Annotated in this window: 106 protein-coding genes, 2 tRNA genes and 3 rRNA genes (1 of these 111 running past the window's edge); 62 read left to right on the top strand and 49 right to left on the bottom strand. The window is 56.9% G+C overall.

Features of this window, described 5'->3' with window-relative positions; genetic code table 11:
* Both QP904_RS00555 and QP904_RS00550 read left to right on the top strand, forming a co-directional pair.
* Positions 1 to 1616, top strand: the 3' portion of a protein-coding gene (locus QP904_RS00555) for an ABC-F family ATP-binding cassette domain-containing protein (protein WP_023021517.1). Its footprint begins 16 nt before the window's first position; only the last 1616 of its 1632 coding nucleotides appear in the window; its start codon lies off the left edge, out of view; the stop codon is at positions 1614 to 1616.
* A gap of 6 nt (positions 1617 to 1622) precedes the next feature.
* Complete coding sequence (locus QP904_RS00550) at positions 1623 to 2945, top strand: DUF2254 domain-containing protein (protein WP_284835352.1); 1323 nt, start codon at positions 1623 to 1625, stop codon at positions 2943 to 2945.
* A 24-nt stretch (positions 2946 to 2969) separates the two neighbouring features.
* Here the strand turns inward: QP904_RS00550 and QP904_RS00545 are convergent, their stop codons facing one another.
* Positions 2970 to 4334, bottom strand: coding sequence for a PFL family protein (locus QP904_RS00545; protein WP_284835351.1), 1365 nt, complete (start codon positions 4332 to 4334; stop codon positions 2970 to 2972).
* Positions 4335 to 4604, bottom strand: a complete 270-nt coding sequence (locus QP904_RS00540; RefSeq protein WP_023021520.1) for an ACT domain-containing protein — start codon at positions 4602 to 4604, stop codon at positions 4335 to 4337. It lies immediately after the preceding gene.
* Between the two features lie 103 nt (positions 4605 to 4707).
* Between QP904_RS00540 and QP904_RS00535 the strand changes: the two genes are divergently transcribed.
* The 5 genes from QP904_RS00535 (at position 4708) to QP904_RS00515 (ending at position 9080) form a co-directional block, all read left to right on the top strand.
* Positions 4708 to 5382 (top strand): NAD(P)H-binding protein, encoded by a 675-nt coding sequence (locus QP904_RS00535; protein ID WP_049378166.1) that lies wholly within the window; start codon positions 4708 to 4710, stop codon positions 5380 to 5382.
* 21 nt (positions 5383 to 5403) lie between these two features.
* Positions 5404 to 6369 carry a nucleoside hydrolase gene (locus QP904_RS00530; protein WP_049378164.1) on the top strand — a complete coding sequence of 322 codons (966 nt, stop codon included), beginning with the start codon at positions 5404 to 5406 and terminating at the stop codon, positions 6367 to 6369.
* Between the two features lie 145 nt (positions 6370 to 6514).
* Positions 6515 to 7261 carry an ECF transporter S component gene (locus QP904_RS00525; RefSeq protein WP_396130023.1) on the top strand — a complete coding sequence of 249 codons (747 nt, stop codon included), beginning with the start codon at positions 6515 to 6517 and terminating at the stop codon, positions 7259 to 7261.
* Positions 7261 to 7953, top strand: coding sequence for an energy-coupling factor transporter transmembrane component T family protein (locus QP904_RS00520; protein ID WP_284798523.1), 693 nt, complete (start codon positions 7261 to 7263; stop codon positions 7951 to 7953). Before QP904_RS00525 ends, QP904_RS00520 begins: the two co-directional genes overlap by 1 nt.
* Positions 7944 to 9080 (top strand): hypothetical protein, encoded by a 1137-nt coding sequence (locus tag QP904_RS00515; protein ID WP_023021525.1) that lies wholly within the window; start codon positions 7944 to 7946, stop codon positions 9078 to 9080. The genes QP904_RS00520 and QP904_RS00515 overlap by 10 nt, the downstream gene beginning before the upstream one ends.
* Positions 9081 to 9154: 74 nt before the next feature.
* Here QP904_RS00515 and QP904_RS00510 read toward each other — a convergent pair whose 3' ends face one another.
* Together QP904_RS00510 and can are read right to left on the bottom strand one after the other, a co-directional pair.
* A complete protein-coding gene (locus tag QP904_RS00510) occupies positions 9155 to 9730 on the bottom strand; it encodes a TetR/AcrR family transcriptional regulator (protein WP_023021526.1) in 576 nt (191 codons plus the stop codon).
* Positions 9731 to 9920: 190 nt separating this feature from the next.
* A complete protein-coding gene (can, locus tag QP904_RS00505) occupies positions 9921 to 12734 on the bottom strand; it encodes an aconitate hydratase (RefSeq protein ID WP_284835350.1) in 2814 nt (937 codons plus the stop codon).
* A gap of 327 nt (positions 12735 to 13061) precedes the next feature.
* Here can and QP904_RS00500 point away from each other — a divergent pair, with 327 nt between their 5' ends.
* The 3 genes from QP904_RS00500 (at position 13062) to QP904_RS00490 (ending at position 17813) form a co-directional block, all read left to right on the top strand.
* Positions 13062 to 13535: an Rv1476 family membrane protein gene (locus QP904_RS00500; RefSeq protein WP_023021529.1), complete on the top strand. Its 474-nt coding sequence runs from the start codon at positions 13062 to 13064 to the stop codon at positions 13533 to 13535.
* A gap of 1718 nt (positions 13536 to 15253) precedes the next feature.
* Complete coding sequence (locus QP904_RS00495; protein WP_239208367.1) at positions 15254 to 16708, top strand: NlpC/P60 family protein; 1455 nt, start codon at positions 15254 to 15256, stop codon at positions 16706 to 16708.
* Between the two features lie 31 nt (positions 16709 to 16739).
* Positions 16740 to 17813, top strand: a complete 1074-nt coding sequence (locus QP904_RS00490) for a ferrochelatase (protein WP_023021531.1) — start codon at positions 16740 to 16742, stop codon at positions 17811 to 17813.
* On the opposite strand, the gene QP904_RS00485 is transcribed toward QP904_RS00490, so the two are convergent.
* Entirely contained in the window at positions 17810 to 18583 is a 774-nt protein-coding gene (locus QP904_RS00485; RefSeq protein ID WP_284835349.1) for an Rv1486c family protein, read from the bottom strand. The genes QP904_RS00490 and QP904_RS00485 overlap by 4 nt on opposite strands.
* 33 nt (positions 18584 to 18616) lie before the next feature.
* Between QP904_RS00485 and QP904_RS00480 the strand changes: the two genes are divergently transcribed.
* Entirely contained in the window at positions 18617 to 19456 is an 840-nt protein-coding gene (locus QP904_RS00480) for a DUF3097 domain-containing protein (protein ID WP_239208364.1), read from the top strand.
* On the opposite strand, the gene QP904_RS00475 is transcribed toward QP904_RS00480, so the two are convergent.
* The 3 genes from QP904_RS00475 to QP904_RS00465 all read right to left on the bottom strand — a co-directional run bounded on the left by QP904_RS00475 (position 19453) and on the right by QP904_RS00465 (position 20964).
* Positions 19453 to 20031 carry a hypothetical protein gene (locus QP904_RS00475; RefSeq protein ID WP_023021534.1) on the bottom strand — a complete coding sequence of 193 codons (579 nt, stop codon included), beginning with the start codon at positions 20029 to 20031 and terminating at the stop codon, positions 19453 to 19455. The two genes, QP904_RS00480 and QP904_RS00475, sit on opposite strands and share 4 nt — an antisense overlap.
* Before the next feature lie 54 nt (positions 20032 to 20085).
* Entirely contained in the window at positions 20086 to 20802 is a 717-nt protein-coding gene (locus tag QP904_RS00470) for a TVP38/TMEM64 family protein (protein ID WP_259824548.1), read from the bottom strand.
* A gap of 76 nt (positions 20803 to 20878) precedes the next feature.
* Positions 20879 to 20964 (bottom strand) — tRNA-Leu (locus QP904_RS00465).
* Positions 20965 to 21191: 227 nt separating this feature from the next.
* Between QP904_RS00465 and QP904_RS00460 the strand changes: the two genes are divergently transcribed.
* Both QP904_RS00460 and QP904_RS00455 read left to right on the top strand, forming a co-directional pair.
* Positions 21192 to 21731 carry a YbhB/YbcL family Raf kinase inhibitor-like protein gene (locus QP904_RS00460; protein WP_049378151.1) on the top strand — a complete coding sequence of 180 codons (540 nt, stop codon included), beginning with the start codon at positions 21192 to 21194 and terminating at the stop codon, positions 21729 to 21731.
* Positions 21732 to 21796: 65 nt separating this feature from the next.
* Positions 21797 to 22123 carry a hypothetical protein gene (locus tag QP904_RS00455; RefSeq protein ID WP_023021537.1) on the top strand — a complete coding sequence of 109 codons (327 nt, stop codon included), beginning with the start codon at positions 21797 to 21799 and terminating at the stop codon, positions 22121 to 22123.
* A gap of 98 nt (positions 22124 to 22221) precedes the next feature.
* Here the strand turns inward: QP904_RS00455 and QP904_RS00450 are convergent, their stop codons facing one another.
* Positions 22222 to 23337, bottom strand: coding sequence for a quinone-dependent dihydroorotate dehydrogenase (locus QP904_RS00450; RefSeq protein ID WP_049378150.1), 1116 nt, complete (start codon positions 23335 to 23337; stop codon positions 22222 to 22224).
* A 4-nt stretch (positions 23338 to 23341) separates the two neighbouring features.
* Complete coding sequence (locus QP904_RS00445; RefSeq protein WP_259824546.1) at positions 23342 to 24388, bottom strand: YncE family protein; 1047 nt, start codon at positions 24386 to 24388, stop codon at positions 23342 to 23344.
* A gap of 66 nt (positions 24389 to 24454) precedes the next feature.
* On the opposite strand from QP904_RS00445, the gene QP904_RS00440 reads away from it, so the two are divergent.
* The 9 genes from QP904_RS00440 (at position 24455) to QP904_RS00400 (ending at position 34158) form a co-directional block, all read left to right on the top strand.
* A complete protein-coding gene (locus tag QP904_RS00440; RefSeq protein WP_284835348.1) occupies positions 24455 to 25309 on the top strand; it encodes an undecaprenyl-diphosphate phosphatase in 855 nt (284 codons plus the stop codon).
* Positions 25310 to 25334: 25 nt separating this feature from the next.
* Positions 25335 to 26573, top strand: a complete 1239-nt coding sequence (mshC, locus tag QP904_RS00435) for a cysteine--1-D-myo-inosityl 2-amino-2-deoxy-alpha-D-glucopyranoside ligase (RefSeq protein ID WP_284835347.1) — start codon at positions 25335 to 25337, stop codon at positions 26571 to 26573.
* A 24-nt stretch (positions 26574 to 26597) separates the two neighbouring features.
* A complete protein-coding gene (locus QP904_RS00430; RefSeq protein ID WP_284835346.1) occupies positions 26598 to 26981 on the top strand; it encodes a hypothetical protein in 384 nt (127 codons plus the stop codon).
* 128 nt (positions 26982 to 27109) lie between these two features.
* Positions 27110 to 27826: an HAD family hydrolase gene (locus QP904_RS00425; protein ID WP_284835345.1), complete on the top strand. Its 717-nt coding sequence runs from the start codon at positions 27110 to 27112 to the stop codon at positions 27824 to 27826.
* A gap of 58 nt (positions 27827 to 27884) precedes the next feature.
* Positions 27885 to 28148, top strand: a complete 264-nt coding sequence (locus tag QP904_RS00420) for a phosphoribosyl-ATP diphosphatase (RefSeq protein WP_284835344.1) — start codon at positions 27885 to 27887, stop codon at positions 28146 to 28148.
* Between the two features lie 29 nt (positions 28149 to 28177).
* A complete protein-coding gene (gene hisG / locus QP904_RS00415) occupies positions 28178 to 29023 on the top strand; it encodes an ATP phosphoribosyltransferase (protein WP_284798515.1) in 846 nt (281 codons plus the stop codon).
* Positions 29024 to 29133: 110 nt separating this feature from the next.
* Positions 29134 to 30693 (top strand): aspartate ammonia-lyase, encoded by a 1560-nt coding sequence (aspA, locus tag QP904_RS00410; RefSeq protein ID WP_023027852.1) that lies wholly within the window; start codon positions 29134 to 29136, stop codon positions 30691 to 30693.
* A gap of 352 nt (positions 30694 to 31045) precedes the next feature.
* The gene (locus QP904_RS00405) at positions 31046 to 32353 is read left to right on the top strand and encodes an anaerobic C4-dicarboxylate transporter (RefSeq protein ID WP_023021547.1); all 1308 of its coding nucleotides are present in this window, start codon (positions 31046 to 31048) and stop codon (positions 32351 to 32353) included.
* 137 nt (positions 32354 to 32490) lie between these two features.
* Complete coding sequence (locus QP904_RS00400; RefSeq protein ID WP_023021548.1) at positions 32491 to 34158, top strand: formate--tetrahydrofolate ligase; 1668 nt, start codon at positions 32491 to 32493, stop codon at positions 34156 to 34158.
* 12 nt (positions 34159 to 34170) lie between these two features.
* Here QP904_RS00400 and QP904_RS00395 read toward each other — a convergent pair whose 3' ends face one another.
* Positions 34171 to 35001 carry a RecB family exonuclease gene (locus QP904_RS00395; protein ID WP_023021549.1) on the bottom strand — a complete coding sequence of 277 codons (831 nt, stop codon included), beginning with the start codon at positions 34999 to 35001 and terminating at the stop codon, positions 34171 to 34173.
* A 46-nt stretch (positions 35002 to 35047) separates the two neighbouring features.
* On the opposite strand from QP904_RS00395, the gene QP904_RS00390 reads away from it, so the two are divergent.
* The 13 genes from QP904_RS00390 to QP904_RS00330 all read left to right on the top strand — a co-directional run bounded on the left by QP904_RS00390 (position 35048) and on the right by QP904_RS00330 (position 50281).
* Positions 35048 to 36301: a M18 family aminopeptidase gene (locus tag QP904_RS00390; protein ID WP_023021550.1), complete on the top strand. Its 1254-nt coding sequence runs from the start codon at positions 35048 to 35050 to the stop codon at positions 36299 to 36301.
* 28 nt (positions 36302 to 36329) lie between these two features.
* A complete protein-coding gene (locus QP904_RS00385) occupies positions 36330 to 37166 on the top strand; it encodes a tRNA (adenine-N1)-methyltransferase (protein ID WP_023021551.1) in 837 nt (278 codons plus the stop codon).
* Positions 37167 to 37239: 73 nt separating this feature from the next.
* On the top strand, positions 37240 to 38805 hold the full coding sequence (gene arc, locus QP904_RS00380) for a proteasome ATPase (protein WP_248098288.1): 1566 nt from the start codon (positions 37240 to 37242) through the stop codon (positions 38803 to 38805).
* A complete protein-coding gene (gene dop, locus QP904_RS00375) occupies positions 38802 to 40334 on the top strand; it encodes a depupylase/deamidase Dop (RefSeq protein ID WP_049378141.1) in 1533 nt (510 codons plus the stop codon). Before arc ends, dop begins: the two co-directional genes overlap by 4 nt.
* 44 nt (positions 40335 to 40378) lie before the next feature.
* Entirely contained in the window at positions 40379 to 40570 is a 192-nt protein-coding gene (locus QP904_RS00370) for a ubiquitin-like protein Pup (RefSeq protein WP_023021554.1), read from the top strand.
* Positions 40571 to 40608: 38 nt separating this feature from the next.
* Positions 40609 to 41988, top strand: a complete 1380-nt coding sequence (gene pafA / locus QP904_RS00365) for a Pup--protein ligase (protein WP_193393080.1) — start codon at positions 40609 to 40611, stop codon at positions 41986 to 41988.
* A 38-nt stretch (positions 41989 to 42026) separates the two neighbouring features.
* Positions 42027 to 43013 (top strand): helix-turn-helix transcriptional regulator, encoded by a 987-nt coding sequence (locus QP904_RS00360; protein ID WP_023021556.1) that lies wholly within the window; start codon positions 42027 to 42029, stop codon positions 43011 to 43013.
* Positions 43014 to 43015: 2 nt separating this feature from the next.
* Positions 43016 to 43972, top strand: a complete 957-nt coding sequence (locus tag QP904_RS00355) for a helix-turn-helix transcriptional regulator (RefSeq protein ID WP_049378140.1) — start codon at positions 43016 to 43018, stop codon at positions 43970 to 43972.
* A gap of 97 nt (positions 43973 to 44069) precedes the next feature.
* Positions 44070 to 44333: a Sec-independent protein translocase subunit TatA gene (tatA, locus tag QP904_RS00350; RefSeq protein ID WP_023021558.1), complete on the top strand. Its 264-nt coding sequence runs from the start codon at positions 44070 to 44072 to the stop codon at positions 44331 to 44333.
* 108 nt (positions 44334 to 44441) lie between these two features.
* The gene (tatC, locus tag QP904_RS00345; RefSeq protein ID WP_023021559.1) at positions 44442 to 45536 is read left to right on the top strand and encodes a twin-arginine translocase subunit TatC; all 1095 of its coding nucleotides are present in this window, start codon (positions 44442 to 44444) and stop codon (positions 45534 to 45536) included.
* Between the two features lie 21 nt (positions 45537 to 45557).
* Positions 45558 to 48374 (top strand): DEAD/DEAH box helicase, encoded by a 2817-nt coding sequence (locus QP904_RS00340; protein ID WP_248098264.1) that lies wholly within the window; start codon positions 45558 to 45560, stop codon positions 48372 to 48374.
* 32 nt (positions 48375 to 48406) lie between these two features.
* On the top strand, positions 48407 to 49534 hold the full coding sequence (locus QP904_RS00335) for a M24 family metallopeptidase (protein WP_284835343.1): 1128 nt from the start codon (positions 48407 to 48409) through the stop codon (positions 49532 to 49534).
* Positions 49535 to 50281: an SDR family oxidoreductase gene (locus tag QP904_RS00330; RefSeq protein ID WP_284835342.1), complete on the top strand. Its 747-nt coding sequence runs from the start codon at positions 49535 to 49537 to the stop codon at positions 50279 to 50281. It begins immediately after the preceding gene.
* A gap of 14 nt (positions 50282 to 50295) precedes the next feature.
* Here the strand turns inward: QP904_RS00330 and QP904_RS00325 are convergent, their stop codons facing one another.
* On the bottom strand, positions 50296 to 51084 hold the full coding sequence (locus QP904_RS00325; RefSeq protein WP_259824516.1) for a precorrin-3B synthase: 789 nt from the start codon (positions 51082 to 51084) through the stop codon (positions 50296 to 50298).
* Positions 51085 to 51169: 85 nt separating this feature from the next.
* Here QP904_RS00325 and QP904_RS00320 point away from each other — a divergent pair, with 85 nt between their 5' ends.
* The 3 genes from QP904_RS00320 to QP904_RS00310 are packed head-to-tail and all read left to right on the top strand — an operon-like array spanning position 51170 to position 54200.
* Positions 51170 to 51772 carry an FxsA family protein gene (locus QP904_RS00320; RefSeq protein ID WP_023021564.1) on the top strand — a complete coding sequence of 201 codons (603 nt, stop codon included), beginning with the start codon at positions 51170 to 51172 and terminating at the stop codon, positions 51770 to 51772.
* Positions 51772 to 53301, top strand: a complete 1530-nt coding sequence (gene lnt / locus QP904_RS00315; protein WP_200287499.1) for an apolipoprotein N-acyltransferase — start codon at positions 51772 to 51774, stop codon at positions 53299 to 53301. Before QP904_RS00320 ends, lnt begins: the two co-directional genes overlap by 1 nt.
* Positions 53302 to 53306: 5 nt before the next feature.
* Positions 53307 to 54200: a polyprenol monophosphomannose synthase gene (locus QP904_RS00310; protein ID WP_239206037.1), complete on the top strand. Its 894-nt coding sequence runs from the start codon at positions 53307 to 53309 to the stop codon at positions 54198 to 54200.
* Between the two features lie 78 nt (positions 54201 to 54278).
* On the opposite strand, the gene QP904_RS00305 is transcribed toward QP904_RS00310, so the two are convergent.
* Positions 54279 to 54662 (bottom strand): RNA polymerase-binding protein RbpA, encoded by a 384-nt coding sequence (locus QP904_RS00305; RefSeq protein WP_023021567.1) that lies wholly within the window; start codon positions 54660 to 54662, stop codon positions 54279 to 54281.
* A 121-nt stretch (positions 54663 to 54783) separates the two neighbouring features.
* On the opposite strand from QP904_RS00305, the gene QP904_RS00300 reads away from it, so the two are divergent.
* From QP904_RS00300 to QP904_RS00290, 3 genes are read left to right on the top strand one after another with little or no spacing between them, the layout of a single operon-like run.
* Positions 54784 to 55134, top strand: a complete 351-nt coding sequence (locus QP904_RS00300; RefSeq protein ID WP_239206039.1) for a hypothetical protein — start codon at positions 54784 to 54786, stop codon at positions 55132 to 55134.
* A 3-nt stretch (positions 55135 to 55137) separates the two neighbouring features.
* Positions 55138 to 55839: a YceI family protein gene (locus QP904_RS00295; protein WP_284835341.1), complete on the top strand. Its 702-nt coding sequence runs from the start codon at positions 55138 to 55140 to the stop codon at positions 55837 to 55839.
* A 12-nt stretch (positions 55840 to 55851) separates the two neighbouring features.
* On the top strand, positions 55852 to 56016 hold the full coding sequence (locus tag QP904_RS00290) for a hypothetical protein (RefSeq protein ID WP_284835340.1): 165 nt from the start codon (positions 55852 to 55854) through the stop codon (positions 56014 to 56016).
* Positions 56017 to 56510: 494 nt separating this feature from the next.
* Here the strand turns inward: QP904_RS00290 and QP904_RS00285 are convergent, their stop codons facing one another.
* On the bottom strand, positions 56511 to 56984 hold the full coding sequence (locus QP904_RS00285; RefSeq protein WP_200287501.1) for a hypothetical protein: 474 nt from the start codon (positions 56982 to 56984) through the stop codon (positions 56511 to 56513).
* Between the two features lie 144 nt (positions 56985 to 57128).
* On the opposite strand from QP904_RS00285, the gene QP904_RS00280 reads away from it, so the two are divergent.
* Positions 57129 to 58037: a Dyp-type peroxidase gene (locus QP904_RS00280; protein WP_200287502.1), complete on the top strand. Its 909-nt coding sequence runs from the start codon at positions 57129 to 57131 to the stop codon at positions 58035 to 58037.
* Here QP904_RS00280 and QP904_RS00275 read toward each other — a convergent pair.
* Positions 58034 to 59347, bottom strand: a complete 1314-nt coding sequence (locus QP904_RS00275; protein ID WP_200287504.1) for an SAM-dependent methyltransferase — start codon at positions 59345 to 59347, stop codon at positions 58034 to 58036. The genes QP904_RS00280 and QP904_RS00275 overlap by 4 nt on opposite strands.
* A gap of 232 nt (positions 59348 to 59579) precedes the next feature.
* Here QP904_RS00275 and QP904_RS00270 point away from each other — a divergent pair, with 232 nt between their 5' ends.
* From QP904_RS00270 to QP904_RS00255, 4 genes are all read left to right on the top strand, one after another.
* Positions 59580 to 60923 carry an NAD(P)/FAD-dependent oxidoreductase gene (locus QP904_RS00270; protein ID WP_023021572.1) on the top strand — a complete coding sequence of 448 codons (1344 nt, stop codon included), beginning with the start codon at positions 59580 to 59582 and terminating at the stop codon, positions 60921 to 60923.
* A gap of 246 nt (positions 60924 to 61169) precedes the next feature.
* On the top strand, positions 61170 to 61982 hold the full coding sequence (gene thiM / locus QP904_RS00265) for a hydroxyethylthiazole kinase (RefSeq protein WP_248098253.1): 813 nt from the start codon (positions 61170 to 61172) through the stop codon (positions 61980 to 61982).
* On the top strand, positions 61983 to 62612 hold the full coding sequence (gene thiE, locus QP904_RS00260; RefSeq protein WP_023021574.1) for a thiamine phosphate synthase: 630 nt from the start codon (positions 61983 to 61985) through the stop codon (positions 62610 to 62612).
* The gene (locus tag QP904_RS00255; protein WP_248098249.1) at positions 62605 to 64140 is read left to right on the top strand and encodes a bifunctional hydroxymethylpyrimidine kinase/phosphomethylpyrimidine kinase; all 1536 of its coding nucleotides are present in this window, start codon (positions 62605 to 62607) and stop codon (positions 64138 to 64140) included. The genes thiE and QP904_RS00255 overlap by 8 nt, the downstream gene beginning before the upstream one ends.
* Here the strand turns inward: QP904_RS00255 and QP904_RS00250 are convergent.
* Positions 64137 to 64739, bottom strand: a complete 603-nt coding sequence (locus QP904_RS00250) for a class I SAM-dependent methyltransferase (protein ID WP_034655351.1) — start codon at positions 64737 to 64739, stop codon at positions 64137 to 64139. The two genes, QP904_RS00255 and QP904_RS00250, sit on opposite strands and share 4 nt — an antisense overlap.
* Before the next feature lie 108 nt (positions 64740 to 64847).
* Here QP904_RS00250 and QP904_RS00245 point away from each other — a divergent pair, with 108 nt between their 5' ends.
* A complete protein-coding gene (locus QP904_RS00245) occupies positions 64848 to 65921 on the top strand; it encodes a magnesium and cobalt transport protein CorA (protein ID WP_023021577.1) in 1074 nt (357 codons plus the stop codon).
* Positions 65922 to 65944: 23 nt separating this feature from the next.
* Entirely contained in the window at positions 65945 to 67111 is a 1167-nt protein-coding gene (locus QP904_RS00240) for a saccharopine dehydrogenase family protein (protein ID WP_200287510.1), read from the top strand.
* Here QP904_RS00240 and QP904_RS00235 read toward each other — a convergent pair.
* Positions 67108 to 67554, bottom strand: a complete 447-nt coding sequence (locus tag QP904_RS00235) for a PaaI family thioesterase (protein ID WP_023021579.1) — start codon at positions 67552 to 67554, stop codon at positions 67108 to 67110. The two genes, QP904_RS00240 and QP904_RS00235, sit on opposite strands and share 4 nt — an antisense overlap.
* Before the next feature lie 59 nt (positions 67555 to 67613).
* Here QP904_RS00235 and gnd point away from each other — a divergent pair, with 59 nt between their 5' ends.
* The 4 genes from gnd (at position 67614) to QP904_RS00215 (ending at position 72226) form a co-directional block, all read left to right on the top strand.
* On the top strand, positions 67614 to 69065 hold the full coding sequence (gnd, locus tag QP904_RS00230) for an NADP-dependent phosphogluconate dehydrogenase (RefSeq protein ID WP_023021580.1): 1452 nt from the start codon (positions 67614 to 67616) through the stop codon (positions 69063 to 69065).
* A gap of 105 nt (positions 69066 to 69170) precedes the next feature.
* The gene (locus QP904_RS00225; protein ID WP_023027850.1) at positions 69171 to 70472 is read left to right on the top strand and encodes a DEAD/DEAH box helicase; all 1302 of its coding nucleotides are present in this window, start codon (positions 69171 to 69173) and stop codon (positions 70470 to 70472) included.
* 19 nt (positions 70473 to 70491) lie between these two features.
* On the top strand, positions 70492 to 71340 hold the full coding sequence (locus tag QP904_RS00220; protein WP_023021582.1) for a hypothetical protein: 849 nt from the start codon (positions 70492 to 70494) through the stop codon (positions 71338 to 71340).
* 40 nt (positions 71341 to 71380) lie between these two features.
* The gene (locus QP904_RS00215; RefSeq protein ID WP_200287516.1) at positions 71381 to 72226 is read left to right on the top strand and encodes a hypothetical protein; all 846 of its coding nucleotides are present in this window, start codon (positions 71381 to 71383) and stop codon (positions 72224 to 72226) included.
* A gap of 274 nt (positions 72227 to 72500) precedes the next feature.
* Here QP904_RS00215 and QP904_RS00210 read toward each other — a convergent pair whose 3' ends face one another.
* The 5 genes from QP904_RS00210 to secA2 form a co-directional block, all read right to left on the bottom strand.
* On the bottom strand, positions 72501 to 73064 hold the full coding sequence (locus tag QP904_RS00210; RefSeq protein ID WP_023021584.1) for a MerR family transcriptional regulator: 564 nt from the start codon (positions 73062 to 73064) through the stop codon (positions 72501 to 72503).
* 146 nt (positions 73065 to 73210) lie between these two features.
* Positions 73211 to 73804, bottom strand: coding sequence for a bifunctional nuclease family protein (locus tag QP904_RS00205; protein ID WP_239208335.1), 594 nt, complete (start codon positions 73802 to 73804; stop codon positions 73211 to 73213).
* Positions 73805 to 73842: 38 nt separating this feature from the next.
* Positions 73843 to 74589 (bottom strand): transcriptional regulator FtsR, encoded by a 747-nt coding sequence (ftsR, locus tag QP904_RS00200; RefSeq protein ID WP_034655346.1) that lies wholly within the window; start codon positions 74587 to 74589, stop codon positions 73843 to 73845.
* 100 nt (positions 74590 to 74689) lie between these two features.
* A complete protein-coding gene (odhI, locus tag QP904_RS00195) occupies positions 74690 to 75124 on the bottom strand; it encodes an oxoglutarate dehydrogenase inhibitor Odhl (protein ID WP_023021587.1) in 435 nt (144 codons plus the stop codon).
* Between the two features lie 85 nt (positions 75125 to 75209).
* A complete protein-coding gene (secA2, locus tag QP904_RS00190) occupies positions 75210 to 77501 on the bottom strand; it encodes an accessory Sec system translocase SecA2 (protein ID WP_284835339.1) in 2292 nt (763 codons plus the stop codon).
* Between the two features lie 87 nt (positions 77502 to 77588).
* Here secA2 and QP904_RS00185 point away from each other — a divergent pair, with 87 nt between their 5' ends.
* From QP904_RS00185 to QP904_RS00175, 3 genes are all read left to right on the top strand, one after another.
* The gene (locus QP904_RS00185; protein ID WP_284835338.1) at positions 77589 to 78740 is read left to right on the top strand and encodes a bifunctional alpha/beta hydrolase/OsmC family protein; all 1152 of its coding nucleotides are present in this window, start codon (positions 77589 to 77591) and stop codon (positions 78738 to 78740) included.
* Complete coding sequence (locus tag QP904_RS00180) at positions 78740 to 79129, top strand: YchJ family protein (RefSeq protein ID WP_023021590.1); 390 nt, start codon at positions 78740 to 78742, stop codon at positions 79127 to 79129. Before QP904_RS00185 ends, QP904_RS00180 begins: the two co-directional genes overlap by 1 nt.
* Positions 79130 to 79200: 71 nt before the next feature.
* Positions 79201 to 79274, top strand: a tRNA-Pro gene (locus QP904_RS00175).
* A gap of 37 nt (positions 79275 to 79311) precedes the next feature.
* Here the strand turns inward: QP904_RS00175 and QP904_RS00170 are convergent.
* Entirely contained in the window at positions 79312 to 79884 is a 573-nt protein-coding gene (locus QP904_RS00170) for a cadmium resistance transporter (protein WP_200287524.1), read from the bottom strand.
* 91 nt (positions 79885 to 79975) lie between these two features.
* Between QP904_RS00170 and QP904_RS00165 the strand changes: the two genes are divergently transcribed.
* The 4 genes from QP904_RS00165 to QP904_RS00150 all read left to right on the top strand — a co-directional run bounded on the left by QP904_RS00165 (position 79976) and on the right by QP904_RS00150 (position 83476).
* Entirely contained in the window at positions 79976 to 80899 is a 924-nt protein-coding gene (locus QP904_RS00165) for an ABC transporter ATP-binding protein (RefSeq protein ID WP_259824505.1), read from the top strand.
* A 39-nt stretch (positions 80900 to 80938) separates the two neighbouring features.
* On the top strand, positions 80939 to 81730 hold the full coding sequence (locus QP904_RS00160; RefSeq protein ID WP_200287528.1) for an ABC transporter permease: 792 nt from the start codon (positions 80939 to 80941) through the stop codon (positions 81728 to 81730).
* 155 nt (positions 81731 to 81885) lie between these two features.
* The gene (locus QP904_RS00155) at positions 81886 to 82875 is read left to right on the top strand and encodes a sensor histidine kinase (RefSeq protein WP_259824503.1); all 990 of its coding nucleotides are present in this window, start codon (positions 81886 to 81888) and stop codon (positions 82873 to 82875) included.
* A complete protein-coding gene (locus QP904_RS00150; RefSeq protein ID WP_259824501.1) occupies positions 82868 to 83476 on the top strand; it encodes a response regulator transcription factor in 609 nt (202 codons plus the stop codon). The genes QP904_RS00155 and QP904_RS00150 overlap by 8 nt, the downstream gene beginning before the upstream one ends.
* Positions 83477 to 83522: 46 nt before the next feature.
* On the opposite strand, the gene QP904_RS00145 is transcribed toward QP904_RS00150, so the two are convergent.
* Both QP904_RS00145 and QP904_RS00140 read right to left on the bottom strand, forming a co-directional pair.
* Complete coding sequence (locus QP904_RS00145; protein ID WP_259824500.1) at positions 83523 to 84905, bottom strand: hypothetical protein; 1383 nt, start codon at positions 84903 to 84905, stop codon at positions 83523 to 83525.
* Positions 84906 to 85109: 204 nt separating this feature from the next.
* Positions 85110 to 85283 carry an antitoxin gene (locus tag QP904_RS00140; RefSeq protein ID WP_023021594.1) on the bottom strand — a complete coding sequence of 58 codons (174 nt, stop codon included), beginning with the start codon at positions 85281 to 85283 and terminating at the stop codon, positions 85110 to 85112.
* A gap of 357 nt (positions 85284 to 85640) precedes the next feature.
* Between QP904_RS00140 and QP904_RS00135 the strand changes: the two genes are divergently transcribed.
* Positions 85641 to 86900: a site-specific DNA-methyltransferase gene (locus tag QP904_RS00135; RefSeq protein WP_284835337.1), complete on the top strand. Its 1260-nt coding sequence runs from the start codon at positions 85641 to 85643 to the stop codon at positions 86898 to 86900.
* Here QP904_RS00135 and QP904_RS00130 read toward each other — a convergent pair.
* The 3 genes from QP904_RS00130 to QP904_RS00120 are packed head-to-tail and all read right to left on the bottom strand — an operon-like array spanning position 86897 to position 91025.
* On the bottom strand, positions 86897 to 87856 hold the full coding sequence (locus tag QP904_RS00130) for a CE1 family esterase (RefSeq protein ID WP_200287532.1): 960 nt from the start codon (positions 87854 to 87856) through the stop codon (positions 86897 to 86899). The genes QP904_RS00135 and QP904_RS00130 overlap by 4 nt on opposite strands.
* A complete protein-coding gene (locus QP904_RS00125; protein ID WP_284835432.1) occupies positions 87853 to 89595 on the bottom strand; it encodes an ABC transporter ATP-binding protein in 1743 nt (580 codons plus the stop codon). Before QP904_RS00125 ends, QP904_RS00130 begins: the two co-directional genes overlap by 4 nt.
* Positions 89595 to 91025: an ABC transporter transmembrane domain-containing protein gene (locus tag QP904_RS00120; RefSeq protein ID WP_284835336.1), complete on the bottom strand. Its 1431-nt coding sequence runs from the start codon at positions 91023 to 91025 to the stop codon at positions 89595 to 89597. The genes QP904_RS00125 and QP904_RS00120 overlap by 1 nt, the downstream gene beginning before the upstream one ends.
* 37 nt (positions 91026 to 91062) lie before the next feature.
* Here QP904_RS00120 and QP904_RS00115 point away from each other — a divergent pair, with 37 nt between their 5' ends.
* On the top strand, positions 91063 to 91869 hold the full coding sequence (locus QP904_RS00115; protein WP_023021599.1) for a class I SAM-dependent methyltransferase: 807 nt from the start codon (positions 91063 to 91065) through the stop codon (positions 91867 to 91869).
* Here QP904_RS00115 and QP904_RS00110 read toward each other — a convergent pair.
* The 5 genes from QP904_RS00110 to scpB form a co-directional block, all read right to left on the bottom strand.
* Positions 91866 to 93251, bottom strand: coding sequence for an anaerobic C4-dicarboxylate transporter (locus QP904_RS00110; protein WP_049360916.1), 1386 nt, complete (start codon positions 93249 to 93251; stop codon positions 91866 to 91868). The genes QP904_RS00115 and QP904_RS00110 overlap by 4 nt on opposite strands.
* Positions 93252 to 93407: 156 nt before the next feature.
* Positions 93408 to 94988, bottom strand: coding sequence for a ribosome biogenesis GTPase Der (gene der, locus QP904_RS00105; RefSeq protein ID WP_023021601.1), 1581 nt, complete (start codon positions 94986 to 94988; stop codon positions 93408 to 93410).
* Positions 94981 to 95676, bottom strand: coding sequence for a (d)CMP kinase (cmk, locus tag QP904_RS00100; protein WP_200287537.1), 696 nt, complete (start codon positions 95674 to 95676; stop codon positions 94981 to 94983). Before cmk ends, der begins: the two co-directional genes overlap by 8 nt.
* On the bottom strand, positions 95676 to 96587 hold the full coding sequence (locus tag QP904_RS00095) for a pseudouridine synthase (RefSeq protein ID WP_284835335.1): 912 nt from the start codon (positions 96585 to 96587) through the stop codon (positions 95676 to 95678). Before QP904_RS00095 ends, cmk begins: the two co-directional genes overlap by 1 nt.
* Positions 96588 to 96642: 55 nt before the next feature.
* Entirely contained in the window at positions 96643 to 97197 is a 555-nt protein-coding gene (gene scpB, locus QP904_RS00090) for an SMC-Scp complex subunit ScpB (protein WP_284835334.1), read from the bottom strand.
* 88 nt (positions 97198 to 97285) lie between these two features.
* Between scpB and QP904_RS00085 the strand changes: the two genes are divergently transcribed.
* Complete coding sequence (locus QP904_RS00085) at positions 97286 to 97852, top strand: GNAT family N-acetyltransferase (protein WP_023021605.1); 567 nt, start codon at positions 97286 to 97288, stop codon at positions 97850 to 97852.
* Here the strand turns inward: QP904_RS00085 and QP904_RS00080 are convergent.
* From QP904_RS00080 to QP904_RS00005, 16 genes are all read right to left on the bottom strand, one after another.
* The gene (locus QP904_RS00080; RefSeq protein ID WP_200287539.1) at positions 97849 to 98646 is read right to left on the bottom strand and encodes a segregation and condensation protein A; all 798 of its coding nucleotides are present in this window, start codon (positions 98644 to 98646) and stop codon (positions 97849 to 97851) included. The genes QP904_RS00085 and QP904_RS00080 overlap by 4 nt on opposite strands.
* Positions 98647 to 98652: 6 nt before the next feature.
* Positions 98653 to 99525: a ParA family protein gene (locus QP904_RS00075; RefSeq protein ID WP_034668724.1), complete on the bottom strand. Its 873-nt coding sequence runs from the start codon at positions 99523 to 99525 to the stop codon at positions 98653 to 98655.
* A gap of 127 nt (positions 99526 to 99652) precedes the next feature.
* Entirely contained in the window at positions 99653 to 100648 is a 996-nt protein-coding gene (locus QP904_RS00070) for a hypothetical protein (protein WP_284835333.1), read from the bottom strand.
* Between the two features lie 12 nt (positions 100649 to 100660).
* Positions 100661 to 101551: a site-specific tyrosine recombinase XerD gene (gene xerD, locus QP904_RS00065; RefSeq protein WP_239208317.1), complete on the bottom strand. Its 891-nt coding sequence runs from the start codon at positions 101549 to 101551 to the stop codon at positions 100661 to 100663.
* The gene (locus QP904_RS00060; RefSeq protein WP_023021610.1) at positions 101548 to 102186 is read right to left on the bottom strand and encodes an NUDIX domain-containing protein; all 639 of its coding nucleotides are present in this window, start codon (positions 102184 to 102186) and stop codon (positions 101548 to 101550) included. The genes xerD and QP904_RS00060 overlap by 4 nt, the downstream gene beginning before the upstream one ends.
* Positions 102187 to 102189: 3 nt before the next feature.
* On the bottom strand, positions 102190 to 103092 hold the full coding sequence (locus tag QP904_RS00055) for a copper transporter (protein WP_284835332.1): 903 nt from the start codon (positions 103090 to 103092) through the stop codon (positions 102190 to 102192).
* A gap of 3 nt (positions 103093 to 103095) precedes the next feature.
* Entirely contained in the window at positions 103096 to 104247 is a 1152-nt protein-coding gene (gene steA / locus QP904_RS00050; protein WP_239208314.1) for a putative cytokinetic ring protein SteA, read from the bottom strand.
* Positions 104248 to 104275: 28 nt separating this feature from the next.
* Positions 104276 to 105937: a DNA repair protein RecN gene (recN, locus tag QP904_RS00045; RefSeq protein WP_239208313.1), complete on the bottom strand. Its 1662-nt coding sequence runs from the start codon at positions 105935 to 105937 to the stop codon at positions 104276 to 104278.
* Entirely contained in the window at positions 105937 to 106821 is an 885-nt protein-coding gene (locus QP904_RS00040; protein ID WP_023021614.1) for an NAD kinase, read from the bottom strand. Before QP904_RS00040 ends, recN begins: the two co-directional genes overlap by 1 nt.
* Complete coding sequence (locus tag QP904_RS00035) at positions 106818 to 107624, bottom strand: TlyA family RNA methyltransferase (protein WP_239208312.1); 807 nt, start codon at positions 107622 to 107624, stop codon at positions 106818 to 106820. Before QP904_RS00035 ends, QP904_RS00040 begins: the two co-directional genes overlap by 4 nt.
* Entirely contained in the window at positions 107624 to 107785 is a 162-nt protein-coding gene (locus QP904_RS00030; protein WP_005324658.1) for a hypothetical protein, read from the bottom strand. The genes QP904_RS00035 and QP904_RS00030 overlap by 1 nt, the downstream gene beginning before the upstream one ends.
* Positions 107776 to 108759 carry an HAD-IIA family hydrolase gene (locus QP904_RS00025; protein ID WP_284835331.1) on the bottom strand — a complete coding sequence of 328 codons (984 nt, stop codon included), beginning with the start codon at positions 108757 to 108759 and terminating at the stop codon, positions 107776 to 107778. The genes QP904_RS00030 and QP904_RS00025 overlap by 10 nt, the downstream gene beginning before the upstream one ends.
* Positions 108759 to 109568 (bottom strand): tetratricopeptide repeat protein, encoded by an 810-nt coding sequence (locus QP904_RS00020; RefSeq protein ID WP_225746996.1) that lies wholly within the window; start codon positions 109566 to 109568, stop codon positions 108759 to 108761. Before QP904_RS00020 ends, QP904_RS00025 begins: the two co-directional genes overlap by 1 nt.
* 466 nt (positions 109569 to 110034) lie before the next feature.
* Positions 110035 to 110152 (bottom strand): 5S ribosomal RNA (gene rrf, locus QP904_RS00015).
* Between the two features lie 134 nt (positions 110153 to 110286).
* Positions 110287 to 113354, bottom strand: a 23S ribosomal RNA gene (locus tag QP904_RS00010).
* Between the two features lie 468 nt (positions 113355 to 113822).
* A 16S ribosomal RNA gene (locus QP904_RS00005) occupies positions 113823 to 115340 on the bottom strand.
* The 16S, 23S and 5S rRNA genes sit together here, the layout of an rRNA operon.
* Between the last annotated feature and the right edge of the window lie 3 nt (positions 115341 to 115343).

Below are 115343 nucleotides of genomic sequence, written 5' to 3'. Positions count from 1 at the left end.
ATTTCGAAGTCAGGGTAGGAGCGCGCACGCTTCTCGAAGCCCCAGGGCAGCACTTGCGTGTGCAACCCGGTGACCGCATCGGGCTTATCGGCCGCAACGGCGCGGGCAAGACGACGACTATGCGCATTTTGGCAGGGGAGACCGAGCCCTATGGCGGCTCAGTTACTCGTTCGGGCCCCATTGGTTATTTGCCCCAGGATTCCCGCGAAGGAAATATTGAACAGACCGCGCGAGAGCGCGTTCTCTCCGCCCGCGGTTTGGATGATCTCAAGCGCCGCATGGCCAAGCAACAAGAGCTTATGGAATCGGCCACTGACGATAAGTTCCGGGATAAGGCCATCCGGAAATACTCCCGCTTGGAGGAGCAATTCGAGTCGCTTGGCGGCTATGAAGCCGACTCCGAGTGCGCGCAAATATGCGATAATTTGGGTCTGCCGCAGCGCGTCCTAGACCAGCAACTCAAAACTCTCTCGGGTGGTCAGCGCCGCCGCGTGGAGCTAGCGCAAATTCTCTTTGCCGCTACCGAGGGGTCCGGAAAATCCCAGACCACCCTGCTCCTCGATGAGCCGACGAACCACTTGGACGCGGATTCTATTACGTGGCTCCGCCAATTCCTGTCCAAACATGAGGGCGGGCTCATTATGATTTCTCACGACGTCGAGCTGCTTGAGGCCGTGTGTAATAAGGTGTGGTTCCTCGATGCGGTTCGCGGCGAGGCCGATGTATACAACATGGGGTATAAGAAATACCTCGATGCTCGTGCTACCGATGAAGCGCGCCGTCGCCGAGAGCGGGCCAATGCGGAAAAGAAGGCATCCGCCCTGCAAAAGCAGGCTGCTAAGTTGGGTGCTAAGGCAACGAAGGCCGCTGCGGCCAAGCAAATGCTCCACCGCGCTGAGCGCATGATGAGCCAGCTCGATGAGGTGCGGGTGGCCGATAAGGTGGCCAATATTAAGTTCCCCGAGCCGGCACCGTGCGGTAAGACACCCATGAATGCCAAGGGGCTGACCAAGATGTACGGCTCCCTAGAGGTCTTCGCCGGGGTGGATTTGGCCATCGATAAAGGGTCAAGAGTAGTGGTGCTGGGCTATAACGGCGCGGGTAAGACCACGCTGTTGAAATTGCTGGCCGGAGTGGAGCGCACCGACGGTGAAGGTGGCATCGTCAGCGGCCACGGCTTGCGGATCGGCTATTTTGCGCAGGAACACGACACCATCGATCCGGATAAGTCTGTATGGCAAAACACCATTGACGCCTGCCCAGACGCGGATCAGCAGGAACTGCGTAGTCTGCTTGGTGCCTTCATGTTCTCCGGCGAGAAGTTGGAACAACCCGCGGGCACTCTATCCGGCGGTGAGAAGACGCGCCTAGCCTTGGCCGCGCTGGTCTCTAGCCGCGCGAATGTGCTGCTGCTGGATGAGCCGACGAATAACCTGGATCCGATTTCGCGCGAGCAGGTGCTTGATGCGCTCAAGACCTACACCGGTGCTGTGGTGCTGGTAACACACGACCCGGGTGCGGTTAAGGCCTTGGACCCAGAACGCGTCATCATCATGCCCGATGGTGACGAAGATTTGTGGTCCGATGACTATATGGAAATTGTGGAGCTAGCGTAGGAGCATATGAAGACGCTGCTGGAGAGGATGCCCGCCTGGCGGGAGAAATTTTGGCTTATCCCGGCTGTGGCGGTGGCGATCGCCGCAGTGGGTGCGGAGCTGCTTATTGCGATTGGTAGCACTTTCGATGTGGCAGCCACGCCTTTTTATGATGGCAGCGCTGATAGCGCGCAGGGCATTTTGAGCGCCGTAGCTACCTCGTCGCTGTCCCTTGCTGGCACCCTTTTCTTCATCACGCTGACCGCACTTTCTGGTGTTGTCACAGTAATGGGGCCGCGCCTGCTGCATGAGTTTCTAAAAGATCGCTCTATACAATCGACCCTGGCGATCTATCTTGCAACCTTCATTTTTGCCCTTCTTTCTTTACGTGCGGTGCAAACGGGCGGTAATGGGAAAGAAGAATATGTTCCTTCCTTGAACGTAGCAGTAACGGTGCTGTTGGCCATCGCCTGCGTAATCTTCCTCATTTATTTCATCGTCCATATTGCCCAATCGATCAGTATGTCTCACGTAGTTCACGTGGTGGCCGAAGACGTAGAGGACCACATGCGCCGGCTCATCCGGCGGGGCGAAGAGGAAAAAGCGGCCAAGGCTCCTGGGCCAGAATTTTACGTGGATGCGGAAAAGCGGCGCAGCAGTGGAACTGGCTACCTCAAGTTCGTCGACTATGACGCCATTGCGCAGGCAGCGGCACGGGAGAATTGCGCGGTGCACCTCGGCGTGGCGCCGGGTGACTTGGTACTGGAAGGCGAGGTTATCGCACACGGTGTGCCGCGCCTTCCGGAAAATGTTGAGCGCCATATCGTGCTCACCCAGTACAGGGAGCATGCCTCAGCTCACGACCCTCGTTTTACCGCCCGGCACCTGGCGGAGATTGCTGCCCGCGCTTTGAGTACTGGTGTCAATGATCCGTACACGGTCATCGATATCATTGACCGCTTTACCCAGATCCTCACCGTCATCGGGGATAAGCGGCTTCCGCAGGGCATTGTGCACGTTAACGGCGAGTTTCGCCTCGATTACCAAACGTTCAGCTATGAGGAAATTGTGGAGGCGATGTTCACGCAGATTCGGCGGGACGCCGCCGATAACGCGGAGATTTACCTCAGCTTGCTGGATAACCTGGCCAAGGTAGTGGCCCTTTTGTACACTGCTGAGCGCCGGAGCGTGCTTGCCGACGCCGCCCGGGCCATCTACTCTGATGCCCGCCGCCAAGTTGGCGGCGAGGTGGAATTAAAACAGCTGGAATGTTCCTACCAGCATTTCCAGGACAACCTCGCCGAAAGGGCGGAGTCAGAGAAACCCGGCGAAGAGCACGCCGCGGACTAGGCCGCGGCGCGGTGGCCGCTCTCCTTAGTTGCGGAATCCATGCACTGGAGCGGGGATGAAGCCGCCGCGGTTAATGAACTGCGCATTACCCACGTGATTGATCGGGATCACCGGTGCGTAGCCCAGCAGGCCGCCGAAGCTCACCTCGTCGCCCACCTGGGCGCCAGGAACCGGGATCACGCGTACCGCCGTGGTCTTATGATTCATCACGCCGATGGCGGCCTCGTCAGCAATCATGCCCGAAATCGTCGCGGCCGAGGTATCGCCCGGCAGCGCAATCATGTCAAAGCCCACCGAGCAAATGGCGGTCATGGCCTCCAGCTTGTCCATGGAGATAGAGCCGGACTTAACCGCATCGATCATGCCTTTATCCTCGGAGACGGGGATAAAGGAACCAGACAAACCGCCGACGCGGGAGCAGGCCATCATGCCGCCCTTCTTTACGGCGTCGTTAAGCAGAGCCAAAGCAGCAGTTGTACCGTGCGTGCCCACCTGGTCTAGGCCCATGTGCTCAAGGATGTGGGCCACCGAATCTCCCAATTCGGCAGTAGGGGCAAGCGAAAGGTCGATGATGCCGAAGGGTACGCCAAGGCGCTCGGAAGCCATGGTGCCCACCAGTTGCCCGGCGCGTGTGATCTTGAAAGCGGCCTTCTTGACTTCTTCCGCTACCTGGTCGAGGCTCGCCCCTTCGAGCGATCCCAAGGCGCGGTCGACAACACCTGGGCCAGAAACGCCGACGGAGACTACGCAATCGGGTTCTTCGATGCCGTGGAACGCGCCGGCCATAAATGGGTTGTCGCCCACAGAATTAGCAAAGACCACCAGTTTGGCGCAGGCAATGGCGGAATTGTCCTTGGTCAGCTCGGCAGCTTCCTTGATAACCTCGCCCATCTTCCTTGCCGCATCCATGTTGATACCGGCGCGGGAACTGGCGATATTGACGGAGGAACACACGACGTCAGTCGTAGCCAGCGCTTCTGGAATGGAACTGATGAGCTTTTGTTCCGCGGTGGTAGCGCCCTTTTCGACCAGAGCGGAATAGCCGCCCACGAAGTTGACTCCTGCCTCTTTGGCTGCCTTGTCTAGTGCCTTTGCGGCGTCGACGGGGTTTCCTTCTACACCGGCTACCACCAAGGATATTGGGGTGACGGAGATGCGCTTATTTACGATGGGGATCCCCAGCTCGCCTTCGATGCCTTCGCATACCTCCACTAGGCGCCCGGCCTGCTGCGTGACGCGGTCATAGATGGCCTGGCAGGTAGCGTCCATGGTGGATCGGGTGCATCCAAGGAGGGAGATGCCCATGGTTACGGTGCGGATATCGAGACGATAGTTCTCAATCATCTCGATGGTGTCCACGATATTAGTGGTATTAAAACGCGTGCTCATTTAAATCTCATTCATGGCGGTGAAGAGGTCTTCGGACTGAATGCGGATGGACTGGTGTTTTTCTTCCGCCACGGGGCGCATATGCTCCTTGATGGTCTGGATGGAGACCTTATCCGCATCAAATTCGACGCGGAGGATCATGGTGAAGTAACCGCCCATGAGTGTTTGGGACACGTCAATGACGTTGATATCGAGTTGGGCAAGGGTAGTGGTCACCGCGGCGATAATGCCGGTGCTATCGGCTCCGGTGACGGTCATAATGGCATACATGGGAGCAATTCTATCTGCTCGCTGCAGCCACCGCCGCCATTTTGCCACCGGTACTGGCCGGGGTCGCTGCGGGCAAGAGGCGTCGTTGTTACGGTGGGGAGGTATGACTGATAAAAAGAAGATTCTGTACATCGGTGGACATGGCAAGGTCGGCCTGTTGGCCGCCCCAAAGCTGGTGGAGGCCGGACACGAGGTCCACTCCCTTATCCGCAACCCTGAGCAGAAGTCTGAGATTGAAAAGCTCGGCGCGACCCCGGTATTGGCCGATATTACCGAGCAGACCGTTGCGCAGTGGGCGGAGCTTTTCGCCGCTTATGACGCCGTAGTGTGGGGCGCTGGCAACGGCGGCCGCGGTGGGGCAGACCTTACGTGGGCCGTTGACCGCGATGGTGCCCTCGCCACCCTCGACGCTATGGAGACGCTGCAGCAGGAGGGAAAGAATCTGCCTGCCTACCTCATGATTTCCTATGTGGGTTCTCAAGAAGCCACCACGGATCCCGCCGACGAGAAGTGGTATGCCTACGTTGAGTCCAAGAAGGAAGTGGACAATCGCCTTGCTCAGGCAGAGTTTCCGCACCTTATCCTCAAGCCAGCAATGCTGACCGAGGAACCAGCACAGGGGCTGGAGCAGATCGAGGATAAGGCGCTACAGGAGTCCATGACTTCTTCGCGCGAGCTGGTCGCCGATGTCCTCGTCGAGGCCCTCGGCCGCGAAACCCTGCCGGAATCCCCGCTCGCCTTTGTAGATGGCGATAATCCAGTGAGCTCCATCAAGTAAGGCGTTAGACTGGCTGGCACTATGATTGCCACGCCTCCAGCTATTTTAATTGATTGTGACCCCGGCATAGATGATTGCCTCGCCCTGATGTATTTGGCGGGCCTTCATCATGCCGGGGATATTGAGCTGGTGGGAGTTACCACCACAGCCGGCAACGTCGAGGCCTATCAGACTGCGGCCAATGCCCGCTGGATTCTGGATTTGTGCTCGCTTGCCGATGTCCCCGTAGCCCCCGGCTTGCCGCACCCCTTAAAGGTGGGTCTCACGACAACCCCTGAGACCCATGGTCCGACGGGATTGGGCTATGCCACAGCACCTACTACCACGCTGCACCACAGCGATTGGCAGCGTCTATGGAAAGAAGCACTAGCCGCTCATCACGATCTGCAGTTGATTGTTACCGGGCCGGTCACCAATCTTGCAGCATTTGAAGAAGCCCATAGTGAAGCCGTCGCGCAGTTTGGCGCCATTACCATCATGGGTGGCGCGGTTAACTACCGGGGAAATACCACCCCGACCGCGGAATGGAACTTTTGGGTTGATCCGCACGCCGCCGCCCAGCACTTTCATTCATCTGCCCCGCGCGTTCCCACCACACTATGTTCGCTTGAGCTAACAGAGCAGTTTCTCATCACCCCACAGCGCCTAGAAGCGGTCATAGAATTGTTGCACGGACACCCTATGGCGCACATCCTGCCGGATGTGTTGCGCTACTATTTTGAATTCCACCAGGCGCAGGGGGAAGGCTATCAGGCCCAAATCCACGACCTTTTGACGTGCATGATCGCCTTGGGGCAGATCGACTTTGAGGTTGTAGAGACTACTGTTGATGTCGAAGCGGAATCGCCGCTATTGCGGGGGACGAGCGTTGCGGACTTGCGAAATCACTGGGGCCGGGCCCGCAACGCACGACTGGTTACGAGCGCAGATATGGAAGCCGCGCATCAAGAATGTCTGCGGGGGTTTACACTATTGGCTTCACGCTAGTGGCTTTTAAAGAGCAGAACCTCTACTATTATCCGCGGCGCACGTGCTGTGCGGGATCGCTTTCCGAGGTGACATAGGAAAGCAGCACTATCCGCGGTCGGCGTTTTCTATGCCTTTTTTCTGTATATGGATTTGGACTTTTATTGTGTCACAGCTTTCTCTCACCCCCGCCCGCAAGGCCATGGTCATCGCGGGTGCATTAGTCGTAGCCGCGACTTGGATCTACCTGGTGCTTTTGCGCCCCACGGACTGGCATTCTGTTGCTGGTTCGACTGAAGCGCTCGTTACCCTGAGCGGCTATCTTATCGGCGCCGCGCTCCTGCTTGCCGGCACCGTGCCGGCTTTACCAGCGCGAACCATCGCCATCATCCCGGTGGCGCTCGTCCTTAATATTGTCGTTGGTGAAATCATTGGTTCAATCGGCATACCTCTCTATATCGATTCCGTGGGAACTATCCTGGTAACCGCGCTTGCCGGTCCCATTGCTGGCTTGGCTACCGGCACGCTGTCTTCTGTCGTCTGGGGCTTGCTCAACCCCGCTGCTTTGCCTTTCGCTGCAGTGTCCGCCGCCACGGGATTCCTCTCCGGATTCGTCATCAAGAAGGGTGCATTTACCAAGGTATGGTGGGTTATTCTCAGTGGCGCCGTTATCGGCATTGTCTCCGGCATGCTCGCCGCCCCTGTCGCTGCCTTTGTTTATGGCGGTACCGCGGGTCTTGGTACGGGCGCGGTTGTCTCGCTCTTTCGCGAGCTGGGCAATTCCCTTATCGCCTCGGTTACCCTGCAGTCCTTCATCTCAGATCCCCTGGATAAAGCGCTGGTTTTCCTTATCGTCTGGGCAGCGGTAAAAGCTTTGCCGCAACGCACCCGTGAATCGCTGCAACCACGCTGATGAGCCGCCTCCATCCTGCCACCGTAGTCACCATTGCGGCCTGCGGCTGGCTTCTTACCTTGGCGCTGAACACCCCAGTGGCGTCGGCAAGCGTCATGCTCGTTGCCCTTGCCAGCGGCACTGTATCTACCCGCAACGCCTCCGTGATTTTGACTACGATTGCACTGAGCGTGCCCGCGGCCCTTTCCATGCTGGTCATTCACGCTCCCTACGGGGACACCCCAGTTGCGCCTTTGCTTACTGCCGACGGCCTGATGCTCGCCGGTAGCCTCAGCCTCCGCTTCTGTGCGCTCATGGCCTGCTTCATCGCAGCAATGGCGGCGCTGCGCATCGCGGATATCGCCAAATGGCTGCAAATCTCCTGCGCCGGACACAAGATGGCGTATGTGGTTGGTTCCTCCCTACAGACCTTGCCCCAAGGCGCGCATGCCTGGCGATGCGTCCGTGAAGCCAACCAATTAGCCGGAATCACCATAACCTGGCGCAATACCATCTCTCGCGTCATTATTCCTGTCATCGCTCGCCTCCTCATCCAAGGAACTCAACGCGGCCAAGCCCTGGCCGCCATCGGGTTCGACCAGGAAGGGAAACGCAGCTTATTGCGGCCCGTTGCCGATTCCAGGTTGTCCCGAGTCTTACGCTTCCTTATCCCGCTAGTGTGCCTTGCGGTGGTGATTGCTAGATGGATCTAGCCCACCTTCGCCCCACCCCTGGGACCATCGTTCAGGTTCTCGTCGATCCTGATAAAGCAGTGGAAGATGTTGCGGCGCAGCTAGCGGAATCTCTGTCCACCGCAGCAATCATCGGCACGGATGCTTCCGCACAAATTAGTTTCCTGCGCGAGTCCTGCATTGAAGAAGTAGTACTAGGCCTGGAAAACGCGGGTGTGCCTGCGGAGGAGATGCAAGTCCGCGGGGACCATATGCTTAGCGCAGTGGGCCTTTCGGCCTACTGTGAACATGACCCCGCGCAGCTGTCTGGCGGCCAAACTCGCAGATTAGCCGCAGCCTGTGTGGCCATCCGCGAGCCTGCGATCATGATCATTTGTGAACCCGCAGCTGGCCTCGATTCAGAGTCGCGCGCACAAGTGATTAACCTTCTGCAGGCAATGCCGCATACCTGCGTTATTGCCGTCTCGAGTACTACCTGGCCAGAGCTAGGCGGAGAAATCATAGGAACAGAACCACTCGTAGCACCCCTCAACCTGCCGCGGGTATATGCGCGCGGGCGGCAGGGGAGCATAGGCCCGCTAATTGCCCAGCGAGGACCAAAGAAGAAAAGGTGGTGGCAATTTTCCCAGCCCACCGGAACAACTTTTAGCGTCGGCCCCGTAGAAATCCCCACCGTGGAAGCCGGGGTGACATGGTTGCGCGGCAATAATGGTAGCGGTAAAACGTCGCTCTTGCGCGCCGCCGCCGGGCTTGATGGCGGGGGAGTTGTACGAAATCTTCCCGCCCTTGCTATGCAGTCGCCGTTTGACCAGGCGGCATTTTCCACAGTGGAGGAATTTGTACCCAATGAAGCTTTGCGCAACCTGCTGGGATTAAATCCTGCTGATCATCCCTTAGATTTGTCATCATCACGCCTGCGGCTTGCGCAAGTGGCCCACGTTATTGGGCAGCACCGCCAGAAGGTGCTGCTCGACGAGCCAGATACCTTGCTTTCCGCCGCGGACCGATGGCTTATGCACCAACTAATCCACTACGGATTACAGTCCGGCAGTGCCTTAGTGGTTACTTGCCATGATCCGCAGTTTGTGGCGGAAATATCGACCTACGCCCAAGTCACGGAAAAGAAATTACCGTCACCGCACCGCTGAGCACATGCGAAAAGCTCCCGGCTATTGCGCGTTTCAAGTAACAAGCAGCCGGGAGCAGGACTGTTCAGACGGGATTAAGACAGATCCGCCTGACCGCCACGGATAGATTGCTCTACTAAGTCAAGGACTTTTTCCAGCTCTGCGGTTTCGCCCAAGGCGAGCCGGTTGATGAACCCATCCATAAACACCTCTAGATAGATAGCCAAGGTGTCGATATTAACATCATCGCGCAGGCGGCCCTTGTCCGCATTGGACGCCAAGCGTGCGCGCACGGCCTCGCCACGAACCGACTGGTTTTCCTTCCACCTAGCGGCGAAGGAAGGATCAGTGCGGAGGAGGGAAGTGATTTCCAAGCGAGTGGCTAGCCAATCGTGACGCTCAGGATGCTGGAGCATCTCACGCATAACCTCAACCAAGCCATTGTGGGCTACGACCTCGGCCTGACGGGCGGCATCTTCTTGCGCCAATGCAAGAAAGAGAGACTCTTTGTCACCGAAGTGGTGAAAGATTGCGCCGCGGGACTTGCCCGTTGCCTGTTCTAGTAGACGAACTGTAGCTCCCTCGTACCCGTGCTCTGCAAAACACCGGCGAGCGCCTACGAGAATGTCGTGCCGACGGCGGCTGAGTTCAGATTCGCTGACGATTGGCATAGTAGGCAACTCTCCTTAATGGGGAACGTCTAAAGAATAATAAATCAGTAATTTTGAATAAGAATAAAATCTATGCGACGAAACGCGGGGCCGCAGCGCCCTCTACTGGGGAGGGCGGTGCAACCCCGCGTTATCGACCGAACCTAGGCCCTTAGCCCCTTCAGGGGCTTAAGGATTGTGCGAAAAGCGCCTAGCTCTTGACCATCTGGCGCAGGACGTACTGCAGGATGCCGCCGTGGCGGAAGTAGTCAGCCTCACCCGGGGTGTCAATGCGGACGTCAGCGTCAAACTCGACGGTGTCGCCGGACTCCTTGGTGGCGGTGACGTGGACGGTCTTCGGGATGGAGCCTTCATTGAAGGCGGTGATGCCCTCAATATCGAAGGTTTCAGTGCCATTCAGCCCCAAGGACTCGTGGGACTCGCCCTGTGGGAACTGCAGTGGGATAACGCCCATGCCGATCAGGTTGGAACGGTGGATGCGCTCGAAGGACTCAGTGATTACAGCCTTTACGCCAAGCAGGTTGGTGCCCTTTGCAGCCCAGTCACGGGAGGAACCAGTGCCGTACTCCTTACCAGCGATGACTACCAGTGGAATGCCGGCTTCCTTGTAGTTCTGGCAAGCATCGAAGATGAAGGCCTGTGGGCCGCCTTCCTGGGTAAAGTCACGGGTGTAGCCACCAGTGACATCGACCAGCTGGTTAGCCAGGCGAATATTCGCAAAGGTACCGCGCATCATGACCTCGTGGTTACCACGGCGAGAGCCCAGGGAGTTGTAGTCCTTGCGTGCAACGCCGTTTTCATCAAGGTACTGCGCAGCCGGGGTGCCCGGCTTAATAGCGGAAGCAGGGGAGATGTGGTCGGTGGTGACGGAGTCACCCAGCTTCGCAAGAACGCGAGCGCCCTTGATGTCCTCAACCGGGTTTGGCTCGGTAGGCATGCCATCGAAGTAAGGAGCCTTGCGGATGTAGGTGGAATCCTCATCCCACTTGAAGGTCTCACCTTCCGGCACGTCCAAGTTGCGCCAAGCCTCGTCGCCCTTAAAGACGTCGGCGTAGTCAGCCTCGTACATCTCGCGGGAGATAGCGGACTGAATGGTGTCCTCAATCTCCTGCGGGGATGGCCAGATGTCCTTCAGGTAGACATTGTTGCCTTCCATATCCTGACCCAGTGGCTGTGCATCAAAGTCAAAGTCCATGGTGCCGGCAATGGCGTAGGCGATGACCATGATTGGGGAGGCCAAGTAGTTCATCTTGACGTCTGGGGAGATACGACCCTCGAAGTTGCGGTTACCGGAAAGAACCGCGGTGGCAGCTAGGTCATTCTCATTGATGGCTGCAGATACCTCATCCGGCAATGGGCCGGAGTTACCGATACAGGTGGTGCAACCGAAGCCGGAGAGGTAGAAGCCCATTGCCTCGAGGTCCTTCCAGAGGTCTGCACGCTGGAAGTAACCATCAACAACCTGGGAACCAGGGGCACAGATGGTCTTAACCCACGGCTTGGACTGGAGGCCCTTTTCTGCTGCCTTGCGGGCAATAAGACCTGCGCCCACCATCACGGATGGGTTGGAGGTGTTCGTGCAGGAGGTGATGGAGGCGATAGCGACCATGCCGTGGTCCAAGGTGAACTCGCCACCATTCTGGGACTCAACGGTAATCGGGTTGGAGTGACGGCCCTTTGCACCAATAGCGGAGGACTCGCCGTGGCCCTCGCGGGCCTTATTCAAACCGCCGGTGACGTCCTCCAATTCCGGAGCGCCGCCTTCTGCGGACATGCGCTTTGCCTCAACAGAGGTTTCATCGACGCAAACCTCGTCGGTGGTGTAGTTAGCCAAATCCTTGCGGAACTGCTCCTTGGCCTCGGTCAGCAGGATACGGTCCTGCGGGCGCTTTGGACCAGCAATGGAAGGAACAACGGTGGACAGGTCCAGCTCGAGGTACTCGGAGTACTTTGCCTCCGGGGCATCCTCTTCCAGCCACATTCCCTGCGCCTTGGCGTATGCTTCAACGCGGTCGATCTGCTCCTGTGGGCGGCCGGTGAGCTCGAGGTACTTGGTGGTCTCCTCATCAATTGGGAAGATCGCCGCGGTGGAACCGAACTCAGGGGACATGTTGCCGATGGTGGCGCGGTTAGCCAGCGGAACGGACTTGACGCCGTTGCCGTAGAACTCTACGAACTTCTGGACAACGCCGTGCTCGCGCAGCATCTCAGTGATGGTAAGTACAACGTCGGTTGCGGTAACACCGGTTGGAATCTCGCCGGTCAGCTTGAAGCCAACGACCTTCGGGATGAGCATGGATACCGGCTGGCCGAGCATCGCAGCCTCTGCCTCGATGCCGCCGACGCCCCAGCCAAGAATACCTAGGCCGTTTTCCATGGTGGTGTGGGAGTCGGTACCGATACAGGTATCAGGGTAAGCAAGGCCCTCGTTGTCGAATACAACGCGGGACAGGTACTCGATATTTACCTGGTGGACGATGCCGGTTCCTGGAGGTACAACGCGGAAGTTGGAGAAGTTCTCAGCACCCCAGCGAAGGAACTGGTAGCGCTCTTCGTTGCGCTGGTACTCAATTTCGACGTTCTTTTCCAGTGCATCGGTGGAGCCAAAGGCCTCAACGATGACGGAGTGGTCAATAACCATCTCGGCTGGGTTGAGCGGGTTGACCTGATCCGGGGTACCACCCAAGGCAGAGACCGCCTCACGCATGGTGGCAAGGTCAACAACGCAAGGAACGCCGGTGAAGTCCTGCATGAGCACGCGTGCTGGGGTGAACTGGATTTCGGTGTCTGGCTCCGCTTCCGGGTCCCAGTTTGCGAGGGCGTTGATGTGGTCCTTGGTTACGTTCTTGCCGTCCTCATTGCGCAGCAGGTTCTCTGCTAGCACCTTGAGGGAGTAAGGCAACTTCTCCAAGCCGGAGACGGTGTTGATGTCAAAGTAGTCATAAGACTTGCCGTTGACGTCAAGGGTCTTCTTGGCCTCGAAGGAGTTCAAGCTTTCAGTCACAGGGAGCTCCATTCCTTGTTGATAAACAGTGTGTTCTGTTTGGTACTCGTCGTCTGTCGTTACCGCGGGGCGGTGCTCTGCGTCTTCGGTCACTAATGTGACAGGACGCGACCATGGGGCCCGCAGTGCTGAAGGCGACAAAGAACGCGATGGTTCACCTAGATATTGTAGAGGCTAAAACCTTCGGTCGCTGCCATTGTAACAGTACAAGCGTTCTGTTTCACCTTTTCGGGAAAACCGGCGAGTTGAGGAGTTGGGTCGCTTCTAGCTGCCCGTATCTTGGGGGAGAAGTAGTTTAGGGGCCCTATATATAAGGAAGGGATTCGCATGGTTCCCGCAGGGGTAGATATATCTGACTTGGCGAATCAGCTCAAAGAGGATGGGGTGGCCTATACGGCCGCGGCGCTTAGCCACAATGCCACACTCAATGCGGATGTGAGCAAGGGGTTGCGGGACGGCGACGGCGTGGCCGTAGTTGATGTAATCGATGTTCGGACCCCCGACGTCCGCGACATTGCCCAAGAGCTTCAAGATGCCACGGGGTTGAACACGGTCATTGTCCAGACCCCACAACATGTCTCTTCGGTTAGTGATACTTATAGTCGAGCCGATATTGAGTCAGTACAGGCGCAACTGCCGCCCGGGCTTGACCAGGTGGACCTTCTGACTAAGTACTACGGAGGACTAGACCAAATCAGCTTCCCGGTGGCAACAGTCGTGGGAGCGGTTGCTGTGATTGCTGTGCTTGTCTTGGTTAGCTCTTTTATGGTGGCAAGCCGACGCAAGTCTGAAGGGCTGTAAGCGGACCCCAGGGGTATGAAAGGCAGGGCGCCTCGACATTGAGCGCTGGATCCGAGATTCCAAGTAACGCCTCTTGAACAAGGTGGAGACTGTAGGAAAATAGGTTTGTTCGAAAAAGTTTTAGATAAGTAGCTGAAACTTTTGCGAACCGTTTTAGGAGGAAAGTAATTTACGTAAAGACCACCAGGGGGTGGGGTAGAGGTGCCGGGCGGCGATGAACAAGTTGCTGTCTCGTTTATCCGTAGGAGTGCTGAAGGCGTCTAAAATTGGGTGCCGAAGCAGGGCCCGTATCCGATGACAAAACGATTAGGGGTGTCGGTGAAAGGTACGGGAAGGGCAGGGGAGGGGCAAAGTAAACCCTTAGGGGTTGACTCGGGGTAGGGGAGTGGTCGGTTTGCTTCCATGCTGTCCACAGGGGCCGGTTTGAAGCGTGTGTCCATCCAGGTGCCGTGTGATTAAAATCACAATAACGGGATGGTAACAAAATCATTGCAGGTTAGGTGCTCATGTTGAGTCATGTGAATTAACTTGACTCACGTGAATTGCGGGAAAATTGTGCGAAGCGGGCGTGTCGTGACGTAAGGTTCGGATGTCGACTCAGGGGACATTTCTTGCTTCCTGGGTTCATGGGCTTAGCCTTGACTGTCACGAGAGAACTCGCACGGGTATGTGGGGAAGCACGCCTCGAGCGAATGATGGAACATCGAGTGGCCGTTCTTGGAAGTCAATGAACCGGGCTCCATCGAAAGAGGTTGGGGATGCAAGTTAAAAACTTGAGCGATTGCAATGTTCGAAAAAATTAAACATCAACCCACCTTCCGTTTATGAGGTGAGACGGGTTCATTAGAACTCCACCGTGTGGAACTTTTGGTGCGAATCTTTCGATAGGGCAGAGCGCGAAGCTCAGAGCCACGAAAGGGGTGCACGGATAGGTCCATAGGGTTTTGGGTCTAGGAACTCCTGTTCACTCCGCCAGGGCCAGCTTCGTGTGGCCTGTTCATGGTTTGTGGCTGCTTGCCCTCGACGGCTCAGGATTGTTAAGGGGCTAGACCTTTTAACAAAGTCAGCCGGCGCCGCGGCGAGTCATGCCAGAACCCGTAGAGCAGTTCTCACGGCGCTCAGTGCAATAGAACGTGATCGGGGCATGCGGAATCTTGGGTTGTAAAACGCATCCTGGAACGTATGTCGCAAATATCGCGAACGAGAATGTGGACTTCGCAGTCATGGGAATTTCTGCTGTGAACATGTGAACAAAGGATATGTGTAGACCTTTTGCGCCAGCCTGTTGATTTTGGGCGAGTAGGCTTTTAATCAATTCAGCCGGATCCAAAGGTGTCTGATTTTCGCTGTTGTGGGGAAACAGTAGCGATTTAAGGCAGTCGGCTGGAAAGCGATAATGGTCAGGTTTTCCAGTTACAGCACGAAAAGTCCCTGGACTGTTGGGTGGTCCATAGAAACAACACGCCCGGAGTGAAGTCTCAGCCAATTGAGGCAGTCCATAACCATTTACCCCTCTAGTGTCTACGGGCGCTTGAGAATAGCTTCGCGTACCTATCTTTATCGTCTCGAGGCGATTTTCTAGTTACCCCGGTTAGACATGCGATAACGCCTGCGTTTGTGCGAAATAGGCAGGCGGGGAGCCCGGGCATTCCTATGCCCGGAAGCGGTGATGGGCACTTCTTAAAGGAACTGTGTGGGTCCAATCTAGGAGTATTTCAGTGGCCACCATTCGCCTTCCGCGCATTCGACATGTTCGCGCTTTCCTTGCTGCGGTAGTAGGTACCGCAGCCGTATCAACTCTTTCTACCGTAGCGCCAGCAGGCGCCGATGATTCACCGGCGGACAATGCTGGTGTAATCCAAGCACACGACTCAGAGCGTGCGGCAATTGACCGCGCGGTTAACAACGCAGACTCTTTGCAGGGGGCTGTTGAGGCTTCGCGTGCAGAGCTAAGTCGAGCGGAAGCTGATGTCGCTGAAGCCGAGGATCGTATCGCTCGGATCCAGAGCCAAATGGAACAAGTTAGCGACGATCCAGGGGCGAATGAAGAGTACCTTGCTAGCCTGCAGGGCGAGTTGGATCAGGCAGACAAAGACAAGCGAGACGCCGAGAATCGTGTGGTGCAAGAGCGTCGAGAGTTAGCACAAGATGAGGCTCGACTGAACGCTACCCAACGGTTTGCGGAGGCAACTTTTGCTCGCCAGCAGGGAGCGGAATCCCAGGAGGCAAACGAAAGCGGTCTTCAGCTCTCTCAGCAGGACACGCTTGATACCGGCCTAAATCCAGTTAATGAGCTTGACAATCAAAAGGCTTCCGACGCCGCGACGGTCAACCCTGAAAACTTGACCGAAGAAATCAAGTCAGAAAACTTTACCGATGAGGTTGTTGGGGAGGGGGTCCCGCAGGTTTCTGCTGGCCCGAACGCGTCCAATAATTCGGAAGAGCGAGGCGCTATCAACCAGGGTGGTACCGCTCCGGAAGCTGAATTTGGAAACGCCCTCAATCAGGGTGCTACCCCGAGGTTTCAGAACGTCGACTTCGCAACTGGGTCCTCTGTAGATGATGCGCTCGGACTTGCGAATGATATCGCTGCTGCAGTTGATGAGGACGATGTGCGCACCCTCATGCAGGGCTCATCTGACTTGCTTGGATTGGGAAGCCCGAACACTGCACCCGCTGCTAGCGCTGATGCGCCTGAGGTGGACGAGGTGACGGAGTCTGACGATGCTATTGCGGGCGCAGATGCTGGGCGTGATGCTCAGATTGAGGCCGTCATTTCCCGTGCTGAATCTCAGGTTGGTGTGCCTTATGTTTGGGGCGGCGGCGATAACAATGGTCCTACCGGTGGGCTCCGAGATGGCGGAGTGGCTGACTCTTTCGGTGATTTCAACCAGTCGGGCTTCGATTGCTCTGGCCTCGTAAAGTACGCCTACGCGGCAGCTGGCCTGGACCTGCCTCACTACACTGGCGCACAGTACCAGCAGGGCAAGAAGGTTCCTCGCGACAACGCGAAGCGCGGTGACCTTATCTTCTACGGTCCTGGTGGCAACCAGCACGTAGCTATCTACCTAGGTGACGGCCAAATGATTGAGGCGCCACAGTCTGGTCAGACTGTTTCAGTAGTTCCAGTTCGCTGGGGTGGCGCTACTCCCGACGTCGTGCGCCTTCTCTAATCTCCAACTTTTGGTTGGTATTGTTTAGGGCATGACTGACGCACAACAGAATGCCCAAAACTTCGACGCCCTCCTCGTCCTTTCTTTCGGTGGCCCGGAAGGAAACGAGGAGGTCGTTCCGTTTTTGGAGAACGTTACCCGTGGTCGAGGCATTCCTCGCGAACGGCTTGAAGTAGTGGGTGAGCACTATTATCACTTCGGAGGCGTAAGTCCGCTCAATGCGCTCAACCGTGAAATTATCGAACATGTCCAAGGTGAGCTGAAAAAACGCGGACATAATCTACCGGTTTATTTCGGCAACCGGAATTGGCATCCCTTTGCCAACGAGACCGCAGAACAGATGTCTCGGGACGGTATCCGTAAAGTAGCTGTGTTTGCCACCTCCGCATGGGGTGGGTACTCCGCGTGCCGGCAATATGACGAAGATATTCAGCGCATGCGCGAACATCTCGCGCAGCAAGGCCTGCCGGAGATTGAATTTACGAAGATTCGTCAATTCTTTGATCATCCGAAATTTGTGGCCGAAATGGCCACTGCCGTAACGGAGGTCTGGGAACAAGTTTCAGCTGATAAGAAGCGGACTACCCGGCTTTTGTTCACCGCGCATTCTGTCCCGGTTGCGCACGATAACGTTGGCGGCGCGGAAGGCGATAAAAACCTCTACTCCCGCCAGGTGGCCGAGGCGGCGCGGTTGGTGGCGTTGCAGGCCGGTATTTCCGATTATGACCTTGTATGGCAGTCACGCTCAGGCAATCCACGCACTCCGTGGCTAGAGCCCGACATTGTTGATCACACCACTGAGATTCACCACAACGAAGGCGTCGACACGGTTGTGGTTTGCCCAATTGGTTTCATCTCCGACCATATGGAGGTTATTTGGGATCTCGATTCCGAGCTGCAGAAGGCGGCCGAGGATATGGGGGTCAGGGTCGTGCGTACCCGTACTGCAGGCCCGACCCCTCGGTTTGCAGAAATGGTGGTTGACCTTATAGAAGAGCTGGAGCATGGCCGCGAGAAGGAAACCAGCGGGCAGGTGACCGTGCAAGGGTGCACGCTCAATGGTGCGCCGTGTGCCGCGGGATGTTGCGATATTTGGTCTCTTTAACGCGCGAACTCCCCGAGTGCATAGGCAACGCCCGTCATGCGGGCCTGCCGGATGTGGCGCCACAAGCGGAGTAACTGCGGGTCAAGGCTGTGATCGTTGATGCGGTCGGTAACCGTTTCGATGATCGCGGCCACTCGGTCGGCGCGGGTGAAGAGTTTGGCTGCTCGGGCCGGCGTTGATTGGGGAAGGCCGGGGGTGTCATAAAAGTCGCTTAAAGTTCCCACGGTGAGGCGGGGGGTGGGCAGCGCTTCAGTGCTATACCCAGTTGCGGCGATAAGGTCAGCGGATTCATTGGTTGCTTGAGCAAGCAGTGCGTCGGCTTCCCCAGGGCTCAGCCAGGCGGGGGCGGGGAGCTGTTGCTTTTCGACGATCACCTGCCACGCGGTGTGGCTGTGGTGGATATGAGGTATGAGGACTAAGTTGCGCGTGGGATTATTGGTGCGAACTATGATTGCTCCGGCGGAACTTTGGATAGCTGCGTGATAGGACTCCGATCCTGCGGGTAGGGCAGGGGGCTCTCCCGGCCCGGAAAGCTCGAGGCGTACAACGGGTTCCGCGCGCTCACCGCGCTTCGCGGTAAGTTCAGCGGTCTCTGCGCGCAGCATCGCTAGCACATCGACGAACGGTGCTTCATCCACACTCTCCGGACGCCCGCCCAGTTCTTTAAGAGCATCTAGCAAATCATCGGTGGTTTCGTGTCCCCACAGCCACGAGCCCAGCCAGACAGCGGTGTTTTGTAAAGGTGACCATACTTCGGCGCGCATATCCATGACGAGCCAGTCTAATAGATAGACTAACGGGCCATGAGTTTTGATCCTTATGGCGGAGACATATTTGCTGGCCACTCGCGGTCGAAGCCGCGTCAATATCCTGAGGTGCCAGCTGAGCCCGGAATGGTAGTGGAAGTACGTGGTGACGACTTTGTGGGTGCTGTCATGGGGGTGGATAAGACCGTTTTCGGTGAGGTAGTTCGCCTTGAGGATCGCCACGGTGTGGAACGCGTTTTTAATTTGGTCAAAGGCGGGTTCCTAGTGGAGGGTAAGCCGGTTACGCTTACCCGGTACGTCGAAAAGCAGGCACCCCGCAAGTCCAACTCCGGTTCCCGCCGCGTAGAAAACGTGGAGGCTAAGGTCGCCGCGCCCTCGCGCATTTGGGTGGAAGGTGTCCACGACGCCGCTATTGTGGAAAAGGTGTGGGGCCACGACCTACGCGTGGAAGGCGTAGTGGTGGAATACCTTGAAGGCCTGGACAATTTGGAAGACCGCTTGGCGGAATTTCAGCCCGGACCCGGCCGCAGGGTAGGTGTGTTGGCTGACCACCTCGTTCAAGGTTCCAAGGAAACCCGGTTAACGGAAACCGTGGGAGAGCATGTCCTAGTCACTGGTCATCCATTCATCGATATTTGGGCAGCGGTGAAGCCGCAGCGCGTGGGATTGCGTGCATGGCCAGAAGTACCTTATGGCGAGGACTGGAAGACCGGAATGTGCAGGCGCGTGGGGTGGAGCGACCCTAAGGACGGTTGGCGTCATGTGTATAACGCCGTGCATTCTTTCCGTGACTTAGATTCCAGTCTGATTGGCGCGGTGGAGCGGCTCGTGGACTTCGTTACGACGCCCGAACTGAGCAAGTCTGATTTGCTCTAAGGCTGGGTAAGATTCGCGCGTTCAATCAGGTTGACGGCCAACTGCCATCCAGCCAACTCCGCGCTCCAGCCGGCCGCCTGGAGGCGCTGCGACATGGCTTGTTTAGAAATCCCTAGCTCTTCGGCGGCCTCATTTTGGTTCAGCCCAGCACGCACGAGTGAGGTAGCCTCGCGCCCCTCGATGGTGCGCTTGTGCAAAACATATCCCAGCAGGGCAAAGGTGGCCGCGATATCGCTTGCCTCGGAAGCGCGGCCACGCTTGTTGATCTTGGCGTAGACCTGGCCCATACGGGCGGACTTCCGCAACGCGGCGGTAGCTATTTGGCGTGCCCCCTCCTCATCTTCTTGGTTGCCGGGGCTTATACCGATGCCGATGGCCCAGTCGCCGTCGGCAAGCAAGGCCATGACGACGTCGCAGACGGCCGTTGCTGAATCAACTACGGCGCAAATATCTTCCACGCCAAGCACATGGAACTCTCCAACGCCAGAAAGAGTTGATAGGGCCGACGCAGAACGCTGGACCAACTCTGCACGACGCACGGAGCGGCCCCGGTAGCGGGCGTGGACAGCAAGCATGGAAAACCTCCCTTTAAGAACCTAATGCGGAATAGTCTACCGCTCGAACTTGACTTAAGGGCGAGTGGGAAGTCGCGAGTCCATATAAAGCCCTCCCGCTCCAATCGCAGCGAAAACCACCATAGCGAGGACGATGCCGGGTGAGGTATGTCCGGTGAGGGTATCGCCGAAGAACACGCCCAAAGCCGTAGTAGGAATAGAACCGACAAGGGTGGCCAAGGTGAAGTGGCTGAGCTTTACCGGAGTAAGGGCAGCAACGTAGTTTAGGAGGCTAAACGGGACGCCGGCTACCATCCGGAGGGAAGCGATGGCCAGCCACCCGCGCCGCTCGAGATGCGCGTTGATTGTGAACACTGCGGGATGGGTCAGGTGCGGGCGGATCCAGGCTCCGAGGAGCTTGCGAACGATAAGAAAGGACAACGCCGCTGATACCGTCAAGGCGCACAGGGAAAGCGCGAGTCCCTTCCACGGGCCAAATAATAGTCCTGCGGCTACCGTCCAGAAGGTTCGAGGAAAGGGAAACTGGGTAAATATGACATAACCTAGGGTGAAGATGAAGGGGAACCATGCGCCAAATCGGGTGGAGGCATCACGCAGGTGAGCCACATCCGGCAGGTCGTAGAAATAAAGCACGGCGAGGAGGGCGATTACTGCAGCGAGAACGGCTATCCACCGCTGCACGGTCCACCGCTGGATTGAGCGCCAAGCGGACCGAGTGAGCGAAAGCAGGAAGTGGCCGAAATTGCGCACCCAACTCAGAAATGTGGTCATGGGGAAATCGTAGTCCTTGAGGGAGTGCAGGATAGAAAAATCCGGCGGCTACCTCGTGGTAGCCGCCGGAAGTCTGTGCCCGAGGGGGGACTTGAACCCCCACGTCCGTTAATAGGACACTAGCACCTCAAGCTAGCGCGTCTGCCATTCCGCCACCCGGGCAGGGTGTTTGTCAGCCTCTCGGCTGGGCACTCCGATACTGTATCTTGCGTGGGGTGTGCTTTACAAATCGCCAGCGTAGGGCGCCGAAAAGTCCATGCGTGAAGGGCGGTGAAATACATGGGTGTAATCCTGCCTAAGCGTCGTACTGGGGTACGACTGTAGTGCGACCATGGCGTGCGGTTACACCACATCGACATCACCTTGTGAGGTGGGGTACAAATGGGTCTATGACTTCTTATGCAGATGACTCCCGCTTCCCTGGACCAGATCCCTACGCACCGCTGCGTGATGTTCCTTCCTTTGTTCTTTCTTCCACCGACGTGGTCGAAGGCGATGAGCTGCAAGAAAAGCTTCGCGCTCCGGAAAGCGTTTCCCCTCAACTTGCGTGGTCCGGTTTGCCTGAAGGCACTAAGTCCCTGGCTGTGACCTGTTTCGACCCGGATGCTCCCACCGCTTCTGGTTTCTGGCACTGGGCGGCCTTCAATATCCCCGTTGAGGTAAGCGAGTTGCCTACCAATGCTGGTGCTGCAGAAGACCTGGGCATTGACGGTGTTATTAGCTTGCGCAACGATTCGGGCGAGCGCACCTACTATGGCGCTAACCCGCCTGCAGGTCACGCACCTCACCGCTATCTGTACGCAGTCCATGCAGTAGACGTGGAGAAGCTCGATATCGACCCAGATGCAACCCCGACTGTGCTCGGTTTCAACCTGCATTTCCACGCGCTCGGCCGTTCCATTTTGTGGGGCTGGTACGAGGCAAAGTAACGGCAAGTAGCTCTAGTGCATCGCAGGCTAGCCCTTCGGCGACCCTGCGGGTCGGCGGCACCTTCATGGTGGTCGCATTCGTGCTGGCTCTCTTCGCGCTAATCTCTGTCTTTTCGGATGGCTGGGGAGCCGACTTCGCATGGACGTATTCGAAGGTGGCTATTGTTGCCGCCGCGTTCCTCGTCGGGGCCTTTAGTACCATGAGTAGAAGCCAGGCGGGAAGCCGCGCCCAGGTTGTGGCATTAGTGGTTGCGATCGTAGTCATTGCGGCGAGCCGCTTCTTACCCGGCGGGATTTTATTCACCCAAGCGCAGTTTTGGGTGGTGTTCTACGCCGGCTTCGCAGTCCTGTGCGCACTTATTCTCAGGCGCAGCGCTATGGCGCAAGCCTAGCCAGTACCGTGTTTAATCAATGAAAGTCCGCCCCCAGCTGCTTAGGGTAGAGCAGGTGGGGGCGGACTTTCTTGTTCAACCAAGAGTCTCTATAGGGATTAATCCACGGGTTTCCATGGCAGGCCAGAGCCAACCGCTTGGGAAATATTGCGCAAGCCGTGGGCGCGGATTTGGGCGGCAATGCCACGGTGGATATCGCGGATCCAATCTGGACCGCCATAGATGAGGCCGGTGTAGCCCTGCAACAAGGAAGCGCCGGAAGTGATGCGTTCCCACGCCTGCTCCGGCGTGGAGATGCCCCCGACGGAGATGAGGGTGAGCTGGCCGCCGACACGCTCATTGAGACGGCGCAGCACCTCCAGAGAGCGCTCGGCTACCGGGGGACCAGATACGCCACCGGCCCCCATTTCCGCTACCTCGGCAGGAGGGGTCTTGAGCCCCTCGCGGGAAATGGTGGTATTGGTCGCTACGATACCGTCGAGACCGAGTTCAAGGGCTAGGTCTGCCACTGCATCTACGTCGGAATCCGAAAGATCGGGAGCGATTTTGACCAACACTGGAACGGCGGTGCACTCTTGCACGGCAGAAAGAATGGGTCGCAGCGACTCCACTGCTTGTAGGTCGCGCAGGCCCGGGGTATTCGGCGAGGAAACGTTGACTACAAGGAAGTCAGCCAAGTCGCCCAATACGGAAGCAGAGCGGCGGTAATCTTCCACAGCGTGCTCGGCAGGGGTGACTTTAGTCTTGCCAATATTGATGCCAATAACATCGCTGTAGCGGCGCTTGCGGAGGTTTTCTGCAGCGGCCGCTGCGCCTTCATTGTTAAACCCCATGCGGTTCAAGATGGCCTTATCGGCCTTTAGGCGAAAAAGTCGCGGTGCAGGATTTCCCGGCTGTGCTTGGGCGGTGACGGTGCCCAACTCCGCGAAGCCGAAGCCAATCGGGGACCAGGTATCAGCAGCGGCGGCATTCTTATCAAACCCAGCGGCTAGTCCCAGTGGGCGGGGAAACTCTACGCCAAAGACCTCTTGGCGGAGCACCGGATCGTTGACCGGCAGCACCTTTGCCAAGGCCCGGTTGGCCGGACCAACCGCCTGGAGTCCACGCAGTGCGGTGTTGATAATTCCGTGGATGCGCTCCGGGCTAAGCTGAAACATGCCACGCAATGCCACTTGGTAGGCCTGCGCGCGCAGTCGATCGATAGTGCTGGTCATGGTGTTAAGACTCCTTCTTCAGGTGCGGGGTGTCCACGAACTGGAGGCCGTGGCCGGTGGCAGAGGCGGCGACGAAGGTGCCATTGTTAAGTACGGCAATGTTTTGTGCATCTGGCACGGTAGAGATATCTCCGCGCAGTTCCGGAACACCTTTATTTAACTCATAGGCATGAGCCTTGTTCGTATCCGTGGCGCTGACCCACGCCAGGTTGTGCTCCTTGTCCCAAGCTACGCCCCATGGGGTGCCATTGACGTTGCCGTATTGGTGCAGGCGAACGACATCATCGGAAGTGTAGATAGCCAAGCGTCCGCCCTCAGTATCGGAGGCAAGAACAACGCCATTGTCGCCCACCGCGATGCTTCCTACACCCTGGCCAACGCGCAGTCGACCGCCCGCGCGATCATTAGTCCAATCCACGTTTTGAATGGTGGAATCCTCGCGGTGAATGCGTACCACTCCATCGTCACCCGTGGAATTGGGCACGGCTAGTAGCTGGTCCGAGCCGGCTTCGACCTCGATGTCACCTTCGCGTTTGCCGTCTTTATAAATGCCAACGGTGCTGGAATCGGCTGAGGTAGCAAAGATCTCGCCGCTGGAAAGCTGGGTGGCAGCAGTAACAGGAGTCTCCTCCTCCATACGGACCTCCGCGGGAGAATCCGGGGAGGAGGGATCGATGAGCAGGACCTTTTCCGGGCAGGCCAGTACAAAGCCCGACGACGATGAACTTAGATCACCGCACTCCGCAGAAATGTCTAAAGCAGTTGCCTTATGGCCCGCAAACTCTTTCTGGCTGCCGATAAGGAGCTGGTCCTTAGTGCGCACCGCAAGCGAGTTATCGACAGCAGCAAGGTCTGTGATGTCTTCCTTAAGGTCTACGACGGTGCCCTCCGGGTCCGCCTTGACAGGGGAGGCCGCCGGGGTGGCATTGCCCTTGACCGCGGTTTCCGGATCGGCGCCCACGCCCACATCGGGCTGGCAGGCGGCCAGTGCGGTGGCGCTAAGCGCCAGCAAACTAGAAAAGATCAGTGCGGAGCCGGATTGAGATTTCACGACTCCTAATCCTAACAGCGCGCGTTATAAAAACCCGAAGCCTTGTTCCGCTGTAGTGTGAAGCGGGTGATTTCAAATACCGCAACAGACGCCGTCTCTTGGGCACAGGTCATTGTTTTGTCCATCGTGCAAGGTCTGACCGAGTTCCTTCCGGTTAGTTCCTCTGGTCACCTGCGCATTGTTTCCGAACTTTTTTGGGGCAAGGATGCTGGCGCATCTTTTACCGCAGTCATTCAGCTTGGCACCGAGCTAGCGGTGCTGGTTTATTTTGCTCCCATGATTTGGCAGATACTTACCGGTTGGTTCCGCGGCTGGACCGATAAATCCTCTCGTGGCCAGGACTGGCGCATGGGTTGGATGGTTATCGTTGGCTCTATTCCTATTGGAATCATCGGCTACGCCTTCGAAGATGCAATCCGCGGAGCCCTGCGCAACCTGTGGATCACCGCCGCCATGCTGATTGTTTTCTCTTTTGTATTTATCGCCGCAGAAAAGTTGGGGAAAAAAGAGCGTGGCTTTGAGCAGTTGACTATGAAAGACGCCATCGTGATGGGCCTGTGTCAGTGCCTGGCGCTCATGCCAGGTGTTTCTCGCTCCGGCGGCACCATCTCTGGTGGTCTGTTCTTAGGGCTGGACCGCGAGGTGGCCACGCGCTTTAGCTTTTTGCTCGCCATTCCAGCAGTCCTGGCTTCGGGGCTTTTCTCGCTTCCCGACGCCTTTTCTCCCGACGCCGGCCAATCCGCTACCGGCCTCCAGCTTCTGGTAGGCACTGGCATCGCCTTCGCCCTAGGCTACGCCTCCATTGCATGGTTGCTGAAGTTCGTGGGCAACCATTCCTTCTCGTGGTTTGCCGCTTACCGTATCCCAGTCGGTGTTCTCGTTATGATCCTATTGGCGCTGGGAGTCCTGCAGCCGTTGTAAAGCACACCGCGTTAGTATGGTGGCTATGCATTCTTGGCCTATACCTTCTTTCCGCCCTGTGCCCGGTGATGCGGCGCAGCTGCGCTTGTACGATTCCGCGAATCAAACCATCGCTCCCGTAGAGGTCGCAGGGGATACCGCCACCATGTACGTGTGTGGCATTACGCCCTATGACTCCACCCACCTGGGCCATGCCGCTACATACTTGACGTTTGACCTTATCTACCGCGCGTTCTTGGACGCCGGGAAGAAGGTTCACTACGTACAAAACATCACCGATGTAGATGATCCACTGTTTGAGCGCGCCGAACGCGATGGCGTGGACTGGCGCGAGCTTGGTACGTCTCAGATTGACCTTTTCCGTTCCGATATGGAGTTGCTCTCCGTCTTTCCGCCGCAAGACTATGTCGGCGCCATGGAGGCCGTCGATGAAATCGTGGAGATGGTCCAGAAGCTTCTTGACGCCGGTGCGGCCTACGTCGTAGATGATCCCGATTACCCTGACATCTACGCCTCCATCGACGCTACTGAGCAATTTGGATACGAGTCCAATTATTCTGCGGCAGAGATGCAGACCTTCTTTGCAGAACGCGGCGGCGATCCAGACCGCCCAGGAAAGAAGAACCCGCTTGATGCACTCATCTGGCGCGCTCACCGCGAGGGAGAGCCCGCTTGGGAGTCGCCCTTTGGTCCTGGCCGTCCGGGCTGGCATATTGAATGTTCCGCTATTGCCACCAATCGTTTAGGTTCGACCTTTGATATTCAAGGTGGCGGTAGTGACTTGAAGTTCCCACACCACGAATTTTCCGCCGCCCACGCCGAGGCGGCCCTGGGTGTGGACCGCATGGCAAAGTTTTATGTACACACAGGCATGATCGGCCTCGACGGGGTCAAGATGTCTAAGTCCTTGGGCAACCTTGTCTTCGTCCACAAGCTAGTAGGAGCAGGCGAGGAGCCCTCCGCTATCCGCTTGGGCGTCTTCGCTGGGCATTACCGCGATGAGCGGGATTGGTCGGATGAAGTGCTCGAAGAAGCAAAGCACCGGCTGTCCGCGTGGCGGGAAGCAGTGGCTACGCCAGGAAGCATGGCGGGGGCGCAAGGGGTCGTCGCCAAGCTGCGCGCGGCGATTGCCAATGACCTCGATACCCCTGCGGCGCTGGCTGCTGTGGATGAGTGGTCGCAGGCTGACCGTGGCACAGACGAAGAAGGAGCGGCAGATTTGGTTCGCACTGCCCTAAATTCACTCCTCGGCGTGCAGGTTTAGCCAAGATAGGGCAGTATCTACAGCATGAGCATTCGCGCCGATTTCCAGCCCACCGTAGATGAGTTCATAAGTGATCTGAAGTCCTTCGCCACCGGCGATTACCTCAAAGAGGAGGAAAAGGAGTTCTGGGAGGCTCCGTTTGATGCCAGCGTGCTTCCGGAGCTACGCGGTCACCTTGAGAATATGCTCGATGGGCTGGATGCCCTTCCGGATGATCCAGATGGCCCGCAGCTGGTAACCGTGTTGTCCAAGACCGTTCGTGCGTTGGCCAATTTTAATCGTGCCCAGCACGACGCTGTCCTCGAGCCGGAAGAGAAGGAAGAGCTATCTGAGCTTATCTACAATGCCTGCGCGGCAACTGGAGCAGATGACGAAGCTCTATCGCACATTCCAGAACTAGACTTTTAGTTCTTGTCCTCCCGCTTTTTGAGCGCCGGCCCGCGGCATATTCGCAGCCTGGCGCTTACTTCTGTGCCCTTAGCGCATGGTCGGTTTCACCCCACAGCCTTTTTAAAGAGAAAGTTAGTTTTATTCTCGTGCAGCACCCCGATGCCGTTTCTGGTCTGACAAAGCCCGCCGCCATTTTCTGGGACATGGATGGCACGCTCACCAATTCGGAGCCGCTTTGGGCGGAGGCAACGTTCTATCTCTCGGAGCTCCTAGGGAAGCGTTTAACTCCCACCCAGCGCCTTGCCACTGTAGGGGCGACTTTTGAGACGACCTTGGGGATTTGCGCAGATAATGCGGGGGTGACACTGCGGCCCGGTGACAGCGATCGATACCGCGCTCGGATGTTTGACTATGTCAAAGGTCTTTTCGCTCGCAAGCTGGAGATTTTTCCCGGCATTCCTGCGTTGCTGCATGAGCTGAAGGCGGATGGCGTGCCAATGATGGTGACGACTAATACCGAGCGCAACGTCGCCGATGCCGCCATTAGCGCGTTGGGGCGGCAGTACTTTGTCGATACCATTTGCGGGGATGAAGTACCTTCCGGGAAACCTGCACCGGATATGTACCGCGAAGCGGCCCGCCGCATCGGAGCAAAACCTGCGGATTGCTTGGTATTTGAAGATTCCGCGACGGGAATGCGCGCCGCAGTTGATGCTGGCTGTGTAGTCATCGGCTTGCCCGAAGATGACGAGGTGGAGGTTCCGCCGGAGGTCACCGAGGTCTCCCAGCTCCGCAACTCGCGGCACCTCGCCGGTGCTCGGGCCTCCGAGGTCTATGAGTGGTTTAGCAAGATTTCGGAATAGCGGTAGGACTTCAGGGTTTTACTACATTCCCTAACTACCTGTGGAACAATAGGTAGCCGTGAAGAACTTTGAGAACCTTTTTGCTGAATTATCCGAAAAAGCTGCCCAGCGCCCCGCTGGTTCTGGCACCGTTACCGCTTTGGATAAAGGCGAGCATCACATAGGCAAAAAGATCATCGAAGAAGCCGGGGAAGTGTGGATCGCCGCAGAGTATCAGTCTGATGCTGAGCTAGCAGAAGAAGTGTCTCAGCTGCTCTATTGGACTCAGGTCATGATGCTCAAGCGGGGGCTTACCCCAGAAGACATCTACAACTACCTTTAAACAGCGCCCCACGGGACGGAAGGATCCGCATGATAAAAATTGCTGTACCGAACAAAGGCTCACTGTCAGAATCCGCCGTGGACATTCTTGCAGAGGCCGGCTACAAGGGGCGTGGACATTCCAAAACACTCAACGTGGTTGATGCGGATAACGGGGTTGAGTTTTTCTTCTTAAGGCCCAAAGATATCGCCATCTATGTTGCCCGCGGTGTTTTGGATCTGGGTATTACCGGTCGCGATTTAGCTCTCGACTCAAAGGCGAGCTTTGATGAGGTTCTGCCATTAGGGTTTGGAGGATCTACTTTTCGCTATGCAGCCCCGCAGGGGGAGGAGTGGGATATCTCTCAACTGGATGGTCGCCGGATCGCGACCTCTTACCCCAATCTTGTCCGTGCGAACCTTGCCGAGCATGGAATTGAGGCCGATGTTATTCGGCTAGACGGCGCGGTAGAGATCTCCATCCGGTTAGGCGTTGCCGATGTCATTGCTGATGTCGTGTCAACTGGTACTACCTTGCGCCAACAAGGGTTGGCGCCGTTCGGCGAGCCGATCATTGAGTCCGAGGCCGTAGTAATCAAGCGCACAGGGGTAGAAGTTAGCGAAGAAGAGCAGGTGGTGCTCGACCGCATGCAGGGAATTTTGCACGCTCGCACCTATTTGATGATCGATTACAACATCGCGCAATCCAATCTCGATGCGGCTGCTGGTACTACTCCCGGGTTAACCGGTCCTACGGTCTCACCTTTGGCGCGTGAGGGCTGGGTGGCGGTGCGCGCGATGGTTCCCAAGAAAAACGCCAACCAAGTCATGGACCGGCTTTCCCAACTCGGCGCAGAGGCGATCTTGGCTTCTGATTTACGCATCGCCCGCTTTTAGGGGGAGCGAATTTTCTGGGTCGGCCCAAATAGATTCAGTCGTGGCTAACATTAGCGCTTGAGGTTACTCATCCGAATATAAGTCTCGACAGGCAAAGGAGCCGAGCCATCATGGCAAAGTCCTCTAAGAAAGAAGAAAAGGACACCAAGTCTGCAGCAAAGGACGTGAAGAAGAAGGAAGCTGATACTTCCACTCACGCTGCACAGCAGAAGGTGGCCGAACAGAAGGCACCTAAGAATTCCAGCAAGAAGACTCGCACCGAGACCGACCTTCTTGGCTCTTTGGAAGTTCCAGCGGACGCTTACTACGGTGTGCACACCGTTCGCGCTATGGAAAACTTCCAGATTTCTTACGTGACCATCAACACCATCCCGCACTTCATTCGCGGCATGGTCCAGGTCAAAAAGGCGGCTGCCATGGCAAACCGTCGCCTTCACGTGTTGCCTAAGAAGAAGGCCGAAGCCATCATCTGGGCTTGTGACCAGATCCTGGAAGAGGGCCGCTGCATGGACCAGTTCCCACTGGACGTATTCCAGGGTGGTGCTGGTACCTCGCTGAACATGAATACCAACGAGGTCGTTGCCAACCTCGCTCTGGAATACCTTGGTGAGGAGAAGGGCTCTTATGACATCATCAACCCCAATGATGATGTGAACATGTCCCAGTCCACCAACGATGCTTACCCGACCGGTTTCCGCCTGGGTCTGCATGCAGCGGTTGACCACCTCATTGAGCGCATGGATGGCCTGCGCGCCGCGTTCCAGGACAAGGGCAATGAATTCCAGGACATCCTGAAGATGGGCCGTACCCAGCTCCAGGACGCTGTTCCGATGACCTTGGGCGATGAGTTCAAGGGCTTTGCCAATAACCTGAACGAGGAACAAGCATTGCTGCGCGATGCTCAGCGCCGCCTGCTGGAGATCAACCTGGGTGCAACCGCAATCGGCACCGGCGTAAACACTCCTGCCGGCTACCGCCACCAGGTCACAGCAGCCTTGTCTGAGGTTACGGGCTTGGAAATGAAGACCGCACGCGATCTCATTGAAGCAACCTCTGACTGTGGTGCTTACGTGCTGCTGCACGCAACCATTAAGCGCGCAGCGATGAAGCTCGCCAAGATTTGTAATGACCTGCGCCTGCTGTCCTCCGGCCCTCGCGCTGGCCTGGCTGAGATTAATCTGCCAGCCCGCCAGGCTGGCTCCTCCATCATGCCGGGTAAGGTAAACCCGGTTATCCCGGAGGTTGTCAACCAGACTTGCTTCAAGATCTTCGGCAATGACCACGTAGTCACCATGGCCGCTGAGGCAGGCCAGCTGCAGCTAAACGTCATGGAGCCGGTCATCGGCGAAGCACTGTTCCAGTCCATTCGTATCATGGGCAACGCCGTCGATGCGCTGCACGAAAAGTGCGTCACGGGCATCACCGCCAACGCGGATGTGTGCCGCGCCTACGTAGAAAATTCCATTGGTATCGTCACCTACCTGAATCCGTTCATCGGCCACCACAATGGTGATTTGATCGCTAAGGAGTCCTTGGAGACCGGCAAGGGCGTCAAGGAACTCGTCTTGGAGAAGGGCCTGCTGGATGAAGCAACCTTGAACAAGGTTCTGTCCGTAGAAAACCTCATGCACCCAGAGTTCCGAGGCCAGCTCTTCATTGACGAAGACTAAGCCCACAGCGCTTTAGGAGCAGCAGGGTATAGTGCCCGCGGAGTAGGCCCCCGCAGTTGCCGCCACTTTTACTTCACATGGAAGTAAAGCAGGCGGAGGCTGCGGGGGTTTGTGCATGGTGAAGGGGCACTATTCACATTCATCTTTTATTCTCCTATACAGGGACGATGCGTCTTAGAATACCGGTCATTTTATAGCGGAATCCTTATTTTATGTGGGAATCAACACAAACAGGCACTTTGAATGAATAAATCACCACAGCGGGTGCAAAATAGAAGATGTTGAGGACGGCATGCACTCTTTATGGAGATGCGTGCCCATAGTTTGCATAGAGAGCGTATGGAGTACGTCCATGGTTATTGTTCATATAGTCATCGTTCTCGCGGCCATCGTTTTGGGTGCGAGAATTGGATCAATTGGTATCGGTATGGCCGGCGGCCTCGGCGTGTTGGCGCTTGGTCTCACCGGTGTTCCCATTACTAGGGAAGATATCCCCTTCGATGTTATCGGCATCATCATGACCGTCATTGCTGCTATCGCAGCAATGCAGCGAGCTGGCGGTATGGACTATTTGGTGCACATTGCAGAGAAGTTCCTGCGCAAAAACCCAAAGCGGATCACGTTCTACGCGCCAATTGTGACGTGGCTAATGACGGTTCTCGCTGGCACCGGGCACACTGCGTTTTCTACTTTGCCGGTTATCGTCGAGGTAGCTAAAGAGGGTAAGGTTCGTCCTTCACGCCCGCTATCCATCGCGGTAGTTGCCTCTCAGATGGCAATCTGTGCTTCGCCCATTTCGGCAGCCGTGGTGTTGCTCGCTAGCCTGCTAGAGCCGACTGGGGTGGGCTATTTGCAGGTACTGGCGGTCGTTATTCCGGCGACATTCCTGTCTATCTTCCCAGCTGCCTGGGTAGCTAATAAGTTTGGCAAAGAGCTTGAAGATGATCCGGTTTACTTGGAGCGCAAGGCACAAGGCCTGGTCAAGGAACCACTCGGCGCAGGGAACTACTCTCCGCAGAAGGGTGCCAAGGCTTCTGTTCTCGTGTTCTTGGTAGCCATCATCATCGTGATGGCGTGGGCCACCCTGACCTCGGAGCAGGTGGGGCTTATCGCCGACCCGACCCTTCCACGTAATGAAGCCATTATGACGGTCATGCTCACCGCTGCCACCATCATCGTTATGATGACCAAGGTCCCGGCTGGAGATGTTTTGAATACGCCGGTCTTCAAGTCCGGTATGTCCGCATGTATTTGTGTGCTGGGCGTGGCTTGGCTGGGCACCAGCCTTATCAACCACTACATGGACGATATTCAGTCTATGGCTGGCAGCGTTATTGAATCTTCGCCGTGGCTGCTCGCAGTGGTGCTATTCTTCGCTGCAGCGTTGCTGTACTCGCAAGCCGCTACGACCAAGGCCCTTATGCCGGCAGCCCTTGCCCTGGGAGTAAGCCCCATTACCGCAGTCGCTGCGTTCCCGGCGGTGTCCGCTCTGTTTATCCTGCCGACTTACCCAACCTTGTTGGCAGCAGTGGAGATGGACGATACCGGCTCGACTCGTATCGGCAAGGCCGTATTCAACCACCCATTCCTGATCCCAGGTACGGTCAGCATCGTGCTCTCGGTTCTCTTGGGCTATGCATTCGGTTTCGTCCTCCTATAACTAGAGGAAGTTAAAACCATCTCCAAGGCGCCCTTCAGGGCGCCTTTTTGGTTGCAGCATCAGCGGGCAACTTAATTCATTTCACTTTCTTGTCTAAATGAGCCTTATTTAACTCAATCGCTCGGTAGGCTTAGGCCATGACTACTCAGCTATCCGATGTTGAAATTGCCCAAGCCCACCAACTGCAGCCGATCACGGAGATTGCCGCCAAGGCGGGCATTCCTTCCGACGCCGTGATTCCCTACGGCACCACCAAAGCCAAGGTAGATATCACCAAGGTTGACTATTCCAAGGAAAACCGGGGCCAGCTGGTGCTTGTCACCGGCGTATCACCTACCCCTGCCGGCGAGGGAAAATCCACCGTTCTCATCGGCTTGACCGATGCCCTAGACCAATTGGGCAAGAAAGCGATAGTTGCCCTGCGAGAGCCCTCCCAAGGGCCAGTGATGGGCATTAAGGGCGGTGCGGCTGGCGGCGGCTATGCACAGATTGTGCCCATGGAGGACATCAATCTGCACTTCACCGGGGATTTTCACGCGATTACCTCCGCAACCAACACCTTGGCCGCCATCATTGATAACCACATACATCAAGGAAACGCGTTGGGTATCGACCCACGACGAGTAACGTGGCAGCGGTGCATGGACGTCAACGACCGTGCCTTGCGCAACGTGGTCACTGGACTGGGCGGCCCAGCCCACGGCGTACCCGCTGAAACCGGTTTCACCATTACTGCCGCTTCTGAAATCATGGCCATTTTGTGCTTGGCCACAAACCTTGAAGACCTGAAGAAACGTCTTGGCGATATCACCATCGGGTTCACCTACGATCAACGCCCTGTTACCGCGCGTGACCTGAACGCAGAAGGTGCGCTCACGGCACTGATGCGTGATGCCCTTAATCCGAACCTCGTACAGACCCTCGGCGGGGTACCAGCCTTGGTACACGGTGGACCATTCGCCAATATTGCCCACGGTTGCAACTCCCTATTAGCAACTCAAACCGCTCTACAATTCGGCGATATTGTCCTGAGCGAAGCTGGCTTCGGCTCCGATTTGGGCGGGGAAAAGTTCGTCGATATCAAGGCACGCTTTGGCGATCTGGATGTTGCCGGTGCGGTTGTTGTTGCCACCATTCGTTCGCAAAAATACAACGGAGGAGTAGCCAAAGATAAGCTCACGGAAGAGAACCTAGATGCGCTCAAGGCGGGCATTGTCAACCTTGAGCGCCACGTAGAAAATCTGCGCAAATTCGGTATCAAGCCAGTGGTAGCGCTCAACCTCTTTTGGTCGGATACGGAGGCGGAACGCGAGTTTATGCGGCAGTGGGCCAAGGACTTTGGAGTGGCCTTGGAAGAAGCCAACGTCTGGTCCGAGGGCGGTGCAGGTGCGACTAAGCTGGCAGAGACCTTGCTGGAGAACCTGCAGGGCGGTGCCAAGCAGCTCTACGATCCGCAGCAAGGAATTGAAGCCTCCATCGAGACCATTGCTCGCGAGATTTATCGCGCCGACCGCGTGGAGTATGGAGCAAAGGCGCTTAAAGATCTGAAGTACATCCAGGACAATGGCTGGGACAAGCTACCCGTGGTCATTTCCAAGACTCAGTATTCCTTCAGCGATGATGCATCTGAATTGGGTGCGCCGGAAGGCCATACGCTGCATGTCCGTGAATTGCTGCCGCGCACCGGCTCAGGCTTTATCGTTGTGCTTACCGGCAATGTTATGACGATGCCGGGGTTGCCAAAGAAGCCAGCGGCCAACAACATAGACGTCGATAAGGACGGCACTATCTCCGGACTTTTCTAAGGCCGCGTGGACCTAGTCCTTGTTATCCGCCGCGGAACCAGGCCACCCTGGATACTGCGGCGGCGTGCCGCCGAATTCGGGGCAGAGATCCTGGTGGGCACACCAGCCACATAGCTTGGAGGGCTTGGGGCGGAAATCCCCGGCGCGCCCATCGGCTTCAATTTTGGCCCACAACTCGCCGAGATCGCGCTCGAAGTACTCCAGCTCCTCTCGGTTTGGGCTAAGAAACATCGAGTCCAAGACCTTGAGGTACATAAGCCGCAACTGGTGGGGGATAGTGCCTAGAATGCGCCAGTAGACTAGCGCGTAGAAACGCATTTGGAATTGGGCATCTTGTGAATAGCGGGGCAGTGGTTTCTTGCCGGTTTTATAGTCAACGACGCGGACCTCGCCCGTCGGCGCGCGATCCACTCGGTCGATGAAGCCACGAACGGGAACGCCATTGGGAAGAACTGTGTTGACGTACATCTCGGTTTCTTGGCAATCAAAGCCCTGTGGGTCTTCCATCTGGAAATAGCCTTTGAGCAGTTCTCTGGCGGAAACGAAGAAGTCATAGGTGTCTTCTTCTGGCACGAGCTCGAGCAGTTCCGCGTCCTTTGCGGTCATGTCTGCCCACGAGGGCTTAATCATCTTTACTGCGGCAGGATAGGTGCGCTCTGCGCGCGGTAGCTTATGCATTTCTTCCAGTACGGCATGCACTAGGGTTCCTTTGACCTGTGCAATGGTTTTGGGTTCGGGCAGCTTGTCAATGGCCCGGAAGCGATAGAGCAGTGGGCACTGCTTGTAATCGGAAGCGCGCGAGGGTGACAGGGCAAGCGGGCGGGGTGTCGATGAAGTAGCCATGGTGTATCTAGCCTATCGCCGTGCGTTTCGTGGCAAGCTAGGAGGTATGAGTTATACCGAAGAATTCCTTAATTTCATCGCCGCTTCTCCTTCCTCTTATCACGCTGCGGAGGAGGTATCCCGCCAATTGCGCGAGGTGGGATTTGATCTACAGGATGAGAGTGAGGAATGGTCGGCCGCACCAGGTGGCCACGTGATGGTGCGCGGTGGCGCGGTAGCGGCTTGGTATGTACCACAGGAGGCGGATAAGAATTCTGGTTTTCGCATCGTGGGGTCACATACGGACTCGCCGGGCCTGGTGCTCAAACCCACGCCGGACTTTTCGGCGGCGGACTGGCAGCAAGTAGCAGTAGAGGTCTACGGCGGGGCGCTACTGCATACCTGGTTTGACCGAGAGTTGACCGTCGCTGGCCAGATTGTGACTAAGGACGGCACGCGGCATGTGGTAAATACTGGCCCTGTCCTGCGCCTGCCGTCTTTGGCCATCCACCTGTACCGCAAGGATGAGTTCAAACCAGACCGACAGCACAATATGCAGCCTGTCTTAAGCGTCGGTGACCCAGAGGCATCGATCTTGCAGGTAGTGGGGGAGAAGGCGGGCGTCGGCAAGCAGGATATTGCATCCTTCAACCTGATTACGGCCGATGCCGCCCGCGGTGAGGTCTTTGGGGCAGGAGAGCAGTTCATTGCAGCCGGGCGCATGGATAATCTTTCTTCTGTACATGCCTCCTTGGCGGCGATGAAGAATGCTGCCAAGGACTATCAGGGCAAGGATATTTTGGTCATGATGGCCTTTGACCACGAAGAGGTAGGTTCCAGCTCCCGCTACGGTGCGGGCGGGCCTATTCTGGCGGACGTCATTACTCGAACGGCCCGGGCACTGGGAGCTAACGAGGAGGAACGCTTCCAGATGTTTTCCCGCTCGAGTTGTGTGTCGGCCGATGCGGCACATTCGGTGCATCCCAATTACGTGGGCAAGCACGATCCCACGCACCACCCGATAATCGGCAAGGGCCCAGTGACCAAGATCAACGGCAACCAGCGCTATGCCTCCGATGCCACCACAGTGGCGTTGTGGGAAGCAGCGTGCGACAAGGCTGGCGTGCCGGTGCAGCGCTTTGTGGGCAATAATGACGTGCCGTGCGGATCGACCATCGGTCCCATCACCGCAACCCGTTTGGGCATCGACACCGTGGATGTGGGCGTGCCCATGCTGTCGATGCACTCGGCGCGTGAAATGGTGGGCGAGCGGGACCAAGTATGGCTTGCACAAGCGCTTGAGGCATACTTGGTGGGATAGTAATCGCAACCTCGAGGAGTCTTGAGACATGGCTTATTCCGGCCCCTTTGCCTATGGCGACCGCGTGCAGCTTACTGACGCCAAGCGGCGCCACTACACGGTCATCCTTGAAGAGGGAGGCCAGTTCCACTCCCACAAGGGCATAATTAACCACGATGACATCGTGGGTATGGATGAGGGTTCGGTTATTGAGTCCACCCTTGGCTCCTCCTTCCTGCTGTTCCGCCACCTGATGGTGGACCATGTGCTGTCCATGCCGCGCGGTGCCGCGGTGATTTACCCCAAGGATGCGGCACAGATCTTGGTAGAGGGCGATATTTTCATGGGCGCGCGCGTGCTCGAGGCCGGTGCCGGTTCCGGTGCGCTATCCATGTCTTTGCTGCGTGCCGTCGGCCCAGAAGGCCATGTGTATTCCTATGAGGTGCGCGATGATCACCTTGAGTATGCGGTGGATAACGTGAAGGAATATTTTGGCGAGCAGCCGGAGTGGTGGTCGCCGCGCCTTGGTGATCTGGCAGACGTTACCGCTGCAGACCTGGGTGGGCCGGTAGACCGCGTTATCCTCGACATGCTCGAACCATGGGAACACTTGGAGACCGTGCGCGATCTCCTCATCCCAGGTGGCGTGTTTATGACCTACGTGGCAACGGTGCCACAGCTAATGAAGGTCATGGAAGGCATTCGTGAACTCAAGTGCTTCACTGAGCCCAAGGCATGGGAATCGCTGGTGCGTGAATGGAAGGTCGAAGGCCTAGCTACCCGCCCAGAGCACCGCATGAATGCGCACACCGCCTTCCTCATCTGGACTCGCCGCCTGGCCGATGGTGTCACCCCACCACGCCCGCAGCGCCGTGCCCGGAAGTAGGGCCGCTTTAACGCCCAGAATTTAAAGCGGAAGTGCCCTCTTTCGCTGCCCGCGCCGCGTTAGAGTAGTGGGCATGGATGAAGCCACGGACTATAAGCGGCAGGTAAGCCAGCTTGCCGCCCGCAATCAGAAGTTGGCGGGCTTATTAAAAGAATCGCGCGTGAAGCTGGAGCAGCTTTTTGCCGAGCTCAACGCGCTGGCTGAGCCGGCATCGACCTACGGTGTTTTTCTAGGTTATTCGCCGAACCACAGCGAGGTGGGAACCACCGCGGAGGTCTATACCAATGGCCGCATTATGCAGCTTAAGGTCTCGCCTAACGTGGAACCAGGCAGTCTCTCGGCCGGCCAGCAGGTTCGCTTGGGCGATGGCTTCGTGGTCGTGGAAGGGTGCCCGCCTGAGCGTACAGGCGAGCTAGCAACGGTGGTGGAGCGCCTCAGTCAAGACCGCCTGATAGTGGCAAATTCCTCTGGTGAGGAAAAGGTAGTGCTGCTAGCCCAAGCACTGCGCGAGGATACCCGGGTGTCGGCAGGCGAGGTAGTACTCGTGGATCCCAAAGCTGCCATCGCACTAGAAAAGGTGGAAAAGACTGAAGTCACCCAGCTTTCTTTGGAAGAGGTCCCGGATGTGCGCTATGAGGATATCGGCGGGCTGGACGAGCAGATTTCCCAGATCCGCGATTCCGTAGAGCTACCGTTTATCCATCCCGACCTCTATCACCAATACGAGCTACAGCCGCCTAAGGGCGTGCTCCTGTATGGCCCTCCAGGGTGCGGTAAGACGCTTATTGCCAAGGCAGTAGCCCACTCTTTAGCCCAGCAATTAGGCAGCGACGGCACGAGCTACTTCCTCAATATCAAGGGCCCAGAGCTGCTCAATAAGTATGTGGGGGAGACGGAACGCCGCATCCGCCTCATTTTTGAGCGGGCCCGCGAATTGGCCCAGCTCAGCGCTGACCGGCCAGTGGTCATCTTCTTCGATGAGATGGAATCGATCTTCCGCACTCGTGGCTCGGGTGTGTCCTCCGATATGGAAACCACGGTTGTTCCCCAGCTGCTCACGGAGCTCGATGGAGTTGAGAGCCTGTCCAATGTGATCGTCATTGGCGCTACCAACCGCGAAGAACTCATCGATCCCGCCATCATGCGCCCCGGCCGGCTTGACATCAAGATCCGGGTTAACCGCCCGAATAAACAGGGGGCCCGAGAAATTTTCGCCCGGCACTTCACCGAATCCGTCCCGCACCAGGGCGCGTTGGACGAACTCATTATCGCCGCGGTGGATGAGCTTTATGCCGATCGCCCCTTCGTACAGCTGCACTTTTCCAGCGGGGAACGGGAAATATTGCATTACCGCGACTTTGTCTCCGGCGCAATGATTGCCAATATCCTCTCGCGGGCCAAAAAGCTGGCTATCAAGGACGCTCTCCGGTTGCGTGCAGGCAGCGAGCAGGCGGCAGGTGGGGACCACGAGGGCATCGCCAAGCAACACTTGCTCGATGCCATCGCAGCCGAGCGCGCCGAGTCCGAATATGTACCTACCTCCACCAACCCGGAGGAATGGACCAAGATCATTTCCCAAGACCATTCCGGTGCCCGCGTGGAACGGGTGGAGTTATTGACCACAAGGAGGAGCGCATGAGCCGCATTGTAGGTACCGAAACCGAGTACGGAATTGCGACCCCAGAGCTACCGGAGTACTCACCTATTATTTCTTCCACTCACGCGGTAGTAGCTTATGCCGCGATGCACACAGGGGCGCGCTCACGCTGGGATTTTGCCGAGGAACACCCGCTGCGCGATTCCCGCGGTTTTGATCTCAAGCGCTACCAGACGGTGCCCGTAGTCGACCCGAATGCCATCGGAGTAGCCAATGTGGTCACGGCTAATGGCGCGCGCTTTTATGTTGACCACGCGCACCCGGAGTATTCCGCACCGGAATGCACTAATGCCTGGGAAGCTACGCTTTATGACGCCGCAGGGGACGCCACGCTCCTGCAAGCGGCTGCGGCCGTGGCGGGGCTGAGCGCGCAAGGAAAGTCCGTTCTTGCCAACCACGAGCCCTGCCCAGCCCTGCGTTTTTATAAAAATAACGTGGATGGAAAAGGCGCCTCTTATGGCTCTCATGAGAACTATCAGTACTCCCGTGAAACGGACTTCGACACCATGGCGCAGGCCCTCATCCCTTTCTTCGTTGCTCGCCAGGTAGTCATCGGCGCCGGGCGCATGGGACGCGGCGAGTTTGGTGAAGAGCCAGGTTTCCAGATCTCCCAACGCGCTGATTATATTGAGCAAGAAATCTCGCTGGAGACCACCCTCAACCGCGGCATTATCAATACCCGCGATGAGCCGCATGCGGTCCATGCTGACTTCGGCCGCCTCCACGTCATCATTGGGGACGCGAATATGTCGCAGACGTCTACATTGCTCAAACTGGGGATGACCTCTCTGGTGCTCGATGCCATCGAAGAGGGCGTGGACTTCAGCGACCTCCGCCTGCAGGATGCTGTGGCGGAAGTCCCACGCGTGAGCCGCGATCTTAGGCTTCAGCATCGGCTCACGCTTGCCGACGCCCGCCAGCTCACCGCCCTAGAGCTCCTTGCCGAATATCGCGCACGCGTCACCCCACGCACACCCACCGATCACAAGGTCCTCGCGGCCTGGGACGAGGTAGTTTCGCTACTGGAGAAAGACCCGATGCAGGCCGCACACCTGCTGGACTGGGTGGCAAAGTATCGCCTGATTAAGGGCTATCTCGACCGCGGCGTCAATCCAGACGACCCCAAGCTGCGGCTCATAGACCTGCAATACGCGGAGATTGACCCAGCCAAATCGCTTCACCACGCTCTAGTGCGCAAAGGCCAGATGCGGCAGCTTTTTAGCGCCGCCGAAATTGAGCGTGCTTCCAGCTGTCCGCCGGAGGACACCCGCGCTTATTTCCGCGGCCGAGTAACGCAGAAATTCGGCGAGAACATCATTGCCGCAAGCTGGCAAAGCCTCACCGTACGAGTAGGGGAGGGCACCGACGCACCGTGGGCCACAGTCCCCATGGATATCGCCACTGGTCTCACTCAGGCTGAATGTGGAGAGATGATTGACGCCGCCGACACGGTCGAGGATCTTCTCCAAAGACTCACTGACAGCGAGATCCACCCCGAGTACCGTAATTAACAACCACGAATTAAAGCAGGATCCACAGAAAGGATTTCCCACCTATGTCCACTCACCAGTCTCAGGTCACCGGCGGTAATGGCGGCGATAACTCCGCTGGCGACGAGGAATTTACCTCCACGCAGCTCAGCATCAATACAACCGGCACCGATGAACTCCTCGATGAGATCGACGGGCTACTAGAAAATAACGCCGAGGAATTCGTGCGCTCCTATGTCCAAAAGGGCGGGCAGTAAGGGTGAGTGACCAGCGCCCTGTCTTTGCTCGACGCATCATGGGCATTGAAACAGAATATGGCCTAACTACCAGCGCGGGCTCGAAGGAACGGACTCTGAGCCCCGATGAGGTAGCGCGCGTGCTTTTCCGGCCCATTGTCCAAGAGCATTCCTCCTCCAATATTTTTTCTACCAATGCCAGCCGCCTCTACCTCGATGTCGGTTCCCACCCCGAGGTAGCCACCGCCGAGTGCGATAGTTTAAGCCAGCTTTTAGCCTATGAATGCGCCGGCGATGCCATTGTCAACCGGCTTGGCGAGCAAGCAGAGCAAACTTTCGCCGCTGAGGGCCACCCGCGTGCGGTGTACCTTTTTAAAAACAACGTGGACTCGGCTGGCAATTCCTTCGGCTGCCACGAAAACTATCTCATCAGCCGCCATATGGTCCTCAAGGACTTGGGCCTTGAGCTCCTGCCGTTCCTCATCACCCGTCAGCTCATCTGCGGCGCCGGCATGGTCCAACCCGCTAAGGGCGATAAGCCCGCCCAATTCCTGCTCTCGCAGCGTGCGGACCAGGTGTGGGAAGGCGTTTCTTCTGCTACCACCCGTTCGCGTCCCATCATCAATACCCGCGACGAGCCGCATGGCGATTCCAAACGCTTCCGCCGCATGCACGTCATCGTGGGAGATTCCAATATGGCCGAGCCAACTATGGCGCTGAAAGTAGGTTCAACGCTGCTCATTTTGGAAATGTTGGAGGCCGGATTTGAGCTGCCGAAATATGAGATCGAAAAGCCGATTCACCATATCCGCGCTATTGCGCGCGATATGACGGGATCGACCGAACTACCACTTAGCGGAGGTGGATCAGTCACCGCGCTGGAGGTGCAACAGCAGCTCTGTATGCGCGCAAGCCAATGGCTGGAAGAAAGGGAAGACGCTGGTACCCCTACCTCCGAAATGCGGCGCGTAGTTGATCTCTGGCAACGCACCCTGCGCGCCATTGAGACCCAAGATTTTTCCGAAGTGGACAGGGAAATCGACTGGGTCATTAAACTCGCCCTGCTTGAGCGCTACCGTGCGCGGCTCGGTGGGCAGTGGGACCACCCTAAGCTGGCCCAGATTGATATGACCTATCACGATATCCGTCCTGGACGCGGGCTCTACCATGTACTGCTGCGCAAAGGTCTTATCGATCGCTGGATTGAGGATTCTGATATTGAACGCGCGATGGACACAGCGCCGGCGACCACGCGCGCTGCGCTGCGCGGCCAGTTCTTGGCTACCGCGCGTAACTGTGGCGCCAATGTCACCGTTGATTGGACGCGGCTGAAAGTCAATCGGCCCGAACCGCGAACCGAGGAACTTTTGGATCCCTTCATTGCCCACGATGAACGAGTCGATGCATTGCTAGACTATATGCGTTCACACCACAGCTAGATCCACCATAGAGTCATATCAGGGAGACAACACAGCACGTGGCAGCACACAACCCCACGCCCAAACGGCATGATGAGGCGGTAGAAAGGCTCACCAACCTCTCCTTCGCGCTACAAGGCGCGGCAAACTCCGGCGGTAGCCCTGATCGCAGCGCTGCATGGATTCGTCGCCACGTTGCCGGGTACGGCGATAAGTCGGGCGAGGCTTTTGCCAAGTCCTTGGCGCGCGATATAGCGACCCTCCAACGCGCTGGGGTGCCCATTGTGCATTCCGGTGGTGAGGATGGCGCGCGCTACCGTCTTGACGCGAGTAGTTACCAGCTACCGCCGGTGGAATTTTCTCCGGAAGAGGCCATGGTTTTAGGCATAGCAGGGGGAATGGGTACCACGGGAGGCTTAAGCGATTTCTCTTTATCTGGGTGGACCAAGATTGCCGCCAGCGGCGCCTCGCGCAACCTTTCCGGCGCGCCGGTGTACACAGCAGTCAATGACATCACCCGCCTCGCCCCGGAAGTTATTACCTCTGTCCTCGCTGCGGTGCGCAACCGACTGCGCATTACTTTTTCCTACCGCGCAAACCCGGCCGCTAAGCCAGTACGCCGCGTGATGGATCCTTGGGGAGTGGTCAACCGTGATAGCCACATTTACATCGTGGGTTTCGATGTGGACCGCGGCGCCCCACGTGTCTTTCGTGCGCTTCGTGTCTCCGATATCAAACGCTCACATCATCCCGCAGAACACACCGTCCCAACAGAGACCTTGCAGGCCTTGGTAGAGCGCGCATTGCAGCGCGGAGAAAAGGTAGACGCGCGGCTTATTATTCCGGTGGGAAAGGCACAGGAGTTAATGGATGCGGGCGAGAAGCAGCCTGATGGCACAGTAATGCTGCGCAACGTGGATAAGGATTGGCTCGTGCGCACAGCGGCCGGGTACGCGCCAGAGGTACAGGTGGTCGAACCTGGCGGGGTGCGCCAGGAGGTCATTTCTCTTCTGCGCGCCGCCGCGCAACGGCAGGAAGGACGCTAGCTATGGCCGATGCATCGCAAAAGCTCCAGGCGCTCGTGCGCTCTTTGAACCTGATTCCTTACTTTAAAAATCACCCCGACAAAACGCCCATGGAAGCGGCTACGGATTTGGGAATGGAGCCCGGTGAGCTGAAGGAGGCCCTCGATCGTCTATTTTGTTCCGGCACGGGCCGCAATACTGAAGATCTCATTGATCTCAGCTTCAGCTACCGCGATGGGGTAACCATCCACAATGATCAAGGCTTAAGCCAAGCTCTGCGCCTTACCCCCACCGAGGCCGGCGCCTTGCTCCTTACCTTAGAGTCCCTGCAGGCCATGCCGGGGCTTATCGATGCCCACGCGGTCGAATCCGCCGCTGCTAAACTGCGCGGCATCATGGATGAAAAGACTGCAGCTATCTACGATTCGCTGTCTACTCCAGCCCCTGAAGAAACGGATATTCAGGCGCTTTTGACCCAAGCGGTCAATGAACGAAAGCGGGTGCGGCTGCGCTACTGGAGTGCTTCGTCTAATGCAGAATCCGAGAGGCTAGTGGATCCGGCGCGCATATTCATCGTTGATTCTGAGCCGTACCTGGCGGCATGGGAAGAAGCAAAGCAAGCCCATCGCACCTTCCGGATCGACCGCATTAGGAACGCTCATATGGAAAAAGAGCAGGCGCAGCCGCACCTGAAGGACCTCGATTTTGATGCCGCTTCACCCTTTAATTTGGGCAACGCGGACACCGTGAAATTAGCAATTCACCAAGAATTCACGTGGCTGGCCGAATACTACGATATGCGGCTGGGCGAAGACCTGGGAAATGGGGAAATAGCTGCAACGATGCCTATGGGATCAGTAGATTGGCTTATTCGCTTTGCCTTGGGTCAAGCTGATAGGTTGCGGGTAGTGGCTCCTCAATCCGTGGTTAAGCTCATTGCGGAACGAGGAAACACCGCTTTGAGCGGCTATACTCAATAGCCAGTTACTTGCCCGTTAACTGCGCCCGCCCGCTGGAAGATTTTCCGGAAGTACCGCTGCCCGGCATGCTGGCGCACTAGTTGAAAGAGGTTTCTCCATGAGCCTAGGACCTATGGAAATCGGCCTAATCGTTCTCGTTATCGTCTTGCTATTCGGTGCAAAGAAGTTGCCGGATCTGGCACGTTCCATGGGCCGTTCCATGCGTATCTTCAAATCTGAGGTTAATGAGATGCAGTCCGAGGATACCCAGCGTTCCCAGGCGCAGGCACAGCTGAACCAGAAGCAGCAGTCCGATGAGGAATTCTGGAACCGACCAGACATGCAGCCGGGCCAGCAGAACCACACCAACCCTCAGCAGTAAACGCCCCCAGCCCGTCGTTGCGCGAACACCTCTACAGCGCGCGGATATGCCCTCGCAATCCGCGTAGCAGGGAAGTGTTCGCTTCTTTGCGTTGAAAGAGCCACACTGATGTCGCCACAGTCACAGCCTGTTTCTGCCCCGAAGGCAAGCAAGAACGTGAAGGGGAAGCTGCGGTTTTCCCGTAAGCCGAAGAACCCTACCGGGGAAATGACCTTGGTGGAGCACCTGCAGGAGCTGCGCCGCCGCGTCATCATCGCTGTTTTAGCGGTGGTCGTCGGGGCGATCATAGGTTTTATCTGGTATCAACAAGCTCCGTTTGGTATCTCCCCGCTTGGCGAGATTCTCCGTGGCCCCTATTGTGCTCTACCAGCGGATAAGCGCGCCTCTTTCAGCGCGGATGGCGAATGCCGTCTTTTAGCCACCAGCCCGTTTGAAATGCTCCTGCTGCGTTTGAAGGTAGGCGCCTTGGCGGGCACGGTATTGTCCTCGCCAGTGTGGCTATATCAGGTGTGGGCCTTTGTGGTTCCTGGCCTTCATAAGAACGAGCGACGCTACACCTTGAGCTTCCTCACCGCTGCGGTGAGCTTGTTCCTCGCCGGCGCAGTGCTGGCGTATTTCATCCTCTCCGTTGGTCTGGAATTCCTCATGGGCATCGGTGTCGAATATCAAACCGCAGCGCTGACAGGTGAACGTTATTTTTACTTCCTCTTGGCATTGTTGCTCATCTTTGGCATCAGCTTTGAGATCCCCCTGCTCATTGTGTCGCTCAATCTTATTGGCGTGCTGGAATATGAGCATGTCAAGGACAAACGGCGGATCATTATTGTCGTCGTGATGATTTTCGCCGCCGTTGTCACCCCAGGCCAGGAACCCTTTTCGATGTTGGTTCTCGCCGGCGCCTTAATCTTCCTCCTGGAGATTGCATTCCAGTTCTGCCGCATCCACGATAAGCGCGTCCAACGCCAGCGCCCTGAGTGGATGGACCTTGACGACGAGGCTGCCTCACCGCTCGGCGCAGGACCAGGAGCGGTCGGCGGGCCTACACCCGTCGCGGCGCCAAGCCAGGTACACCCTTCGCCCGCTCCTTCTCAGCCGGTTTCTCAACCAGTCCAGCAGGCACAGCGACAGCAGCCGCAGACGTGGACCACCGGCGGCACCGAGACTTCGTCGAACAGCGGCGGCTTTTTCGACGATGTCCTCTAGGCACGGGTAGCCTGGGGAGTCATGACTGAAACTCATCTGGATTCTTTTTCTGCAGCCCTGCCATACCCCTTGGATGAGTTCCAGGTTAAGGGCTGCCAAGCCGTGGAAGACGGGCACGGTGTGCTGGTGTGCGCGCCGACCGGCGCCGGCAAGACCATCGTGGGCGAGTTTGCGGTGTCGCTGGCATTAAGCCGAGGTACCAAGTGCTTTTATACAACTCCCATTAAGGCGTTGAGCAACCAGAAGTATCACGACTTGGTGGAAGAGCACGGTGAGGAAGCCGTCGGCTTGCTCACCGGTGATGTATCGATCAACTCCGATGCAGAGATCGTCGTTATGACCACCGAGGTGCTGCGCAATATGATCTACGCAGAATCCGCAGCACTAGATCGCCTTACCCATGTGGTCATGGATGAGATCCACTTTTTGGCCGATGCCTCGCGCGGCGCAGTGTGGGAAGAGGTAATCCTCAACCTGGCAGACCATGTCTCCATCATTGGTCTATCTGCCACAGTGTCCAATTCGGAAGAATTCGGCGATTGGCTTTCCACTGTGCGTGGCGATACCACCGTCATCGTTTCCGAACACCGCCCAGTTCCGCTCGACCAGTGGATGATGCTGGGACGTAAGATTTATCCGCTTTTCGAACCCGAATCCGGCGGACAAGTCAACGCCGAGCTAGAGCGTAGAATCCAGCGCCTTGAGGCCGGCGATACCGACGACGGTCGCGCAGACTATAAGTCCGGCAAGGGTTTTCGCGCACGCGCCCGCCACAAGAGCGGCGGTCGTAGTGAATTCCGTGGAAGGGGAAGGGGACGCTCCGGTGCTTCTCGCCAGCAGGATCGCTATCGCCCCTTGGGCCGTCCGGAGGTACTGAAAGTACTCCAGTCCCAAGACATGCTGCCGGCCATTACCTTCATTTTCTCCCGCGCTGGCTGCGATGGCGCGCTCTATCAGTGTCTGCGCAGCCGCATGGTGCTTACCTCCCAAGAAGAAGCGCAGCAGATCAAAGAAATCGTCGATGCTGGTGTAGAAGGTATCCCCGAAGAAGATCTACAGGTCCTAGACTTCAAGCGCTGGCGCGAAGCCCTTTCCCGGGGCTTCGCGGCACACCATGCAGGTATGCTGCCGGCCTTCCGGCACATCGTGGAAGACCTCTTCGTACGCGGCCTCGTCCGCGCCGTCTTCGCTACCGAAACCTTGGCTCTCGGCATCAATATGCCGGCGCGCACCGTGGTGCTAGAAAAACTCATCAAATTCAATGGTGAGGCCCACGTTGATCTCACCCCCGGCCAGTACACGCAGCTAACTGGCCGCGCGGGGCGTCGCGGCATCGATACCTTGGGCAATGCAGTCGTGCAATGGGCCCCCGCCATGGATCCGCGTCAAGTAGCCGGCCTTGCTTCCACCCGCACTTACCCTCTCATTTCTACCTTCGCTCCAGGCTACAATATGGCAATCAACTTGCTGGGCATGCTTGGGTTCGAAGACTCTCTTCGGTTGTTAGAGAAGTCTTTTGCCCAGTTCCAAGCGGATGGCTCGGTGGTGGAAGAAACCCGTGAAATTGAGCGCGCGGAACATCGAGTACGCGAGCTGCGCAGCCAGCTGGATGATGCCGTGGCGTCGCTAGCACCTCCTGCCAAAGACGGGGAAGATCCCGCCGAGGTACTGATGGACTACGTCCGCCTGCGCCGCGAACTCAGCGCTGAAGAAAAGCAGTCCAAAATCGATAGCGCTAACCAACGCAACCAAGAAGTAATCGCGGTTCTGGGACGCCTGCAGCTAGGCGACGTTATTGCCATGCCTGGCAAGAAGCGCCCTATTCTCGCTGCGGTTGTCACGCCCGCTAACCAGACCGCGGATCCCCGCCCGTGGATTACCACGGAATCTGGGTGGTCTGGTCGGATCGACGCCGCTGGGATCAATAACCCTCCCATTCAGGTGGGGCGCATTAAAATACCCAAGCCGGTACGCAAGAATCCGCGGCGCAATACCCGTTATGTGCAGGATGTCTTGCACCGAGAGCACTTCGACCGCCCCAAGCGAATGAAGTCGCAGCCCCGTACTCGGCCCAATAAGCGGGTAGGGCAGTTGCGCGATCAGCTACGCGCTCATCCCGCGCACGAGTGGCCGGCCACCGACCGCGAGCAGCTGGCGGGCTTGGCACAAAAGCTCGCACGGCGCGAGCGTGACCGAGACAAGCTCCAGTCCAAGGTAAATAAGGCTACAGATACTTTGGGCCGCACCTTCGAGCGCATTGTAGACCTTCTGGCAGAGATGGACTATGTCGAGTTCACCGGGGTAGGTTCCGAACGCACGCCCGTAATTACTGAGGAAGGCGAGCGTCTAGCCAAAATCCACAGCGAATCCGATCTGCTCGTGGCGCAATGCCTCAAACGCGGCATTTGGGATGACCTGGATCCGGCGGAGCTTGCTGGCGTTGCCTCCTTGTGCTGCTTCGAAAACCGCAAGGCTACCAGTGGGCAGCCGGAAGCAGCTACCGAGCGCATGGCCGATGCCATGAATGGCACGTGGCGCGTTTATACCGAACTCACCGCCGATGAGCAGCGCCACCGTCTGCCGCCTACTCGTGAGCCGGAGGCTGGTTTCGCCCTGGCCGTCCACCAATGGGCAGCCGGTGCCCCCTTGGGCTATTGCATGGCTGCCGCTAATGAAGCCGGCGCCGAACTTACCCCCGGTGATTTTGTCCGCTGGTGCCGGCAGGTCATTGACCTCCTGCAGCAGGTGGCGAAGACCGGCTATGACGGCGAGATTCAGCGCAATGCCCGTCGGGCTATCGATGCCATTCAGCGCGGTGTGGTAGCCATCGGCGCCTAGAGGCCGCGGCTTGGGCGAGTAGACTCTGGGACATGACTGTTACTCAGACTTTTTCCGCTGATGTCTACGCCCAGCGCCTGCAGGCCGCCCAACAGGCCGCTAAGGACAAGGACATCGATCTGCTCCTCATCGGTACGGGTCCAGACTTTGCCTATCTCACTGGCTCCTGGGTTTCCTCGCACGAGCGCCTTACCGTTTTGGTCGTGCCGCAGCAAGGCAATGCGTGGATCGCAGCGCCTAATACCGATATCACCGATATCAAGGCGGCTCCAGTAGGAGAGCTGGATGTAGAGCTGCGGGGTTGGAACGACGGCGATAATCCCTATGAGCTAGCACTAGATGGTGCAGGCGCTGCTCTAAACAATGTGGCCCTGGGGCAGTCGCTGACTGCAGACCACGTCCTGCGTTTTCAGGATCTAATCCCACAAGCCAATTATCAGTTGGCTACCTACGCGCTGGCGGAGCTTTTTACCCGCAAGGATGAAGCTGAGATTGCTGAGCTGCGCAAGGCTGGCCAGGCCATCGATGCGGTCCACGCACAGGTACCAAAACTCCTCCAGCCGGGCCGCACCGAGGCGGAGGTGGCTCAGGAATTGGAAGAGCTCATCTTGCAAGAGCACACCGTTATCGATTTCGTGATTGTCGGCTCGGGCCCGAACGGCGCCAACCCGCACCATAGTTTCTCGGACCGTGTGTTAGCGGAGGGCGAGCCAGTCGTCGTCGATATCGGCGGCACTCTGCCTTCCGGTTACCACTCCGATTGCACCCGCACCTACGTGGTCGGCGGGGACGTTTCCAAGGCACCGCAGGACTTTCAGGATGCTTATGCCGTGCTTGCCGACGCCCAAGCAGCCGCCCGCGCTGCAGCCCACCCCGGTAGCACCGCCGCAGAGATCGATGCCATTACCCGCAAGGCAATCGCTGCAGCCGGCTGGGGCGACAACTTTGTCCACCGCACTGGCCATGGCATCGGCCTATCCACTCACGAAGAGCCGTTCATTATGGAAGGCAATGACCTCACATTGGAAGAAGGCATGGCCTTTTCCATTGAGCCGGGCATCTACGTGGAAGGCAAGTGGGGCATGCGTTTGGAGGATATCGTGGTGCTTACTAGCGATGGCTACGAGTCCCTTAACCTAGCTCCGCGTGAAGTCCGTTAAATGGCTGGCGTATTAATACTTGGCGGTCGCAGTGATATCGGCGGCGAAATAGCTCGGCGGGTGGCTCCCGGTAAGGACATTGTGCTCGCTGCTCGTGGCACCCACGGAATGGACGGTAGAGAACAGCAGTTGCGGGCGGCGGGCGCGCGCAGCGTGCACTTGCTTGATTTCGACGCCGCAGATTTTCCGTCCCATGCTGGAGTTGTCGATCGCGCGATAGAGCTAGCAGGACCTCTGGAGATTGCGGTTGTAGCCTTTGGCATCCTGGGTGACCAGGAGCGAGCGGAACGCGATGCTTCCCACGCGGTCGACATCGCCACGATTGATTACGCGGCGCAGATTTCCCTGCTCACCTTGGTTTCTGAGCGCATGCAGCGCGGCCACATCATCGCGTTTTCCTCGATCGCAGGGTGGAGGGCCCGTCGAGCGAATTACGTCTACGGTTCTACCAAGGCTGGTCTTGACGCCTTCTGTCAAGGTTTGGCCGATAAGCTGCACGGCAGTCGGCTAGGACTCATTACCGCACGCCCCGGCTTCGTGATTGGCAGCATGACAGAAGGAATGAAACCGGCGCCGCTTTCGGTGCGTCCAGAGGATGTGGCCGAGGCCGTGGTCAGCTGCATAGACCACGATGCACGGCGCGGGAGACCGCGTTCGCGCACCATCTGGATCCCCAGAGCTCTACAGGGCCTAGCGTGGATCATGCGCCTCGTGCCGCGCCCAATCTGGCGTCACATGCCACGCTAGAGTCTGCGATCCTGCTAGTGTGCGCGGAGCAGTGGGGAGTTGATGTCGAAGATGAATCCACGCGGGGCGAGTACGCGCAGAACCACCTCGGCATCGCCCTCAGCGATATTGTGAAAGACTAATCCGCCCCAAGGGGTGACGGTGATGTCTACTTCCAGCTGCCCAATGAGCTGTGCAAACTCGGCTGGAATTGCGCCTTTATGAACGCCTGCGCCCAGATCAACGATGCCCGCAGGCAGATGCTCATCCAGCCAGCCAATGGGGCCGGGTTCTGCCAGGGCGGAGCTTGTGTGTTCCTCGGCCTCCGCGCACTGGAGTGCTTCCTCATAATGACGGGCGGCGGCGTGTGGGGTAAGTGGGGCAGTAGGGGTGTCGACAAGCGGGGAGCGCCCAAGGTACAAAGAACCATCCTTGTCGATGTTTAAGCTCACACCAGCGGCACCCGCGGGCAAGTTATCCTCTTCCGCGATGACTGCAAGACCTGGCCCACCTTCTACCGCACCCAGTTCAGCCGCAATGTCTTGGGCCGCCTGCTTGGCCGCTGCCGATAGGGGTGAGGCCAGCACCGGCACCGTGGCGGCATGTAGATGCAGGCCCTGGAGCCGCCGCTTAAGCGCCTCCGCATCCGTAATTCCGCGCAGCTCGATGGCAGAAAACCGGTCGATGTACACAAATCCATCCGCGCAAGCACTGGCGCATTCTGCCAAAGTTGCCCAATCTGGGGCGTGGGTGCTGCCGCCGGCAACGTGGATGCGGGTGCACGTGCCGTACTGAGGGTCGTCGAAAAGCGCAGGAGTAAACATGCGCACCAGTTTAACCTGCCGCGGCTGCAGCATAGTTCACGAGTGTTGCCAGCGCATTTTCAGTCTGCCTCGTTAAACTGAGGCCATGCCGTTTTTCTATTTTGCTCTCTACATGGTCGCAGAAACCCTGACTTTCTGGGCCGTATCCACATGGATCGGTGTTGGTTGGGCGCTAATCGCGCTCTTTGTCACCATGTTTTTCGGAATGTCCATCGCCGGCATTGAAGTCCGGCGCTTGATGGGAAAGCAGGTCGAGCGCACAGGAGACGGCACTTACGTTGTCCGCGGCGGCAATATGGGCAAGACTGCCAGCAACGTAGGTCTTACCTTGGTAGGCGGCATGTTGCTCTCCTTGCCTGGCTTCCTAACCACGATTCTCGGCGCCCTACTTATTTTCTCGCCCACCCGTGCAATCATCCGCACAGTTATGGCAGCGTCTTTGTACCGCAAGATCGAGAATATGGGTGTCAAGATCTACGAGGCAACCCCGATGGCGCAGCAGCATGACACGTATGGCGATTTTGGCTCCTTCGGCCGCGGACAAGCCGCACACAGCGGGCACCCGAGTACTCAGGACGCTGGCCCACATGAGGTCTTGGATGAGGAAGAGATTCGCCGGTGGACTGAAAACCTAGATCCGGATGACTTTGGCCCTGCCGGTGGCGAGACTAAGGGCGGCAAGAGCTAGTGTTGCCTATCCTTGCCCGCCTTTTAGTGGCGGGCCTTTCTGGTCTGCTTACTTATGCCGCCCTTGAGCCCCGCGGCTGGTGGTGGGCCGCAGTCGCAGGCATGGGCTTGCTCTATGTGAGTTTGATGCCTTGGGGAACTAGGCACGTCTCCGCCCGTCTGGGCGCACTACTCGCGGTAGCGCATTCACTCGTGCTCTATCTTCTCACCTTGCCCTGGATCGGTGAATTGGTGGGAAGCGGGCCGTATATTGCGTTGGCAGTATGGCTTGCGATTTACGCCATCCTGCTGGGCTTTGGCGGCGCCGCGGTTGCACGGTGGAAGTACGGTTTTATTGCTTTCCCGTTCGTTTACCTCGCGGTGGAGGCACTGCGTTCTTCTCTACCTTTCGGTGGTTTTTCCTGGGTCAAACTGGCCTGGGGGCAAATCGACGGGCCGCTAGCCAAGCTAGCTCCGTGGGGTGGCACCTCGCTTATCACCGTCGCCACAGTACTGTGTGGCTGCGGAATCGCCGCCTTGGTGATTCAACGCGGGTGGAAGGCCAAGGCCGTCGCACTGGTGACAGTTATTCTTCCCCTTGCGACCGCGACGGTAGCGGGCTTGAGCATCAACCGCGACGACTCCATTGTCGGTGAAGCAAAGGTTGCTGCCATTCAAGGAAACGTACCTCGCATGGGCCTAGATTTTGCTGGGCAGCGCCAAGCGGTTCTCAATAATCATGTGGCCGAAACGAAGAGGCTGGCCGCGCGCGACAAGGACATCGACCTTGTCATCTGGCCTGAAAACTCATCCGATATCAATCCTTTCCATGACGGTAGGGCAGCCGCGGCAATCAGTGGTGCCGTTGATGCGATTGATGCCCCCGTTCTGGTTGGCACCGCTACGCGCGATGACGTGGGCGCCCGCAATACAATGCAGGTCTTTGCTCCTGGCCACGCGGTAGGGGACCACCACTATAAGAAGTACCTGCAGCCTTTCGGTGAGACCATGCCCATGCGGGATTTCTTTGCCAAATTTTCTGACTATGTGGACCTTGCCGGGGACTTCAAACCCGGCGATGGTCCAGGTGTGGTTTCAATGGGGGGCGTGCCGGTAGGCGTGGCGACGTGTTATGAAGTCTCCTTTGACAACGCCTTTAGGGAATCGGTCAAAAATGGCGCACAATTGCTTACTACGCCAACCAATAACGCCACCTTTGGCTACTCTGAAATGACCTACCAGCAATTGGCCATGAGCCGGTTGCGTGCGATGGAAACAGACCGAGCCGTGGTGGTGGCGGCGACCTCTGGAGTATCTGCCATTGTTCACCCCGATGGCCGCGTCAGCCAGTCCACGGAAATTTTCACGCCGGCCGCTCTCGTGGAGCAATTGCCCTTGCGTAGCGGCGAGACCTTTTCCGTTAGGTTTGGTTCGCCCCTGCAATGGCTCATGGTTATTATTGGAACAGTCTGCGCACTGGTAGCTTTGCGCACAAACCGCCTGCGACGCACCCCGCGCCGCTCCGGCACAGATACATACGTAGGAGCATAAACACTGTGAGCACGCTTGAAGCCTCGACCTTGGTCATCATCCCGACCTATAACGAGATCGAAAACCTCCCTCTCATTACTGGACGCGTCCGCGCGGCGGTCCCAGAGGTGCATATCCTCATCGTGGACGATAACTCGCCCGATGGCACCGGCGACAAGGCCGATGAGTTCGCAGCGCAGGATGACCATATCCACGTTCTCCACCGCGAAGGCAAGGGTGGCCTGCTAGGCGCCTATATCGCTGGCTTTGAGTGGGGCTTGGAGCGTGATTACCAGGTACTGTGCGAGATGGATGCAGATGGCTCCCACGCGCCGGAACAGCTCCACTTGCTGCTAGAAGAGGTAGACAAGGGTGCGGACCTAGTGATCGGCTCCCGCTATATTCCGGGCGGCGAGACCGTCAACTGGCCGGCTTCTCGCGAGTACCTTTCCCGCTTGGGTAATATCTACATCTCCGTGGCGCTGGGCGCTGGCCTGTCCGATATGACCGCCGGTTATCGTGCCTTCCGCCGCGAACTCCTCGAATCCATTGATTTCGACGAGCTATCCAAGGCGGGCTATATCTTCCAGGTGGATCTGGCTTTCCGCGCGGTTAAGGCCGGCTTCGATGTCCGCGAGGTTCCTATTACCTTCACCGAGCGCGAATACGGCGAGTCCAAGCTTGATGGTTCCTTCGTGAAAGATTCCCTGCTAGAGGTAACCAAGTGGGGCGTTGCCCACCGCACGGAGCAGCTGCAGGATTTCGGCGACGCCGTATCCAAGTTGGTCAATCGTGAAGTCAAGGATGGCTCCATTCACGATCTAGGCGTGCAGGCCCGCAAGAGCGCCGGCTGGGCATCTGACTTCGCCGGGGAAATTGCTCACCTAGCAAAGCACCAGATTGCACAGTTGAAGAAGTAGCCCATGCTTCAACGCTAAAGGCCCGTACCGTTCCTTAGTAAAACTAAGGAGGTACGGGCCTTTAGCTGCCGCAGAACCTTATGAGTTCTTTTGCTGCTGTTCCTGCTGCTCCTTTAGCAGGCGGGCTGCGGAACGGCGGCGGGAGCGCAGGTGGTTAATGCGCTCTTCTAGGAGCTCGTCCAACTCCTCAATGGAGCGGCGCTCACGCAGCATATCCCAGTGGGTACGTGGCGGCTTAGCCGGCTTAGACTCAACGCCTTCACCTTCTACAAGGTGGCCTAGCTTGCCGTTTTTGCACATCCATTCCTCAGGGATTTCAGCATCATCCGCAAAAGGCACCTCATAAATCTCGCCGTCTTCGGTGCGGTACTTCACCATTTGGCGTGGTGCGAGGTCGTGGTCGCGGTCGGTTTCGTAGCTGACTGCGCCCATACGGCTGCCACGGAGTACGCGATCTGCCATGCAACATCATCCTTTTCAAAGAGATCCCTGATTGAGTGCGAAGCAAAACTTCGCCTAAGAGCTACTAATTATAACGAACACCCTCGCGTCTTTGTTCCCAGCCCGCCTAAAATGCACTAAAATGTATCGGGTGATCCGTACAGCTAGTCGTGAACGCAACGTCGGTTCCTGCCAATGGTGTGGGAAGGACATTGATCAAGGCGGTAGAGGGCGGCCACGTAAATTCTGCAGCGCCTCGTGCAAACAGCGCGCGTATGAGCAAAGAAATAATGTTAGTGGCACGGGAATTCCCGCTAACGCTGTGATCCTTACTCCGGAGAAGGCAGAAAGTTTGCGCGACGGACTTTTTGAACTACGTTGTTCCGCAGAAGATATCAATACCGCCGCGGAGGAAGGCGCTAGTGCGCAGGAGCTTGCCGGTTTGTGCGAAGAGCTTGTTGCCCTGGCCCGACGCCTAGAAGGACTTCGATAGAAGATGAAAAAGTTTTTTTATAACCGCAAGCTCGTCATCACCATCTTTGTGGTGCTCATTGTATTGCTCACCGCCGTGGCCATTGGCCCTATGGTGTATTCGCTTCTCAAGGGCGCCGGTGTAAAAACAGAGCCTATTTCCGCCGATGGAGCTAAGGCCGCGTCTACGGAACTAGATGGATCCTGGCAGGTTGCCAAGGGGCGTGCTGATAATCATACCTCGGTTGGTTTTACCTTCAATGAGATTCTACCTGCAGAAAAGACCACCACATCTGGTTCGACCACCGAGGTGACCGGTCAGGCAGAAATTTCTGATTCCACCCTCAAAACCGCGACGGTCACCGTGGATATGGATGAGTTGTCTACGGATAAAAAGGTCCGCGACCAAAACATGAAGTCCAAACTCTTTGAGACGCAACTTTTCCCGGAGTCTTCCTTTAAGCTCACCAAACCCGCTTCGCTTGCCGACGTCCCAGATGACGGCACCATTGGCACGGTAAAGCTCACCGGTGACTTGACCATCAAGGATGAGACACACGAGGTTTCCCAAGACTTTGACGTTCTCCGCGACGGGGATAACATCGTCATCGGCGGCACCGTTCCAATTAACCGCCTTGATTATGGCGTAGAAACCCCGGAAATGTTGGCAGCAAAGGTCGAGGAAAAGGGCGAGGTCAATCTTCGCATTTCCTTCAAGAAGGACTAATAAGGACGAGCCATGAACACCCGCCAAATGATCCCGTTTATGTGGCTGCGCCTTCTTATAGTCATCGGCTTTACCATTTTCGTAGCCGTTCAACACATGTGGGTCATCGTAGCGGTTTCTGCCTGCTTGGCGCTTTTGACTATATGGCAGCTGTGGAGTGCTTACCGTAATCGTTAAATAAGACATCCAAAGCGAGCGGTAGTTGCCCCGAATATCGTCAATGTGACGTTATATAGTGGTGTGATTACATGCTCCAGTAGGGCGTATTTTTGCCGAAATCCACCCGTCCGACCACCCATCGGGAGCCACACGCCATAGATGGCTGGTGCCCGTGGCACGGCGGGGCTCAATAGTGCTTAATAGTTAAGGCGCCTGGCGTCGCAGAGGCAGACTGCATACCGGCGGCCCTCAATAGGATTAGCCAGCCAGCTTGGCGGACCAGTGGCCACTGGAGTGTGTCGCGGCAACTGCGCGACATCGCAAAGCAGAGCTTCACAGCAGAAGGCGGAGCGAAGATAATCGCCGCAATAAAAGGAGCAGGCGGGGATTCTGATAAGACCGACCAGAAGGCTCGAGGTATGCCAAGGTATAAATGAGGAACTGCCCAACAATGGATAAATGTCCGATAATGTACATTATGTCATTTAAACTAGGGGTGGCATTCCCCCCTTTTAGTTCCTGACTCCATACATTGATACCTGGACCCCGCCTCTATTGTTCGCTCCTGACAACACGCGCCCGAATGAAGCTTTCCAAATATGACATTCCTTCACGAAGATTGGTCTCTCGTCATTACTCTTGCCGCGGGCGACTTCTTTCTCGGCTTGGTCTCTCGTAGCCCATGCGGCCTTAAGCTCTGGATCGAATTCTGCGCTCGACGGATCCGATCCCTGCGCGTGTCCACCTCTAAATACGATGTAAACCACTTCCGGATGGTGTTCTTCATCCAGTGGACCGTTCCACCCACGCAGGCATGTCTCTTCAGTCCAACAGGTCACCCCTGAGCGGTCTACGCATTGCCCCATGGCTTCTTCTTGGGCGCGCGTCAGCGCAACCCCTGCAAAGGACTCATCAAGTGAATCGTCTTTCCGCGCAAATAATACGAAGATCCGCGCGGTGCTTTTCTTTTGCTTCTTCGTATCCATGCCCCACATCTTCTCACCCGGCTATCGGTTAGTTTTCAACTAAAATGCACACTAGCGCATATAAAGGCCAAGCAGGTCTCTATCAGGGGCGATTCCAAGTCGGCGAACGGACCTGATCACTACTGGGTGCGTAAAATCGGCATTATGACGATTCAGCATGTAGTAGATAAGCCTTCCCGCGCAGCCCTCTTTCTAGTTCTCGAAATCAAGGACGGCTGCGAGCAAGCCACCCGCGACATGCTGACGGGGTTCGCCGGACTCTTCAAGTCCGTGAACTTCCGCTATAACGAAGGCGAGCTTTATACCGTAGTTGGCATTGGCGCCTCCATGTGGCCGCGTTTGACCAGCGCACCCCTTCCTAATCGGCTAAAGGAATTCGAGGCAATTGACGCAGCGCACAAGGCCCCAGCAACGCCAGGCGATATTCTGTTCCACTTCCGCGCTAATAGCTACGATCTCTGCCACGAAATGGCCCGGCAGGTTTTAGACCAACTGGGTGATGCTGCAACGGTCATCGATGAGACCCACGGGTTTAAATACCTTGACCAGCGCGACCTGCTTGGCTTTGTAGACGGCACCGCCAATCCCCTCGCCGAGGAAGCTTTGGATACCGTGCTGCTTGACGACGCCGCCGATTACCCCCGTGGCTCCTATGTCACCGTACAAAAATACATCCACGACCTCGACAAGTGGAACGAGCTGAGCACCGAAGAGCAAGAAAAGGTCATTGGTCGCACCAAGGCTGACGATATCGAGCTCGACGATGATATCAAGCCTTCCAATTCTCACGTTGCTCTCAACGACCTTGAGGAAGATATCTACCGCGAGAATATGGTCTTTGGTTCTTTTGCTGCTGGTGAGATGGGTACTTACTTCATCGGCTATGCAAAGGATCCAGAAAACGTCATGGAACGTCTGCGCAATATGTTCATCGGCAAGCCAGAGGGAAATTACGACCGCATTCTAGACTTCTCCACCGCTCTTACTGGCACCAACTTCTTTGTGCCCAGCGCGGACCTGATGAAAAACTTCGACGAGCTACCGCCCGCCTAGCGGCGTCCCCCACGGTTGCGGTGGACCAATCCAAATTGCACCGCATCAATCATTCCGAGCGTCATTAAGGCCTCGCGGAGGGCAAATTGGAAGTTCCACAGGCGGCGGAATACTGGGTCGAACCCAGCCGCCGCGGCCTCCCGCAGGTGCCCATCAAAAAAGGATCGTTGCTGACGCAAAGATTCTAGGTAGTGCGTCCCCACGTGTGTTTCCGATACGATGCGCAGGTTCGAGTTCTTATCGACGAGCTGGTGCAGCTCCGCAGTAAGCGGATAGTCCAGTGCAGGCCACACATATGCCCGCAAGGCCTGAATCGAGGCCTTTCCGGCGTCGGTCATTGCTTCGGTCGCCACAAGGGACTGAATTCCTGCCCGGCCATTAGGGGTTAAGAACCGGTCGACTGCGCGAATATACTCTTTGCGCTCCTGTGGGCTAAGCTGTTCTATCTTTTCCACGGTGACGATTGCGTCATAGTGTCCGCGCCATTGCTTGGGATTTGGGACAACCCCGGGAATGCGTTCCACATGGATGGAATCATCTGCCCCCTCGAGCACGAGCGCCTCACGCATGTGACTTATCTGCTCTACATCGCTGGTCAATACGTCTACCGTTGCGCGCCGCTTGGTTGCGCGCATGGCAGGCTGCATTCCAGCGGCTGGGTACACCAATAGGTGGGTTCCGGCGCCGGTGCGAGTGACGTCGAGAAGCCAATCAGCGGCGCGACGCTGGGCATCGCCCAAATCATCTCTGTCCACACTCGTGGGCTCGCTTAGCGTCGTGACATCCACGAAGTGGCTTTTCGGTTCCTTGCGGCCGGCCTTGGGGCTATAGCTTTCTACTGTCTCCCTAATGGTCGTCGGCACACCGCTAGAAAAGATGCCACCCACATGGCTTAAACCATCACCGGAATAGAGCCGGACCAAATCCATCGGCAACTCCCCTGGCTCCGAATTGCCGGTGTCTAGCATCTTGGCCTTGGGAAGATATCCCACCCCCAGCAACCGCCCAAGCACTTTTACCAGCTGGGAGGACGAGCTGACGGACCACTCTCCTGCCATAAAGCTTTCTGCGAACCCCAGCCATCCACTGGCGGCGATTCGTTCAAACAAGGCATCGTGTCCGACCTTGAGATCTGGTCCGCCCTCTACTTCCAAGTCGAGTTCCAATCCGGCGTCATCGCAAGCCTTGGCAAATTCAGCCTCTGCACGGCGAGCCTTTAAACCAGGCCAACGAGGTGAAGGGACTGTAGCCACATTGGGCCAGGAATCTGCATCGATGGAGCTCAAATGCTCGGGGCGGATAAAACTCATAATGCCAGGTGCGCTCCTTGGTGGGCGGAGGAAGTCACTATCGGCAATTACCTTAGTCAGCTTGGCACGCACCTCGGCTTAGGCGCTCCGCACAGGCGCAATGGTTCCTGCCGCGAAAATAATAACGATGCACGGAAGTTTATCAGTCAATGAGTATGCACGTTCTGTTAGAAGTGTTTACACTGAATGGGTGCAAAACATTAGCTTTCTTGAGGAAGGTCGCAATAAATCCATGACTGATACCGCTTATCGTCCCAATGGTGGCCGTCACCACGTTGTCGTGGTTGGCGCTGGCTTCGGTGGTCTCAACACCGTCCAGAAGCTAAAGAACGCCGATGTAGAAATCACTCTCATCGATAAGAAGAACCACCACCTGTTCCAGCCGATGCTGTACCAGGTAGCAACAGGCATGATTTCCGCCGGTGAGGTGGCCCCGTCCACCCGCCAGCTGCTGCGCGATCAGGATAATGTTCACTTCGTCAACGCCGAGGTTACCGATATCAACCTGGCTGACCAGACCGTCACTGCCGAGCAGGATGAGTTCTCCCGCACTTACGCATATGATTCCCTGGTGGTTGCAGCGGGCTCCGGTCAGTCCTATTTTGGCAACGACCATTTTGCAGAGTTCGCCCCAGGCATGAAGACCTTGGACGATGCCCTCGAGCTGCGCTCTCGCATCATCTCCGCGTTTGAGAAGGCTGAGCTTACCGATGACCCAGCGGAGCGCGAGCGCCTGCTTACCTTCATCATCGTTGGTGCTGGGCCAACCGGCGTCGAGCTGACCGGCCAGATTGCCGAACTAGCAAACCGCACCCTCAACGATGTCTATTCCAACTACGGGACCACCTCCGCCAAGATCTACTTGCTTGACGGCGCCCCACAGGTACTGCCGCCATTTGGCAAGCGCTTGGGCCGCAAGGCACAGCGCACCTTGGAAAAGGAAGGCGTACAGGTGCACCTCAACGCCATGGTGACCGATGTGACTGCGGATACCGTCACTTATAAGGACATGAAAACCGAGGAAGAGACCACCCTGACGGGCGCTACCAAGATCTGGTCCGCCGGTGTGGCCGCTTCCCCACTGGGCAAGATGGTGGCCGAGCAGGCTGGCGTCGAGGCAGACCGCGCTGGTCGTGTCTCCGTGAATGAGGACCTGACCGTGGGCGAGCACAATAACGTCTACATGGTCGGTGACATGATCTCCCTCAACCGCCTGCCTGGCCTCGCACAGGTTGCTATCCAGGGTGGCGCGCACGTCGCTAAGCTCATTCAGGCAAAGGTGGACGAGGAGTCTACCGCCAATGAGAAGGAAGCCTTTGATTACTTTGACAAGGGCTCCATGGCAATCGTCAAGCGCTTCAACGCCGTCGTCAAGCTGGGCAAGACCGAGTTCGGTGGCTTCGCTGGCTGGGTAGCTTGGCTGGGCCTGCACCTGACTTATGTGATTGGCCTGCGCAGCCGCCTGGCAGTGCTGGTGAACTGGGCAACCAATATTCTTTCCCGTGACCGCGGCAACCTAGAAATCACCACTCAGCAGCGCATCGCGCGCAACATCATTAACAAGAACGAGAAGTAATTACTCCTCGATCGCATCGCCGCTCTCCTGCCTCAATGCAGGGCAAGGGCGGCGATTTTCTATTTTCCTGTCGTTACTCATTGATAGCGATAGCACCACCCCAACTGGGCACTGGAGCGCCGATTTTCGCACATAGTTTCCGTGACCTTTGTTAGGCTGAGAAACGCAACATGGGGTGCCGCACACAGTGCGGCTGAGAAATACCCATCGAACCTGCACTCAGTTAGAACTAGCGAAGGGATAGTTGTGGGATATAGTTTTCTCCGCGCGCACGATGCCGTGCGCGAGTCCACACCACTTATTCAATGTTTGACCAATAAGGTCGTTTCCAACGTCACCGCCAACGCCCTCTTGGCCGTTGGCGCCAGCCCGGCGATGGTTGATACTCCGGAGGAATCCCGCGAGTTTGCACAGGTAGCCGGCGGTGTTCTCATCAACTGTGGCACGCCTAGCTCCGAACAATACGGCGGCATGCGCGAGGCCATCGCGGGTGCGAATGCCGCACAGACCCCCTGGGTACTCGATCCGGTAGGTGCCGGCGGTCTCTCCAACCGCACCAAGTTCATGCACGACGTGCTGCCCCTTGGCCCAGGGGCAATCCGCGGCAATGCTTCAGAAATCATTGCGCTCGCAGGTACCGGACAGGGCGGCCGCGGTGTCGAATCTACTGATGAAGTGGAAGCCGCGTTAGATTCCGCACTAGCGCTTTCCCGGGACACTGGCGCTGTAGTAGCCATTTCCGGCCCACGCGATCTTATCGTCCACGCCGGTGAAACCACGCGCGCTGCCTATCTGCACTCCGGTCATCCGATGCTCCAAAACGTCATTGGTACTGGTTGTTCACTCGGTGCTATCTGCGCAGCATATTTGGCGGCGTGGGAGGATCCTTTCGAAGCAATCATCGCGGCCCACGCACACGTGGGAGCCGCAGGCAGCGTGGCAGCTGAAAAGCACCACGCGCCAGGCTCCTTTGCCGTTGCTTGGCTGGACGCGCTCTACGATGTCCCGACGGCGGACATCGAGGGACTAATCAAGCTCACAGACGTCGAAGGGGTTTAAATGGCAATCGACTGGTCGCTTTACCTTGTCACAGATCCAGATCTGGCAGGCGGGCGAGAAAACGTGGTTCGCATCGTGAAGGAAGCTGTACGCGGTGGGGTTAGCGTCGTCCAGCTGCGGGATAAGGAAGCTAGTGATGAGCAGATTGAACACACCGCCCGCGAGCTGCTGGCCGTGCTCGGCAATGTTCCGCTTTTTATCAATGACCGCGTGGAGGTAGCAGCAAAACTCGGCTGCCATCTACACATTGGTCAAAATGACATGGCCTTTCGTGAAGCCCGAGGGATGCTGTCCGATGAGCAACTTATCGGCTTGTCCATTGGCAACCACGCCGAACTTGCTGCCATTTCGGATGACGCCCGCCCGGATGTCATCGGTATCGGCCCTGTGTATTCTACGAACACGAAGAAGAACGCCCCGGCGGGGATGGGGCCAGATGCAGCAGCAGCCCTCGCCCGCGCCGCACGGGAACGCGGCATTGATTCCGTCGCCATCGGCGGCATTAAAGACCATAACGCGCACGAGCTGGCGGGAAGCGACTTTGCCGGCATTTGCGTAGTCAGCGACATCATGGCGGCCAAGGATCCTGCAGCAGCAGCCGCCCGATTAAAGGAGGCTTTCCATGGCTAAGGGCAACTATCCCCGCGTACTGTCCATCGCGGGTACAGACCCCACGGGCGGAGCGGGCATCCAGGCTGACCTAAAGTCCATTGCCGCTGCGGGCGGATATGGCATGAATGTGGTAACAGCCTTGGTAGCCCAAAACACCCAGGGTGTCCGCAGCGTACATGTCCCGCCAGTAGAATTTCTGCAAGAGCAGCTAGACGCAGTCATTGACGATGTGGAGATAGACGCGGTAAAGATTGGCATGCTTGCAGACGCCGCCATTACCGCCAAGGTCGCAGATTTCCTACGTCGCCTGCCGGAGGATGTTCCCGTGGTCTTGGATCCGGTCATGGTGGCTACCAGCGGGGATAGGCTGCTGGAGCAGGAAGCCGAACAGGCCGTGCGAGATCTGTGTTCCCGGGTGGATATCATCACCCCAAACTTGAAAGAATTGGCTGTTCTCACCAACACCGAGGAGGCAGGCGACCTCGAGCAGGCCATCGCCACCGCTAAACAATGGGCGAAGGAAGCTTCTACTGCAGTTGTGGTCAAGGGCGGTCACCTCGATTCCGATATCGCAGACAATGCGGTAGTGAATCCGGATGGGTCCGTTCACCGCGTCTCCTCGAGCCGGGTGGACACGAAGAATACGCACGGCACAGGTTGCTCCCTCTCCTCTGCTCTGGCTACCCGGCTTGGAGCCGGCGATAGCCACACCGCAGCGCTTACGTGGTCCACCCACTGGCTGCACGAAGCCATTGTGCACGCGGATGCGCTCCAGGTGGGCAAAGGGCACGGTCCCGTGGACCACCTGCACCGCTCGCAGCGCCTCATGCGGGCGGCCTCTACCCTGCCGCAGCCCTACCTGTCCGGCAGCTTGAAGGAACCAGAAAACGTCGAGCAGCCCCGCGTTCCTGCGGCCGGACCACACACGCAACGTCTGTGGAACCTGGCGGGAAATCACTGGGAGGCTATCAAGGCTCTGCCGTTTATTCGGGCATTGGGAACGGGCGCTTTGGATAAAGAAGCCTTTGGGTTCTATCTTGACCAAGATGCCCAGTACCTCAACGCCTACTCCAAGGCCTTGGCGCGCCTAGCCAGCCTAGCCCCTGCAGCGGCACAGCAACTGCACTGGGCCGAAGGAGCGCATGATTGCTTGGCGGTTGAGGCCGAGCTGCACCGCGGCTGGCTCCAAGAGGGCATCACTACCGCAGCTTCTAGGGTTACTAGCGCCTATACGGACTTCCTTATCCGTTCAACTCATACGGATGACTACGTGGTAGGCGCTGCGGCAGTATTGCCCTGCTACTGGCTTTATGCAGAGGTAGGCCTACACCTCGCAGATTTCGATTCCCCAGAACATCCCTATCACTCCTGGCTTTCCATGTACGGCGGTGAAGACTTCCTCAACGGAGTCCGCGCCAGCCTCGACATTGTCGAGCAGGCTCTCAGAGGGGCGGATGAGCGCACTCGTACACGGGCCGAGCGCGCCTACATCACAGCGAGCCACCATGAGGTAGATTTCTTCGACCAAGCCGATAGGCGCTTTTAGGCCAGAAGGTCCGACCCCGGACGCGAAAGGACGGCGACGAGGAAGGTGGAATGCTCCGAGAATAGCTTCATGTCCCACGAGGAGAAGGTGAAGTCGACTCGGTAGCCCACCTTCTGCGCCATATCAAGAAAGTCGGAGAACTCCCAGCCCCGGCCCTCGCCGAAGCCGGTGACCAGGCGACCACCTGGTTTGAGAGAATTAAAGATATTGCGCAAAGCGGGCTCGCGGCCTTCTTTTGCTAGAAAGCCCATCACATTGCCGGCAGACACGGCGATATCAAAGGGGCCTTCCGGCACCTCTTCCTCGCACAGGTCTCCAACGAACCAGTGGCCGTCCGGAAAGTCGTGCTCTGCGTGCTCAATAAGAATGGGATCTACGTCGACTCCCACGACGCTGTGGCCGCGGCGAAGCAATTCGCCACCGACTCGGCCAGTGCCACAGCCGGCGTCGAGGATGGTGGAGTTGCGCTCGACCATGGCATCAATAAGCCGGGCCTCGCCATTGATGTCCTTGCCTTGTGCGGCAAGCAGCTTCCATTTGCGGGCAAAATTATGGGAGTGCTCGGGATTAGCTTCGGTTACTTCTTTCCACGTGGGCATAGATTCGATTATATTACCCGCCTTCGGTGTAAGATTTACCCGCTGCATAAAATCGCCGTCGAATTTTTGCGAACTTGTCCGCACTACCGCGCAAAGGAGGCTGAAACGATGCCATCCGTACCTTCACCCTTTAGGGGCCGCAAGAAACCCGAGCCTCTAAGTAAGCCCACCTCCCTGCCGGTACCGCCGGAACGCGCGATTGAACACTGCCGCGTTTTTGTTGATGGCGAGTCGCTTCCCGGTGAATACTCCACCAGCTCTGCTTTGGAAGCTATCGAAGAATATGGCCGTGGTTTTATCTGGGTGGGCCTGCACGAGCCCTATGAGTCTCAGATGACCAAGGTAGCCTCACAGTTTGGCATCCACGAACTCATCGTGGAAGACGCAGTTATGGCTCACCAGCGTCCCAAACTCGAACGCTACGATGACCAGCTCTTCGTCGTCGCCCGCTCCGTGAACTATCGCGACCATGATGAAGTAACGGATAAGCGCCAGATCATTTCTACCGGTGAGATCCAGATGATCATGGGTTCCAACTTCATCATTACCGTGCGCCACGGGGCAAAGCTTCCCAACTTGGCCTACACGGTGGAAGATGAGCAGGATCTGGTGGAGCTTGGCCCAGTGGCTATGGCCTGGAAGATCCTGGATATGATGGTGGACCGTTACTCGGAGATCTCTCGTCTCATCAGCATTGAGGTCGATGAGCTGGAAGAAGAAATCTTTACCCCTAACCTCAAGTTTGATGTGGACCGCATTTACATGTTCAAGCGTGAGGTGCTGGAGATGAAGCATGCCATCGACCCACTTTCGGTGGCACTGAAATCCATGGTTTCTGACCACAAGGATCTGATTTCTAAGCAATTGCGCTCGTATCTGCGCGACGTCAACGACCACGAGCTCGTAGTCAAAGACCAGGTCTCCAGCTTCGATGAGCGCCTTACCTCGCTTATCGATGCCTCGGTGGCCAAGGTAACCATGCAGCAAAACTCAGATATGCGCACCATTTCTGCGGTCGTTGGCATGTGGGCTGCGCCCACCCTGGTGGCCGGTATCTACGGTATGAACTTCGACATCATGCCGGAACTGCATTGGGCTTTGGGCTACCCCATGGCGATTATCATTATGATTTTGGTCGTTGTGGGCCTGTGGGCTTGGTTCCGAAAGAACCACTGGCTCTAAAAACTGCGGTACGCTCGTATACTATGAGCGATATCACTGTCTATGGTGCCACCGGGCTTGTCGGGCAATTGGTGGCGCGCTACCTTGCCTCGATTAACGCGCCCTCTGTGACTCTGGCCGGCCGGAACCGACCGGTGCTAGCCGCGCTGCGCGATGAACTCAATCAGCACTGGGACATCGCCATCGCCGCCGCCGATGATGCCGACGCTGTGGAGCACATGGTGGAACATACCAAGGTACTAATCACCGTGATCGGACCCTACAGCCTTTATGGGGATAACGTCGTTGCCGCCTGCGCGCGCCATGGCGTAGACTATGTTGACCTGTGCGGTGAGGTTCCCTTTATTCGCCGCAGCATCGATTCCCACCATGCCGTGGCCGAATCTACAGGTGCGCGCATCGTTCATTCCTGCGGCTTCGATTCCGTCCCCTCGGATATTGGCATGCTCAATCTCTACCAGGCGGCAGGAAAGCCGTTTGCACGGGTGCAGATGGTCGTCGACAAGCTCAAAGGCGGAATCTCACCGGGCACCATAGAGTCTTCCCTGCAGGTCTCGCATGCCGCGCACGCGGATAAAGATGTGGCCCGCAACCTGCACAATCCTTACTCACTAGACCCGGATCCCAAGGCCGGGCCACGCTTAGACGGCCTTCAAAATGACTTCGAAATCAAAGAAGTCGACGGCGTGGGCTGGGTGGGTCCATTTTTCATGTCCATGTTTAATACCCGCGTGGTGCGCCGCTCCAACGCTCTGCTTGGGCGGGCGTGGGGCAAGCGCTTGTTTTATAAGGAAGCGTGGTTTGCAGGGACTGGGCTAGCCGGTCGTGCACGGGCCTATGGACTGGCACTCGCCACCAAGCTGCTTTTTGATGGCACCCAATCACGCTTGCGCCCCGTGGTGGAAAAGGTCCTGCCCACGCCTGGGCTTGAGGGCGCACATTTCCACATCAGCCACCACGGTGTGACTGAGGACGGCGAGCGCTGGCTTGCAACCGTCTCAGCGCAGGGGGACCCCGGCTACGAGGTTACCGCCATGATGCTGAGCCAGGCTGCACTCTGCCTACTCGAATCGCGCACCGACTCTGACCGCACAGGAGGCGTGCTTACCCCGGCCACCGGACTAGCTGAGCCGTATTTGGAACGGCTATCCTCCCACGGGATGTCCTTTACTGCCAAGCGGGTGAGCTAACGCAAAATCATGGTGCGCAAAGTGGTGCGGGCAATGAGCTCCCCGCCCTGGCGCATCTCAACGCTCCACAGGTGGGTGCGCCCGCCAAGCTGCACTGGTGTAGCCACAGCCTCCAGTTCCCCCTGTCCCGTAGAGCGGATAAAGTCGCTGGAATTATTCACTCCTACTGCGGGGGCGTCGGCAGCCACCACGCTCGCGATGGAGGCCACGGTTTCTGCAATGGAACAGTACAGCCCGCCATTGGCCACTCCCCAGGGCTGATGATGCTCGGGCTTAACCTGCAGTTTCGCACGCGCTTCGCGCGGGCCTATATGGGTAAATTGCAGCCCTATCAATTCCGCAAGGCCGCCATTGAGGGCATTAAGTGACGCCAATTCTTCTGCAGTGAGTACCCGCGTATGAGCGAGGTGAAGCAAGTCATTGAGTTTCTGCGTATCCGACATAGTCCACCAGCCTAGCCATTGATGCCAGCACCGCATCTCAGTGACGTAGGATAGGCAGCATGACTGATAAGAATGAACTTGCTCAAATTGGCGTCGTGGGATTGGCGGTCATGGGATCTAATTTGGCCCGTAACTTTGCCCGCAACGGCAATACCGTAGCGGTCTACAACCGCAGCCCTGAAAAGACCCATGCGCTCATTGAGGCTCACGGTGAGGAAGGCAATTTCGTGCCTTCGGAGACCATCGAGGACTTCGTGGCTTCTTTGGAGCGCCCACGCAAGGCAATCATCATGGTTAAGGCTGGCAAGGCCACCGATGCGGTCATCGATCAGCTGGCTGAGGCCATGGATGAGGGCGATGTCATTATTGATGGCGGTAACGCGCTGTTCACGGACACCATTCGCCGCGAGAAGGACGTAGCCGCCCGCGGCAAGCACTTTGTGGGTGCTGGCATCTCTGGCGGCGAGGAGGGTGCGCTCAATGGCCCGGCTATCATGCCTGGTGGCCCGAAGGAATCCTGGGAGACTCTTGGCCCGATTCTTGAGTCCATCGCCGCTAATGTTGATGGCACTCCATGCGTTACCCACATTGGTCCAGATGGCGCCGGCCACTTTGTAAAGATGGTCCACAATGGTATCGAATACGCCGATATGCAGGTCATCGGCGAGGCTTATCAGCTACTGCGTTACGGTGCAGGCATGGCGCCGGCCGAGATCGCAGAGGTATTCCGCGAATGGAACTCCGGCGACCTTGACTCCTATCTCATTGAAATTACCGCCGAGGTTTTGGCCCAAAAGGATCCGGAGACTGGTGCCCCGCTTGTCGACGTCATCGTAGACGCCGCCGGCCAAAAGGGCACCGGCCGCTGGACTGCCATCAATGGCTTGGAGCTCGGTGTTCCCATTACCGGCATCGCCGAATCGGTCTTCGCCCGCGCGCTTTCCTCCTCCACCGCGCAGCGCAGCGCTGCCCAAGAAGGCCAGCTGCCTGCCGGCACTATCAAGGAGCTGGACGTGGACAAAGCCGCGTTTATTGAAGACGTGCGCCGCGCCCTTTATGCGGCCAAGCTCATTGCTTACTCCCAAGGCTTCGATGAGATCAAGGCTGGATCCGAGGAATTCGGATGGGATGTGGACCCTCGCGACCTAGCTACTATCTGGCGTGGCGGCTGCATCATCCGGGCCAAGTTCTTGGATCGCATCCGCGCAGCCTACGACAATAATGCAGACCTTCCTGCCCTCATCCTCGATCCTTACTTCAAGGGTGAGCTGGAAGACCTCATCGATCCGTGGCGCCGAGTAGTCGTCGCTGCCACTCAGCTGGGCCTACCGGCCCCAGTCTTTGCCTCTTCCCTCTCCTATTATGACAGCCTGCGCGCCGAGCGCCTTCCCGCCGCCCTGATTCAAGGCCAGCGCGATTTCTTCGGCGCACACACCTTCAAGCGCACCGATAAGCCAGGTGCCTTCCACATCGAGTGGTCTGGCGACCGCAGCTTGACCCAAATCGACTAGATTCGTATTTCTTTGATGGGGCCCTTCGGGGCCCTTTCCCATATTTAGCAGGCGCTTCCACACGAATGCGGCGATCCGCCTTACTGCCGATAGTATGGGTAAACAATGACTACCTTTGCCGATCTCGGCTTACCCCAGCGCCTAGTGCACGTATTGCGTGACCAAGGCATCACCGAACCATTTCCCATCCAAAGCGCCGCGATTCCCGACGTCCTCGCGGGCAAAGATGTACTCGGCCGCGGCCCTACCGGTTCCGGAAAAACCTTTACCTTCGGTTTACCCATGCTCGCGCGCCTTGCCGGAACGGGTGCTTCCAAGCCCGCTCATCCCCGTGCGCTCATTCTTGCGCCAACCCGGGAGTTGGCCACCCAGATTTACCAGCGTCTTGATGAACCTGCGGCAACGCTTGGCTTGAGAGTTCTCGCCGTGGTGGGTGGGGTAAATATCAATCACCATATCCGCTCGCTGGCACGCCCCGTCGATGTTCTCGTCGCCACCCCTGGCCGCGCCCAAGATCTCATAAACCAGGGAAAGCTGTATTTGGATGCGGTCCGCATCACCACCCTTGATGAGGCCGATCAAATGGCCGATATGGGCTTTCTACCCCAGGTACGCAAACTCCTGCGGTTGACCCCAGCAACAGGTCAGCGATTGCTGTTTTCGGCGACCCTCGACGGGGACGTCAATAAGCTGGTGGAGCAATTCCTCCACGATCCTATTGTCCACTCCACTGCTCCGGTTCAAGCTGCGGTGGACTCCATGTCCCATCATCTCTTTTTCGTCGGTGACCGTCCGGCGCGGAATGAAGTAGCCTTGCGAATTGCTGCTCGCCAGGGCAAAACCATCATGTTCATGCGTACGAAGCACGGGGTGGATAGGCAAGTCAAAAAGCTGCGCCGTGCTGGCATCAATGCTTATCCGCTACATGGAGATAAGGGGCAAGGCGCGCGCACCCGCGCCATCGAGGGCTTTAGCGATGGCAGCGTCCCCGTGCTGGTTGCCACAGATATTGCCGCGCGCGGTATCGATGTTGCGGATGTTTCCCTCGTCGTTCATATCGATCCACCCGCAGAACACAAGGCATATCTCCATCGCGCTGGGCGCACGGCACGTGGCGGCGCGGCGGGGACCGTCGTTACTTTGGTCATGGATGAACAACGCAAGGAAGTATCAGCGCTTATTAACAAAGCAGGGGTCACGGCTACTGAGCACGATATTTCTAGCCGCGATAATCCTGCAGGTGCACCTGTACTCAAGGAGGTAACGGGTGCTCGCAAACCGAATGGTCCCGCCCTTCCCCCGCCTGGGCAGGCCACGCCCCAGAACCAAGCGAAGCCCGCAAAGAAGAAATCCCCATCTCAACGCCGCCGCCCAGGTAGTAGAAACACCCGTCGCCGCGGCCGCTAAGACAAGGAGGAATGCCCTCGTGCACACTTTGAGCCCGGACGATTGGCAAGCTCAGCTGCAACAACACGAAAAGCAAGCCACCGACCGCTTAGAGCGTTTCCGCCACCCTGGCAGCTATCACCCTGTCTTCGATTTTCTCTTTGAGTACTACCCCGTCCGGCCTTCCCACTTGAAGCGTTGGCACCCGGGTGTAGGAATAGCGCTAGAAGGCACTCCCCCACACGCCGAATGGCGCGACTACCACGCCACCCCAGACGGCGTAACCGTCGATGTGGCTGGCTTTCTACAACGCCGCGGTAGCTCGGTTCGTTATATCTCGAATCTTCTTCGCCACTCTGCAAGCAACCCCGCCCACTTTGACTGCTTTGGCCTGCACGAATGGGCGATGGTTTACCACACAGACACCCCGCGCCATTCGCTTCCTTTGCGCCTAGGTGCAGAAGGCACAAACCGCGTTGTGGATGAACACTCAATTAAGTGCTCCCACTACGATGCCTTCCGTTTCTTCACCCCACCAGCTCGTCCGCTTAACCTCACCGTGCTGCACCGCGAAGACCAGCCCGCAAATGACCAAGCGGGCTGCGTACACGTCACGATGGATCTTTATAAATGGGCGTGGAAGCTAGGCCCTTTGGTTCCCGGCAAGCTATTCCTTGACTGCCTAGATTTGGCGATTGAAGCACGCATCCTAGACATGGAGGCCTCTCCTTATGACTGCCGTGATTGGGGTCTCGGGGTAGTGCCCATCGAAACCCCTGAAGGCAAAGCCGAATATGTCTCTCGGCAGCGTTCCCTGGCGCAGAAGGCCGAACCGCTGCGAGCCAGGCTTGTCGCTGTGATAGATCAGGCACTCGCCCCGCTACAATAAGCCACTAACAACGGCAGTTTGCTTGGGAGGAACACACCACATGGCACGGCATTCAAATGGGAAAAATACCTTCGCAGTAGCGGGATGGGTTATTGCAGTGGCTGTCATCGCGCTTCTGGCCATCATCGCCTTGGTGACCTTCCTCGTGCGAGGTATGGACAACGCCGATGAGAACGATGCCGCTGCTCCCGCAGCTGTTGAAAGCAGCAGCGAGGCTACAACGGAGATGACCACGAAAACGACCTCCAGTGTCCCCACTTCCGCCGCGCCTACCAGTTCTTCCTCTCCACGGAGCTCCGCCCCAGCTCCTAGTTCCGCAGCACAACCCAAACCCGATCTAACGATGGCTGCAAATACCCTACTTCTTTTGGATACTTCCTCCTCAATGGCTCCCATCTACGGTCCTGTCTCCCAGGCCTTGGGCACCACCGCGTCTGACCTAGCTGCTGACGGCGGGGCTGTGTCCTTGTGGAATTATTCTTCACCCATCTCTGAGACGGCAACGGTTGGCTACCGCCAGAACTTGGGTTTTGGGGATGGCAATGCCGTATCCGGCACCCTCGGCGGCTTTGGTACCGGCGGTGTTCCACAAACGCGCAGCGCTGTTGTAGCGGCTGTAGCTAACGCTGCCGACCAAGCTGCAGGTAGCGGCGACAAGGCGCGGGTGCTCGTGGTGACTACAGGTACCGAGCAAGACATGGATGATGCTCAATTTACGGCTGCACTTAAGGACGCTGCTTCGAAGGACGTTTCCCTCAGTGTCGTGCACGTAGGTGAAGGCAACGTGGATGCAGCTCTAAAGTCCGCAGCCGATAGTTTCACCACCGTTGACTCAGCGGAGGAAGCCAAGCTTACTGGCGCTATAACTAAGGCCGCAGGCGTTTAATATCCAACCGCCCTTTCCCTCGGCACCAAACGATTATGTTGGGTGCCTTTATTTCTATCTCCATAGAGGTACCGACAGCTAGGCACAGGTGGCACTTCAATAATCGAGCCCGTGTTAAAAGCCGGATTGAAGCGCCTTGGGCTAGGGCCCAGCGACGCGAAGAGATAAAAGGTTCCGAGGGGCGCTTAACGTAGGCTGCTCGTTGTTTGGAGATCAAAAATCCACCCTATTTCCCCGTGAGCCGGGAAATAGGGTGGATTCTTATGTTCAAAGCCTAGGAGCTCTTGCGCTTGCGACGGGCAGCAAGCTCGTCGAGCCCGACGACGTTGTCCTCGGCGAAGTCTTCGATGCGTTCCGAAGGGAAAGAAGAAATGGTACCGGACAGTTCCTTCAAGATACCAGGAACTGCAATGCCAAAGACGCCCTGGCCACCGGCAAGCAAGTCAATTACCTCATCGTTAGAACGGCACTCATACACGGTGGTGCCATCTGATACGAGGGTGAGCTCTGCCAAATCATTGACACCACGATCCCGCAGGGACTCAACGGCCAAACGGATATTTTGCAGGGAAATGCCGGTATCTAGCAGGCGCTTAACAATCTTGAGTACCAATACATCCTTGAAGGAATACAGGCGCTGGGAACCAGAACCACGTGCCGTTCGAATGGACGGATTCACCAAGTTGGTGCGTGCCCAATAGTCCAGCTGGCGATAAGTAATGCCGGCAACCTGGCAGGCAATAGGCACGCGGTAGCCCACTTCCTCATCAGGTCCGACATCAAAAAGTGATTCCTGTACGTAGGTGGATTCGGACTGGGAGTCCTCGATAATGCTCACGTAATTACTCCAATGGGGTTTGTTGGAAGTTCTAAAGATCAATTAAAAGCCAAGCGCATGCACCCGTCAAGCGCTGCCTGCTCAACTTTCAAGTACAACTTTAGACTTCTAGAACCACATTGTCACCATTAGTCACACGCGTGTCATTAACTTTTTTCTTCATCATCCCCCGAAAGGAAATCCTTTTCTTCCATTCCCAAAGATCTCATCATGGCCTCGAAATCCGCATCTGCCTGCGCATTCCCTGATGCCGATGTGGAAGACTCCGCGTTTTCGCTGCCAGTTTCCGAATCATCTTGAGAAGGGGTAGAAATCTCCAAGTCGAAATATTCTTTCAGATCCGCATCACTGGCATAAACGGATACCTGCGCGAGGAGCTCCGCCTCGGCAGAAATGGGGACATTGAAAAATTCGGATACAGCTAGCGCATCGCTAACCCGAGCATCATAAGCCTCGCCGTTCGCAGCCTTAATGTCTACCATGAACGTTCCCTGGTGGTAGTTGGCAACGTCTATGGATTCCACCCCGCCTGTTGCCTCAAGGATCTCGCAGATCAGATCGTGCGAGTTGGGCCGGTTTGGCTGGTGCCCATCTAAAGCGGCGGCCAATTGCATGCCCTCAATGGGAGAAATCCACACGGGGATCAAGCGATTTTCCTCTGGCCAGCGCAACAATGCGCAGACATCATCTTCAGGACCGACTTGGTGGATTCCGTGGAACTCTAGGGTTACATCACTCATGACTACCACTCTCCCACAAAGATGGAATTGGTGGTGTATTAAGCCTGGTATTCGTCACGTAGGTCTGATTTCACCAGGGTCGCATGCAAAGACACCACGAGCGCGGTCATCTGCTGGGAGATTTCTTCCGCCTTCTGGTGTGCAGTATCAGAGTTTGAGTGTGCCACTGGAGCTGCGGCCTGGGAAATCAGGTCAGCCTGCCGGCGCGCGTTATTGCGCAGGGACTTAAGCTCACGGGCACCGAAACCAAAAGCCTTGAGGGCCACGGCGGCTGAGACAATAGCCACGTCATCGGTATTGAAAAACCCAGCAGCATCTGGGCGAATGAGGCCGTACTTCACTAAGGATGCGACGTCATCTTCACTGGACCCCGCCTGCGTGGCTACCTCTACATCAGTCAAACGCGTGACGACAGGGGCCTTAAACTGCTGCGGGGACAGGAGGGTTTCGGCATGGCCCGCAGAAACAATGGCGGTGACCTGACCGGAATCCATGGCCTCTAGCTGCTCACGGATAACCTTTAGCGGCGTATAGTTATCGCGCTGAGTGGTGAGAATATAACGCAGCCGGTCCACGTCTTCTTGGGTGAAGCGGCGGTAGCCCGAGGCCGTGCGCTGCGGGCTAATAAGCCCCTCTGATTCAAGGAAGCGAATCTTGGACACCGTGACGTCTGGGAATTGCTGATTCAGCGTCTCCAAAACCACGCCAATGGACATAGTCTTAGCCTTTTTAGCTTTGGGGCTGGTACGGCGTACTGCTGCTGCCGAAGAATCTGCTGCGCTCACTGTGTCTATCTCTTAGGGGTCCTGAAAAAAGTTCTTATCGTGCCATACGTAGACTACACCGCCCTTCCTCGAACGGAAGCGCGGCTGGTCTACGAAAGAATTAGCTCTGGTTAGCGATGAAAACCAAACGGAACTTGCCAATCTGGATTTCATCTCCCACCTCGAGCACCTGGGAGTTGCGTGGCTCGCGGTTCACGTAGGTTCCGTTGAGGGATCCCACGTCAACTACCTCAAACTTGTCATCATCATTCTTGCGGAATTCCGCGTGACGGCGGGATACCGTAACGTCATCGAGGAAGATGTCCGCCTCGGGATGGCGGCCAGCGGTGGTAGTCGCCTGGTCCAACAAGAAGCGGGCACCCGCATTCGGGCCGCGCTTGACCACCAAGAGTGCCTGGCCCTCTGCCAGGTTATCGGTACCGGCAACGGCAGTCTCGTTGCCATTCGCGCCGTTTTCCATCTCCTTGAGCAGGTCTGCGCGGAATACAGATGTGGTCTCTACCTGTGGTTCCGGGGTTCCGGTGTTCTCGCTCATTGTTACCTCCGGGGATTAGTTACGAGTTACTTATGACAATACTAGCGACTTATTTGGGTCCGCGACCCTTTGGTGGAGATTTATTTCACCGGAAAATGTTTCCGATACCGCTCAGCACGGAATTTCCCTTGCCCGCAAGGGGGTTATCGGAAACCATGTAGGTCCACGTAGCACTCGGGCGGGCTAGGCCGGCGTCATCAAGGTGCGCCCCGGCGGCGTCGATAAGCACTGTGTGGAAGGTTTCCACCGACTTTTCGACGGCCCGCTGGGCCAAGTCCTTAAACTCCCTTACCGCAATGCGGTGGTATTCATCGATCGGCGTCTCGCGGGCGATAGCGCGCAAGTGAATGGACTCACGGACATCGTCCATGAGCTCCAGATGGTCGGCCCATGCAAGGTCCAAGTGATAAAGCATGATTTCGCGTGCGGCCTTAACGCGAGCTTCCTCGGGAACCTCCGCAAGCTCTGCTGCGCGCTCTGGGGCGCGTTGGGAAAGCTCCTGCCAGGCTTGATCGGTATCCAAAAGCTTGGCTCGGCGCTCATCAATGATGATGCGTTGATCAGCTAAGAGCTGATTGTACTTCCATGTCTGGGCATGGATCTCGAGCAATTGCCCTTCGGTCACGCGCTGGCAGTGCGCTACAAAGTCACTGACCCGTTTGGACTCGATACGTCCGTCCTCGGCCGGTTGGGCGCGGACAGTTTCGCCGTCGCCGCCTTGCTGAACCACGTCATCCTCCAAGGAGACAAAGAAGAGGGAAAGCCCCGGATCTCCTTGCCGGCCCGCACGCCCGCGCAGCTGGTTGTCCAAGCGGGCGGTGCGGTGCCGCGAGGTACCGATGACCGCTAGGCCGCCAAGCTCCGCTACTGCGTCATGGTCGGCCTCACTAGCGCCGCCCAACTTGATATCAGTACCACGACCGGCCATCTGGGTAGAAACGGTAACGCGCCCGATATCTCCGGCCTCGGCGACTATCCGCGCCTCTTGCTCATCATTTTTGGCGTTGAGGACATTGACCTCAATGCCCCGCTTGCCCAGTGCATCTGCCAAATCCTCCGATTCGGCGACATCCTGCGTGCCCACCAGGATGGGTTGCCCCGTAGCGTGGATGGCGGCGATTTCTTCCACGATAGCGGCAGATTTATCCTCGACCGTCGCAAAGATACGGTCTTGTTCGTCAAACCGCTGCAGAGGCTTATTACGGTCAATAACAGAGACGTGCAGACCGTAGAACTGGCGCAGCTGATCGGTTGCCTCCACCGCGGTGCCCGTCATCCCGCACACCAGTGGGTAGCGCCGCATAAGTTCTTGCAAGGTGATGGTATCGAGAATGCGCCCACCTTCAGAGACTTCCAGGCCTTCCTTGGCCTCTACCGCCGCTTGCAGGCCATCGGGCCAGCGCTGCAGGTCGGCAACGCGGCCCCGCGAGGCATCGATAAGCTGCAGCTTGCCGTCAACCACAATGTAGTGAATGTCTCGGATAAGCAGCGCTTTGGCATGCAGGGCAAGGTTAACCTTCACCAAAATGGTGCCGATATTCTCCTCGGAATAGAGCGAATCAATGCCCAATTCTTGCTCCACACGGCGCGCACCATCTTCGGTCAATTGAACGGTGCGGCCGTCCTCAGAGATGATGTAGTCCAGCTTTTCGCGCAGGTGGGAAACCACATTGGTGATATGTCCGGTGGGTGCTTCGCCCGGTCGGTTTCCGGCAAGTACCAGCGGCACAAGGGCCTCATCTACCAAGACGGAGTCGGCTTCGTCCACCAAGGCAACATCCCCGGCGGCCTGCACGGTGTGGGAACGGTCAGTGATCTGGTTATCGCGCAGCAGGTCGAAGCCTAGCTCGTTCACGGGCGCATAGATAATATCCTGTGCGTAGGCAACGCGGCGTTCCTCCGGAGTCATGCCCTCTGTTACCGAGGCAACGCTCAGGCCAAAGAACTCCACTACGGGGCGCATCCATTCGGCGTCGCGAGCAGCAAGATAGTTATTGACGGTAACTACATGGACGCGCTTTCCGGTCAGCGCAAAGCCGGTGGCAGCCATGGCACCCACCAGTGTCTTGCCTTCACCGGTGGCCATCTGGATGACGTCTCCGGTGAGTAGGCGCAGGACCGCTTGTGATTGCACGTTAAAGGGGTTCATGCCCAGGGTGCGTTCGCAGGCCACTGCCAGGGCCGCGAGGAACTGCGCCTTATCCACTATCTCACCGGACTGAACGGCATCGCGCGCGGCCTGGGCCACAGCTGCGTCATCGTGCTGGCTCAATGTCCGGGCAGCTTCGTCTGCCGAACCCACGATGGCCTTGGATTTCTTATTATTACGCTCGCTTTGCGAGCCCATTGCCTTCCAGAACCAATCAAACGCGCCCATGACTCATCCTCCTTAAATGGATTACTCCTATCGACTGTAGTCAACCTCGTATGGATTGCGGGAAAGAGGCCCGTTATTCTAGTTCTCATGCAATCCGTCAATGTAAAGCTGCCTTCGAGCCGGGGTACTGAGATGGCTGGAACCATCGACTTCCCGGATTCTCCCCCGATCGCCTACGCCATCTTTGCCCATTGCTTCGCCGGCTCCCGCCATACCCCTGGTGCCGCCCGCACCGCGAAGCAGCTCACCGAGTTCGGCATCGCCACGCTGCGCTTTGATTTTCCCGGCCTGGGCCAGTCCGCCGGTGAATTCGGCGATACTACCTTTAGCCAAAACGTCGATGACATCCACGCCGCAGCCGCGTGGCTGACGGAACACTATTCTGCACCCCAATTGCTGATGGGCCACTCGCTGGGCGGAGCCGCCGCTTTGAAGGCAGCTACGACCATGAAGTCCCTCAAAGCGGTAGCTACCCTCGGCGCCCCGTTTGATCCAGCCCACTCCGTGCTTCACTACGCGGATAAGATTGGCGAGGTCGACGCCAATGGTGAAGTAGAAGTCGTCCTCGGCGGCCGCGGGCTCATCATCTCCCGCAAGTTCTTGGAGGACTTGGCAGATACCAACCCCGAGGAATATCTGCCTAAGCTACGCAAGCCCTTGATGGTGTTGCACTCTCCCATCGACCAAACCGTGGGTATCGATAATGCGCAGAATATCTTCCTCCTCACGCGCTACCCCAAGTCCTTGGTCTCCCTCGACAAGGCCGACCACCTGCTCACCAAGCAAGGTACGGCCGCTCGTGCAGCGGATCTCATTGGGGCGTGGGCCGAGCAGTTTATCGTTCCCGATTACACGCCGGAAGAAGTAGGTACCGACGCCGCCGTTGCGCAGCCGGCCACCGGCACCAAATTCGGCGTGGTCGTGCGCCACAATGACCATAGCCTTAGCGCCGACCGCACTAAAAAGAACGGCGGCAAGGGCAAGGGTTTTACCGCCGAGGGCCTTCTTATGTCTGCCCTCGCTGCGGCGTCGACCCAAGCTATCAAGGAGGCTGGCAAAAAGCTCGCGCTTGGCGACGTCCATGTGAGCATCATCCAAACCGGCCCTGCCAGCTTCGAGCGCCGTATCGAACTCGCCGGTAACCTCTCAGCGGAAGAGGTATCAATTTTGCACTCTGCCGCGAAGGATACTGATGTCGAGCGCATGCTAGGCAACGTCACCATCGTGGACGCACACTAATGCCTGCTTATGACTCCTCGCGCCGCTGTCCTTGTGGCACCGGCCTTTCCTACGGCGAGTGCTGCGGCAAGTACCATGCCGGTAGCAATGCGCCCACCGCAGAAGCGCTCATGCGCTCCCGGTTTAGCGCTTTTGTTACCGGCGACGAGGAGTACTTGCTGCGCACGTGGGATCCTGTCACTCGACCTGAGGCCCTCGACTTGGCAGACTCCCCCATTAGGTTCTACCGCCTCGATATCCTAGATACCCAAGGCGGCGGCCTTATGGATAGTTCCGGCGTAGTGGAATTTGAGGCGTTTTATAAGGGAGCAGCTGTCGGTTCGCAGCGCGAACGTTCCTCGTTCCGCCGCTTCGACGGTACGTGGGTGTATTCCACCGGCGAGCTTTAACGCAGGTTACACCCCAAATTTCACAGTAGAATCCTACTGATGTAATCTAGATGAGTCGCACAGTGCGACGGCGGGCTATGGCGCAGTTTGGTAGCGCACTACACTGGGGGTGTAGGGGTCGCAGGTTCAAATCCTGTTAGCCCGACAAAAAGCGGCCAGCACCTACACGGTGCTGGCTTTTCTTATACTGCAAGCAAAATCGAGATTCCCAGCGCAATGAGCACCACGGGAAAGAGCACACTCTCCCACTTCTCCAGCGCTTCGGCTATTCCAGGCCGAGTTGCCACAAACCGCGCCGCCCAAACAAGTGGGGCTACAAGCGCAAGAAAGACGGCACAATAAACTGCTACTTCGGCCGGCGTAGAGGTAGTAAAAACGGGCACGTATACGCCGATATTGTCCCCTCCATTGGCAAAAGTGACTCCGGCGACCGCCAGCGTGCTCAGCTTTTTACCGGAAATATCCTCATCGTCATCCTCACCTCGGAATGCTTGCCACGCCGCCCACAGGCCCAATAACAACGGGATGAGGCCAAAGTAGCGAATGAGATCGGTCGGTATAACGGCGTTGAAGCCCAATCCGACAACGGAAGAGGCCACCAGTATGCCAAGGAAACCGAGATACTGGCCCATCAGTATCGCGGCAGTTGTTCCCTTGCGCCCAGCACCGCGGGCGAAAAAGAGGGATAGCACTATAATGTCATCGATATTGGTGGCCACAAATAGCCCAGCGGCCGCTGCGAGAGTAGTAAGCACTCACCCAGCCTATCGCGCCATGACACTTGTCATGAAAATTTCATGACAGATCCTATTCACCATTCTTGCTGGCCCCGAATACCTTTTAGGTATGAGCACGACAGACCTTAGGGCTAAACACACGCCAGCCATAAAAGTATCCGGAGTCAGTAAAACTTTCGCCTCGAGGAGCTCAGAGCCGGTCCGTGCGCTGAGCGAGGTTTCATTTAGCATCTCCCAAGGCGAGATCGTAGGGCTCCTAGGCACCAATGGTGCAGGTAAAACCACCCTCTTTGACCTCATCCTAGGGCTCACCACCCCCACCGCAGGCAACATTGCCGTGCTTGGCCGCACCCCACGGGCCGCCGTCCAAGGCTCAGAAATCGGTGCCGTACTGCAAACCGGCGGCCTCCTACCCGAGCTCACAGTCCTTGACACCCTGCAGATGATGTCCGCCACCTTTCCACATCCACTGCCAGTCGGGGATATAGCCGCACAAGCCGACCTCACACGGATCCTTCACCGAAAGGTGGGCAAATGTTCTGGTGGCGAACAACAGCGTGTACGCTTCGCCCTCGCGCTTTTAGGCAATCCCCACGTTCTCTTGCTCGATGAGCCTACTGCGGGAATGGATGCTAATGCTCGCCACGAATTCTGGACCACCATGCGCCGCCAGGCAGAGATGGGACGAACTATTGTCTTTGCCACCCACTATCTGGAGGAGGCGGACAATTTTGCGCAAAGGATTATTCTCCTTCATGAAGGCCAACTACGTGCGGATGCAAGCGCCCAGGATTTTCGCGAGCAGTCGGCCCAGCGCATTGTCGAGGCGAAGTTCGCAGGGCCAGTCCCCTCTACAGACGAGCTACCGATTTCTGCCGAGATTTCCCAGTCTGGCGACTACGCCCGCATGGTAACCAGTGACTCTGATGCGCTTGCAAGATACCTCCTTAACCACACCTCGGCGCGCGACATCACAATTCGGAACCGCTCCTTAGAGGACGCATTTTTAGCGATGACTGCGCCCCAACCTTAACCAGCCACTTCCAGTAAACCTTTACACAAGGAATCTCCCATGACGATTAAACCTGCAACCACCACTGCACGAACCCTGCGGTTTGCTGCCCATAACCTGCTGCGCCTGCGTCGAAACTTCACCCCGATATTTTTCAGCACCATTTTGCCGGTGTTTTTCTATCTCCTCTTCGGCGCCATGATGGACTTTGGCGATACCCCCTTTAAAGGAGGTAATTATGCTGCCTTAGAAATGATCAGCATGGCACTCTACGGCGGCGTCGCTGGTTCCGTTGCAGCCGCTGGCTCCGCCGTCACCGATGCCAAGACTGGGTGGGCACGCCAACTAGCGCTTACTCCATTACGCTCACGCCAGCTGCTATGGGCAAACCTCATATCCATCGGCTTTCAAGCCCTGCTACCCATTACGGCAGTATATTTGACTGGCGCCGCTACACATGCGGAAATGCAGCCACACCAGTGGATCTTAAGCTTCATTTCCTGCCTCCTAGTTTCCATTCCCTTGGGCTTTTATGGCTTGGTGTGGGCAATGGCGTTGCCCACCGACAACTCCGTCGCAATCGCCTCGACGTCTGTTGTTCTTTTTCTTTTCGCGGCGAATGTGTTCACACCGCTGACCAAGCCGCTAATGGAGTGGGGCCGCTTCACTCCCCTTTTCGGTCCAGCTGTACTAGCCCAGTGGCCTCTGGCAGAAGGAAGCCAGTTTCTCAACGGGGATGAAGGCACGATTACGCACCCGTTGTGGATGGCGTGGCTAAACTTCACGGTATGGACGACAATCTTCCTGACCGCGTGTCTCCTGCTACGCTCCCGCGACAAAGCTCGGCGCTGATGTCATCTCTCCGAGAGCCATTCCGCGGTTTCAGCCTCAAAAGTGCGCTTTTTGCTAGTGTGTGGTTAGTCTTCCTCATTCCCGGACTGGGGAGCACTTTTGCCGCGCCGGGGATGACCCTTACTAATCAAACCGGGGCCCTTTCGTGCGCTCTAGTGTTCGGTCTTGTCTATTTCTTCGCTTTCGGCGCTGGAGGCTACTACCCCCGCGGATGGCGGGTAGAGCAGCGAATCGGGCTGTATTGGTTTGCACTTGCAGCCATCGCGGTATTGTCGACTGTCTTCTTCGGGAGCATTGCCGTCATTTTTGCGCCGTACTTGGCGGCATTGCTCGGCTTTAACCTTCCTTTGCGCCACAGCTTAGCGTTCACCCTTCTTACAGGGGCTGTGGTGGCTGCTGCCACTTGGTACCTTACGCCCAAAAATATCGGCTGGGTCCTCATCGTCCTTTTCGCTTGGCCAATATTTTTAGTGCTGCTCGGCACCTTTTCCCAGCGTCAAGATAGTCGCGCAGAGCTAGAACGCCGATTGGAGCTGGCACGCCAGCGCGAGGATATTGCGACCGATGTTCACGATCTCTTGGGGCACTCTCTTACCGTGATTAATCTTAAGTCCGAGCTGGCGCGCCGGCTAATAGATACGGATCCACAGCGGGCAAGGCAGGAACTGCAAGAGGTAAGTGAGCTTTCTCGCCGAGGTCTGGCGGAAGTCCGCTCCACAGTGACTCGGATGCGTATGCCCACCTTTGAAGGCGAAATCCACGCCGCTCGGAGGGCGCTCGAAACCGCGGGTATTGCGCCCTATTTGCCTTCGGCTACCAAGGCCACTGGTCTTTATGACGCCGAATTTTCCTGGGCGCTGCGCGAATTGACCACCAACGTGGTCCGGCACTCCGGTGCCACCCATTGCTGGGTCCAAGTGACAGACCACCAACTGCAGGTAGCAGACGATGGCTGCGGATTCGGTGCAGAAGAAAGCCTGTTCCGTCCCCAAGGAGGGCTTAGTGGTCTGCGCAAACGCGTGACAAAAGCTGGCGGGCAGCTGCTTTTTACGCGCCGCAATGACTGCACGCTCGCCTTGGTTACTATGGACGGAGACAACGACTTTCTTCCTCTTAGCACCGACGGAGGTGTAGGCGATGCCTGAAACCATTCGAGTTCTCATTGCTGAGGACCAATCATTGGTGCGAGGCGCGCTAGTTGCTCTCTTGGAAACAGAGCCAGACATTAGCGTTGTGGCACAGTGTGCAACGGGTGCGGAGGTTGCGGGGCTCGTCGCCAAGCATAGCGTCGATGTTGCTCTGCTGGATATTGAAATGCCCGGCAAGAACGGGCTAGATGCCGCCGCTGAACTGCAAGGCACGGGCTGCCGCAGCCTCATAGTCACTACCTTCGGCCGCGGTGGCTACGTGAAACGGGCGCTGGAGACCGGAGTTTCCGGGTTCGTAGTCAAAGATACCCCGCCAGAAAAACTAGCCGAAGACATTCGGCGGGTGCACTCCGGGTTCAAGGTCATTGACCCAGCACTCGCCCAAGAGACCATTTTCATTCAGGAAAATCCACTGAACACACGCGAACAGGAAGTCGCAAAATTTGTCTTGAAAGGTAGCGGAACTCACCAGATCGCCCGCAAGGTACACCTGAGCAATGGCACGGTACGCAATATTGTATCTTCGCTCATCGCTAAAACCGCGGCTGAAAATCGCTTTGAGGCAGCGACCATTGCGCAAGCACAAGGTTGGCTTTAATAAAACGCGGCCCCGGTGCTGAAATCCCCCTGTTGCTTGTATATGCCTAATCGGGCCTTTTTAGCTCGAGCACATTGACCATGCCCTGAAGGATTATATCCATCACCTTAGAAGCCAGGTTGAAGTAGAAATTAGCCGAGTGATAGCGCAAGGCCCCTACGGTACTTAGCTGCGAGAGGCCGTGGATGGAAGCCCACAAAGCTGCAATCTGGGTAAAAAGAATCCACGGCGAACGTGGTCCATTAGACTCAGAAATGGCATCTCGCACCAAATTCATGATGAAGGTAAATGCCTTGCCCATATCAAATGGTTGCTCAGTTTCGCCGGTCTCGTCGAAAGAAACGGGGACGATTGAGCGGCTAGAGACCTCAATGAGGGCAACAAACCCAATGGGATCCTCAAGCGCATATTCCAAGTACCCAAAGCCGGTTGCCTTGATATAAGCAAGTCCGTGGGAGCCTTCAGGCAGAACCTGGTTTTGGCGCATGATTGCCAGCGTATTAGCTTCATCCAAGGATTCTTCCAAAGCACGCAACAGGTGAGAATCGCCGTCAAAGAGATGCTCGGCATCTGGCAGATCTACGCCCGCCCGTGCAGCTGCTGAGCCCAGATGCAGATTAGGAAGCCCATTGTAGACGATTTCTTCCGCCGCACCTCGGAAAATGGCTGCGCGCTTTTCCTCCGCCGTGCACTTTGGCATGTCCTTTGCAGCAGTAGTAAACGGGACCGGCGGTTCCCCAGAAAGCGCCTCTGGTTCGAAGGGGGCTATCTGCCCGTCGCGCAAGCAAATTTCCAAGCCGGAAAACAACGTCTCAAGACAAGCATTAAAGGTCTGCTTCTTCGCCGTCGGCGAAAGGTGTCGCATAATTCCAAACGTGGCCAAGTGGGTAATTCCCTGCAGCTCACACAAGAAAGAGAGCGACTGGATAACTACCAGCCGGTGCTTAAACTCGCCCCGTGCGGCAACTGCCGCATCCCGCATGTGCTCGAGTACCCAGCGGAAGATGGGAGGAAATGCGTCGAAGCTTTCCGCCTGCTCAATGCCGTCTTCAAAGTTGGGAAAGCTCGTCGCCGTCTGACAGTTATTATAAGCAGCGAAATAGGTCGGGTTTTCAATAGCTAAGTTAAAGTAAACCTTGGCTACTTCACGAAGTTTCTCAATAGCCGCAGCATCATCCGGCAACCTATCTAGTGCCTTAAACGCTGCCACACGGATTCTTTCATCCAGGAATCGGCTGGTTTGAATATATAGGTCGTGGTCGTCTTCAAAAAAGGACTTAGCTTCATCGACTGGCACATCGATTTGCTCCGCGACAGCACAAACCTGTAAAGCGTCGCGCCCACCCTTGGCCAGGATACGAGCACTCTGCTCCAGCAAGCGCTGCTTAGCGGAGCCCGCGTGGGAGACGGAGCCTTCAAGATTGTTCACACAAATAATCCTAGCGATTTCCTGCAAAAATTCAGCCCGATTCGCCCATTTTATAGTTCAATTCACCCACAAAAAGGTGACATCACTGGGATAGACCTATTGCAGATCACTGCGTTCAAGCCCGATACAATTTTGGCCCCAACCCTGACGGGTTGGGGCCAAAATAAAAACTAACTGTTCACCCGTCTAGCAGGTGAACGCTATTTACTCGTTGCCGAGCTTGCCATCAGCAGCGTCGCGAGCCTTGTCGATCTGGTCTGCCTTGTCCTCGCCCAGCTTGCCCTTAGCTGCGTCAGCAGCCTTGTCCAAGCCCTTATCGGTGAACTCTTCGCCCTTGTCGGAGTTCAGTGCATCCTTGGCCTTATCGAAGATACCCATGTGGTTATCCTTTCTTCTAGTTCTAGCTTTGTCTAATTATTGCCGTGTCCGGCAACACATCCCAACGTACCGATACTTCTAGCTCCATGCCACCAAATCGAGCGATTGAGTCACTAGACCAAATATTCTTTTCCGCTAAACCAAAAGCAATTCCGCTCTGTAACGGAGTTCTTCTCAGAATGACAAATGGAGGCCCCACAGCCTGACGACCATGTCAGGCCACTGGCTTAGCCGCACTCCAAAGCCCCATGCTATTAGGCAGCGGCAGCATTTTGGCTAATACCAAATGCCCAGATTCTTGCGAATGCTAGCGTTAGACGATATTGACGTTTCCTCCCCTGACAAAGGCTTTGCACCATGGCTACTGCTAACCCACCGCGCCCATCACACCCGGATACGGGCGGCGAATTTTTTGGCTTAGTTTGGCCAGGCAAAGACGCAGCCCGAGAAGCCGCACATACGCCCTTGGCGCGGAATTTCCCGCTCGATTCTGCTCTTAGTACACCGGGTGACTCCCTCAATAGGATTTTTGCCGCAGATAACCTTCCAGTCTTAAAAGAGCTAGCCGCCCGCCGGGAAGTCTTCGACGTCATATATATCGATCCCCCTTATAACACGGGCAAAGACTTCGTCTACCGCGATAACTATCGTTTACGTCGCCAGATGCGTTCAGGTAGCTATGCGGAATGGCACTCGGAATGGCTGTCGATGATGCTCCCCCGGTTAATTTTGGCTCGTGAAGTACTGTCCCCTGAGGGGTTCATCTTCGTCTCCATTGGCGAAGACGAGGTAGCCAATACCCGCAAGGTTCTCGATGAGGTTTTTGGCGAGGGATGCTTTGCCGGCCAATTGATTTGGAAGAAGGCCGGTACTGGCAAAAATGATGCAAAATACGCCGTGGTAGAGCACGAATACATCCTGTGTTATGCCCGAACTCCAGACAACCCCGGTTTCAATATCGATATCCGAGGTCATACCTCCACTAAATATAACCATGAGGATGACAAGGGAAAATACTCCTTGGTACGCCTAGATTCTAAAACCCTTGGTTACCTTCCTTCTCTAGATTTTCCTATTTCAGGGCCCGATGGAAAGGAGTATTGGCCAGACCAACCGGTGGGAAAGAAAAAGGTCGCTCGCTGGCGATGGAGCCTCGACAAGGTGGAACAGTTCTACGATGAGCTGGTTTTCCGTCGAGGGTTTGTCTACACCAAGAACTACCAGAAGGTAGGAGCACGCCCACGTTCGATCCTGGACGGCGAGCGCTTTGGAGTGACCCGCACCGGCCGACGCGATGCGGAGGAAGCAATGGGTATAGAGGGCATCTTCGATTTTCCAAAGCCGGTACGCCTGATTAAACACCTTCTGTCCATTGGTGGTGGCAAGGATGCTCGCGTCTTAGACTTCTTTGCTGGGTCCGGCACCACAGCGCAGGCGGTTATAGAGCTCAACGCCGAAGATGGGGGGTCCAGGACTTTCCATCTAGCGCAAATTCCGGAGCCTACCTCCCCGCGTAGCACGGCTCACCGCGCTGGTTTTTCTACCGTTGCAGATATTTGCATGGAAAGGGTGCGCAAGGTTCCAGGTGCTACCTTTCAGGTCTTTAAGCAGAGCTAGGTTTGTGCGGTACCGGCAGGACGACCAGGAATTCCGAAGAAATCTAAGACGCGATCGGTAGCGAAGAACCTACCTACCTCGTTGTGCGCGTCCGCCGTGCCTCCAGGCCACACGTGCGAACCCCCGGCGATACGGATATGTTCGAGCGGTGCGGTACAACCACTCCACCTCATATCGAGCGCATTATTGACCAAGCGGGTGGTATCGACCTTGGTCGAACAACCATTGCGTTTGCGGTCCTGTTCCAGCACGGACTCCACGGAGTAGTACTTGGTCTTGTGGCGAGTGCCTCCGTAATAGCCCACCACAGGGTCTACGGTGCCGTGCATATCCAGCCGCCCGACGGGAGAGTGCGCACAGTTTTTCAGAATGTCTTCATAATAGGCAGCGGAAACGGTGGCAACGGATTTGAAGGTATCGGGCATCTGGCAGGCCAGATAGGCAGCGAATCCGCCGCCATTAGACATACCGGTGGCAAAAATTCGACCATCATCTACGCGGTAAGTAGCGCGGACCGCATCAATTATTTCCCGCACAAACTTCTTATCTTCCGTTGTCGAGGTCTTGGCATATGGAGCGGGGCTCCACGCCTTTTTCTTGCCTTCTGGGAAAATCATGATGGCATCTGCAGCATCAAGACGAGAATAACCACGGAGGTTTTCGGCAGACTGACCCCACCCGTGAAAGGCGAGGACGATAGGCCATTTTTTATCCCCAGAATAGTCTTTGGGCACACTGAGGATAAAGGAACGCCCGGAAGGCAGGTTGATCGTCCTAAAAGAGCCCGGCTCAGGGCCGTTCAAGGGTGCGGAGGTAGGGATTCCTAGGTTAACGGTGTTGGTGGTCTCTGCCGCGTGCGGGGACTCTGTTGATTCGCTAGAACACGAAGTGCCAGCAGCGGCAAGGAAACACACAGTTACCGCACCGAGCACGGCCCGAAGTGACCTCGCGTTCATCCTTGTCTTCCCTTCTGCCATGCGTCCCATAAGTGCTTATAACGGCCACCATAATCTAGCAGGTCGTGGTGACTTCCCTGTTCAACCACGCGGCCATTATCCATCACGATGATTCTATCCGCCCGTGCTGCTTGGTCGAGCCGATGCGCCACGACCAACGCCGAACGCCCACGGGTGACTTCGATGGCGGCCTTTTCGAGGGCTTCGGCTCCCACCGAACCCGCCTCCGCAGTGGCCTCATCCATAATGACGATTTTCGGGTCCAAAAGCAATATTCGTGCTAGCGCGAGTTGTTGGGACGCCACAGGATCTAATTGGACTCCCTGTGAGCCGATAACCGTATCTAGGCCCTCGTCTAGTTGCGCAAACCAGCGTGCGCCCACCCGGTCGAGTGCTTGAAGCATCTGTGCGTCGCTTGCCTGAGGGGCAGCCAAAGAAAGATCCTCGCGGAGGGTGCCTGAAAAAACGTGTACCTCTTGGGAGATCATGGCTAATCGCGCCACGCGCTCAGCGTCCGAAAGAAGTGCTACCTCTACCCCGTCGACCAAGACCTTTCCTTCCTCAGGAACCCGCAAGCCAGCCAAAAGTGCGGCCACGGTAGTCTTACCCGCGCCGGAGGCTCCGACTAAAGCCACCGTATGCCCGGCAGGAATATTGAGGCTGATGTCTCGTACAGCCCAGCCACCGTTGCCGTAGCTAAAACTCACATTTCGCATTTCGGCTTCTCCGTATGGGGCTGGAGCGCCGTAATCCGGCACCGCCCGCGGCGGGTCAACGACGACCCCGACTATGCGAGACAGCGAGGCGTAGCCGGATTGTACGGTGTCGATTACCCGCATCAATCCCATGAGTGGGCCCCGCAAACGGATGAGCAGAAGCATGGCTGAGGTTACGGCGCCAACCGTGAGTGCTCCCGTTTGCACCGCCCAAAAACTCACCCCAAGACCACAGCACAGCATGGTGAGCTCGATGCCAGTCATCCACAGCTGTAGAACCATCATGGTTTTACGTGCTGCGTAGCCATCCTTTACCACTTGCGCGGAGGCACGTTCGATGCCGGCATGCATCTGCCCTTCCAGTCCAAAGGCGCGCACGGTCTTTCGCCCTCGTATCGCCTCAAGAAGCCTGCGCGCGCGCTCAGCCATGGCCGCACGCTCGTCGGCATAGCGGCCAGGGGCTCGGTGCAGGTACCTGCAAGCGGCGACTACATATAGCGGCGTAACTGCAACTATTACCAGTATGTATTGCCAATTGAGGCTAAGCAGCGCCACCCCGGTGGTGGTGATGGCAAAAGCAGATTTGGCCAACACTGGTGCGGTCTCGGTGACCGCTGCCGAGAGCTCTGCTACATCATCGGTAGAGCGAGAGACCAAATCCCCGGTGCCCGCTTCCTCCACACGATGTGTGGGCAAGCGCAAAGCGGTAGACAGCATGTCTTCACGCAAAGCCGAAATCACCCGCTCTATAAGGCGGGAGAGAAGAAAGAACCCCGCTGCGGAGAGCACTGCGGAGACGACGGCTACCACTATCAACGAAAGGCCAATAGTAGAAATTGCGCTTTTGGTGATGACGGCATCAACAATCTTTCCCAGCAGGATCGGGATCGCTACATTGGCGCTTGCGCCCGCGGTGAGTAAGGCAATGGCCACGGCAGCCTGCAGCCGCGAACCGGGGACGTCGGAAAGTTGCCGGCTAATTTCTTCGCGCACCTGGCGCCAAGAAGCCGTAGGAAACCGCATCATAGCCTCGATCCCACAGCAGTCCATGCCGGCGAAGCGGCATAAACGAGTGTTGGCTTTATACCGCGGTGGTGTGCTACCCGCTGCGCAATGACTTGCTCAGTCACCGAGTCCACGGCGGTAGTGGGATCGGCTAAAACAAGGACCGCAGGGTCCGCCGCAATTGCTCGTGCTAGCGCCACGCGCTGCTGTTGTCCCCCGGAAAGATTCCGGCCGCCCTCCCCCACCTCGCGATCTAAACCACCCGGGATATCTTCCCCCGCGGCCGTGTAAAGCGCCCGTTTGGCAACCGCGCTATCGGAAGAAATATTCTCCTGCACGGTTCCCTCAAAAAGCAGCGTATCGTGCGGAGCAACAAGGAAACGCTCCCGCGGCAGAAAAACTAGATCACCTGGGACAGGCTCGGCCACTACGCTCACTCCAGGGGCGAGGGCCGGAAGCTGCGGTTTCTTGCCTTCCACGCTGGGAGCAGCAAGGACGGCTGTAATGCGGGCAGCACTTGCCTGCGCGGCTGCCCAGCGCGAGGCAATATTTCGTCCCAACATCGTCATCGGCGTGATGACGAACTGCGTCAGACCAATAACCGTAATAAGCTCACCCACACTGATAGTGGAATGCATTGCCAGCGCACCTGTCCCAAGGCCCACCGCAATGACATACACCGAGCCCAAAATCTCCGTAGCAGCATTGAGGCGCGCTTGGGAGGCATTGGCGTCTACCGTTCGCTCATAGGCAGTGTCAGAGGCCTGGGCATAGCGCATACTCACCGTTGCTACCGCACCCAAGCCTTTGAGTATCCGAAGGCCGTGCACCAGATCGGTGGCCATTGCACTGGCTTTGGCCAACGCCGCCTGGCGGATTCCTGAGCGGGCGCGCAGTGGCTGTGCCGCGCGCACCGAGCCCGACACCACGAGCGGGCCGCCACACAAAATGGCAATGCCCAAGGGTAGATTGATGCGGCTGGTCATGATAGCCACATACACAATGGCGCTAATCTCTGCGACGGGGAATACCGTCATCATCACCGCATTCTGCACCCGCCTAGCGTCCGTGGAGGCAATAGCCAGCAACTCGCCGGCGCTGCGGGGCTTGCCCGCCATTCCACGCGGGTCTTGAATCCTATCCGTGATGGCCATGCGGACATCGTGGCCAATTACCAACATGGCTCGGGCATTCAGCCCGCGCCCGTACCAGGCGGCTAGGGCATTAAGACCGAATGCGGCTACTAATACCGCTAGCCATAGCCCCAGCCGGTGGATGGATCCCTGCTCCACGGCTTCATCGATGGCATGGCCCACTATCATTGGGGTGGTGGCGTTAAGCAGAAAGGACACAACCATGCATAGCGCTGCCGGCACAGTAAGAGCAGGGCGGGAAAAGACCGTCTTCATCAGCCACCTGGGATCTGATGCTGCGGGAAGTGTCCTCATAGGCAGCCATTCTAATTCGCGGTAGGTTAGATGAGCTATGTCGACTCGCCGCCCAGATCCCCGTCACTTTCCTAGCTACCGCAAGGCCTCCACGAAGCAAGGCCCCGGTTTCCGCACTGCCGCGCAACGCACCGCCTCCGCCCAAGCCTTCCGCCGCGGCGCTAGCACGTACCACGATGTACGCCCTGGCTATCCGGACGAAGTCACTGCCCTTATCGCCCCTGCCCACACCGTAGCTGATATAGGTGCAGGTACCGGAAAGCTCACTGAGTCCCTTCCCAATGAGCGGGTTATAGCCTTGGAGCCTTCCGCCGATATGGCGGGAGTTCTCGCTTCCCGTCTACACCTGCCGGTCCTGCGTGCTACGGCCGAAAACACCGCGCTTGCCGACGCCTCCTTAGACGCAGCCTGCCTCGCCCAAACCTGGCACTGGGTTGATGTGGCAGCCGCCTGCGCAGAGCTTGACCGCGTCCTCGCGCCGGGCGGAAAAATCCTCTTGGTCTGGAATACGCTCGATGTCAATGCCGACCCATGGGTTTTGCGGCTTTCTCGCATTATGCACTCTGGCGATGTACATAAACCGGGTTTCTACCCGGACTATACGGCGCCGTGGTCTTTAGAGCGAGAACTCCGCCTGACCTGGGAGCACGAACTTACCCCGGAACAACTTCACCAGCTAATGCATACCCGGTCTTACTGGCTACGCAACGGCGAAGCCATCCATGAGCGCATGACCCACAACCTGGACTGGTACCTCTACGAGCACTTGGGATATACGCCCGGACAAAAACTGCACATCCCGTACCGCACGGATGCCTTTGTGCTGGTACGGGAGTCGGATTAAAGCAGGATCTGCGCTAGGAGCGAGCCCACGACGCAGGAAGTAAATACCGAGATGGCGCCGGGAATCAGGAAGGAGTGGTTGATGACGAACTTGCCAATGTGCGTCGTTCCCGTGCGGTCAAAGCCGATGCAGGCAAGGTCCGAGGGGTAGGTGGGCAAGATGAAGTAGCCGTAGGCCGCGCCGTAGAAACCGACGATGATGGCAGGGTCGATGCCCAGCTGCAGGCCAATCGGAGCAATTGCAACCAAGGCCGCGGCCTGCGAGTTCACCAGCTTAGACACGATGACCAGCACCACGGCGTAGGCCCATGGGGCGGCCTCCACTACGGAGCCCAGGTTGGATTCCAAAGCGTCGATATGGGCTTCGAAGAAGGTATCCGCCATCCAGGCCACACCGAACACGGAGAATACTGCGGTCATGCCGGCTTTAAACACCGGGGTGGAAGCGATCTTTTTTGGGTCTGCCTTGCAGCTGAGCAAGATAATTGCGCCGGCTACCAGCATGACCATTTGGATAACCAGGTTCATAGACAGCGGGCTTAGCTCGCCATCATCTCCCGGAACAAGCGGGCGAAGGAATTCAAAGGCACCGAGGGCGACAACGCTGGCGATAGCGACGAGGAAGATAACTACCGCACGCTTTGCTTCCGGCGAAAATTCCTCATCCATAAGCGACCCAGTGGATTGGTTGATGCTTTCGGCAAACTCCGGATCCTTCATTCGCTCCTGGAATGCCGGATCCTCGTCCAAGTCCTTGCCGCGGCGCAGCGACCACAGTGCGGCAAGAATGACGCCAGAAAGTGACGCTGGAAGAGCCACCATCAGGATCTGCGGGATGGAATAGGCGTGGTCGATAGCGCCGGCATTTTCCGCGATGATAGACGCCAAGGACACGGTGGCCACAGACACTGGAGAGGCCGTAATACCCATCTGCGCCGACGTCGAGGCGACAGCCATCGGGCGTTCTGGGCGGATGCCCTTTTTCAGCGCAATGTCCTCAATAATCGGAAACATCGTGTACACCACGTGGCCCGTACCGCATAGGACCGTCAAGAACCAGGTAGTAAGCGGCGCGAGGATGGTGATGCGCTCTGGGTGGGCGCGAAGGAACTTTTCGGCAAATTGCATCATCACTTCCAACCCGCGGGCCTGTTGCAAGGTAGCCGCGCAACCAATGACTGCGATGATGGTCAGCATCACTGACACCGGAGGCTCGCCCGGGGCGAGGCCGAAAACAAAGACCATGAGCATCAGACCGATGCCGGAGATTAGTCCCAGCCCGATGCCACCATAGCGAGTGCCCAAGAGCAGGGCGCTAAGGATGATGATGATCTGGAGCACGATGGCCAGAATTGAATCTGGCGCGATTACGCTGGCTAACATACAAAGCCTTCCATCACGAGAGGATCTATAACTGGTTATATCCTATCGATCCCCACATGAACGGACATAAACGGACAGGCGAGCTAATTCTCACACCGTTTTCAGTGCAAAAATCGCTCGCCTGAATGCTATAATCCCAGCGTAACGGGCATACTGCTAGCGCTTCTTGCCGCGCCTCTCCCGCACTCGCACTGCGATGCGGATGGGCGTTCCATGAAAGCCAAAACGCTCACGGAACTTGCGCTCGAGGTAGCGTCGATAGGCCGCATCCAAAAATCCTGTCGTGAACAAGACAATCGTCGGCGGCTGCGTGGATGCCTGCGTGGCGAACAAAACGCGCGGCAGGCGGTTATTTTTCATCGGCGGAGGATTAGCTGCGATGGCCTCACGCAACCAGTTATTCAACTGACCCGTAGACACGCGCTGGTCCCAGCTTTCCAGCGCCTCGATCATGGCAGGTTCCAGCTTCTGCAGGGCGCGGCCCGTTTCGGCGGAAATATTCACACGCGTAACCCACGGTAGGTGGCTCAGCTGCTGATCGATCTCGCGGTTAAGGTAGTAGCGGCGGTCCTCATCCATGAGGTCCCACTTATTGAATGCGATAACGAGGGCTTTGCCTGCCTCTAGCACCATATTAAGCACGCGCTGATCCTGCTCAGAAATCTCCTCAGAGGCGTCGATAAGCATAATGCAGACCTCGGCAGCATCGATAACGCCGCGCGTACGCAAGGAGGCATAGTACTCATGTCCCTGCGCGTTTTTGACCTTCTTGCGCAGGCCGGCAGTATCAATGAACTTCCACAGCTGCTCATCCAGCTGTACCAAAGAGTCCACCGGATCCACGGTGGTGCCCGCGACATTATCCACCACGGAGCGCTCTTCACTGGTCAGCTTATTGAGCAGGGAGGATTTACCCACATTAGGCTTGCCCACCAAAGCGACGCGGCGCGGACCAGAAGTAATCGCGGTCTGCCGCGGCTCTTCCGGAAATACCCGCAAAATCTCATCGAGCACATCCGCGCCGCCGCGGCCGTGCTGAGCAGATACCGGCCACGGATCGCCCAGGCCCAGCGCATAAAACTCGGCCATATCCGCATACTGATTATCGGAATCAAACTTATTCGATACCAGAATCACCGGCACGGGGGATTTTTGCAGGCGGCGGGCCATGACCTCATCCGTCGCAGTAATTCCCACCTTGGTGTCTACCACCATGACGATGACGTCAGCAGTTTCCATCGCCACCTCTGCCTGGCGAGCGATTGCGCCATGGATGCCCTTGACGTTCGGATCCCAACCGCCGGTATCTTGTACCAAAAAGCGCTGCCCATTCCAGTCCGCTACATAGGAGATTCGGTCACGGGTAACGCCCGGGTGGTCTTCTACCACTGCTTCGCGGCGGCCAAGGAAACGATTGACCAAAGAAGACTTGCCCACATTAGGGCGGCCCACAATGGCTACCGTGCACAGAGCTTCTTCGGTGTGATCATCGGACTCAACACCAAAAGCACGGGAGAGTTCCTCCCATTCCTCTTCGCTTAGCGGCTCTTCTCCTTCTGTTTCTTCACCAAAATCGGCCTCGCCGAATTCCGAGTCATCGAACTCATAGTCAAATTCCTCGGCATTGAAGTCATCAGCGGCCCAACCAGGAGAGGCTTCTACCACCTCATCATCAAACTTTCCGGCCGGGTAATGGAACTGAGTCTCCGACTCTTCCTGGGGATCATGCTTAGTCATTGACCGACTCCTTTACCACGTTAATCAGGGCCTGTATGACATCCTCAGGGCTCATATCCGAGGTATCAACTAAGGTTGCATCGTCTGCTGGGCGCAACGGCGAGGTTTTGCGTGAAGAATCTGCCGCATCGCGGCGCTGCACGTCTGCGAGTACCGTCTCGTAGTCTGAAGCGATTCCTGCCCTTTCGTTCTGCGCCTGACGTCGGCGGGCTCGGACTTCAGCAGAGGCGGTCATGAATGCTTTAGCAGGGGCATCAGCAAGCACAACAGTGCCAATATCGCGCCCTTCTACAATAGCGCGATGTGCCTCGCGGGCTAGCTTGCGCTGCAGGGCTACCAGGTTTTCCCGAACTTCCGGAATGGCAGATACGGCGGAGACATTGCGAGTGACTTCGTCTTCCCGAATAACGCGCGCGACATCCTCGCCGCCGAGAAGAACCTCGGTGGAATCTGGATCATCGGAAACTTCCAATGGCAGATCGGCTGTAGCAGCAATCACCGCGGACGTATCCGCAGGGTCCACTCCCTTACGCAACACGGCAAGAGTTGCTACACGGTACATGGCACCAGTGTCGATGTACTTTGCATCGAGTTGTTTGGCTAGGGCGCGGCACGTGGTCGACTTACCAGTCCCAGAAGGGCCATCCACAGCCAGGATGAGGCCCTGATTCGGCATATTAGAAATCATTACATCTCCACCGCCTTATACAAACTAGTCAATTCGCTGGAATTGAGAGCACGTAGGCCGCCGGGCTTCATATCGCCCAACTGCACCGTATGAAGTTTGGTACGCACCAAACGCTGCACGGGGAAGCCCTCCTCTTTCAACATGCGGCGCACAATGTGCTTGCGCCCCTCATGCAGCTCAAGACGAACCAAAGAATATCCCTGGTTGGTATCTACAACCTGCGCAAAATCTGCCTTTGCCAGGCCATCCTCCAACTCGATTCCTTCCTTGAGCTGTCGCACAAGCTTCCGGTCGGCCTCACCCAAAACAGTGGCGAGGTAGGTCTTCGTCACCTCATACTTAGGGTGCATCAAACGGTTAGCCAACTCGCCGTCATTGGTGAGAATAAGCAGCCCCTCGGTATCGGCGTCGAGGCGGCCTACGTGAAAAAGACGCTGGCCAGCAGCAACCTTTTCCGAAACCACGTCGCCTACGCACGGGCGGCCCAGGTCATCAGACATAGTGGACTGCATGCCGCGCGGCTTGTTGAGCACAAAATATTCGTGCTCCTCGTTGACATTGACGCGCACACCATCTACTCGGATGACGTCAACAGAGGGGTTTACCTTAACGCCCTGCTTGGAAATGATCTTGCCGTTGACCTCAACACGGCCGGCATCGATGAGGATTTCAGCGTGGCGACGAGAAGCAACGCCTGCCTTAGCGAGCACCTTTTGGAGACGTTCCCCCTTAGGCTTGTCTTCATCGACCAGCCAATCGGCGCCCAGTTCTCGGGCTACGGATTCTGCAGTAGCCTTCTGCTTTTTCTTTGACACATGCTGGTGACGGGCCGGCTTAGCATTAGAGACAATGATGTCACTGTCTCGCTGCTTCTTATCCGGTGTGCCGTCACGGCGAGCGGGAGGAGTCACGTACGTGTCCTTTTCTCTCGAAGATATGAAATTACCTGGGCAATCTTACCCCACGCTAGTACTCCTCGTCGATCGCCTCCACGTCAGGCAATAGCGGCGCCAAGTCCGGCAAGCGCTCCAAAGAATCAATCCCTAATAACTCGAGGAACAATTCCGTCGTCTCATAGCGGTGCGCGGCACCTTCAAAATCATCCTGCGGCAGCTCCCGCACCAATCCGCGCAGGCCTAGGGTCCGCATAACACCATCGACATTGACGCCGCGAACAGCGGCAACCTGCTGGCGGGTTACGGGCTGGCGGTAGGCTACCACCGCCAATGTCTCCAGGGCCGCACGCGAGAGCTTTGTCTGGGCGCCATCCAATAGGAATTCTTCTACCGCGCCTGCGTTTTCGGAACGCGTATAAAAGCGCCACCCCTCTTGGGTCTCGCGCAACTCGATACCAGAACCACGATCATTCAGCTCGCGCTGGACAGCGCGCAGGCAATCACTGACGACGTCCCTTTCCGCCCCCAAAGCACGCGCCAAGGACTCCACCGAAGCTGGGGAATCGAGCACGAGCAAGATTGACTCAAGGCGGGAACGGAACTGCGAGATGAGGGGAAGGTCCATAGACGCCAAGCTTACTGTAGCGGAAAACGACGCCTGAAATTTCCTAAATCACTTTCGGTTCCTATTGTGAGGCGGATACCATATTGCAATGGAAACTATTACCCGCACTGACAGACTCATTCTCATCCCACTGTCCGCCGCCAATATCGAAGAGACCCACAAGGTCTACAGCGACGGGCGAATTTGGAGCCACCGACCCAACGGGCGCTTTGCCGATGTCCGCACTACCCGTGCGCTCGCCCAATCATCCTCCCAATCGTGGGACGCCCACCATTTTGGACCATGGGCCGCCTACATGCGCCATAATCCTTCTGAGTTCGTCGGAGTTGGTGGGGCCATTTTTGTCGAAGACGGAAATTTCTGGGACATCAAATACCGCCTCCGCCCTGCTCACTGGGGCTCAGGATTTGCTACAGAGATCACTTCGGCGACGCTAAAGAGCATTCACCAGGTTGATCCTGAATCCCCCATCACCGCCCGAGTGACGACCAACCACCCAGCAGCGATCCGGGTCATTGAAAAGCAAGGACTCCAACAAGTGTGGGAAGGCCGCCGCGTAGGCACCGAGGACAACCCAGATGAGCCTGACGTACGCGTTTATTCTGATCGCGAGCTGGCCCCGGAGACGCTGAAGTTTATCCAGCAGCGTCCTTAGTCCCAGTTCGCGGCGGCAACTACCGCTGGGTCAACGTCCAAACCCGTCCACGAAAGGTCCAACTGGCCCAGCGCTTCTTCCTGTTGTGCGTCAACCGCCTTGGCCTTGTACAACTCCAAAAGAGCCAAGAAACGGCCCACAACTTGCATAGAAACCGTGCAATCGCGGGTCAGGGAACCAAAACTCATCCATTGACCGGCGCCCAGTAGCTTTAAGGTTTCCAGGATCTTGCCGGCTTGCTCTGGTACCGATACCGCCACGGAGTGCACGTGGCCGGTGGCCACTTCTTCCGGCGGCTTTGGGCGGAAGACTCCCGCGGCGAGCTCTGCGAAACTGGCTGGCGTATGGCCGAGGGAGACAGGAGGCAGTAGCTCCGCAAACTTCTCCTCGATAGCTACCGCCCGCGGATAGCTCCGCTGGGCCTCGCGCTGCCACTCCGCGAATTGGTCCGCTACTAGTTTATAGGCCTTATATTGCAAAAGACGAGCAAAAAGAAGGTCGCGCGACTCCAGCAGTTCCAAGTCTTCAATCTCGTCGACATCACCGCGAGGCAGGAGCCGCGCCGCCTTTAAGTCCAAAAGCGTCGCTGCCACCAGCAAGAAATCAGTGGTCTCATCCAAATCCGCAGACTCGCCCAGCTGCCGCGTATAGGCGACAAACTCGTCCGTTACCTCTGAAAGCGCAACATCAGTCACGTCCATCTTTTTGGACTGGATAAGCTGCAAAAGCAGGTCAAATGGGCCCTCAAAATTTCGCAGTGCAATGCGAAAGCCCGTAATCTCCGGCTGGGTCACGATACCTTAAACGGTCGAGCGCTCAATGACCTCTTTGGCCAGGTTGCGATACTGCTGCGTAGCAGGAGAGTTTGGCGCCCACGTAGTAATCGGCTCTCCGGCCACTGACGTTTCCGGGAAACGAACGGTCCGAGTAATTACGGTGTCAAAGACTTTATCGCCAAAATAGTCCACCACTCGGGACATAACTTCCCGAGCATGCTTCGTGCGGCGATCAAACATGGTCACCAAGATACCCATGACCTCAAGATCAAAGTTGATACGGTCAGAGACCTTTTCCACCGTGTCAGTCAATAGCGCTAAACCACGCAGGGAGAAGAACTCGCACTCCATTGGGATGATCACGCCCTGGGAACAGGCAAGCGCGTTGACGGTAAGCAGCCCCAACGAGGGCTGGCAGTCGATGATGATGAAGTCATAATCGCGCCGCACTGGGCGCAGGGCCCGAGCTAGCGTGTGTTCGCGGCCTACTTCATTGACCATCTGAATTTCCGCAGCAGAAAGGTCAATATTCGCCGGTACCAAATCCAAGCCTGCTACACCAGTGTGCTGGATAGCGGAGTGAATAGAGGTATGGCTATCGAGCATGACGTCATAGATAGTGTCCTCGATATCGTCATGTGTGAGCCCCAAACCTGCCGAAAGCGCACCCTGCGGGTCAAGGTCAACCAAGAGGACTTTACGGCCATACTCAGCCAAGCAGGCTCCCATATTAATGGTGGAGGTGGTCTTACCCACGCCGCCCTTTTGGTTACACATCGAAATAATGGTGGCCGGCCCATGCTTTTCCAAGGGTGCGGGTTCTGGCAACTCGCGGATAGGACGACCGGTCAGCCCCACCTCTACATCAGAGGCAGAAAAGAGACCCTCTTCGCTCACAGTCACACCTGCTTCCTTGACGCCAAGTTCCGGACCATGACACTTGGCTTAGGGTTGATTACAACGTTGTCATTAAAGCGTACCCGCTACAGCAAGAAAGTACCGAGACTTAGTTTATATCAAGCTTTTAGCGTTGACTAGAACGTCGTTTGAGTGCGGCCACTAGAGCGATCAGAACGATAAGTATCGCCGCAGCTGCCCCTCCGATAATCCAGCCCATATGCGAGCTCTCATTATCATCTTTGGGTTCTTCCTGTTGCCGCTTATCGAGGTTCTCTGACGCAGATTGATAATTAGGGTCCTGCAAAGTGACGATGAGGGCGGCACCAGAGCCATCGTTGCGCAGCAACTGCATAATGAAGGGATTATCAGGCGCTTCCCCCTCTGGATACGTCAGAGTGAGGGTACGTGATGAAGCATCCACGTCGCGCTTTACGCCTTGGATAATATTGCCTTCACCATCAAGGTAGCGCAGCTTAACGTCGTTTTCCTCCGTGTCCTTAAACTGCTGGTAGAGGTCGTAGGCCTGCTTGAGCCCCATCTTCGCGGTAATCGTATTGCCTTCGATATGAGATTCAAGGTTGACGTATTCCGCACCTTTAAGGTTGGCTTCCCCTGCCGGCTTACGTTCCGGTTTTTCGCCTGGGACTACCGGGAGATTTTCGTTCTCTTTCGCCGGCGCGGGCTTTTCCGCCCCACCTTCGGCCCCCTTGTCTGCCGGCGGATTGCCGCCGTCATCCGGCCTATTCGGTGCCGGGCTCGGCGCTGGAGCACCCTCTGCACCGTCGATTTCTTCCTGAATGTCTTCCTGCTCCACCGAACCATCGGCTACCAGCGTGAGAGTTGCATTCATACCCTGGGCGGAGACGGGAACAGAGATTTGGCCGCCCTCTGGTGGGGCGGTGATGGTAGCAGAGGTACCAGAGGCAGAAACGTTCCACCCATCACCCGAGTAGCTCGCCTCGGCCGGCACTGGCAGGCTCACGGTCGTGGTTTCGCCGGCCGGAACCGGGATAGGCGCGGCAATAGCGGCTTCTACCTCCGGTGGCAGCTGTGCCTGCGCCACCGCGGGGAAAAGCAACGCGGTAGAAAGTACCGCGCCGGCTACACGAGTAGAAAACATATATGTCCTTTCTTAGGCACGGGGGTGAGCAGTGCGCCACACCTCACGCAAGGAGTCGGCAGTGACGTGGGTATATATTTGCGTTGTCGTCACGGATGAATGTCCCAGCAATTCTTGCACGGTGCGCACATCTGCGCCGCCTTCAAGCAGGTGCGTCGCAAAAGAATGCCGCAAGGTGTGGGGAGAAATGGACTTTCCCAGATCTACACGCTGTGCAGCTGTCTTTAACACTGCCCACGCGCTTTGGCGCGATAAAGCTCCGCCGCGGGTATTGAGAAACAACGCCGGCGTTGTGCCTTTGCTCAGCATCGGACGAGCCCGCACCAAATAGGCGTCAATGGCTTGGCGGGCATGCGAACCCAAGGGCACAATCCGCTCTTTGTCGCCCTTTCCGTGCAGGTGGATTACCTCTTGCGCGGAGGAAACGTCATCAACGTTTAGGGAGATTACTTCTGAGATTCGCGCGCCAGTACCGTAGAGCATTTCCAGCAGAGCACGGTCGCGCACATCCACCGGGGTTTCAGTGGGAATTGCCTCAATAAGGCCGCTAACCTCGTCCACCGATAACGTCTCCGGCAAATGCTGTCCAGTTGATGGAGGGGTAACCTCAACCGCAACATCGACGTCTACAACGCCTTCTGCCACGGAAAATTTATGCAACCCGCGGGCTACGATGAGAGCACGATTAGCCGAGGACGCAGCCATTTTTGACCGCAGATCCTTGAGATAAGCCTCCACCATAGGCCGCGTTACCGCGCGCAGGTCCTCTACCCCGTTGTCCTCCAACCAAGTGACATAGCGCCGAACATCACGGCGATAATTACTCAACGTATTGGCAGAAACGCCTCGCTCAACCGCTAGATGGTTAAGCCACGTCTGCGCTATATCTTCGACCGCGCTCACAGCTGCTTCAGGTCCGCGCCCGTGCGCCGGGCACTCATCGACGTCGGCCGCAACGTGAAAGGCTCATCCACGCTGCGGGTCGCCTTGCCACCGCGCAGCACTGCATAAGCCGCCAAAATGCCGCTGCAGGCGATGGAATTGACGATTTCGCCCCGCATTACCTTGTCGACGGCGTCCTCGAGCCGGACCCAAGCAACCTCCATATCAGCTTCTTCATCCCCGGTAGCCTCCATGCGCGGCACCTCAGAAAGGTCGGAGGCTAAGAAAACACGGACCGCTTCTTCGCAGAACCCCGGTGAAGTTACCAAATCCGTCAGCACTGACCACGTCTGCGCGCTCAGACCAGCTTCCTCCTGTAACTCCCGCTTCGCGCCGGTTAGCTCATCTTCGCCGCGTACGTCGAGCAAACCTGCCGGTAATTCCCACAGGCGCTTGCCCACGCTGTGGCGATACTGATACACCATGGCAATGCGTTCGTCCGAGTCCAGTGCCACCACTGCCACCGCGCCTAGGTGCTCTACTACCTCGCGGGAGGCGGAAACATCACCGGGCATGACAACCTCGTCGCGGCGGAGAGCGAGAATGGGGGCGTCGACAAGCAATTGCGAGTCAAGCACCTTGAAATCATGCGCCATGAGCTATTCCTTTCCCGGTAGGGCAGAATCCGCGGTCTCTGTGGCACCATAATCGCCTTGACCACCATCGAGCTGCTCCTCGGTGGCCAAAATAACGGCAATGCGCTCCACTGCGCGCTCGGTGCCATCGACCGTGGACAGCTTCGCATCCTGGTCGCGCACCTGGGCAAGTGCCTTATCGTCCTGAGTTTGTTTGGTACGCCCGCTAAACACTACAGAACCATTGACATCATCCAACCCGGTAACAAATTCCGCCAAAGCATCGGAAGGGTAGCCGCGCAGGCCATTGCCAGAGACGACGATAATGGCCTGGGCGGGAACGATGGTCCCATCCTCGTAGTCAATGAAGCCTTCGTCGCGCAGCTTATGGAGCACATCCGCACGCTCTTGTACTGATGCCATGGGCTTCGTGCTCTCAGGATCCATAGACAATGCAGTGCCGAGCACCTCACCGCTGAGCGCTCCCGCAGAATCCAGATCCTTGGTATCTGCCTTCTTAGGCGCAGTGTCTTTCAGGATGGGCAAAAGCTTGTCTTTAGTTTCGGGGCGCAAAAAGTCCTTGGTCAGCTTAATCTCGCCGGCCTCCGTGGCACCGGAAGTTTCCAAGAGCTTCCGGATTGCGTCCACGTCTCCGCCATTTGCATCGTCGGTGGTGACGATGAGCACGGGGCGCTGAGACAATGCCCCGTTTACTAGTTCCGCCCCGGAATCAGCCACGATTTTATCGCTCGCCTCATTTTGGGTCTGCAAAATCTTATTGTCCTGGACGACCTTGCGGTGCTCCTCACGGATCGGATCATCATCGGCCATGCCGGTGGTCAGATTGGGAGCAATGATCAGGGCACCCAGCGCCACGCCTACTGCGGCGCCGAAGCCCAAGCCTGCTACTAGCTCAGTCTTTGCCATGCTCTATGCGCCCCCAAAGAGCCTGGACCAGGTTTCGCTGAGGTTACTTGCAAAGTCCTGACTTCCGCCGAAACCGACAATGAGGATAACCGCCGCAATGGCTACCAGGATTCCCAGCAGTGCCCACAGCCAGCCAAGGTTGGACGAAGGTGCACTGTAGAGGTTAATCACCGCATCCGCGTCAACCACCTTGGTGCCGGCCTTAAGCCGGGAAAGCACCGCCGACGGGTTGGTGCGATCCGCAAAAATATCATCAAGGTCTACCCCACCGCCTGCCTGCACGATGAGGTCTGCGCCGTGATAATCAGCAAAAAGCAGACCCAAATCGGTACCTGAATGCGTCGCTGCGGGAAAAGTCATGGCACCGATGCCGAGGTCGTGGATGCGGTCAAGGCCTTCTACCTCGCCCTCTGGATCCGCAGGAACAACCACACGGGCGCCACAACGCAGGGCCTCATCGCTGACGCCATTGGGATCACCAATGATGAAATCTGGCTTATACCCCTGTGCTAGCAACGAATCTGCAGCCTCTCCCACCGCAATCAGCAGCGGCTCATACTCGCGGATAAAGTTCCGCAGCTGCTTGAGCTGTTCGCGGTGTCTGTCTGTTGGCGAAAACAGCACGACCTTGCGGCCTGCGATCTCAGAGCCAGAAGCGGGAACCCCGAGGCCGTCGATAAGCAGCGGCCCCTCAGAGTTAATAAAATCAATGGAGTTGCCAAAGAAGGATTCCATGTGGTCAATCAGCGCACCCTGTGCCGCGGTAAAGTTCTTTTCTGCTCGCTCGCGAGTAACCACGCGGCCCGTGCCAAGAGCTTTATCACCGCTAAAGACGGTGCCATCCTCCCCGATTCGCGCCTTCTTTCCATCCTTGAACTCGGACACGAAGGACTGGCCAACGCCCTCAACGAGGGCAATGTCGGCGTCAAGCAAAATGTGCGGGCCATAATTGGGGACCGTACCGGTAGAAAACTCCGCCACGTTAATCACGGCGGAGGGTTTAAGGTCAACGAGGGTCTGGGCCTCGTGGCGAGAGATATTAGCCGCATCAATTACGGCGACATCGCCTTCACTAAATTTTTTCATCCCCTTAGCGCCCGGAGTGCAATCGCGCAGTGCACCAGGCTGCTCGGGGTTACGGGAAAACAGAGCCATGACCCCTATTGTGACGTGATTATTGTTTCTAGTGGGTTAGGCGCGCGGAAGCTTCTTGCTGTGCCCGCTCAAAAAGCTCCTGCGCGTGCGCGCGACCAGTCTCCGTATCATCCAAGCCTGCCAGCATGCGCGCCAACTCCTCCACGCGCTCGTCCTGCGAAAGCTCGGCCACACCAGAAGTGAATTTTTCCTTCGAAACATGCAGGTGTGCATCGGCATACGCTGCTACCTGCGGCAAGTGTGTTACCACGATAACTTGGTTGTGCACGGCCAAACGTGCCAGGCGGCGGCCAATTTCCACCGCCGCGCGTCCGCCCACACCGGCATCTACCTCATCGAAGACCAAGGTGGCGCCGTCCTCATCCGCTAGCACCACCTCCAAGGCCAACATGACACGGGAAAGTTCGCCGCCTGAAGCTGCAGACGCGATCGGCTTTCCGTTCAGCTGCAGCTCGGCCGCGTCCGCGCCAGTTTTAGAATATTTCGCCTGCGTCAACTCAACCGTCAACGTTGAATTCGGCATGGCTAGGCCGTGCAGCTCTTGCGTGACCTGCTCCCCCAAAGCCTTCGCCGCTTGCCGGCGCCCCTTTGTCAGCTCCCCAGCCCGCTCAACCATCACCGATTCAGCGTCCTTGACCTGCTTTTTCAATTCCTCTAGGGCTTCAGTTGAGGTATCCATGGATTCGAGCTTTGCTGCAGCTTCATCCCGCCAAGCTATAACTCCGTCAATATCCCCGGCATATTTGCGGGTCAGTGTACGAAGCTCCTGCTGGCGCTGCAAGGACTTTTCTAAAAGCTGCGGATCCGCCGGCAACCCGGCCAGATACCCTCCCAGCTCGCCGGAAATATCGCCCAGTTGTGAAGAAATCTCACTGAGCCGTTCGCCCAAGGCGGCCAATTCCTTGTCGGTAGTCCCCGCCAATGCCGAAACCGCCCGGCCCAGCAACGCCGAGGCAGCCTCTTCCAGTTCCTCGGTGCCGTCGATAGAAGCCAGTGCAACTTCCGCGGATTCGCGAAGACCGTCGACGTCTTGCAGCTTGCGAACCAGCTGCACCAGCTCCTCATCCTCACCCGGCTCCGGCGCAACGCCGTCGATCTCATCCACCGCGAACTGCAGGCGATCAACCTCTTGCGCGAGTTCGCGGCGCTGCTCTGTACGCCGCTTATAGTCCTTTGCCAAACGGCGCCATTCTTTAAAAGCCTCGGTATAGCGACGGCGTACCTCGGTCAACGTAGGATCCGCACGGTCTACTGCACCCAATTGTTCCTCGGGAGCAAGCAAACGCAGCTGATCATTTTGCCCATGGACCGTAATAAGTTCGCGGGCAAATTCGCCTAAGGTTGCCGCAGGCACCGCCCGACCACCCAAATAGGCCCTCGATCTACCTGCAGCAGAAACCGTCCGGGAGACGATGTATTCTCCATTTTCATCGGGCTCCCCACCTACTGATTCGACCAACTCGCGGATAGAATCTTTCCCCGAGGAAAAATGCCCCTCTACTGCTGCTTTCTTCGCCCCATCCCGCACCCGGGAGGCATCCGCGCGTCCACCTGCTAAAAGCCGCAATCCAGTAACCACCATGGTCTTGCCCGCGCCAGTCTCACCAGTAAGCACGGTTAGACCAGTAGAGAGCTCCGCGGAGCTCTGGCTAATAACGCCCAAGTCATTAATGGAAATATCGACGAGCACTACTTCTCCTTCGGCCCGCGCCACCCTTCTACGGGCAGGCGCAGCTTCGAGACTAAACGGTCAGTAAAAGGTTGGTCATCCAAGCGTACCCATCGCACCGGACGCGCGCCTCGCACTACCTCCACGCGAGCTCCCGGCGGCATTGCGAGCTCACGGAAACCATCCAAAATCACGGTCGCCGGAGTTGTACGCATGGTTGATTCAACGGCAACTAAAGAATTGGGCGAGACGACTAGTGGCTTAGTAAACAAAGCGTGCGCATTATTCGGTACTACCAAAATCGCATCGAGAGAGGGCCACAGCACCGGCCCGCCAGCCGAAAACGCATAGGCGGTCGACCCAGTAGGCGTGGAGATGAGCACCCCATCACAACCGAAGGAAGACACCGGCCTGCGGTCAACTTCCAAAATTGCGTCCAATACTCCAGAGCGATTTTGGTTTTCTACCGAAGCCTCATTCAGAGCCCAGCTGCGATTGAGAAGGGTTCCTTCCTCGTCAAAGATGGTGACATCGATGGTGAGTCGATCCTCAATGCGGTACCTTTTGTCTATGACCCGCACTAAGGCCTGATCTAGGGATTCGACTTCCCACTCAGCCAGAAATCCCACATGCCCAAGGTTGATTCCTAGCACCGGAATATCCACAGAACGTGCCATATCCGCTGCACGGAGGAAGGTTCCGTCTCCACCGAGTACCAGGACTAATTCGCACCCCGAAGCCGCGTCTTCGGTGTGGGGGACGTGCTTTAGCCCAGGCAAGACCTTCTCGTCCGCGCACACTCGAACAGTAATCCCGGCATCTTGTAGCAGCTCCGCTGCTCGCGACGTTGCCTGCAGGTTCTGCTCGCGGTTGGCATGAGGCACCAACAGGATCTCACGGGTCATTGCGGGCCTTCCTCGACTGCACGGTCAATCATTTCTTCTACTCTAGCCAGATCCGTGGGAGCGCCGTCCTTTTTCAGCCATAAGAAGTACTCCACATTGCCGCTTGGCCCAGGCAGCGGGGACGCTACAGCTCCGTGCATGCTCAACCCAAGGGACAGGGCAAACTCAGCGACTTCCTTGGTTACTTCCTTGCGCAGTTCCGGTGAACGAACGACACCACCGCTTCCGAGGCGCTCTTTGCCCACTTCAAATTGCGGCTTCACCATGGGCAACAACCAAGCGCCGTCCTTCAGACATTCCACAATGGCCGGCAATACCAAGCGGAGGGAAATGAAGGACAAGTCGCCTACCATGCCGTCGCAAGGGCCGTCGGTAAGCTCCAGCGTTAAATTCCGGATATTCGTACGGTCTAAAACGGTTACGCGATCATCGTTTTGCAGGCGCCATAGCAACTGCCCATAGCCTACGTCGACAGACAGCACTTCCTGCGCACCGTGTTCAAGGCACACGTCCGTAAAGCCACCGGTAGAAGCGCCGGCATCGAGGATTCGGCCGTTCATATCGACGTCGAACGCCGCCAAGGCGCCCAAAAGCTTGTGAGCGCCACGTGAAGCCCACTTGTCTTCTTCGGCTTCCTCTACCTTGATGGAAACCTCGGGCTCTACAATCGACGCCGGCTTTTGCGCCTTGAAGCCACCAACCGTGACACGGCCGGACTTAATCATCTCCCGTGCCTGCTCACGTGACCGCGCAATCTTTCGGCGCACCAGCTCCGCATCTAACCTACGACGTTGTGGGGGCATTAATTCTCCTGCAATGCATCGCGCAACACATTGTGGGCGCGATCAAGCTGATCTACTTCAGCGGCCAAATCCGCTGCGTCTTCTCCAAGGATCTCTGCTACTTCCGCATCGATCTCTGCCGGCTCCTTGACAGCCCGAAAATCATGCGGCTTTACCGCCATTGCGCAACAACCCTTTCCGCACGCTCGCTTCGCGGCTGAATATAGCGGGGCGGTGACGGCATGGCCCATGCAACTTCCAACACGGTGCGCAATGCCTGAACGGAGGTAGATTTTTCGTCACCGCCCTCGAGCAGAAGATCATGTCCATCACACCGAGCAGTAAATCCACCCTGTGCTCCAGGTCGGGCAACAGAGACCGGCAAAGCCAGTTCATGCATACCTGCACCAATAAAGTTGGGGCGCGCCTCCACAGGTGCCTCAATAAGTTCTAGTTCCCCAGAAACACCGGTAAGCACATGGAAGGTATTCATGGCAGCAGAATTACCACCGGCAATATCGGTATCCAAACGGTCGCCTACAGCAAGCGGTTTTTTCGCACCAATTTGCTTCGCCGCAAAAGTAAACATGGCTGGCTCAGGCTTTCCAGCAGACACCGGCTCTACCCCGGTGGCGGACTGGATGGCGGCCACGAGGGAACCATTGCCCACGGCAAATCCCCTCTCGATAGGCAGAGAAGTATCTAGGTTCGATGCGAAAAACTTCGCTCCCTGGCGGATGGCCAGAGCCCCTTCAGTCAATTGCTCCCAGCCAACAGAACGGTCAAAACCCTGCACAACAGCGGCAGGCTTGTCATCAGCGCTGGAGACCACCTCAAAGCCCATCTCGCGGGCCAAATCACGAAAGGAATCAGCACCAACAATGAGGAGTTTCGAGGCGGCTGGCACCTCATCCGCCACTAATTGAAGGACTGCTTGGGCGGAGGTAATAATCTGCTGCGTGGTCGCCTCGAGCCCGATGTCTGCCAGCATCTTCGACACTGCTTCTGGGCTGCGTGAAGCATTGTTCGTCACGTACACCGCCGGCACACCACAGGTATTGATGACGTCCACCACGTTAGAAAGTGGGCGGCCGCCTTCCCACACGGTGCCATCAAGATCGAGCAGAAGAGCATCGTGTTTGCTTAGAACCGTCACTACTTACACTCCTCTAAGCGCTCCGCTGCATCGGTCCAGTCGCCCTCATCAATCGACACTGCGTGTTCAAACCAATCCTTGGCCTCATCTTTCCGGCCAGCTTCCAGCAGTGCGTTGGCGTAGGCATAAGCCAGGCGGCATGCACCTATCCCGCGTGCATCGCGATCAGGATGAGCGCGTTGGATAGTTACGACGGCAGACTCGGCTTGGCCCATATCTAAGCGGGCTCCGGCTAAAACAATCGCTAGCTCAATTTTAGATTCATCATCTAGGTCGGCCGCCTCATCCGTGCGCCCAAGCTCGAGCGCCTTTTCTGGGCGTCCCAAGCCGCGCTCACAGTCAGCCATTACGGCCAGCAGCCCAGGCCCGCCGGAAATACGCCGGGAAGCACGCAATTCAGCGAGCGCTTCCTTCCACTCGCCAGCACGATATGCGGCAATACCATTGACCTCTCGGGCGATAGCCACGCGGCCGGCACGGTCCTTAGCAGCACGTGCATGGCGCAAGGCAAGCTTGGGATCGTCTTCCATCCAGGTCGCAGCCATGATCATATGCTTGGCGACGGCCTCGGAATTCTCCTTCGAGAGCGATTTTAGGTCCTGCAAAACCAAGGGATCCAAATCGTTAACATCCACCTCGGCCGGGATGTCTGGGTCACTCATGCGACGATTGATGCGTTCCTCACGGTAACCGGAGCGCTGCGGCGAAAAAGACTTCTTTTTCCGGGAATCGCCCTTAAAATCACGGCCCTTGTTATTGCGTGGTTTGCGGTCACGTCCAGCTCGCCCGTTGTGGTTGCGCTCCGACATTAAGCCCTACCCTTTCTTGGTTGGAACTAGCACAGAAATACCGGCCCTATTCTACAACCCCAAGCGAAAAAGCCGGAATTTAGATCCTCTTGCGCTGCCGCAGCGTGAGCCATACAGCGCTAGGCCAAACGCTCGCCCAGACCGGTTCAATAAGACGGCGCTCGATCCTACTGAACGCAAATTAATTGCCAGGACCACCCACAGTGGAAAGCCACTCCGCCCCGCAACGCTCCACAACTCTTCACCGCCGACCGGCCGCGCAGTTGTACGAGCGTGCAAACGGACACTAGGAGGCTTAATCGCTCATTGCGTTACTGAACGCTCCGCGGACGCCCTAGTGCCGTACTCTTGGCTTTGCAGATGAGGCCTTCCACCGGCCGGGAGGGCTGGTAAAACGCAAAAAGAAGAGGGCGGTGGTATGCCGTCCTCTTCTTCTTTGTTGTATTTTGTTGTGTTTGTTGTTTGGTGTCGGCGGTGACTTACTCTCCCACAACCTCCCGGTTGCAGTACCATCAGCGTGTGCAGGCTTAGCTTCCGGGTTCGGAATGGGACCGGGCGTTTCCCTGCAGCTATTGACCACCGACAAACCTTCAGAACATCTACCCTCTTTTTGGGTGTTTGGGTGTTGTGTCAGATACTGCATAGTGGACGCGGTCACGACAGTGACAAATTTGTTGTTTCTTGTTTTTGTTGTTTTGCCAGCACACATTGCGTGTGTTGGTGTTTGTTGTGGTCAATTAGTACCAGTAGCCTTCACACCTTACAGTGCGTCCAGGTCTGGCCTATCTACCCTATCGTCTTTAGGGGACCTTAACGAAACCTCATCTTAAAACAGGCTTCCCGCTTAGATGCTTTCAGCGGTTATCCCTTCCGTACGTAGCCAACCAGCGATACCCCTGGCGGGATAACTGGCACACTAGAGGTACGTCCGTCCCGGTCCTCTCGTACTAGGGACAGCTTTCTTCAAGTTTCAACGCGCGCGGCGGATAGAGACCGAACTGTCTCACGACGTTCTGAACCCAGCTCGCGTGCCGCTTTAATGGGCGAACAGCCCAACCCTTGGGACCTACTCCAGCCCCAGGATGCGACGAGCCGACATCGAGGTGCCAAACCATCCCGTCGATATGGACTCTTGGGGAAGATCAGCCTGTTATCCCCGGGGTACCTTTTATCCGTTGAGCGACACCACATCCACAAGTAGGTGCCGGATCACTAGTCCCGACTTTCGTCCCTGCTCGACATGTCTGTCTCACAGTCAAGCTCCCTTGTGCACTTACACTCACCACCTGATTGCCAACCAGGCTGAGGGAACCTTTGGGCGCCTCCGTTACATTTTGGGAGGCAACCGCCCCAGTTAAACTACCCACCAGGCACTGTCCCCAACCCAGATCATGGGCCAAGGTTAGATGCTCAATCCGATCAGAGTGGTATTTCAACAACGACTCCACCACCACTAGCGTGATAGCTTCCAAGTCTCCCACCTATCCTACACAAACCGAACCAAACACCAATACCAAGCTATAGTGAAGGTCCCGGGGTCTTTTCGTCCTGCCGCGCGTAACGAGCATCTTTACTCGTAGTGCAATTTCACCGGGCCTGTGGTTGAGACAGCAGAGAAGTCGTTACGCCATTCGTGCAGGTCGGAACTTACCCGACAAGGAATTTCGCTACCTTAGGATGGTTATAGTTACCACCGCCGTTTACTGGGGCTTAAATTCTCAGCTTCGCCAACAACGTTGACTAACCGGTCCTCTTAACCTTCCAGCACCGGGCAGGCGTCAGTCCATATACATCAACTTAACGTCTTCGCATGGACCTGTGTTTTTGATAAACAGTCGCTTCCCTCTATTCTCTGCGACCCCACAACGCTTAACACCGCAAGGATGCTCACATCGTAGGGCCCCCCTTCTCCCGAAGTTACGGGGGCATTTTGCCGAATTCCTTAACCACAGTTCACCCGAACGCCTTAGTATTTTCAACCTGACCACCTGTGTCGGTTTAGGGTACGGGCCATACACACACATCGCTAGAGGCTTTTCTCGACAGTACAGGATCACCACCATCAACCCTTTTGGGTCTACGCATCACGCCTCAACCATATGTGCGGCGGATTTACCTACCACACGGTCTGCACGCTTACACCACCAATCCAATAAGTGGCGTGGCTACCTCACTGCGTCACCCCATCACTTGAACCACACATCAGGCCCCACGACATCAACACCACCAGACTTCAAAGAAGACCAGCAATGCATCCGCGGTGGTTAGTATCAGTGCTTTATCATGGGCGCGCATGTACGGGTACCAGAATATCAACTGGTTATCCATCGACTACGCCTGTCGGCCTCGCCTTAGGTCCCGACTCACCCTGGGAAGACGAACTTGACCCAGGAACCCTTAGTCATCCGGCGGATAGGATTCTCACCTATCAATTCGTTACTCATGCCTGCATTCTCACTCGCACACAGTCCACGCCTCCTTACGGTAACGCTTCAACCCATGCACGACGCTCCCCTACCCAACAAAAAAATTGTTGCCGCGGCTTCGGCGGTGTACTTGAGCCCCACTACATTGTCGGCGCAGAACCACTCGACCAGTGAGCTATTACGCACTCTTTCAAGGATGGCTGCTTCTAAGCCAACCTCCTGGCTGTCTTCGCGATCCCACATCCTTTTCCACTTAGTACACCCTTAGGGGCCTTAACCGGCGATCTGGGCTGTTTCCCTCTCGACTATGAAGCTTATCCCCCACAGTCTCACTGCCGTACAACACAATTAGTGGCATTCGGAGTTTGGCTGACATTGCTAAGATTGTAGTCCCGCTCAACCAACCAGTCGCTCTACCTCCACCAAGCTATAATACGACGCTGCACCTAAATGCATTTCGGGGAGAACCAGCTATCACGGAGTTTGATTGGCCTTTCACCCCTACCCACAGCTCATCCCCGCAGTTTTCAACCTACGTGGGTTCGCGCCTCCACAACCTCTTACAGCTGCTTCACACTGGCCATGGGTAGATCACCCCGCTTCGGGTCCAGGACATGCCACTTGACACCCCATTAGGATTCGGTTTCCCTACGGCTACCCCACACGGGTTAACCTCGCGACATGCCGCTGACTCGCAGGCTCATTCTTCAAAAGGCACGCCATCACACACACACGGTGCTCTGACGGATTGTAAGCACATGGTTTCAGGAACTATTTCACTCCCCTCCCGGGGTACTTTTCACCATTCCCTCACGGTACTCATACACTATCGGTCACACTGAGTATTTAGGCTTACCGGGTGGTCCCGGCAGATTCACAGCAGATTCCACGAGCCCGCTGCTACTCGGGCAACCCAACAACCCACACATCATCATCTTCAGCTACAGGACTCTCACCTACTCCGGCAGGCCATTCCAAACCACTTCACCTAACAACAATGCGCAAGCACGATGATGGTAGTCACCGCACATCAGGGCCCACAACACCGCACACACAACCCCTACCAGGTATCACATGCACACGGTTTAGCCTCATCCACGTTCGTTCGCCACTACTAGCAGAATCATTATTATTTTCTTCTCCTACGGGTACTGAGATGTTTCACTTCCCCGCGTAAACCCCCACAACAGCTATGAATTCACTGAAGGGTAACCCCACATAACCAGGGCCAGGTTTCCCCATTCGGACATCCTCGGATCAACGCTTAATTGACAACTCCCCGAGGCTTAACGCAGCCTTTCACGTCCTTCATCGGCTCAGCATGCCAAGGCATCCACCATGCGCCCTTAATAACGAACACACAAACCACCACACACAAAAAGCGCGGGCGGCCACACAAGTGAACTTGACAAAATAAACACAAAAAAGAAATCACACAAACACACACAACACACCACACACAAAGCGCAGCACGTCATACGTGTTTAATGCTCGCGTCCACTATACAGTTCTCACACAACACCCCAACCATCAACCAGCACACACACTGTGTCCACCAGTCATATGGTCAGGCACCAAAAAAGGGGATAATGCCCCAGACACCCAACAATGCACCAACATACAAACAAATACTTTTTTCAAACTGTGCACGACACTGTGTGTCACAAAGCGCCATTCAAACACTCGGTCTTTGTCTTAAAGGTGTATCTTCCACCCGGAAATTTTCAAACAAACAACGTTGGCAGCATGACACTCGCACACTCAACCAACACCCACCACAAAGTGGCAGGACAAGGCACAACTGTGCCCAAATAATAAAGCTCCTTAGAAAGGAGGTGATCCACCCGCACCTTCCGGTACGGGTACCTTGTTACGACTTCGTCCCAATCGCCGATCCCACCTTCGACGGCTCCCTAACAAGTTTGGGCCACCGGCTTCGGGTGTTACCAACTTTCATGACGTGACGGGCGGTGTGTACAAGGCCCGGGAACGTATTCACCGCAGCGTTGCTGATCTGCGATTACTAGCGACTCCGACTTCATGGGGTCGAGTTGCAGACCCCAATCCGAACTAAGGCCGGCTTTCAGCGATTCGCTCCACCTCACAGTGTCGCTGCGCGTTGTACCGACCATTGTAGCATGTGTGAAGCCCTGGACATAAGGGGCATGATGATTTGACGTCATCCCCACCTTCCTCCGAGTTGACCCCGGCAGTCTCTCATGAGTCCCCAACCAAATGCTGGCAACATAAGACAAGGGTTGCGCTCGTTGCGGGACTTAACCCAACATCTCACGACACGAGCTGACGACAACCATGCACCACCTGTACACCAGCCACAAAGGGAAAGACTATCTCTAGCCCGATCCGGTGTATGTCAAGCCCAGGTAAGGTTCTTCGCGTTGCATCGAATTAATCCACATGCTCCGCCGCTTGTGCGGGCCCCCGTCAATTCCTTTGAGTTTTAGCCTTGCGGCCGTACTCCCCAGGCGGGGCGCTTAATGCGTTAGCTACGGCACGAAAGTCGTGAAAAGACCCTCACACCTAGCGCCCACCGTTTACGGCATGGACTACCAGGGTATCTAATCCTGTTCGCTACCCATGCTTTCGCTCCTCAGCGTCAGTAACTGCCCAGTAACCTGCCTTCGCCATCGGTGTTCCTCCTGATATCTGCGCATTTCACCGCTACACCAGGAATTCCAGTTACCCCTACAGTACTCAAGTTATGCCCGTATCGCCTGCACGCCCGGAGTTAAGCCCCGGAATTTCACAGACGACGCGACAAACCACCTACGAGCCCTTTACGCCCAGTAATTCCGGACAACGCTCGCACCCTACGTATTACCGCGGCTGCTGGCACGTAGTTAGCCGGTGCTTCTTATCTAGGTACCGTCACAAAAAGCTTCGTCCCTAGCGAAAGGAGTTTACAACCCGAAGGCCGTCATCCCCCACGCGGCGTCGCTGCATCAGGCTTGCGCCCATTGTGCAATATTCCCCACTGCTGCCTCCCGTAGGAGTCTGGGCCGTATCTCAGTCCCAATGTGGCCGTCCACCCTCTCAGGCCGGCTACCCGTCGCCGCCTTGGTAGGCCATTACCCCACCAACAAGCTGATAGGCCGCGAGCTCATCCTACACCGAAAAAACTTTCCAACCATCACACTAAAAATGGCTCCTATCCGGTATTAGACCCAGTTTCCCAGGCTTATCCCGAAGTGCAGGGCAGATCACCCACGTGTTACTCACCCGTTCGCCACTCGAGTACCCTGCAAGCAGGGCCTTTCCGTTCGACTTGCATGTGTTAAGCACGCCGCCAGCGTTCGTCCTGAGCCAGGATCAAACTCTCCACAAAAAA

The sequence above is a fragment of the Corynebacterium nasorum genome, assembly GCF_030229765.1.
Lineage (GTDB): Bacteria > Actinomycetota > Actinomycetes > Mycobacteriales > Mycobacteriaceae > Corynebacterium > Corynebacterium kefirresidentii.
Note: the sequence above shows the minus strand (reverse complement) of the source record. Positions and strands in the feature narration are given on the sequence as shown.

Excerpts from the sequence above, each read along its gene's own strand:
- QP904_RS00285 (WP_200287501.1), bottom strand. The coding sequence starts at position 56,984 with ATGGATACGAAGAAGCAAAAGAAAAGCACCGCGCGGATCTTCGTATTA.
- hisG (WP_284798515.1), top strand. The coding sequence starts at position 28,178 with ATGATAAAAATTGCTGTACCGAACAAAGGCTCACTGTCAGAATCCGCC.
- QP904_RS00500 (WP_023021529.1), top strand. The coding sequence starts at position 13,062 with ATGGTTCCCGCAGGGGTAGATATATCTGACTTGGCGAATCAGCTCAAA.
- QP904_RS00250 (WP_034655351.1), bottom strand. The coding sequence starts at position 64,739 with ATGCCCACGTGGAAAGAAGTAACCGAAGCTAATCCCGAGCACTCCCAT.
- QP904_RS00055 (WP_284835332.1), bottom strand. The coding sequence starts at position 103,092 with ATGGCAAAGACTGAGCTAGTAGCAGGCTTGGGCTTCGGCGCCGCAGTA.
- QP904_RS00530 (WP_049378164.1), top strand. The coding sequence starts at position 5,404 with ATGATTGCCACGCCTCCAGCTATTTTAATTGATTGTGACCCCGGCATA.
- QP904_RS00385 (WP_023021551.1), top strand. The coding sequence starts at position 36,330 with ATGGCTTATTCCGGCCCCTTTGCCTATGGCGACCGCGTGCAGCTTACT.
- cmk (WP_200287537.1), bottom strand. The coding sequence starts at position 95,676 with ATGATTTCTAATATGCCGAATCAGGGCCTCATCCTGGCTGTGGATGGC.
- QP904_RS00455 (WP_023021537.1), top strand. The coding sequence starts at position 21,797 with ATGGTGGTCGCATTCGTGCTGGCTCTCTTCGCGCTAATCTCTGTCTTT.
- mshC (WP_284835347.1), top strand. The coding sequence starts at position 25,335 with ATGCATTCTTGGCCTATACCTTCTTTCCGCCCTGTGCCCGGTGATGCG.
- scpB (WP_284835334.1), bottom strand. The coding sequence starts at position 97,197 with ATGGACCTTCCCCTCATCTCGCAGTTCCGTTCCCGCCTTGAGTCAATC.
- QP904_RS00060 (WP_023021610.1), bottom strand. The coding sequence starts at position 102,186 with ATGGCGCATGATTTCAAGGTGCTTGACTCGCAATTGCTTGTCGACGCC.
- QP904_RS00150 (WP_259824501.1), top strand. The coding sequence starts at position 82,868 with ATGCCTGAAACCATTCGAGTTCTCATTGCTGAGGACCAATCATTGGTG.
- QP904_RS00180 (WP_023021590.1), top strand. The coding sequence starts at position 78,740 with ATGCCTGCTTATGACTCCTCGCGCCGCTGTCCTTGTGGCACCGGCCTT.
- QP904_RS00475 (WP_023021534.1), bottom strand. The coding sequence starts at position 20,031 with ATGCTTGCTGTCCACGCCCGCTACCGGGGCCGCTCCGTGCGTCGTGCA.
- QP904_RS00550 (WP_284835352.1), top strand. The coding sequence starts at position 1,623 with ATGAAGACGCTGCTGGAGAGGATGCCCGCCTGGCGGGAGAAATTTTGG.
- QP904_RS00215 (WP_200287516.1), top strand. The coding sequence starts at position 71,381 with ATGGCACGGCATTCAAATGGGAAAAATACCTTCGCAGTAGCGGGATGG.
- QP904_RS00535 (WP_049378166.1), top strand. The coding sequence starts at position 4,708 with ATGACTGATAAAAAGAAGATTCTGTACATCGGTGGACATGGCAAGGTC.
- secA2 (WP_284835339.1), bottom strand. The coding sequence starts at position 77,501 with ATGGGCGCGTTTGATTGGTTCTGGAAGGCAATGGGCTCGCAAAGCGAG.
- QP904_RS00320 (WP_023021564.1), top strand. The coding sequence starts at position 51,170 with ATGCCGTTTTTCTATTTTGCTCTCTACATGGTCGCAGAAACCCTGACT.
- QP904_RS00185 (WP_284835338.1), top strand. The coding sequence starts at position 77,589 with ATGCAATCCGTCAATGTAAAGCTGCCTTCGAGCCGGGGTACTGAGATG.
- QP904_RS00240 (WP_200287510.1), top strand. The coding sequence starts at position 65,945 with ATGAGCGATATCACTGTCTATGGTGCCACCGGGCTTGTCGGGCAATTG.
- QP904_RS00515 (WP_023021525.1), top strand. The coding sequence starts at position 7,944 with ATGGATCTAGCCCACCTTCGCCCCACCCCTGGGACCATCGTTCAGGTT.
- QP904_RS00490 (WP_023021531.1), top strand. The coding sequence starts at position 16,740 with ATGACTGACGCACAACAGAATGCCCAAAACTTCGACGCCCTCCTCGTC.
- QP904_RS00330 (WP_284835342.1), top strand. The coding sequence starts at position 49,535 with ATGGCTGGCGTATTAATACTTGGCGGTCGCAGTGATATCGGCGGCGAA.
- QP904_RS00110 (WP_049360916.1), bottom strand. The coding sequence starts at position 93,251 with ATGTTAGCCAGCGTAATCGCGCCAGATTCAATTCTGGCCATCGTGCTC.
- QP904_RS00040 (WP_023021614.1), bottom strand. The coding sequence starts at position 106,821 with ATGACCCGTGAGATCCTGTTGGTGCCTCATGCCAACCGCGAGCAGAAC.
- QP904_RS00395 (WP_023021549.1), bottom strand. The coding sequence starts at position 35,001 with ATGGCTACTTCATCGACACCCCGCCCGCTTGCCCTGTCACCCTCGCGC.
- QP904_RS00140 (WP_023021594.1), bottom strand. The coding sequence starts at position 85,283 with ATGGGTATCTTCGATAAGGCCAAGGATGCACTGAACTCCGACAAGGGC.
- QP904_RS00390 (WP_023021550.1), top strand. The coding sequence starts at position 35,048 with ATGAGTTATACCGAAGAATTCCTTAATTTCATCGCCGCTTCTCCTTCC.
- QP904_RS00290 (WP_284835340.1), top strand. The coding sequence starts at position 55,852 with ATGAACACCCGCCAAATGATCCCGTTTATGTGGCTGCGCCTTCTTATA.
- QP904_RS00165 (WP_259824505.1), top strand. The coding sequence starts at position 79,976 with ATGAGCACGACAGACCTTAGGGCTAAACACACGCCAGCCATAAAAGTA.
- tatC (WP_023021559.1), top strand. The coding sequence starts at position 44,442 with ATGTCGCCACAGTCACAGCCTGTTTCTGCCCCGAAGGCAAGCAAGAAC.
- QP904_RS00355 (WP_049378140.1), top strand. The coding sequence starts at position 43,016 with ATGGCCGATGCATCGCAAAAGCTCCAGGCGCTCGTGCGCTCTTTGAAC.
- QP904_RS00225 (WP_023027850.1), top strand. The coding sequence starts at position 69,171 with ATGACTACCTTTGCCGATCTCGGCTTACCCCAGCGCCTAGTGCACGTA.
- QP904_RS00430 (WP_284835346.1), top strand. The coding sequence starts at position 26,598 with ATGAGCATTCGCGCCGATTTCCAGCCCACCGTAGATGAGTTCATAAGT.
- QP904_RS00405 (WP_023021547.1), top strand. The coding sequence starts at position 31,046 with ATGGTTATTGTTCATATAGTCATCGTTCTCGCGGCCATCGTTTTGGGT.
- QP904_RS00305 (WP_023021567.1), bottom strand. The coding sequence starts at position 54,662 with ATGGCAGATCGCGTACTCCGTGGCAGCCGTATGGGCGCAGTCAGCTAC.
- QP904_RS00295 (WP_284835341.1), top strand. The coding sequence starts at position 55,138 with ATGAAAAAGTTTTTTTATAACCGCAAGCTCGTCATCACCATCTTTGTG.
- QP904_RS00020 (WP_225746996.1), bottom strand. The coding sequence starts at position 109,568 with ATGTCGGAGCGCAACCACAACGGGCGAGCTGGACGTGACCGCAAACCA.
- tatA (WP_023021558.1), top strand. The coding sequence starts at position 44,070 with ATGAGCCTAGGACCTATGGAAATCGGCCTAATCGTTCTCGTTATCGTC.
- QP904_RS00400 (WP_023021548.1), top strand. The coding sequence starts at position 32,491 with ATGACTACTCAGCTATCCGATGTTGAAATTGCCCAAGCCCACCAACTG.
- thiE (WP_023021574.1), top strand. The coding sequence starts at position 61,983 with ATGGCAATCGACTGGTCGCTTTACCTTGTCACAGATCCAGATCTGGCA.
- QP904_RS00160 (WP_200287528.1), top strand. The coding sequence starts at position 80,939 with ATGACGATTAAACCTGCAACCACCACTGCACGAACCCTGCGGTTTGCT.
- QP904_RS00235 (WP_023021579.1), bottom strand. The coding sequence starts at position 67,554 with ATGTCGGATACGCAGAAACTCAATGACTTGCTTCACCTCGCTCATACG.
- QP904_RS00510 (WP_023021526.1), bottom strand. The coding sequence starts at position 9,730 with ATGCCAATCGTCAGCGAATCTGAACTCAGCCGCCGTCGGCACGACATT.
- QP904_RS00485 (WP_284835349.1), bottom strand. The coding sequence starts at position 18,583 with ATGGATATGCGCGCCGAAGTATGGTCACCTTTACAAAACACCGCTGTC.
- QP904_RS00325 (WP_259824516.1), bottom strand. The coding sequence starts at position 51,084 with ATGTTTACTCCTGCGCTTTTCGACGACCCTCAGTACGGCACGTGCACC.
- QP904_RS00130 (WP_200287532.1), bottom strand. The coding sequence starts at position 87,856 with ATGAACGCGAGGTCACTTCGGGCCGTGCTCGGTGCGGTAACTGTGTGT.
- dop (WP_049378141.1), top strand. The coding sequence starts at position 38,802 with ATGAGCCGCATTGTAGGTACCGAAACCGAGTACGGAATTGCGACCCCA.
- QP904_RS00300 (WP_239206039.1), top strand. The coding sequence starts at position 54,784 with ATGTATCGGGTGATCCGTACAGCTAGTCGTGAACGCAACGTCGGTTCC.
- QP904_RS00280 (WP_200287502.1), top strand. The coding sequence starts at position 57,129 with ATGACGATTCAGCATGTAGTAGATAAGCCTTCCCGCGCAGCCCTCTTT.
- QP904_RS00085 (WP_023021605.1), top strand. The coding sequence starts at position 97,286 with ATGGAAACTATTACCCGCACTGACAGACTCATTCTCATCCCACTGTCC.
- QP904_RS00070 (WP_284835333.1), bottom strand. The coding sequence starts at position 100,648 with ATGTTTTCTACTCGTGTAGCCGGCGCGGTACTTTCTACCGCGTTGCTT.
- odhI (WP_023021587.1), bottom strand. The coding sequence starts at position 75,124 with ATGAGCGAGAACACCGGAACCCCGGAACCACAGGTAGAGACCACATCT.
- QP904_RS00135 (WP_284835337.1), top strand. The coding sequence starts at position 85,641 with ATGGCTACTGCTAACCCACCGCGCCCATCACACCCGGATACGGGCGGC.
- QP904_RS00030 (WP_005324658.1), bottom strand. The coding sequence starts at position 107,785 with ATGGCGGTAAAGCCGCATGATTTTCGGGCTGTCAAGGAGCCGGCAGAG.
- QP904_RS00275 (WP_200287504.1), bottom strand. The coding sequence starts at position 59,347 with ATGAGTTTTATCCGCCCCGAGCATTTGAGCTCCATCGATGCAGATTCC.
- QP904_RS00335 (WP_284835343.1), top strand. The coding sequence starts at position 48,407 with ATGACTGTTACTCAGACTTTTTCCGCTGATGTCTACGCCCAGCGCCTG.
- arc (WP_248098288.1), top strand. The coding sequence starts at position 37,240 with ATGGATGAAGCCACGGACTATAAGCGGCAGGTAAGCCAGCTTGCCGCC.
- gnd (WP_023021580.1), top strand. The coding sequence starts at position 67,614 with ATGACTGATAAGAATGAACTTGCTCAAATTGGCGTCGTGGGATTGGCG.
- steA (WP_239208314.1), bottom strand. The coding sequence starts at position 104,247 with ATGGCTCTGTTTTCCCGTAACCCCGAGCAGCCTGGTGCACTGCGCGAT.
- QP904_RS00460 (WP_049378151.1), top strand. The coding sequence starts at position 21,192 with ATGACTTCTTATGCAGATGACTCCCGCTTCCCTGGACCAGATCCCTAC.
- QP904_RS00545 (WP_284835351.1), bottom strand. The coding sequence starts at position 4,334 with ATGAGCACGCGTTTTAATACCACTAATATCGTGGACACCATCGAGATG.
- pafA (WP_193393080.1), top strand. The coding sequence starts at position 40,609 with ATGGGCATTGAAACAGAATATGGCCTAACTACCAGCGCGGGCTCGAAG.
- QP904_RS00470 (WP_259824548.1), bottom strand. The coding sequence starts at position 20,802 with ATGACCACATTTCTGAGTTGGGTGCGCAATTTCGGCCACTTCCTGCTT.
- QP904_RS00520 (WP_284798523.1), top strand. The coding sequence starts at position 7,261 with ATGAGCCGCCTCCATCCTGCCACCGTAGTCACCATTGCGGCCTGCGGC.
- QP904_RS00125 (WP_284835432.1), bottom strand. The coding sequence starts at position 89,595 with ATGCGGTTTCCTACGGCTTCTTGGCGCCAGGTGCGCGAAGAAATTAGC.
- QP904_RS00035 (WP_239208312.1), bottom strand. The coding sequence starts at position 107,624 with ATGCCCCCACAACGTCGTAGGTTAGATGCGGAGCTGGTGCGCCGAAAG.
- QP904_RS00255 (WP_248098249.1), top strand. The coding sequence starts at position 62,605 with ATGGCTAAGGGCAACTATCCCCGCGTACTGTCCATCGCGGGTACAGAC.
- QP904_RS00115 (WP_023021599.1), top strand. The coding sequence starts at position 91,063 with ATGTCGACTCGCCGCCCAGATCCCCGTCACTTTCCTAGCTACCGCAAG.
- QP904_RS00270 (WP_023021572.1), top strand. The coding sequence starts at position 59,580 with ATGACTGATACCGCTTATCGTCCCAATGGTGGCCGTCACCACGTTGTC.
- aspA (WP_023027852.1), top strand. The coding sequence starts at position 29,134 with ATGGCAAAGTCCTCTAAGAAAGAAGAAAAGGACACCAAGTCTGCAGCA.
- QP904_RS00370 (WP_023021554.1), top strand. The coding sequence starts at position 40,379 with ATGTCCACTCACCAGTCTCAGGTCACCGGCGGTAATGGCGGCGATAAC.
- der (WP_023021601.1), bottom strand. The coding sequence starts at position 94,988 with ATGACTAAGCATGATCCCCAGGAAGAGTCGGAGACTCAGTTCCATTAC.
- QP904_RS00450 (WP_049378150.1), bottom strand. The coding sequence starts at position 23,337 with ATGACCAGCACTATCGATCGACTGCGCGCGCAGGCCTACCAAGTGGCA.
- QP904_RS00120 (WP_284835336.1), bottom strand. The coding sequence starts at position 91,025 with ATGAGGACACTTCCCGCAGCATCAGATCCCAGGTGGCTGATGAAGACG.
- QP904_RS00480 (WP_239208364.1), top strand. The coding sequence starts at position 18,617 with ATGAGTTTTGATCCTTATGGCGGAGACATATTTGCTGGCCACTCGCGG.
- QP904_RS00540 (WP_023021520.1), bottom strand. The coding sequence starts at position 4,604 with ATGTATGCCATTATGACCGTCACCGGAGCCGATAGCACCGGCATTATC.
- QP904_RS00205 (WP_239208335.1), bottom strand. The coding sequence starts at position 73,804 with ATGAGTGATGTAACCCTAGAGTTCCACGGAATCCACCAAGTCGGTCCT.
- QP904_RS00340 (WP_248098264.1), top strand. The coding sequence starts at position 45,558 with ATGACTGAAACTCATCTGGATTCTTTTTCTGCAGCCCTGCCATACCCC.
- QP904_RS00245 (WP_023021577.1), top strand. The coding sequence starts at position 64,848 with ATGCCATCCGTACCTTCACCCTTTAGGGGCCGCAAGAAACCCGAGCCT.